The 115,343-nt window shown below is 71.6% G+C and carries 97 protein-coding genes, 2 tRNA genes, 1 other RNA gene, 2 pseudogenes and 1 riboswitch (2 of these 103 running past the window's edge); of the genes and pseudogenes, 39 read left to right on the top strand and 63 right to left on the bottom strand.

Going from position 1 to position 115,343, the window contains the following annotated elements:
- The 11 genes from SKED_RS02735 to SKED_RS02690 form a co-directional block, all read right to left on the bottom strand.
- Positions 1-2,086: the 5' end (the start) of a fibronectin type III domain-containing protein gene (locus SKED_RS02735; protein WP_012865591.1), read on the bottom strand. It extends 4,073 nt beyond the left edge of the window; the window shows 2,086 of its 6,159 coding nt (coding positions 1-2,086); its start codon is at positions 2,084-2,086; its stop codon lies beyond the left edge, outside the window.
- Positions 2,083-4,164 (bottom strand): serine/threonine-protein kinase, encoded by a 2,082-nt coding sequence (locus SKED_RS20470; protein WP_012865590.1) that lies wholly within the window; start codon positions 4,162-4,164, stop codon positions 2,083-2,085. The genes SKED_RS02735 and SKED_RS20470 overlap by 4 nt, the downstream gene beginning before the upstream one ends.
- Positions 4,161-5,669 carry an FHA domain-containing protein gene (locus tag SKED_RS18825; protein ID WP_012865589.1) on the bottom strand — a complete coding sequence of 503 codons (1,509 nt, stop codon included), beginning with the start codon at positions 5,667-5,669 and terminating at the stop codon, positions 4,161-4,163. Before SKED_RS18825 ends, SKED_RS20470 begins: the two co-directional genes overlap by 4 nt.
- Positions 5,666-6,511 (bottom strand): PP2C family protein-serine/threonine phosphatase, encoded by an 846-nt coding sequence (locus tag SKED_RS02720; protein WP_042437713.1) that lies wholly within the window; start codon positions 6,509-6,511, stop codon positions 5,666-5,668. The genes SKED_RS18825 and SKED_RS02720 overlap by 4 nt, the downstream gene beginning before the upstream one ends.
- A gap of 4 nt (positions 6,512-6,515) precedes the next feature.
- Entirely contained in the window at positions 6,516-6,902 is a 387-nt protein-coding gene (locus tag SKED_RS02715; protein ID WP_012865587.1) for an FHA domain-containing protein, read from the bottom strand.
- 342 nt (positions 6,903-7,244) lie between these two features.
- The gene (locus SKED_RS19895; protein WP_143755630.1) at positions 7,245-10,349 is read right to left on the bottom strand and encodes an NACHT domain-containing protein; all 3,105 of its coding nucleotides are present in this window, start codon (positions 10,347-10,349) and stop codon (positions 7,245-7,247) included.
- A gap of 226 nt (positions 10,350-10,575) precedes the next feature.
- Complete coding sequence (locus tag SKED_RS02710) at positions 10,576-11,568, bottom strand: acetylxylan esterase (protein ID WP_012865585.1); 993 nt, start codon at positions 11,566-11,568, stop codon at positions 10,576-10,578.
- Between the two features lie 195 nt (positions 11,569-11,763).
- Positions 11,764-12,600, bottom strand: a complete 837-nt coding sequence (locus SKED_RS02705) for a cupin domain-containing protein (protein ID WP_012865584.1) — start codon at positions 12,598-12,600, stop codon at positions 11,764-11,766.
- Entirely contained in the window at positions 12,597-13,610 is a 1,014-nt protein-coding gene (locus SKED_RS02700) for a DUF6807 domain-containing protein (protein ID WP_012865583.1), read from the bottom strand. Before SKED_RS02700 ends, SKED_RS02705 begins: the two co-directional genes overlap by 4 nt.
- Positions 13,607-14,809: a Gfo/Idh/MocA family protein gene (locus SKED_RS02695; RefSeq protein ID WP_012865582.1), complete on the bottom strand. Its 1,203-nt coding sequence runs from the start codon at positions 14,807-14,809 to the stop codon at positions 13,607-13,609. Before SKED_RS02695 ends, SKED_RS02700 begins: the two co-directional genes overlap by 4 nt.
- A complete protein-coding gene (locus SKED_RS02690; RefSeq protein ID WP_012865581.1) occupies positions 14,806-16,287 on the bottom strand; it encodes a Gfo/Idh/MocA family protein in 1,482 nt (493 codons plus the stop codon). The genes SKED_RS02695 and SKED_RS02690 overlap by 4 nt, the downstream gene beginning before the upstream one ends.
- Before the next feature lie 240 nt (positions 16,288-16,527).
- Between SKED_RS02690 and arfA the strand changes: the two genes are divergently transcribed.
- The 6 genes from arfA (at position 16,528) to SKED_RS02660 (ending at position 22,831) form a co-directional block, all read left to right on the top strand.
- Positions 16,528-18,111, top strand: a complete 1,584-nt coding sequence (gene arfA, locus SKED_RS02685) for an arabinosylfuranosidase ArfA (RefSeq protein ID WP_012865580.1) — start codon at positions 16,528-16,530, stop codon at positions 18,109-18,111.
- A gap of 261 nt (positions 18,112-18,372) precedes the next feature.
- On the top strand, positions 18,373-18,957 hold the full coding sequence (locus tag SKED_RS02680; protein WP_012865579.1) for a PAS domain-containing protein: 585 nt from the start codon (positions 18,373-18,375) through the stop codon (positions 18,955-18,957).
- On the top strand, positions 18,954-19,898 hold the full coding sequence (locus tag SKED_RS02675) for a methyl-accepting chemotaxis protein (protein WP_012865578.1): 945 nt from the start codon (positions 18,954-18,956) through the stop codon (positions 19,896-19,898). Before SKED_RS02680 ends, SKED_RS02675 begins: the two co-directional genes overlap by 4 nt.
- 203 nt (positions 19,899-20,101) lie before the next feature.
- On the top strand, positions 20,102-21,466 hold the full coding sequence (locus tag SKED_RS02670) for an APC family permease (protein WP_012865577.1): 1,365 nt from the start codon (positions 20,102-20,104) through the stop codon (positions 21,464-21,466).
- 180 nt (positions 21,467-21,646) lie between these two features.
- The gene (locus tag SKED_RS19705) at positions 21,647-22,111 is read left to right on the top strand and encodes a hypothetical protein (RefSeq protein WP_012865576.1); all 465 of its coding nucleotides are present in this window, start codon (positions 21,647-21,649) and stop codon (positions 22,109-22,111) included.
- Between the two features lie 264 nt (positions 22,112-22,375).
- Positions 22,376-22,831: a hypothetical protein gene (locus SKED_RS02660; RefSeq protein WP_012865575.1), complete on the top strand. Its 456-nt coding sequence runs from the start codon at positions 22,376-22,378 to the stop codon at positions 22,829-22,831.
- A 57-nt stretch (positions 22,832-22,888) separates the two neighbouring features.
- Here the strand turns inward: SKED_RS02660 and SKED_RS02655 are convergent, their stop codons facing one another.
- From SKED_RS02655 to SKED_RS02640, 4 genes are all read right to left on the bottom strand, one after another.
- The gene (locus SKED_RS02655) at positions 22,889-23,569 is read right to left on the bottom strand and encodes a hypothetical protein (protein ID WP_012865574.1); all 681 of its coding nucleotides are present in this window, start codon (positions 23,567-23,569) and stop codon (positions 22,889-22,891) included.
- 25 nt (positions 23,570-23,594) lie between these two features.
- A complete protein-coding gene (locus SKED_RS02650) occupies positions 23,595-24,518 on the bottom strand; it encodes a carbohydrate ABC transporter permease (protein WP_012865573.1) in 924 nt (307 codons plus the stop codon).
- The gene (locus SKED_RS02645) at positions 24,515-25,480 is read right to left on the bottom strand and encodes a carbohydrate ABC transporter permease (RefSeq protein ID WP_012865572.1); all 966 of its coding nucleotides are present in this window, start codon (positions 25,478-25,480) and stop codon (positions 24,515-24,517) included. The genes SKED_RS02650 and SKED_RS02645 overlap by 4 nt, the downstream gene beginning before the upstream one ends.
- A 98-nt stretch (positions 25,481-25,578) precedes the next feature.
- Positions 25,579-26,895 carry an ABC transporter substrate-binding protein gene (locus SKED_RS02640; RefSeq protein WP_012865571.1) on the bottom strand — a complete coding sequence of 439 codons (1,317 nt, stop codon included), beginning with the start codon at positions 26,893-26,895 and terminating at the stop codon, positions 25,579-25,581.
- Between the two features lie 252 nt (positions 26,896-27,147).
- Between SKED_RS02640 and SKED_RS02635 the strand changes: the two genes are divergently transcribed.
- Positions 27,148-28,437, top strand: coding sequence for an MFS transporter (locus tag SKED_RS02635; protein ID WP_012865570.1), 1,290 nt, complete (start codon positions 27,148-27,150; stop codon positions 28,435-28,437).
- Here SKED_RS02635 and SKED_RS02630 read toward each other — a convergent pair.
- From SKED_RS02630 to SKED_RS20825, 5 genes are all read right to left on the bottom strand, one after another.
- On the bottom strand, positions 28,408-30,978 hold the full coding sequence (locus tag SKED_RS02630) for a glycoside hydrolase family 95 protein (RefSeq protein WP_012865569.1): 2,571 nt from the start codon (positions 30,976-30,978) through the stop codon (positions 28,408-28,410). The two genes, SKED_RS02635 and SKED_RS02630, sit on opposite strands and share 30 nt — an antisense overlap.
- A 58-nt stretch (positions 30,979-31,036) precedes the next feature.
- Entirely contained in the window at positions 31,037-31,369 is a 333-nt protein-coding gene (locus SKED_RS02625; protein ID WP_012865568.1) for a ribbon-helix-helix domain-containing protein, read from the bottom strand.
- Positions 31,366-31,632, bottom strand: a complete 267-nt coding sequence (locus tag SKED_RS02620) for a hypothetical protein (protein ID WP_143755628.1) — start codon at positions 31,630-31,632, stop codon at positions 31,366-31,368. The genes SKED_RS02625 and SKED_RS02620 overlap by 4 nt, the downstream gene beginning before the upstream one ends.
- Before the next feature lie 87 nt (positions 31,633-31,719).
- Positions 31,720-32,706 carry an aldo/keto reductase gene (locus SKED_RS02615; RefSeq protein ID WP_012865566.1) on the bottom strand — a complete coding sequence of 329 codons (987 nt, stop codon included), beginning with the start codon at positions 32,704-32,706 and terminating at the stop codon, positions 31,720-31,722.
- Positions 32,707-32,833: 127 nt separating this feature from the next.
- Positions 32,834-38,476 carry a rhamnogalacturonan lyase family protein gene (locus SKED_RS20825; protein WP_012865565.1) on the bottom strand — a complete coding sequence of 1,881 codons (5,643 nt, stop codon included), beginning with the start codon at positions 38,474-38,476 and terminating at the stop codon, positions 32,834-32,836.
- Between the two features lie 355 nt (positions 38,477-38,831).
- Here SKED_RS20825 and SKED_RS20235 point away from each other — a divergent pair, with 355 nt between their 5' ends.
- Together SKED_RS20235 and SKED_RS02600 are read left to right on the top strand one after the other, a co-directional pair.
- The gene (locus SKED_RS20235) at positions 38,832-39,191 is read left to right on the top strand and encodes a cupin domain-containing protein (RefSeq protein ID WP_012865564.1); all 360 of its coding nucleotides are present in this window, start codon (positions 38,832-38,834) and stop codon (positions 39,189-39,191) included.
- The gene (locus SKED_RS02600; protein ID WP_012865563.1) at positions 39,188-40,276 is read left to right on the top strand and encodes an ankyrin repeat domain-containing protein; all 1,089 of its coding nucleotides are present in this window, start codon (positions 39,188-39,190) and stop codon (positions 40,274-40,276) included. Before SKED_RS20235 ends, SKED_RS02600 begins: the two co-directional genes overlap by 4 nt.
- Before the next feature lie 67 nt (positions 40,277-40,343).
- Here the strand turns inward: SKED_RS02600 and SKED_RS02595 are convergent, their stop codons facing one another.
- Both SKED_RS02595 and SKED_RS02590 read right to left on the bottom strand, forming a co-directional pair.
- Positions 40,344-41,990: a mannitol dehydrogenase family protein gene (locus SKED_RS02595; protein ID WP_012865562.1), complete on the bottom strand. Its 1,647-nt coding sequence runs from the start codon at positions 41,988-41,990 to the stop codon at positions 40,344-40,346.
- A 61-nt stretch (positions 41,991-42,051) separates the two neighbouring features.
- On the bottom strand, positions 42,052-43,167 hold the full coding sequence (locus SKED_RS02590) for a LacI family DNA-binding transcriptional regulator (protein WP_012865561.1): 1,116 nt from the start codon (positions 43,165-43,167) through the stop codon (positions 42,052-42,054).
- A gap of 286 nt (positions 43,168-43,453) precedes the next feature.
- Between SKED_RS02590 and uxaC the strand changes: the two genes are divergently transcribed.
- Positions 43,454-44,932 (top strand): glucuronate isomerase, encoded by a 1,479-nt coding sequence (gene uxaC / locus SKED_RS02585; RefSeq protein ID WP_012865560.1) that lies wholly within the window; start codon positions 43,454-43,456, stop codon positions 44,930-44,932.
- A 119-nt stretch (positions 44,933-45,051) separates the two neighbouring features.
- Here uxaC and SKED_RS02580 read toward each other — a convergent pair.
- The 5 genes and pseudogenes from SKED_RS02580 to SKED_RS02560 form a co-directional block, all read right to left on the bottom strand.
- Positions 45,052-46,071, bottom strand: a pseudogene (locus SKED_RS02580) (RNA polymerase sigma factor); the annotation flags it as partial.
- A 242-nt stretch (positions 46,072-46,313) separates the two neighbouring features.
- The gene (locus SKED_RS02575) at positions 46,314-46,571 is read right to left on the bottom strand and encodes a helix-turn-helix domain-containing protein (protein WP_012865558.1); all 258 of its coding nucleotides are present in this window, start codon (positions 46,569-46,571) and stop codon (positions 46,314-46,316) included.
- Positions 46,558-47,250 carry a hypothetical protein gene (locus SKED_RS02570; RefSeq protein ID WP_012865557.1) on the bottom strand — a complete coding sequence of 231 codons (693 nt, stop codon included), beginning with the start codon at positions 47,248-47,250 and terminating at the stop codon, positions 46,558-46,560. The genes SKED_RS02575 and SKED_RS02570 overlap by 14 nt, the downstream gene beginning before the upstream one ends.
- A gap of 119 nt (positions 47,251-47,369) precedes the next feature.
- A complete protein-coding gene (locus tag SKED_RS02565) occupies positions 47,370-48,947 on the bottom strand; it encodes a UxaA family hydrolase (RefSeq protein ID WP_012865556.1) in 1,578 nt (525 codons plus the stop codon).
- 3 nt (positions 48,948-48,950) lie between these two features.
- The gene (locus tag SKED_RS02560; RefSeq protein WP_012865555.1) at positions 48,951-50,375 is read right to left on the bottom strand and encodes a Gfo/Idh/MocA family oxidoreductase; all 1,425 of its coding nucleotides are present in this window, start codon (positions 50,373-50,375) and stop codon (positions 48,951-48,953) included.
- 314 nt (positions 50,376-50,689) lie between these two features.
- On the opposite strand from SKED_RS02560, the gene SKED_RS02555 reads away from it, so the two are divergent.
- The 9 genes and pseudogenes from SKED_RS02555 to SKED_RS02515 all read left to right on the top strand — a co-directional run bounded on the left by SKED_RS02555 (position 50,690) and on the right by SKED_RS02515 (position 59,456).
- Positions 50,690-51,619 (top strand): carbohydrate ABC transporter permease, encoded by a 930-nt coding sequence (locus SKED_RS02555; protein WP_012865554.1) that lies wholly within the window; start codon positions 50,690-50,692, stop codon positions 51,617-51,619.
- The gene (locus SKED_RS02550; protein WP_012865553.1) at positions 51,612-52,550 is read left to right on the top strand and encodes a carbohydrate ABC transporter permease; all 939 of its coding nucleotides are present in this window, start codon (positions 51,612-51,614) and stop codon (positions 52,548-52,550) included. The genes SKED_RS02555 and SKED_RS02550 overlap by 8 nt, the downstream gene beginning before the upstream one ends.
- 101 nt (positions 52,551-52,651) lie before the next feature.
- Positions 52,652-54,004: an ABC transporter substrate-binding protein gene (locus SKED_RS02545; protein ID WP_012865552.1), complete on the top strand. Its 1,353-nt coding sequence runs from the start codon at positions 52,652-52,654 to the stop codon at positions 54,002-54,004.
- A gap of 93 nt (positions 54,005-54,097) precedes the next feature.
- The gene (locus SKED_RS02540) at positions 54,098-55,039 is read left to right on the top strand and encodes a DUF6807 domain-containing protein (protein WP_012865551.1); all 942 of its coding nucleotides are present in this window, start codon (positions 54,098-54,100) and stop codon (positions 55,037-55,039) included.
- A gap of 59 nt (positions 55,040-55,098) precedes the next feature.
- Positions 55,099-56,310, top strand: coding sequence for a Gfo/Idh/MocA family protein (locus tag SKED_RS02535; RefSeq protein ID WP_012865550.1), 1,212 nt, complete (start codon positions 55,099-55,101; stop codon positions 56,308-56,310).
- A gap of 108 nt (positions 56,311-56,418) precedes the next feature.
- Positions 56,419-57,369 (top strand): annotated as a pseudogene (locus SKED_RS20620) (LacI family DNA-binding transcriptional regulator); the annotation flags it as partial.
- A gap of 85 nt (positions 57,370-57,454) precedes the next feature.
- The gene (locus SKED_RS20615) at positions 57,455-58,414 is read left to right on the top strand and encodes a DUF6807 domain-containing protein (RefSeq protein ID WP_012865549.1); all 960 of its coding nucleotides are present in this window, start codon (positions 57,455-57,457) and stop codon (positions 58,412-58,414) included.
- Positions 58,415-58,418: 4 nt separating this feature from the next.
- The gene (locus SKED_RS02520) at positions 58,419-58,919 is read left to right on the top strand and encodes a cupredoxin domain-containing protein (protein ID WP_012865548.1); all 501 of its coding nucleotides are present in this window, start codon (positions 58,419-58,421) and stop codon (positions 58,917-58,919) included.
- Between the two features lie 148 nt (positions 58,920-59,067).
- Positions 59,068-59,131: riboswitch (guanidine-III (ykkC-III) riboswitch) on the top strand.
- Positions 59,132-59,141: 10 nt separating this feature from the next.
- Positions 59,142-59,456: a DMT family transporter gene (locus SKED_RS02515; protein ID WP_012865547.1), complete on the top strand. Its 315-nt coding sequence runs from the start codon at positions 59,142-59,144 to the stop codon at positions 59,454-59,456.
- Here SKED_RS02515 and SKED_RS02510 read toward each other — a convergent pair.
- The gene (locus tag SKED_RS02510; protein WP_012865546.1) at positions 59,440-60,201 is read right to left on the bottom strand and encodes a FadR/GntR family transcriptional regulator; all 762 of its coding nucleotides are present in this window, start codon (positions 60,199-60,201) and stop codon (positions 59,440-59,442) included. The genes SKED_RS02515 and SKED_RS02510 overlap by 17 nt on opposite strands.
- Before the next feature lie 163 nt (positions 60,202-60,364).
- On the opposite strand from SKED_RS02510, the gene SKED_RS02505 reads away from it, so the two are divergent.
- On the top strand, positions 60,365-61,159 hold the full coding sequence (locus tag SKED_RS02505) for an ATP-binding cassette domain-containing protein (RefSeq protein WP_012865545.1): 795 nt from the start codon (positions 60,365-60,367) through the stop codon (positions 61,157-61,159).
- 74 nt (positions 61,160-61,233) lie between these two features.
- Here the strand turns inward: SKED_RS02505 and SKED_RS02500 are convergent, their stop codons facing one another.
- Positions 61,234-61,890 carry a hypothetical protein gene (locus tag SKED_RS02500; RefSeq protein WP_012865544.1) on the bottom strand — a complete coding sequence of 219 codons (657 nt, stop codon included), beginning with the start codon at positions 61,888-61,890 and terminating at the stop codon, positions 61,234-61,236.
- 288 nt (positions 61,891-62,178) lie between these two features.
- On the opposite strand from SKED_RS02500, the gene SKED_RS02495 reads away from it, so the two are divergent.
- The 5 genes from SKED_RS02495 to SKED_RS02475 all read left to right on the top strand — a co-directional run bounded on the left by SKED_RS02495 (position 62,179) and on the right by SKED_RS02475 (position 66,931).
- Entirely contained in the window at positions 62,179-62,982 is an 804-nt protein-coding gene (locus tag SKED_RS02495; protein WP_012865543.1) for a (Fe-S)-binding protein, read from the top strand.
- On the top strand, positions 62,979-64,616 hold the full coding sequence (locus SKED_RS02490; RefSeq protein WP_012865542.1) for a LutB/LldF family L-lactate oxidation iron-sulfur protein: 1,638 nt from the start codon (positions 62,979-62,981) through the stop codon (positions 64,614-64,616). Before SKED_RS02495 ends, SKED_RS02490 begins: the two co-directional genes overlap by 4 nt.
- Positions 64,613-65,275, top strand: coding sequence for a LutC/YkgG family protein (locus SKED_RS02485; RefSeq protein ID WP_012865541.1), 663 nt, complete (start codon positions 64,613-64,615; stop codon positions 65,273-65,275). Before SKED_RS02490 ends, SKED_RS02485 begins: the two co-directional genes overlap by 4 nt.
- Before the next feature lie 141 nt (positions 65,276-65,416).
- Positions 65,417-66,196: a tryptophan-rich sensory protein gene (locus SKED_RS02480; protein ID WP_012865540.1), complete on the top strand. Its 780-nt coding sequence runs from the start codon at positions 65,417-65,419 to the stop codon at positions 66,194-66,196.
- A gap of 96 nt (positions 66,197-66,292) precedes the next feature.
- Entirely contained in the window at positions 66,293-66,931 is a 639-nt protein-coding gene (locus tag SKED_RS02475; protein ID WP_012865539.1) for a uridine kinase family protein, read from the top strand.
- Positions 66,932-67,076: 145 nt separating this feature from the next.
- On the opposite strand, the gene SKED_RS02470 is transcribed toward SKED_RS02475, so the two are convergent.
- Positions 67,077-69,653 carry an ATP-dependent Clp protease ATP-binding subunit gene (locus SKED_RS02470; RefSeq protein WP_012865538.1) on the bottom strand — a complete coding sequence of 859 codons (2,577 nt, stop codon included), beginning with the start codon at positions 69,651-69,653 and terminating at the stop codon, positions 67,077-67,079.
- A 246-nt stretch (positions 69,654-69,899) separates the two neighbouring features.
- On the opposite strand from SKED_RS02470, the gene SKED_RS02465 reads away from it, so the two are divergent.
- Positions 69,900-70,130 (top strand): LapA family protein, encoded by a 231-nt coding sequence (locus tag SKED_RS02465; RefSeq protein WP_012865537.1) that lies wholly within the window; start codon positions 69,900-69,902, stop codon positions 70,128-70,130.
- Positions 70,131-70,211: 81 nt separating this feature from the next.
- On the opposite strand, the gene pgi is transcribed toward SKED_RS02465, so the two are convergent.
- From pgi to SKED_RS02450, 3 genes are all read right to left on the bottom strand, one after another.
- The gene (gene pgi / locus SKED_RS02460; RefSeq protein WP_012865536.1) at positions 70,212-71,870 is read right to left on the bottom strand and encodes a glucose-6-phosphate isomerase; all 1,659 of its coding nucleotides are present in this window, start codon (positions 71,868-71,870) and stop codon (positions 70,212-70,214) included.
- Positions 71,871-72,004: 134 nt separating this feature from the next.
- Positions 72,005-73,504: a sodium/proline symporter PutP gene (gene putP, locus SKED_RS02455; RefSeq protein WP_012865535.1), complete on the bottom strand. Its 1,500-nt coding sequence runs from the start codon at positions 73,502-73,504 to the stop codon at positions 72,005-72,007.
- A 232-nt stretch (positions 73,505-73,736) separates the two neighbouring features.
- Entirely contained in the window at positions 73,737-74,039 is a 303-nt protein-coding gene (locus SKED_RS02450; protein ID WP_012865534.1) for a PspC domain-containing protein, read from the bottom strand.
- Positions 74,040-74,221: 182 nt separating this feature from the next.
- Between SKED_RS02450 and SKED_RS02445 the strand changes: the two genes are divergently transcribed.
- Positions 74,222-74,668 carry a hypothetical protein gene (locus SKED_RS02445; RefSeq protein ID WP_012865533.1) on the top strand — a complete coding sequence of 149 codons (447 nt, stop codon included), beginning with the start codon at positions 74,222-74,224 and terminating at the stop codon, positions 74,666-74,668.
- A gap of 143 nt (positions 74,669-74,811) precedes the next feature.
- On the opposite strand, the gene SKED_RS02440 is transcribed toward SKED_RS02445, so the two are convergent.
- The 6 genes from SKED_RS02440 to SKED_RS02415 form a co-directional block, all read right to left on the bottom strand.
- Positions 74,812-75,975 (bottom strand): glycosyltransferase family 4 protein, encoded by a 1,164-nt coding sequence (locus tag SKED_RS02440; RefSeq protein ID WP_012865532.1) that lies wholly within the window; start codon positions 75,973-75,975, stop codon positions 74,812-74,814.
- Positions 75,972-76,409, bottom strand: a complete 438-nt coding sequence (dtd, locus tag SKED_RS02435; RefSeq protein ID WP_012865531.1) for a D-aminoacyl-tRNA deacylase — start codon at positions 76,407-76,409, stop codon at positions 75,972-75,974. The genes SKED_RS02440 and dtd overlap by 4 nt, the downstream gene beginning before the upstream one ends.
- Before the next feature lie 3 nt (positions 76,410-76,412).
- Positions 76,413-76,748 carry a DUF2516 family protein gene (locus SKED_RS02430; RefSeq protein WP_012865530.1) on the bottom strand — a complete coding sequence of 112 codons (336 nt, stop codon included), beginning with the start codon at positions 76,746-76,748 and terminating at the stop codon, positions 76,413-76,415.
- 27 nt (positions 76,749-76,775) lie between these two features.
- Entirely contained in the window at positions 76,776-77,873 is a 1,098-nt protein-coding gene (locus tag SKED_RS02425) for an FUSC family protein (protein WP_012865529.1), read from the bottom strand.
- A gap of 94 nt (positions 77,874-77,967) precedes the next feature.
- Positions 77,968-79,077: a CAF17-like 4Fe-4S cluster assembly/insertion protein YgfZ gene (gene ygfZ / locus SKED_RS02420; RefSeq protein ID WP_012865528.1), complete on the bottom strand. Its 1,110-nt coding sequence runs from the start codon at positions 79,075-79,077 to the stop codon at positions 77,968-77,970.
- Position 79,078: 1 nt separating this feature from the next.
- A complete protein-coding gene (locus SKED_RS02415) occupies positions 79,079-79,756 on the bottom strand; it encodes a heme-binding beta-barrel domain-containing protein (RefSeq protein WP_012865527.1) in 678 nt (225 codons plus the stop codon).
- 148 nt (positions 79,757-79,904) lie between these two features.
- Here SKED_RS02415 and SKED_RS02410 point away from each other — a divergent pair, with 148 nt between their 5' ends.
- Complete coding sequence (locus tag SKED_RS02410; RefSeq protein ID WP_012865525.1) at positions 79,905-80,288, top strand: DsrE family protein; 384 nt, start codon at positions 79,905-79,907, stop codon at positions 80,286-80,288.
- 18 nt (positions 80,289-80,306) lie between these two features.
- Here the strand turns inward: SKED_RS02410 and SKED_RS20230 are convergent, their stop codons facing one another.
- Positions 80,307-81,041: a hypothetical protein gene (locus SKED_RS20230; RefSeq protein ID WP_012865524.1), complete on the bottom strand. Its 735-nt coding sequence runs from the start codon at positions 81,039-81,041 to the stop codon at positions 80,307-80,309.
- A 162-nt stretch (positions 81,042-81,203) separates the two neighbouring features.
- Here SKED_RS20230 and SKED_RS02400 point away from each other — a divergent pair, with 162 nt between their 5' ends.
- Positions 81,204-81,953: a winged helix-turn-helix transcriptional regulator gene (locus SKED_RS02400; protein WP_012865523.1), complete on the top strand. Its 750-nt coding sequence runs from the start codon at positions 81,204-81,206 to the stop codon at positions 81,951-81,953.
- Positions 81,950-82,876 carry an alpha/beta fold hydrolase gene (locus SKED_RS02395; protein WP_012865522.1) on the top strand — a complete coding sequence of 309 codons (927 nt, stop codon included), beginning with the start codon at positions 81,950-81,952 and terminating at the stop codon, positions 82,874-82,876. Before SKED_RS02400 ends, SKED_RS02395 begins: the two co-directional genes overlap by 4 nt.
- A 48-nt stretch (positions 82,877-82,924) precedes the next feature.
- Here SKED_RS02395 and nth read toward each other — a convergent pair whose 3' ends face one another.
- On the bottom strand, positions 82,925-83,641 hold the full coding sequence (nth, locus tag SKED_RS02390; protein WP_012865521.1) for an endonuclease III: 717 nt from the start codon (positions 83,639-83,641) through the stop codon (positions 82,925-82,927).
- 116 nt (positions 83,642-83,757) lie between these two features.
- Here nth and SKED_RS02385 point away from each other — a divergent pair, with 116 nt between their 5' ends.
- Both SKED_RS02385 and SKED_RS02380 read left to right on the top strand, forming a co-directional pair.
- On the top strand, positions 83,758-84,156 hold the full coding sequence (locus tag SKED_RS02385) for a hypothetical protein (RefSeq protein ID WP_012865520.1): 399 nt from the start codon (positions 83,758-83,760) through the stop codon (positions 84,154-84,156).
- A gap of 111 nt (positions 84,157-84,267) precedes the next feature.
- A complete protein-coding gene (locus SKED_RS02380) occupies positions 84,268-84,903 on the top strand; it encodes a Crp/Fnr family transcriptional regulator (RefSeq protein WP_042438411.1) in 636 nt (211 codons plus the stop codon).
- 119 nt (positions 84,904-85,022) lie between these two features.
- On the opposite strand, the gene SKED_RS02375 is transcribed toward SKED_RS02380, so the two are convergent.
- Positions 85,023-85,502: a RidA family protein gene (locus SKED_RS02375; protein WP_012865518.1), complete on the bottom strand. Its 480-nt coding sequence runs from the start codon at positions 85,500-85,502 to the stop codon at positions 85,023-85,025.
- Positions 85,499-85,657, bottom strand: coding sequence for a Sp36 family protein (gene sp36 / locus SKED_RS19700; RefSeq protein WP_012865517.1), 159 nt, complete (start codon positions 85,655-85,657; stop codon positions 85,499-85,501). Before sp36 ends, SKED_RS02375 begins: the two co-directional genes overlap by 4 nt.
- Before the next feature lie 132 nt (positions 85,658-85,789).
- Here sp36 and SKED_RS02370 point away from each other — a divergent pair, with 132 nt between their 5' ends.
- The 3 genes from SKED_RS02370 (at position 85,790) to SKED_RS02360 (ending at position 89,206) form a co-directional block, all read left to right on the top strand.
- Positions 85,790-88,081, top strand: coding sequence for a transglycosylase domain-containing protein (locus SKED_RS02370; RefSeq protein WP_012865516.1), 2,292 nt, complete (start codon positions 85,790-85,792; stop codon positions 88,079-88,081).
- Positions 88,082-88,085: 4 nt separating this feature from the next.
- Positions 88,086-89,018 (top strand): metallophosphoesterase, encoded by a 933-nt coding sequence (locus tag SKED_RS02365; RefSeq protein WP_012865515.1) that lies wholly within the window; start codon positions 88,086-88,088, stop codon positions 89,016-89,018.
- A gap of 114 nt (positions 89,019-89,132) precedes the next feature.
- Positions 89,133-89,206 (top strand) — tRNA-Pro (locus SKED_RS02360).
- Positions 89,207-89,286: 80 nt separating this feature from the next.
- On the opposite strand, the gene SKED_RS02355 is transcribed toward SKED_RS02360, so the two are convergent.
- The 17 genes from SKED_RS02355 to ffs form a co-directional block, all read right to left on the bottom strand.
- Positions 89,287-90,585 carry an anaerobic C4-dicarboxylate transporter gene (locus SKED_RS02355; protein WP_012865514.1) on the bottom strand — a complete coding sequence of 433 codons (1,299 nt, stop codon included), beginning with the start codon at positions 90,583-90,585 and terminating at the stop codon, positions 89,287-89,289.
- A gap of 202 nt (positions 90,586-90,787) precedes the next feature.
- Positions 90,788-91,297 carry a hypothetical protein gene (locus tag SKED_RS18805; RefSeq protein WP_012865513.1) on the bottom strand — a complete coding sequence of 170 codons (510 nt, stop codon included), beginning with the start codon at positions 91,295-91,297 and terminating at the stop codon, positions 90,788-90,790.
- 34 nt (positions 91,298-91,331) lie between these two features.
- Positions 91,332-92,870: a leucyl aminopeptidase gene (locus SKED_RS02345; RefSeq protein WP_012865512.1), complete on the bottom strand. Its 1,539-nt coding sequence runs from the start codon at positions 92,868-92,870 to the stop codon at positions 91,332-91,334.
- A 181-nt stretch (positions 92,871-93,051) separates the two neighbouring features.
- Complete coding sequence (locus SKED_RS02340; protein ID WP_042438406.1) at positions 93,052-94,596, bottom strand: SLC13 family permease; 1,545 nt, start codon at positions 94,594-94,596, stop codon at positions 93,052-93,054.
- Between the two features lie 129 nt (positions 94,597-94,725).
- Positions 94,726-95,811, bottom strand: a complete 1,086-nt coding sequence (locus tag SKED_RS02335; protein ID WP_012865510.1) for a 3-deoxy-7-phosphoheptulonate synthase — start codon at positions 95,809-95,811, stop codon at positions 94,726-94,728.
- Between the two features lie 382 nt (positions 95,812-96,193).
- Complete coding sequence (locus tag SKED_RS02330) at positions 96,194-96,940, bottom strand: hypothetical protein (protein WP_012865509.1); 747 nt, start codon at positions 96,938-96,940, stop codon at positions 96,194-96,196.
- Entirely contained in the window at positions 96,937-97,905 is a 969-nt protein-coding gene (locus tag SKED_RS02325; protein WP_012865508.1) for an ATP-binding cassette domain-containing protein, read from the bottom strand. The genes SKED_RS02330 and SKED_RS02325 overlap by 4 nt, the downstream gene beginning before the upstream one ends.
- Positions 97,902-98,294 carry a GntR family transcriptional regulator gene (locus SKED_RS02320; RefSeq protein WP_012865507.1) on the bottom strand — a complete coding sequence of 131 codons (393 nt, stop codon included), beginning with the start codon at positions 98,292-98,294 and terminating at the stop codon, positions 97,902-97,904. Before SKED_RS02320 ends, SKED_RS02325 begins: the two co-directional genes overlap by 4 nt.
- Before the next feature lie 201 nt (positions 98,295-98,495).
- Positions 98,496-99,551 carry an aspartate-semialdehyde dehydrogenase gene (locus tag SKED_RS02315; RefSeq protein ID WP_012865506.1) on the bottom strand — a complete coding sequence of 352 codons (1,056 nt, stop codon included), beginning with the start codon at positions 99,549-99,551 and terminating at the stop codon, positions 98,496-98,498.
- Positions 99,552-99,626: 75 nt separating this feature from the next.
- The gene (locus SKED_RS02310; protein ID WP_012865505.1) at positions 99,627-100,934 is read right to left on the bottom strand and encodes an aspartate kinase; all 1,308 of its coding nucleotides are present in this window, start codon (positions 100,932-100,934) and stop codon (positions 99,627-99,629) included.
- 166 nt (positions 100,935-101,100) lie between these two features.
- On the bottom strand, positions 101,101-101,757 hold the full coding sequence (locus SKED_RS02305; protein ID WP_143755625.1) for a DUF5063 domain-containing protein: 657 nt from the start codon (positions 101,755-101,757) through the stop codon (positions 101,101-101,103).
- A complete protein-coding gene (gene recR, locus SKED_RS02300; RefSeq protein WP_012865503.1) occupies positions 101,750-102,349 on the bottom strand; it encodes a recombination mediator RecR in 600 nt (199 codons plus the stop codon). Before recR ends, SKED_RS02305 begins: the two co-directional genes overlap by 8 nt.
- A gap of 53 nt (positions 102,350-102,402) precedes the next feature.
- The gene (locus SKED_RS02295; RefSeq protein ID WP_012865502.1) at positions 102,403-105,021 is read right to left on the bottom strand and encodes a DNA polymerase III subunit gamma and tau; all 2,619 of its coding nucleotides are present in this window, start codon (positions 105,019-105,021) and stop codon (positions 102,403-102,405) included.
- Between the two features lie 68 nt (positions 105,022-105,089).
- The gene (locus SKED_RS02290; protein ID WP_012865501.1) at positions 105,090-105,749 is read right to left on the bottom strand and encodes a methionine ABC transporter permease; all 660 of its coding nucleotides are present in this window, start codon (positions 105,747-105,749) and stop codon (positions 105,090-105,092) included.
- Positions 105,746-107,008, bottom strand: a complete 1,263-nt coding sequence (locus tag SKED_RS02285; RefSeq protein ID WP_012865500.1) for a methionine ABC transporter ATP-binding protein — start codon at positions 107,006-107,008, stop codon at positions 105,746-105,748. Before SKED_RS02285 ends, SKED_RS02290 begins: the two co-directional genes overlap by 4 nt.
- Positions 107,009-107,171: 163 nt before the next feature.
- Positions 107,172-108,077 (bottom strand): MetQ/NlpA family ABC transporter substrate-binding protein, encoded by a 906-nt coding sequence (locus SKED_RS02280; protein ID WP_012865499.1) that lies wholly within the window; start codon positions 108,075-108,077, stop codon positions 107,172-107,174.
- A gap of 479 nt (positions 108,078-108,556) precedes the next feature.
- An RNA gene (ffs, locus tag SKED_RS19315) (signal recognition particle sRNA small type) lies at positions 108,557-108,653 on the bottom strand.
- A gap of 105 nt (positions 108,654-108,758) precedes the next feature.
- Between ffs and SKED_RS02275 the strand changes: the two genes are divergently transcribed.
- From SKED_RS02275 to SKED_RS02260, 4 genes are all read left to right on the top strand, one after another.
- Positions 108,759-108,843 (top strand) — tRNA-Ser (locus SKED_RS02275).
- A gap of 123 nt (positions 108,844-108,966) precedes the next feature.
- A complete protein-coding gene (locus tag SKED_RS02270; protein WP_012865498.1) occupies positions 108,967-111,054 on the top strand; it encodes an alpha/beta-hydrolase family protein in 2,088 nt (695 codons plus the stop codon).
- Positions 111,055-111,063: 9 nt separating this feature from the next.
- Positions 111,064-111,360: a type II toxin-antitoxin system VapB family antitoxin gene (locus SKED_RS02265; RefSeq protein ID WP_012865497.1), complete on the top strand. Its 297-nt coding sequence runs from the start codon at positions 111,064-111,066 to the stop codon at positions 111,358-111,360.
- Between the two features lie 24 nt (positions 111,361-111,384).
- Positions 111,385-112,068, top strand: a complete 684-nt coding sequence (locus SKED_RS02260) for a LytR C-terminal domain-containing protein (protein WP_012865496.1) — start codon at positions 111,385-111,387, stop codon at positions 112,066-112,068.
- Between the two features lie 53 nt (positions 112,069-112,121).
- Here SKED_RS02260 and SKED_RS02255 read toward each other — a convergent pair whose 3' ends face one another.
- The 3 genes from SKED_RS02255 to SKED_RS02245 all read right to left on the bottom strand — a co-directional run.
- The gene (locus SKED_RS02255) at positions 112,122-113,432 is read right to left on the bottom strand and encodes a uracil-xanthine permease family protein (protein WP_012865495.1); all 1,311 of its coding nucleotides are present in this window, start codon (positions 113,430-113,432) and stop codon (positions 112,122-112,124) included.
- A gap of 132 nt (positions 113,433-113,564) precedes the next feature.
- A complete protein-coding gene (locus SKED_RS02250) occupies positions 113,565-114,326 on the bottom strand; it encodes an iron ABC transporter ATP-binding protein (protein ID WP_012865494.1) in 762 nt (253 codons plus the stop codon).
- On the bottom strand, positions 114,323-115,343 hold the 3' portion of the coding sequence (locus SKED_RS02245; protein WP_012865493.1) for an iron chelate uptake ABC transporter family permease subunit. The gene runs 50 nt beyond the window's last position; the window shows 1,021 of its 1,071 coding nt (coding positions 51-1,071); its start codon lies off the right edge, out of view; the stop codon is at positions 114,323-114,325. Before SKED_RS02245 ends, SKED_RS02250 begins: the two co-directional genes overlap by 4 nt.

Below are 115,343 nucleotides of genomic sequence, written 5' to 3'. Positions count from 1 at the left end.
GGGGCAGCGGCGCGAGGTCGCGCACGGCGACCGGGCGCTGCGGCTCGGTGGTCGGCTCGACGACGTCGACACGGACGAGGCCCTGCGCCTGCTGGGGCGAGGCGACCACGGAGAACGGCACGTAGTACGTGGCGGCGTTGGTCGCGGTGAAGGTGAAGGTGCCGTCGTCGAGGGTGGCCTCGACGGTGGTGCCGGGCGGCTCGTCGACGCTCGCGAGGCGCACGGGCTCGCGGGAGAGGCTGTGGACCGACTCGAGGACGTCGACCTCGACGTCCTTGCCGGCCTCGGTGACCACGTGGATCGGGTCGATGCGGGGCGCCAGCGAGCCGGTCGCGCGGACGTCGACGGTCACCTGCCCGGTGGTCTGCTCGATGCCGTCGCTCACCACGACGGTGACGGTCTGGCGGCCGAGGGCCTCGCCCTCGGCGGTGACGGTGAGCATGCCGTTCTGGCGCGCGCGGACCGTCGCGGTCCCGTCGGTGACCGCGCCGAGGAGCACGAGCTCGTCACCGTCGGGGTCGACCCACCCGGCGAGGACGTCGTGGTCCACGGTCGCGCCCTGCTCGAGCTCGACCGACCCGGTGCGCAGCTCGAGCGGCGCCGAGTTGCTCCCGGGGTCGGCGGCGGTGAGCGTCACGGTGGCTGTCGAGGGCGGGCTGTTGCCGCGGCCGTCGGAGATCGTGTAGGTCAGCTGCGCGCTGCCCTGGGCCTGCGGGGACACGACGGCCTGGAGCGCGCGCCCGCCGAACACGGGCTCGACCACCGCGAAGCCCTCGTCGAGGCCGCTCGTGTCGAGCTCGCTGATCGCGATGATGCCGCACTCGCCGGCGGTGTCGTTGTTGAGGACCTCGAGGACGGTCGAGCGCCCGGGGCGGACGGCGAGGTCGTCGTCGACGGCACCCGGTGCGGCCGACTGCGCGGTGCACTCGGTGAGCTGCTGCTGGGTGGACTCGACCTCGTCGGACTCCTCCTCGGTGTCCGTGGTGTCGTCGTCCTGCTCGATCTGGTCCCAGTTGGGCACCTGGACGCGCGGCATCTCGTCGGGCAGCCACATGTTGCCCTGCAGGGTGTCGTTGAGGGCGACGACCGCGCGGTTGACGCGGAACACCGGCGTGCTCTGCGCGGTCATGCGCTCGAGGTCGAGGACCGTCGGGTCGCCGTCGCCGCAGCGCACGAGGTAGCTGCCGGTCGGGCTGGCCCAGGCACCGTAGACGCACTCGCCCACGCGCACGGGCGCTGCGGGCGTGCCGCGACCGGTCGAGGGGGTCGCCTCGACCTCCCCGGAGCCGAGGTCGACCTCGAGCAGGTGGCTGGTGGTCGCGACCGCGAGGGCCGGGCCCTGCGACGAGGACTGCTGGAGCACGGGCGCGGCACCGTCGACCACCTCGGTGGTCCAGCCGTCGCCGTGCAGTGTGGTCCCCGCGAGCATGACGAGCCGGCCGTCGACCGCGGTGACGGCGTCGGGCAGCACGCCCGCGGCGTCGTCGAGGGTCCCGGCGTCGGTGATCTCGAGGGTCCCGTCGACCATCTCGCCCCGGTGCACGGTGCCGTCGGTCGGGTCGAGGGCGAGCACGAGGCCGTCGGGGTCGACGGTCGCGAGCGCCCCGTCACCGAGGTCGAGGTCGCCGGGGGTGTCGCTCGTGACGGAGGCCAGGCTCGTCATGGTGCGGATCCACACGGAACCCTCGGGCGAGGTGATCGCGACGACACCCGCACCCATGGCCACCGTGGAGCCGGCGGGCACCTCGGCCTGCGCGGAGAGCGCCATGGTCGCGGGGTCGACGGTCGAGAGCATCCGGGGCTCGGAGAGCAGGACGTCCTGACCGGACTGCAGCACGTCGAAGGACGGGTCGGTCGCCACGAGCCCGCCGTTGAGCTCCTTGACGGTCGCGTCGTAGCGGCCGAGCTTGAGCTCGGAGCGGTTGGTGACCCACACGGCGCCGTCGTTGAGGTCGACCTCGGCGATCTTCACGCCCGGGTCGATGACGGCCATGATCGCCAGCACGGCCGGGACGGTCACGCCGGCGACGACGGCCGAGGTGGACCGTGCACGCTCGGCGCGCGTGGCGCCGCGCCCGAGCCTCATCGGCTGCACTCCTGGACGGGCATGGTCGAGGCGCGACCGTCGTCACGGACGATCGACACCTCGATGCAGACGACCCCGGTGCTGTCGTCGAGGGGGACGACGACCTCGCTCGAGGTGGTGCGGCGAGCCTCCCCCTGAGAGCCGACGGTGACCTCGCGCCAGACGTAGGTGTCGCCCTCCTGCTCGTCCGGGTTCTCCCAGGTGAACTCCGCGGTGCCGTCGCCCTGGTCGATGCCGGTGAGCTTGGCCGGCGCCGGGACGGTGGCCTCCTCGACCGCGGTCGGGGTGGGCAGCGGGGCGTCGGTGGCCTGCGGGTCCGGGTCGGCGTCGCGACCGAGGGTGAGCACGCCGACGGTGACCAGCGCGGCGACGACGACGGCGGCCGCGGCACCCACGACCCACCCGCGCCGCGGTCCGCGGTGGCCGGTCTCGTCGTCGGACGAGGGCTTGCGGTAGTGCTGGGAACGGATCTCGGCGGGCGTGGGCGAGAAGGCCGTCGCCGACGGCGCGAACGGCGCCTCCGGGCTGTGGCCTGCGCCGTGCTGCGCCGGGTGCCCGGGCGACGGGTACCCCGACGGCCCGGGCTGCGGCACGTAGCCCGTCTGCTCGACAGGGCCGGCCTGTGCCGGATGGCCCTGCTGCTGCCAGGCGAGCGTCTGCGGGTAGGGCTGCGGCGCAGGGTAGGCCTGCGGCACGGGGTAGGGCTGCGGCTCAGGGTAGGACTGCGCACCGGCATAGCCCTGTGCGGGGTTCGTCCCCTCCGGCGCGGGCGGCGGGGGCACCGCGGCAGCCCGTGCCGGTCCGCGACCGGTGGTTCCCGTCGGGACGCCACCGGTGGTGCCGGTCGGGACGTCGCCGCCCGTCGTCCCCCACGAGCGCTGGCGCTGGTCGGGGACGGACGTCTGGGCGGTGATGGTCGTGATGGGTCGCAGCCGGGTCGCGTCCTCGTCGACGTCGCGGGAGCTCGACGCTCCCTGCCCGGTCCCGGGGAGCGGGGGCGGCGGCGCCTGCGGGCGGCGGGCGGCCCGGGCCTGCGCACGGGTGGCCGGTGAAGCCGCGGGTGCGGCGAAGCCCTGCGAGAGGTCGGAGGGGCCGCCGTGCGGGTCGATGCTCACCACGGGGCGCAGGCGGGTCACCTGGTCGTCGCGCGAGCCGTCGCCCGACGAGCCGTCGGCGTCGCCGCGGGAGGAGGGGGCCTCGGGGAGGATGTCCTGCGACAGGTCGATGCTGGTGACGGGCAGGTGCATCGAGCGCTCGACCTGCTGGAGCGCGTGCGCGAGGGCGAGCGCGCTGAGGAACCGCCGGTCCGGGTCCTTGGCCATGGCGCGCGCCAGCACGGCCGACAGGCCCGGCGGCACGTCCTCGCGGTCGATGGTGGGCAGCGGTGCACGCTCGATGCGCGAGAGCAGGTCGGCCGGGCTGTTGCTGCGACCGGTCACCTCGAAGGGCGAGCGCCCGACGAGCAGGGAGTAGATGGTCGCGCCGAGGGAGTAGACGTCGCCGCGGGCGTCGCCCGTCGGCCGCTCGGCGAGCAGCTCGGGGGCGGCCCACGGGATCGACATGCCGGTGGCGGCGGCCGACGACCCGAGGGTCGAGGCGATGCCGAAGTCGGTGAGCGCGGGCCAGCCGAAGTCGGTCGCGAGGATGTTCGCGGGCTTGATGTCGCGGTGCAGGATCCCCAGGTGGTGCGCCGCCTCGACGGCCGATGCCACGCGGATGCCGGTGCGCAGCACCTCGGCGACCGTGAACCGCTCCATGCGGTAGCGCGTGCCGAGCCCGGGGCGGGAGCAGTACTCCATGACGAGGTACGGACGCCCGTCCGAGGCGATGTCGGCGTGGTAGACCGTGACGATCGACGGGTGGTGCGACAGCTGGGCCATGACGTTGGCCTCGGCGAAGAAGGCCTCGCGGGCCTCCTGGTCGAGCGACCCCGACAGCAGCACCTTGACGGCGACGGACCGACGCGGCAGTTCCTGGCGGTACTCGAACACGTCGGCGAAACCACCCATGCCGAGCAGCCGCACGAACTCGTAGCCCGGGATCTTGGGCGGGATCGAGGGCTGACGGCGGGCGCTCACCGGTCACGCTCCAGCGTGAAGGTCACGCCGTCGCCGAGGTCGACGAGGGCCCCCGGGGTGATCGGGGTGGGCTCGCCCGAGCGCAGGCGGCGGGGTGCCTGGCCCACCTCGGTGAGGAGCATGCCGTTGGTCGAGTTGAGGTCGGTCACGAGGACGTCCTCGCCGACGGTGTGTACCTGGGCGTGGGTCCGCGAGATGTCCTGGTTGGGGCTCACCACCGTGACCAGGCGCGGGAGGTCGCGGGCCGCGACGCGCGAGACGACCGGGGCCCTGCCGATGAGCACGGCACGGTCGAGCGGCACGAGCAGGCCGGAGGACATGCGGATCTTGTGCACCCGCGGGACGGCAGGCACGGGGAACGGACCGGGGAGAGCCCCGGCCTCGCGCCCGGACATCTGGCGGCGGATCTCGACGAGGCTCGTCGAGAGCACCGTGCTGCCGAACCTGTCGTCGTCGCCGAGGAGCGCCTCGACGTCGGGACCGGTGAGCTCGAGCGGCAGGGGCTCCGGCTCGGCTGCGGGCACGACGGTCATCTCGCCGACCGGGGTGTCGACCGGCGGCGGCGGCACGGCCGCGCTGGCCCGCGTGACGACGGGGTGCGCGCTCGCCGCGTGGGAGGTGCTGGGCTGCGCGGTCGCCGCGCGGCGGGCCACGGGTGCGACGTCGGGAACCCGCGCCGAGGGGCTCGGCACGGCGTCAGGCACGACGCCCGTCGAGGTGCTCGTCGAGCCGCTCGCGCTGGCGGCGTAGCCCGAGGCAGGGCTCCCCGCCGCCGTGGCGCGTGCTCGGGCCCGGCGGGCGACGTACTCGCGCGCACGCTCGGCGTCGCGCACCGGGTCGGGGCTCGGCTGCGGCGCGACGACGGGCTCGGCCGGGTGCTCCGCGGCGAGCGCCCGGCGGGCTGCGCGGCGTGACGGGGCCCCGGGACGGTTCTCGTCGTCGGTGCTGCGGTGCCCGTCGGCGAGGTCGGCCTCGAGGCCGTCGCGCGTGGTGGTCTCGGAGAGCGCCACGACAGGGGCCGGCTCCTCGACCACGGGGGCAGGTCGGGGCGCCGCGACGGCGTCGCGGAGGCGGACCTCGACGCTCGACGCGCGGACCACAGCGGCGAGGGCCGGCATCCGCACCCCGTCGACCACGGGGGCGACGCTCGCGGGCACCGCGACTGTCACTGCGCCGGCGTCGGCGACGTTGATCTCGGCCCAGGTGGCCACGTGCGCGGCGGAGTGCTCGCTCGTCCCGTGGGCGTCGGCCGTGAGGAGGCGGACGTCGCCGCGCAGGAACCCGCGGACGTGCCCGTCGACCACGGACACCAGGGCGAAGGGCGGCAGCCCGACGAGCCCGCCCCGGGCCAGGACGGTGAGGGAGTGGGTGAGGTCGGCGCTCTCGCGGAGCGCATCCCAGACCTGGGTGAGACGGGCCTCGTCGATGCTGGGCGGCAGCAGGGCGACGGCGCCGTCGGTGATGATCGCGACCCAGTCGCCGTGCGTGTAGACGGGGATGATCATCTCGGGCCCCCGCGGGCGGTGCGGGGCTGCGTGATGCCGTGCTTCTGCTCGTCCCACACGACGGCCACGTGCTCGTCGCGGCTGACGGTGGTGTCGTTGTCGTTGGTGAGGTCGGTCGAGCCGAGGTGGTTCCAGACCGTCGCCACGTCGACGACGACGACGCTGACGTTGTCCCGGCCGCCGGCGGACACGGCTGCGGCGACGAGCGCCTCGGCGGCGGCCTGGGGGTCGGTCTCGGTCGCGAGCAGGCGCTGGACGGCCGCGTCGTCGAGCTCGTCGGTGAGCCCGTCGGAGCAGACGAGCAGGCGGTCCTCCGGCGCGACGGGGATCATCCAGTAGTCGGGCTCGAAGGAGGAGTCGGTCGCCAGCGCCCGGGTGACGACGTGGCGGTCGGCGTGCCCGACGGCCTCGTGCTCCGACAGCTGCCCGGCATCGAGGAGCTCCTGGACGACGGAGTGGTCGACGCTCACCTGGCCGAAGCCGTCGGCCGAGTGCCGGTAGACGCGGGAGTCGCCGATGTTGAACACGAGCCAGTAGGGAGCGCCCTCGTGCATCGCCACGGCGGCGCCCGCGACGGTGGCCCCGCCGCTGCGCCCGCCGAGCAGGTCGTGCATGCGGGCGACGGCGCGCTCGAAGCAGTCCTGGACGTCCTCGATGGTCACGGAGGTGCGACCGACGAGCACGGAGCACTCCTCGACGACCACGCGGCTGGCGACGTCGCCGGCCTCGTGGCCGCCCATGCCGTCGGCCACGAGGAACACCGGAGGCAGAGCGAGGAGGGCGTCCTCGTTGAGCGTGCGGACGCGTCCGGTGTCGGTCGCGGTCCCCCAGGTCGTGTACACCTCGTCAGCCGTTCTCGACGGCGTCAGGCACGAAGCCGAGGTCGCCGAAGGAGACGGTCGCACCTGGCGGGACGCGCACGGTCTGGTCCTCGCCACAGAGGATCTGCTGCGAGTCCGGGAGGGTGACGACGGTGCCGTTGGTCGAGCGGCGGTCCTGGACGAACAGGCCCCGGGAGTCCATGCCGACGAGCAGGTGCGTCTTGGAGACGGAGCGGCCGTGGTCCACGACGGACACGAGGTCGGTGATGATCTCGCCGGGCTCGGCCTGCGGGTTGCGCCCGACGAGCGTCATGCCGCGCAGCCGGTGCTCGGTGCCGTCGGAGAAGCGCAGCACGATGTGCCCGTTCCCCGCCGGTGCTCCCGGCGCACGGCGTGCAGTCGGCTCGCTCACGGTCCGTCCCCTCCCGATGGTGGTCCCGCGCCATCGTCTCCGCCGGTCCGTGACCCGTGCCGGCCGGTTCGGGCGGTCACTGGTCGCCTGGGGCGGAGCGCAGGGCAGTCCAGGGCACTTTACCGTGCCTGGCAAGAGCGATCGAGGGTGCTCGTCACCCTGTGGACAGTCTTCACCCGGCCTCGCACCCAGGCTAGGACTCCGAGCCTGGCCAGGGCCATTCGCTAGACACCATCAGACCTGAGGCGGCGCTAACCCGCCCATACGCCACATCAATATCGCATGCAAGCGTATTCCAGCCAAACGGGACGCATGACCACCCGACAGAAAGTGGACAACTGTTCAACGCATCATCCTGCGCCAGAAATCTCGAACTCTCTCGTCCGAGCGATCCTCACCAAGTATATCTGAACCGTTCTTCAGTAAGCGGACCCGGATCTTCGCGGAACCCGATCTCGCAATAGATTCCTCCACCGCTAAGCCCGAATCGAGCATTGCCTTGATAAAGGCGAGCCAGACCTCTCTGCCATAAACGTCTTCCGTTCTCTTCCGCGCGAGAAGGTCGTCATCTGGAGTTCGATGGTTCCTTTTGAGGACCCAGAAATACTCGCCTCTATCAATAGCCCGACGCAGAAAAAATGTTGCAGCCTCCGGCAGAACTTTGTTGCGCTCTTCTGGAGTCGGGCCGGCGTCGACCAAACGAGCGCCGTACTTCTCTAGAACATCACGGATCTCTGAAGGCTTTTCAATTAAACGATTTGGCGTTAGGATCTCGACAATCGCGGACGCATCGACGCCTGACAAGCCACTGAAGTCTAGAATCTGAGCATGGATCCTGCGAATCCTTGTGCTCTGCAGCGATATTCGCCAACCAGTCCTTCTAGGCAGGACGAGAGACTCGACCTTCACATTACTCATTACCATCACGCCAGGCTCACTCCCACTCAGGTCCAATGGGTCAATAAGGTCCGCGCTGCGAATGGTCCAATCCATCGATTTGGATCTGGATATCAGAGTCTGCCACAAGCTGCCCACATTCAGTGCCGCCGTGCTTCTCCGCGCTGCAGTCTCGCCGTCCGCAAAATCACCACCAAGCACGGAGGAAAGACGATCTATCGAAACGCTGGAACCTACCCGGTTAACCGTTGCCGTGCGCCACACGGACGACCCGAGCATTGCCTTGAACCGTTCCGATACTTCACTCCCACCTAAATAACGGGACACTGCGTCTGCCAAAAACTGGTCAAAGAAAAGTTCGTGCTGGAACTTGAACCGCAATTGAGCACCACCACTGGTGGTGGTCGCAAACCCGCAAAGGTTCGGCAATCTTTCAGCCAGACCAGTACGCGACTCGAGCGAATCGTCGATCGTGAACATTGCAGCGGTTCGAAGAAGTTCGTCATCCGCCTCCCGCTCCGAATTCTCCTCCATAAGTTCTGCAACATAGCTGAACATAGTCTTCAGTTCTCTGTGAGAGATTACAGATCTTCCCGACTCATCAAGTATTTTCCCTTCTTCACGAGTCAGATACTGATCTAGCAAGTGCTCGGGCAAGGAAGTTCCTGTTGGGATGCCCGCTTCTTCAGACAGGCACATTTCGATGAACGCCCTTGTGAAGAAGGGGAGCCTGAGCAATTGCCGGTCCTCTTCGCTCAAGTTGACAAGCACGCTCGGGTCAACCCCATAGGAAGTTAATACTTCTCGAATGTCTCGCGCTTTCCAAAGTTGAATCTCTGCGATTTTGTGGTGCACGCTCATGGCACTGCCCTCGTGCGCCCGTCTTACGCTTGCCTTGTATTGACCGACGTAGTAAGACGAGCGCGCCGAAACCATCAGCACCCCACGCCCGCCCATGTCTTCTAGCCACGGGCGCAAGGACCCTAAGGCATCGTTATATCTGACGTTGCCCAAGAGTTCGTCGAATCCATCAACGAGAAGTGCCATGAGCCCGTTTCGACAGAGCGCCTTAACGGCAGCGGCTGTAATGCTTCGCGTACTTGAAACCGCAGCAGCTATAACGTTATCGAGTTGACTCAAAACCTGCCCAGACGAGCCGACGTATAGAAGAAGGGGCAGATCGGAATCACGGTGCTCTCCTGCCTCCTCCTCAATCGTTCTTGCGCGATGAAGCGCAGCGCCGATCATCGCTCGGGTTTTTCCTATGCCCGCTTCGCCGTTGACAAATACGACTTGCGTTTGCGGCCTATTCGCCTGGAGGTCCTCGTCAACAGAATTGAGCAGGTCAGAGAATGATGACTCGCTTCGATTGGACCCATCCAGGTCTGTCACCAGCAACGAAGACTCACGGTATTGCCCCTCCCCACCCAGGCGCCAACCCAGATTCTGAACTTCTTGAGACGCCAGTTTCCTTGAGTGCTCTTCTAAGGCTATTCGAATCCGGCGGGCCGTTAGGGGCCAGTTGGCAATCTCCCGAAGGTAACGAGAATAGGGCACCCATTTTTCAGGCGATCGCCATTGACGCATGTCATCCGGACCGAGCCGGAAGTAGTCTACTCTTTCCTCAAAGCCAATCCCTGTGCCCGTCGCCTTTTTCCACCACACCTCGAAACCGTGATCTCGATCACCAGGAGTCAGATCTTCCTCGAGCTCTTCGGTGAAGCCACGGAGATCGCTAGTTACATCCTCCTTGAAAGCCCCAAGAGCCCCCCGCGGAGCGGTGGAATCCAAGATCCGATTAAGTGCTCCGCCTAGGTTGTCGGGAATACTTGACGCTTCGACGCGATCCGTACCGAAGGAGAAGTAGGATGGCCGGCCGTTCGCCACATACCTTGAAAAAATGCACCACTCATCGGTGGTCGGACTGAAGATCAGCGGCCAGGTTGAGACCTCCCTGTCTTCGAATTTGAAACTTGCTCGAGTCGATCCGTTCGATTCGGATAGAACCAAGCCGGTTGCTCCGAGTAATTTTTCAATAGCTACATCCACTGAATCGAGCAACCCCCTGAGCGGCTCCGAAACTTCAGCATATGGGGGCAACGCTCCACCGTGCCCCAAGTGGTCGCGTAGCTTCTTTGGGGTACGAATCTTGCTGATCCCCATATCGATCCCGCCATCGTAGGCGGTGAGTGCACTATCGACCGCACCATGTGTCAGTTTGGACGCTTCCCCCCGCGACTGGCCGAGAGTATCCCGACAAACTCGCAAATATGACACCCAGGCGCCCAGTCCGGGTGACCGCCCGATCTTCGGCGCTTCAATTTCGTCACTTGATCTTAAGACGGAATTCGCTATGATTGACAGGAATCGAAGTTTAAAGTCGAGCGCTGAAAACATCTCGTGTGGGCTGGCGTGTTCGCCCGCCGGCCTCTCGAGGGGATATAAATTCACAAACCTCTGATAAAATTCAGACGAGTCCAATATTCCTCCTACGATTTGGGCAGATGCCTGCGCCTCCTCTCCTCCTAGTGAGATGGGATCGAGCGTCACCGTCTGAGGCGTTCGGAAGAGCGGACCTGGGACGATCCTCCACGTCGATGGGCACATCCGCAAGGGACAGAGGAGAAGTTTGTGGACTCGATAATCTCCAGACAACGTTCTTGGCGCCACGCTGCCTCGCTAGAGGCGCGCGCTCCACAAGCTCCAGCAAGTCATGCTCCGTGGACACGAGCACGGCAGAAGCAGTCGATTTGGCCCAGACCTACAGATTCCCAGCTCAGCCCACGTGCTCGCGGGCGAAGCGCAGGTGCTCGGCCTCCTGGAACGGGCCGCCGTTCTCGTGGCCGTTGTAGGGGTAGACGACCATCTCCTTGGGGCCCGCGTAGTGGTTGTAGGTCGCGTAGACCGTCGACGGCGGGCAGACCTCGTCCATGAGCCCGACGGAGAACAGCCCCGGCACCGTGATGCGCGCCGCGAGGTTGACGCCGTCGACGTAGCTCAGCGTGCGGAAGGCCTGCTCCACGCGGTCACGGTGCGTGTGCAGGTACTCGACGAGCTCGCCGTAGGGCCGGGCACCCGTGACCACCGACGCCCGTCGGACGTGCGCCAGGAAGGGCACGTCGACGATCGCCGCCCGCAGCGCAGGCTCCCCGAGGCCGTCGCGCAGCTCGGTGAGGGCCGCGGCAGCCAGGCACAGCGCGCCGCCCTGCGACCCGCCCGACACCATGACGGCCGAGGTGTCGACGGCGTCGTGCCCGCGGGCGACCCGCACGGCCCGCTCGGCGTCGGTGAAGATGCGGCGGTAGAAGTACGTCTCGGGCGAGTCGATCCCCGAGGTGAGGAACCCGGCGGCGTGGGCGCCGGTCTGCCCGGAGTCCCCCGTGTCGCCGATCTGGTGGCCGCTGCCCTGGCCGCGGTTGTCCATGACGAGGTGCGCGCGGCCCGCGGCGGCGTGCAGCACGTGCTCGTGGCGCAGCCCGCGCCCTCCCCCGTACCCGATGTAGGTGACGACGGTCGGCAGCGGACCGGTCGCGCGGGCGGGGCGGTGCAGCCACGCCTTGACGGGCTGACCGCCGAAGCCGATGAAGGTCACGTCCTCCGTGACGATCTCGGTCAGACCCGTGTCGACCTGCTCGAAGGTCGCCTCGAGGGGGTGCTCGGCGTCCTGCTCGTCGAGGGTGCGGCGCCAGAAGTCGTCGAAGTCCGCCGGCTCCTCGCGGTCCGGCAGGTAGGTGACGAGCTGGTCGAGCGGCAGGTCGAACTGGGGCATGAGCGGTCCTCGGACGGTCGGGGGTGGGTGCTGGGTGGAGACGTCGACTTCGGTACTTCGGAGCGACTTCGGTACTTCGGAGCGAGTTCGGTACTTCTATGGCACGAACTCGCTCCGAACTGCCGAACTCGGCGTCAGGGGACGGTCCGGTCTGGGAGGGTCGGGTCGGGTCAGGGAGGGGCGGGGCTGGGAAGGTCAGAGGGGCCAGGTGCGGAGGCGGCCGCACATGCCGTAGCGCAGGGGGGCTGGCCGCGCCTGGACCGAGGCGGTCTCGGCGGTGCGCAGGTGAGGGGCGGAGCCGGCCGCGAGCGCCTCGAGGGCGTCGGCGGTCCGGGTGGTGGTCTGCCGGACCGTGCTGTCCCAGCGCTCCTGCCAGCCGGGCACCTTGTCCTGGACCAGCCGGGCCGCCGCGTCGTAGAGCTCCCCCATCGGGACCTCCGGCCCTTCGACGAGCACGCGGTCCCGCAGGACCCCGAACCCTCCGACGGCGAGGTCACGCCGGGCCCGTGCGGCAGCAGCCACCGCCCCGTCGGCCTGACCGTCCGGTGTCACGGCGTCGCCGCTGCGGCCAGCACCTGCGATGCCCACACCACCGGGAACGGCACCGATCCCGGCACCGGGATCGGGAACGGCACCGGCATTGGCATTGGCACCGGGCAGCGTCGCCGCCGCCCGGTACCGCTCTGCGTCGGCCAGCACGTCGGCCGGGAAGGTCATGACCGCGTCGCCGGCCTCGGGGAGGCCGGCGTTCGACATCACCACGAGGATCTCGAGGTCGCCGTCGTTGACCAGCCGGTGCACGACGCCCGGCTGAAACCACAGCAGCGTCCCGGCCCCGAGCGGGTGCTCGGCGTAGCCGTCGGGCCCGAGGGTCTGGACGGACCCGGAGCCTGCGAGCACCACGTAGCCCTCGTCGGAGGCGGTGTGCAGGTGGGGCGTCCCGCCGCCGACGAGCCCGGCACCGTCGGTCGTCGGCCAGTCGTAGACGCTCAGGTGGGAGACGCTCGTGCCGCCGGGGAACGGGTGGGTCACCCGCGCGCCCCGGCAGGTGCGCGGCGGGCGGCCAGCGTCTGGCTGCCCGTCTCGGCGAGGCTGGCGCCGCGCTCGGCGTCCGCTCCCCCGTCGGCGATCACCACGGCGTACCGGAAGGTCAGGGACTCGTCGGGCGCGAAGGGGATCTCCTCGCTGAAGGCGGGCGCGGCGCACACGCAGGCGAACCACTCGTTGCGCGCGAACCACTCGGGGTCGAGGCCGGGCGAGGTGGGGCCGCGGGGGTTGTCGGGCGAGTCGACCATGACGAGGGTCGAGCGGTGGGCGGTCTCGTCGTGCGTGCCGGTGAAGCCGACCCACGGTGCGCGCTGACCGCGGATCTCCTCCCCGCCGGCGAATCCCGGGGCGAGGATGGTGCCGCCGGTGAAGGACCTCGGGCCGCGCCAGAAGAGACCGCCGTAGCCGGCGTTCTCGCGGCCGTTGGTGGTCGGGCTGCCGATGGGCAGCGCAGCGCCGGAGATGTTGGTCATGGTGGTCTGGAAGGTGAGCACCCACGCAGGACCGTCGGTGCCGTCGCTGCTGGCACCCGCCTCGGTGCCGCCGTCGGCGAGCGTCACGGTGAAGGTCCGCGACTCCTTGACCACGCGCTCGCCGGCCTGCGTCACCCAGGTGAGCGACTCGGTCACGGTGACGCCGTCGTCGCCCGCGTGCTCGGCGGTGAACCCGTCGTGGACCATCGAGCCGTCGTTGTCGAGCTGCACGTACTCCTGCCCGCGGACGTAGGTGGGGCCGCCCCAGAAGTTGTGCGGACCGACGTTGGGCAGCGACCAGGCGATGCCCTTGTGCCACACGTGGTCGTGGGGCCGGAACAGGCTGACGAGGTCACCGCCGACGGTGCGCAGGGGGTGGAAGTACGGCCGGGGCGACTCGAGCTGCACGTCCGTGGGCTGGTACACGTAGCGGACGAGGTCGACCGGGGCGCCGCCACCCTCGGGCGCGGCGAGGCGGACGGTGAGCGCGGCGCCGTCGTCGGACAGGGTGAGGCGGGTCATCGGTTCTCCTCGGTCGGGGTGGTCGGGGTGGTCGGGGTGGTTGCGGGCGAGGCAGCCGGAGCTCCTGCGGGCACGGCTGCCCACGGGGCTCCGGTGCCCTCCATGCTCGCGGCGAAGGGGTGGTCGGGCCCGATGTCGCCGCGGCGCACCGGCTGCCCGGTGAATGCCGAGGCGTAGAGCGCGGCGACGAGCTCGACCGTGAGGCGTGCGTCCGTCGCGGTGACGGGCGGGGCCTGCCCGACGTCGAGCGCGTCGACGATGGCGGCGAGCTGGGACGAGTGGCTCGACACCGGCGCGTCGGGGTCGGTGGACCACAGCGACGCGAGCTCGTCGTGGCCGGGCGCCGGCGTCAGGCTCCAGTGGTCGTCCGTGTACCCGTAGAGGTGCTCGAGGTCGACGGTCGCGTGCTCCATGTCGAAGCGCAGCTGGGAGGTCTGCCGGGGCGAGACCACCGAGTTGACGATGCTCGCGAGCGCACCGTTCTCGAAGCGGACCAGGGCCATCGACACGTCCTCGGTGTCGGTGTCGCGCGCCTGGCGACCGGCGAGCGCGGTGACCTCGGCCCACGGGCCGAGGGTGGCGAGGAGCAGGTCGAACTGGTGGATGCCGTGCCCCATGGTCGGTCCACCGCCCTCGGTGTCCCAGCGTCCGCGCCACGGGGCCGCGAAGTACTCGGCGTCGCGGTACCAGAGCGTGTGGCACACGGCCACGAGCGGACGGCCGAGCGGGGCGGCCGGGTCGTCGAGGAGCGCGCGCAGGCGCAGGGCGCCGGACCCGAAGCGGTGCTGGAACACGACGCTCACGTGCGCGCCGGTCTGGCCCTCGAGGGCGATGAGCTCGTCGAGCTCGGCGAGGGAGAGCGTCGGCGGCTTCTCGAGGAGGACGTCGACGCCGGCGCGCAGCACCTGGGCAGCGAGGGCGAAGTGCGACTGCGGCGGGGTGCACACGTGCACGAGGTCGAGGCCGGCGCCGTCGGCCGTCGTGCTGGCGAGGACCTCGGCGAGGTCGGTCGAGGCGACGGGCTGGGTCCCGGCGCCCGCGGTGGGGCCCCAGGTCTGGGCGAAGGCGTCGGCGCGCGTCTGGTCGACGTCGACGGCGTGGGTGAGGACGACGCGTCCGGCGGAGTCGGCAATCGCCTGGGCGTGCGCGTTCGCGATGCCGCCGGTCCCGACGATGGCTGCGCGGTAGGTGCGGGTCATGCGGTCGCTCCAGAGGTGGTGGGGGCTGAGGTCGGGGTGGTGTCGGGGGCTGCGGGGGACGGCACCGAGATGCTCACGCCCAGGCCGAGGTCGGCGACGTCGACCGGCTGGCCGCTGACCAGCGAGGCGTTGCCGCTGATGCCGACGGCGACGGCGCGGACGCCGTCGACGTAGCCGGCCGGGCGGCCGAGGGGGTCGTGGCGCGGGCCCTCGACCGGGGTGCGGAACACGTCCTGCAGCAGGATCGCGTCTCCCCCGCCGTGGCCGCCGACGCCCTCGGGGATGGGGACCTCGCGGGCCCGCTCCCAGTGCTTCTGCACGGTGAGCCGGTCGCCGAAAGGACGCACGTCGTCGCCCTCCCACGCCCCGGGGTTGGCGCTCGGGTCGAGGATCGACCGGCCGCGCTCGTCGAGCTCGACCGAGCCGCGCTCGACCACCTCGAGCTCGGCCCGACCCCTCGTGCCGTTGACGCTCACGCGGTACCCCTCCCAGGGGCCGTGGGCGTTGAGGGAGTAGGTGAGGGTCGCGCCGCGCTCGTAGTCGACGAGCAGCGCGAGGTTGTCCTCGATGGTGATGCCCGGGGAGAACACGTCCTGGTCGCGGACGTAGCCGTCGTGGTGCTCGGAGTCGAGGTAGAGGGCCTGGAGCCGCTCGTCGGCGCGCAGGTCGAGGGACCAGCGGTCTCCCTCGCGTCCCTCCCAGCCGAGGGTCCCGTCGGCGCTGCCGGTGCCACGCACGGGGCGGGGCGGCAGGCCGGCCGCGGCGTCGCGCTCGGCCATCTCCTGGGCGACGGGCGAGGTGTCGCCGTAGACCTTGAGACCGCCGCGGGCGTAGACACGGGTCGGGGCGTCCGCGATCCACCAGTTGACGAGGTCGAAGTGGTGGCTCGACTTGTGGATGAGCAGCCCGCCGGAGACGTCCTTGAGGCGGTGCCAGCGGCGGAAGTAGTCGGCGCCGTGCACGGAGTCGAGGACCCACTCGAAGTGCACCGAGGTGACCTCGCCGATCTCTCCGGAGGCGATGACGCGGCGGAGCTCGCTGTTGCGCGGCGCGTAGCGGTAGTTGAAGGTCATGACCACCGAGCGGCTGGTCTCGGCGACCGCGTCGGTGATGGTGCGGCAGCCCTCCGCGGTCGTGGTGAGCGGCTTCTCGACGACGACGTCCGCACCGGCGCGCAGGGCACGGGCGACGAGGTCGGCGTGGGTCGCGTCCGGGGTGGTGACGACGACGGTGTCGACGCGCTCGTCGGTGATCATCTGCTCGAGGTCGGCCGGGGCGAAGGTGGGCACGCCGGGGCGTCCGCGCTCGGCGGCGAGGTCGGTGTAGACCGCGGCGCGGCCCGGGTTGGGCTCGCAGAACGCGGCGAGCTCGGCGACGTCGGCGTGGTCGCCGAGGATCGCGTCGACGTACATGTGGCTGCGGTGCCCCAGCCCCACGATCGCGTAGCGGCGGCGGGTGGTGGGTCTCTCGGAGGTCACGAAGCTGCTCCAGGCGCATCTCGACGGTGAACTGCGGTGCGGCATCGTCCTCGACGCCGTTGAATCGATCCAACCCTACTCTGCCGACCACCGCGCGGGGAAGCGCTCTCCCGCGATCGCCCGGATCTCGGGTTCTCGCACCAGGAGCTCTCGGAACGTTCCGATCCGCGTCTCGATCGGGTACCGTCGTCTCGAACCCCTCTCCCCATCGGGGACATTGCCAACGGAGGTAGTACAACGATGGAAAACGACGCAGCGACCACCGCGTCCGGCGCCGCAGACAGCGCCCCCACCCAGCCCGTCGCCGCGACCGTGTCGCTGCACCCCGACTTCCAGGTCGGCGAGATCGACCGCCGCCTCTTCGGGTCGTTCGTCGAGCACCTCGGCCGCGCCGTCTACACCGGCATCTACGAGCCGACGCACAGCACGGCCGACGACCACGGCTTCCGTCGCGACGTCGCCGACCTCACCAAGGAGCTCGGGGTGAGCATGGTCCGCTACCCCGGCGGCAACTTCGTGTCCAACTACGTGTGGGAGGACGCCGTCGGCCCGGTCGAGGACCGCAAGCCGTTCATCGACCTCGCGTGGCGCACCATCGAGCCCAACACCGTCGGCACCGACGAGTTCCTCCAGTGGGCCGAGCGCGAGGGCATCGAGCCCATGATGGCCGTCAACCTCGGCACCCGCGGCGTCGCGGCCGCCGCAGCGCTCGTCGAGTACTGCAACGGCGAGGCCGGCAGCCGCTGGGCCGACCTGCGCATCGCCAACGGCCGCGCCGAGCCCTACGGCGTCAAGCTGTGGTGCCTCGGCAACGAGATGGACGGCCCGTGGCAGATCGGCCACAAGGACGCCCACGAGTACGGCAAGCTCGCCGCCGAGGCCGGCAAGGCCATGCAGCTCGTCGACACCAGCATCAAGCTCGTGGTCTGCGGCTCGTCGTCGATGGGCATGCCCACCTTCGGGGAGTGGGAGCGCACCGTGCTCTCCTACACCTACGACATCGTCGACCACATCTCGATGCACGCGTACTACGAGGAGCGCCACGGCGACCGCGCCAGCTTCCTCGGCTCGGCCACGAGCATGGACCGGTTCATCGACCGAGTGGTCGCCTCGGCCGACGCCGTCGGCGCCGAGCGCCGCTCCGACAAGAAGATCACCATCTCCTTCGACGAGTGGAACGTCTGGTACCTCGACACCAAGTTCCCGGGCGAGAAGAACCTGCCGATCCAGCGCGACGCCCCGCGCATCATCGAGGACATCTACTCGGCCCTCGACGCCGTGGTCGTCGGCGACCTGCTCATCACGCTGCTCAACCACGCGGACCGCGTGCCCGTCGCAGCGCTCGCGCAGCTCGTCAACGTCATCGCACCGATCATGACGGAGCCCGGTGGCGACGCCTGGCGCCAGACCACCTTCCACCCCTTCGCGAACACCGCACGTCTCGCCCAGGGGTCGGTCCTCGACCTGCGCGTCGCGTCGCCGACCATGACCACCAAGGAGCACGGCGAGGTCCCCCTCGTCACCGCGGCCGCGACGTGGGACGAGGCCGGCGAGCACGGCGCCAGCGGCGCGCTGTCGTTCTTCCTCGTCAACCGCTCCGCGGAGCCCGCGACGGTCACCGTCCGGACCGCGGGCCTCGACGTCAGCGTCGAGGGCGGCCTCGAGCTGCTCGCCGACCACGTCGGCGAGCGCCACGGCAAGGTCGAGGCCGAGAAGGTCGGCACCGTCGAGCGCGACGCACCGTCGGTCGAGGGCGGCACGGTGACCTTCACCCTCGCCCCCGAGAGCTGGTCCGCCTGGCACGGGTTCGCCAAGCGCGCCTGAGGCACAGCCCGACGCCACACGCACAAGACGGCCCCCGCACCACGACGACGACCGTGGTTCGGGGGCCGTCGGCGTCGGCGCCAGCACCGTCGCCACCGCGCACCTCGTCGCCACGCCTGCGACCTGCGGGTGAACTGGAGGTGTGCGGGAAACCGCAGACCTCGCCAGAGTCCTGACCGATCTGGTCATACTCGCCGGTCGTCCGCCGATGAGGCAGCACGTCCGGGTGTCCGGACGCTCGCCTGAGTCCGGGGGGACCAGATGTCCAGCACCGTCGCTGTCCGACCCACAGAGGTCCGTCCTGCAGGGGACCGCCTGACGGCCGTCCGGCCCACAGGGGTCGAGCGCGTCCTCGCGGACGACCAGCTGATCGTCAGCAAGACCGACCTCAAGGGCCGGCTCACCTACACGAACGACGTGTTCCTCACGATCTCCGCGATCGACGAGCCCGACGCCATCGGTCGCCCGCACAACCTCATCCGGCACCCGGACATGCCCCGCGGCATCTTCCGGCTGCTCTGGGACACGCTCCGCTCTGGCGAGGAGCTGTTCGCGTACGTGCAGAACCTGGCTCTGGACGGTGCCCACTACTGGGTCTTCGCGCACGTCACCCCGTCGCGCGACGCCCAGGGCCGCACCGTCGGCTACCACTCCACGCGCCGCGCCGTGAGCGCGTCGGCGCGCGCCCAGGTCGAGCGCCTGTACGCCGACATGCGCCGTGTCGAGGCCCAGCACAGCGGACGCGGCGCCGACGAGGCGTCCCTCACCTGGCTGCGCGAGCAGCTCGCCGCCCAGGGCCAGACCTACAGCGAGTGGCTGTGGAGCGTCGCGGGAGGTGCCCGATGAGGTGGGGTGGCGCACGACGCCGCACCGCCGAGCTCGAGGCCCAGGTCGCCGCCTACGCAGCAGCCCTCGAGGCCGTCTCCGACGCCGCCCGCGCCGGTGCCCGCGGCGACATGGAGCGCCGGGTCGTCGCGGTCCCCGAGGCCGACGCCCTCGGCTTCGCGTCGGTCCGTGACGACGTCAACAGGTTCTTCGACGTCACCGACGCGTTCATCCGCGAGGCGGGCGCAGCCCTGGCCGCGGCCGGCACCGGCCGCTTCGAGCGCGAGCTCATGCTCACCGGCCTCTCGGGTGCGTTCCGCTCGCAGGCCGTCACCATCAACGAGGCGCGCCTGACCATGGCGGAGGACGCCGCACGGCTGCGCGCCGCGGAGACCGCCCGCGGGACCCTCGTCGAGGACTTCGAGCGCGACGTGCTGCACGTGTCGCAGGCCGTCGGGCAGACCGCGCGGAGCATGGCCGGCACCGTCGGCGACCTCCAGGGCGTCACCGCGACCGTCGTCCAGCGGGCGGGCGAGGCCAGCGACGCCGTCGGGCGGCTCGGCGAGTCGTCGGAGACCATCCGCCAGGTCATCGGCCTCATCACCGACGTCACCCGCCAGACCCGTCTCCTCGCGCTCAACGCGTCGATCGAGGCCGCACGCGTCGGTGCCGCCGGCCGGGGCTTCGCCGTCGTCGCCGACGAGGTCGGGCGCCTCGCCGACGAGACCGCCAAGGCGAGCACCCGCGTCGAGGAGCAGCTCGGCGCCTCGCAGGAGGTCATCTCCGAGGTGGCCGGGGCCCTCGGCAAGATCGACGAGAGCGTCGACGCCATGCGCGGCGGCGTCACCGGCCTCGCCGAGCGGATCTCGACCGGCACCAGCACCGACCAGGCGCTGACGGACGCCGCCGTGCACCTCGAGTCCTCGGTCCAGGAGTTCCTCACGGTGCTGCGGGACGGGTGACCCGAGGACCCACCGCGGGCCACGGCTCTCCGCGGTGGGTCCTCCTGCCGGCACCCCGAGGGGCAGGTCGTCCCCCGCGGTCCTACAGTGAGGCGACGGCTGGCACGGGGTGATCCTGCGCCGGTCGGACCCGTCAGGACAACGGCGGGTTCCGGGTGGTCCCTGACCACCCGGCACCGCCCCAGAGCTGACGAGAGCCCACCATGACGCACGACGCACCGACGTCCGACGAGCACCAGACCGGCGGCGCTGACCAGCAGCCGCCCCTCTCCCGCACGGTGACCGGCAGGCTCCTCTACGTCTTCATCCTCGGGGACGTCCTCGGTGCCGGCGTGTACGCGCTGGTCGGCGTGATGGCCGGCGAGGTGGGCGGCGCCGTGTGGCTGCCGCTGCTCGTGGCCCTCGGGCTCGCGCTCCTCACCGCGGGGTCCTATGCCGAGCTCGTCACCAAGTACCCGAAGGCCGGCGGGGCCGCGGTCTTCGCCGAGCGTGCCTTCAAGACGCCGTGGGTGTCCTTCCTCGTCGGGTACAGCATGCTCGCCGCCGGCGTCACGAGCGCTGCGGGCCTGGCGATCGCCTTCGCCGGCGACTACCTCACCACCTTCGTGTCGATGCCGACCACGCTCGCCGCCGTCGGGTTCCTCCTCCTCGTGGCCCTGCTCAACATGCGGGGCATCAAGGAGTCGCTCCGGGCGAACGTCGCCATGACGGTGGTCGAGCTGTCCGGCCTGCTCCTGATCGTGGTGCTCGCGGCGGTCGTCCTCGGCCGCGGCGAGGGCGACCTCGGACGCACGATCGAGTTCACGGAGGGCACCGCACCAGCCCTCGCCGTCCTCGGCGCCGCCCTGCTGGCCTTCTACTCCTTCGTCGGCTTCGAGACCTCCGCGAACCTCGCCGAGGAGGTCGTCGACGTGCGCCGCACCTACCCGAGGGCGCTCTTCGCGTCGCTGCTCACCGCGGGCGCCGTCTACGTGGCCGTGGGGGTCGCGGCGGTGGCCGTCGTCAGCCCGGAGACCCTCGCCGGGTCCACCGGACCGCTGCTCGAGGTCGTCTCCGTCGCCGACGTCGTCCCCGAGCGGGTCTTCGCCGCGATCGCCCTCGTCGCCGTCGCCAACGGCGCGCTGCTCACCATGATCATGGCCAGCCGCCTCACCTACGGCATGGCCTCGCAGGGCCTGCTGCCCCCGGTCCTCGCCCGCGTGCTCCCGGGGCGCCGGACGCCGTGGGTCGCGATCGTGGTGACCACCGTCGTCGCGATGGCCCTCGTGTTCACCGGCGAGCTCCAGGTGCTCGCCGAGACCGTCGTGCTCCTGCTGCTCATCGTGTTCATCAGCACCAACGTCGCGGTCCTCGTGCTCCGCAAGGACGAGGTCGAAGAGGACCACTTCCGGGTGGTCACCGTGGTGCCGGTGCTCGGGGTGATCAGCTGCGTCGCGCTCCTCACCCAGCAGTCCGCCGGGACCTGGCTGCGCGCCGGGATCCTGCTCGCCGTCGGCGCCGTGCTCTACCTCGTGACGCGCCGGGCGAGCCGGCCGGCGCCGTCACGCGGAGGCGCGCAGACCGGTTGACGCTCGGCTGGTCGACAGGGGACGGCCAGTGCCAGGGCTCGCACAGGAACTCACACCGTCCCACCAGGGGTCTCCTTACGCTGCGACGACCAGGCTGAACGCCTGCACGGTCCAGGCGATCGACCCCACGGACCGCCCACGCCGGTCCGACGGAGGGCCGGCCGACGAGAAGAGATCCCCATGTCCACCACACCCCGAAAGACCGCCCGGCTCGTCGTCGCCGGGTTGACAGGCACCGTGCTCGCCCTCGTCCCGGTCGCAGCCGTCGCGAACGACACGACCGCGACCACAGCCAACCCGACTCAGGCGACGAACACGACGCCGTCCGCCTCGGCGACGGACCGGAGGTACGACAGGCCCGTCACGATCACCTCTCCCCAGAACGGGGCCGTCATCGCAGCAGGCACCCATATCAGGTTCTCCGGCACAGGTACCCCAGGGGCGTGGGTCATGCTGTGGATCTTCTCGAGGACCACGCCATCCGACAGCGGTCACTTCGCCGACGCCCGGGTGGGCGCCGACGGCCGGTGGACCGTCGTGACGACGTCCCCGCGCGACCTGCTCGCTCCAGGGCAGTACTCGATGACCGCTGGCTACGGCATGCTGGACCGGAACGAGGCACTGATCCGCTTCACCGTGCGCTGAGAGGGGCGATCTTCGTCCACCCGTAGCAGCAGTGCGGGCGGAAGCTGCAGGTAAAGCTACCGTCCGCACTGCTGACTACCGACAGGTACCGCTCGAGCCCCCAGGCTGGGTGACACATGGGTTGACGCAGACCCTCACACGGATCCACATGGCGCGTGCTTACGCTGCGACGACCAGGCTGAACGCCTGCGCGGTCCATGCGATCGACCGCACGGACCGCTCACGCCGGTCTGGCTACGGGCCGGCCGACGAGAAGAGACACCCATGTCCACCACGCACCGCACCACCACACGACTCGTCGTCGCCGGGCTGACCGGTACCGCGCTCGCCCTCGTCCCGGTGGCGGCCACGGCGAACGGCCCTACGACGACCGCCGCCGCGTCAGCGCAGTCGACCACGACGAACTCCGCGGCAGCTGACCAGAAGGCCGACAGGCCCGTCTCCATCACCTCACCTCAGACGGGGTCCACCGTCGACCGGGGCCGGGTGTCGGCCTCCGGCACCGGCACGCCAGGGCAGACGGTCGTCCTGGATCTCCAGTCTCTGGGCACCCCCTCAGACAGCGGGCACCTCGGGCTGGCTCAGGTCGGCGCGGACGGCCGGTGGAGCTTCGGCTGGGACACCGAGCAGTTCCCCGCGCTCCCGCCCGGGGAGTACAGGCTGCACGCCCGCAGCGCCGACATGGCCAGCTCCGCGAGCGTCACGTTCACGCTGCGCTGAGGCAGCGGTCGAGGTCGACCCACCGGTGAGCAGCAGCCCAGCAGCTCCACACCACGGTCACCGCGAGCGGGCAGCCCGGTCTCGAGCGGCCCGCTCGCGGTGCCCGACGCTCATCACCGCGAGGGCGACGAGGCCTCCGACGACGAGCGCGAGCGGCTTGAGCATCCAGACGAAGACCCCGGCCATGAGGACGCCCGACAGCAGCAGCGCCGAGCCCTGGACGTCGGCGGCGATGCCGCGGATCCCGGAGGCCACGAGCGTGGTCCACCGAGCACCTGGCTCCCACTCCCCCGCGGCGCGCAGCAGCCCGACGAGGAGGGCGACCCCGAAGGCCGCGCTGACGAGGCCGACGAGCGCACCACCAGGCAGCGGACCGGTCGACGAGGCCCACAGGTTGAGCACCACGAGGAACAGCGCCGCGAGCGAGCCGACCGCCACGAACCACACACCGGAGCAGGCGGCCTTGAAGTCGGCCCAGACCATCGACACCGCGTCGGCCTCACCGGCGACGAAGCGTCGCAGGTGGCGCACCCCGGCGGTGAGCGCGGGGAGCGCCGTGACCACCGGGATGCTGAGGACCGCGACGTACAGGCCGGTGAGCATCACCTCGGCGAAGAACGCGAACTTGCCGAAGGAGCCGGGGACGGCTCCCTGCTGGCCCCACCGGCGACGACGCGCCGGGCGAGCCCCTTCGGCGGGGACGGACGAGCCGGAGGTGCTGTCACGGCGCGTGGTCATGGGCACCACTGTGGTCGACACGGGCTCAGCCCTTCAAGCCCTGGGTCGAGACACCCTCGACGATGAACCGCTGGAAGATGACGAAGAACAGCAGCACCGGCACGAGGGCGAGCACGGCCATGGCCATCTGCGCGCCGTAGTCCGACACCGACGTCTGGTCGACGTAGATGCGCAGGGCGACCGGCAGCGAGAACAGGTCGGGCTTCTTGAGGTAGAGCAGCGGCCCGAAGAAGTCGTTCCAGCTCCAGATGAACGCGAAGATCGACGCGGTCATCACAGGCGGCTTCATGAGCGGCAGCATGATCGACCGGAAGATCCGCACGTGACCGGCCCCGTCGATGCGGGCGGCCTCGTCGAGCTCACGCGGCAGGTTGCGCATGAACTGCACCATGAGGAACACGAAGAACGCCTCGGCGGCCAGGAACTTGCCGATGAGCAGCGGCACGAAGGTGTTCACCAGGCCGAGCTCGTTGAACATGATGTACTGCGGGATGATCACCACGTGGAACGGCAGCAGGAGCGTCGCGATCATCATCGAGAACCACACCTTGCGGCCCGGGAACTCGATCCGCGCGAAGGCGTAGGCCGTGATGGTGGCGGAGAGGATCACGCCGACCACCGACATCACCGCGAGGAACAGCGAGTTGCCGAAGAACGTCCAGAAGGACACCCCGCCGATACCGCTGAGCGCCTTGACGAAGTTGTCGAAGGACGCGTTGTCGGGGATGAGGCTGATGTTGCCGACGATCTCGCTCGACGGCTTGAGCGAGGACATGAGCATCCACAGCGCCGGGTAGAGGATCACCGCGGCGACCGCGAGGACGAACACGTGGAACACGGCCGCCTTGATCAGCGACTTCCGCTTGGCCTCGCGGCGCAGCTCGGCGCTGCGCTCGAGGTTGTCCGGGTGCTCCGGGGTCTCGACGTTCTTCTGCAGGACGGAGGTCATTTTGTCTCCCCTGAGTAGTGGACCCACGACTTCGACGTCTTGAAGAAGATGAAGGTGATGATGCCGACGGCGAGCACGAGGACCCAGGCCATCGCCGCGGCGTAGCCCATCTGGAAGTCCACGAAACCGCGACGGTAGAGGTACAGGGTGTAGAAGAGCGTCGACCCGGCGGGACCACCGGTGCCGCCCGAGATGATGAAGGCGGAGCCGAAGATCTGGAACGAGTGGATGGTCTCGAGCAGCAGGTTGAAGAAGAGCACCGGGGAGAGCATCGGCAGCGTGATCCGCAGGAACTTGCGGACCGGGCCGGCTCCGTCCATCTCGGCAGCCTCGTAGAGCTCGTTGGGGACCTGCTTGAGGCCCGCGAGGAAGATGACCATCGGGGCACCGAACTGCCACACGGTCAGCAGGATCATCATCGGCATGGTCATGCTCGGGTTGCCGACCCAGCCACCAGCGTCACGCCCGAAGACCTGGCCGATCTGGTCGACGACACCGTCGTCGATGAACATGGCCTTCCACACGATGGCGATCGAGACGCTCGCGCCGATGAGCGAGGGCGCGTAGAAGATCGACCGGTAGGCACCCTGGCCGCGACGCTTGCTGTTGAGCAGCATCGCGACGGCGAGTGCGGCGATCAGCTTGATCGGGGTCCCGATGAGCACGTACAGACCGGTCACCTTGACCGACTGGATGTACTGCGGGTCGGAGAACATCCGCGTGAAGTTGTCGAACCCGATCCACTCAGGTGCGCTGAACAGGTTGTAGTTCGTGAAGGCCAGGTACAGGGACGCGATCATCGGTCCCGCGGTCAGCAGGAGGAATCCCAGCAGCCAGGGGGTGAGGAACGCGTAACCGGCGCGGGTCTCGGCTGCTTTCCGAGAGCGTCGCGCCTGCGAGCCCTTGGTCGGTGGAGCAGTCCGGTTCCCGGTCGCCTCGGCAGTGAGGGACACGGTAGTCATCCGTTCGTGAGGGGGTGCGGTGCATCGGGGGCGCGGGGGCCGGCCAGGGTGGGCGCGGCCCCCGCGATCACACGGTCACGCGAGGGGCGTCAGGTCGGTCACTGACCGACAGACATCTCCGCCTCGGTGAACCACTGGTCGACGTACTGCTCGACCGTGATGTTGCGGTAGGCGAACTCTTCGCCGAGGCGCTTGAACTCCGCCTCGATGGTGCCAAAGCCCTGGACGGGCAGCGGTGCGGCCTCCGTCGCGTACTCCGCGACGGACTCCTCGTAGGCCACGACGCGGGCGTCGACCGAGCCCTCCTCGAGCTCCATGGCGTCACGCTGCGCCTGGACCGCGGGGACACCCTTGGAGGTGCCGAAGATCCGGCCGACCTCGGGGTCGTTGATGAGGAAGTCGATGAGCGTCGCGGCAGCGGCCGGGTGCTCGGAGTTGGCCGAGGCCGAGAGCAGCATGGACGGCTTGAGGAACATCTTCTTGTCACCGTCGGCGTCGGACGGGATCGGCAGCATCTGGATGTTCTCGTTGCCGGAGTCCGCCGTGTAGCCGGCGAGGAAGTTGTCCCAGCTCATCTCGGTGACGTTCTCCTCGACGGTGAAGCCGCCGAGCGGGAGCAGCTGGATGCCGCGCGAGATCGGGTAGGTCGCGTCGACCGGGGTGCGGATGGGCTCGGCCACGTTGAGCCAGGCCGTCATGTCCTCACGCGTGAAGTTCAGCTGGCCGTCGTCGGTGAAGGGCTGGATGTCCTGCTGGACGAGCCACTGCAGGAAGAACCAGAAGGTCGTGGTGTAGTCGCCAGACCCGTAGACCCGCGGCTCCGCGCCTTCGCCGGCCGCAGACGCCTCGGTGATGAAGGTGTTGAGGTCGTCCCAGGTGTAGTCCTCGGGGAGCGCCTCCATGCCGACCTGCTCGAGCAGGTCCGGGTTGTAGAACATCGCGAGCGTGTTCGTCGAGGTGGCGATGCCGTACTGCGACCCCTCGAGCTTGCCCGCCTCGAGGAGGCTGTCCTCGAGGCCGGAGACGTCGAGGGAGGTGCCGATCTGCCCGTCGAGGTTGAGGAGCTGGTTGGTCGACCCGTACTGACGCAGGTAGGACAGGTCCATCTGCAGCACGTCGGGGAGCGAGGAGCCCGCGGCCTCGGTGTTGCGCGAGGACCAGTAGTCGTCCCAGGCCTGGAACCCGGTCTGGACCTTGATGTTGGGGTACTTCTCCTCGAAGAGGTCGACCGCCTCCTCGTACTTGTCGGCCCGGTCGTCGTTGCCCCACCAGTTGAAGACGATGGTGACGTCCTCTTCGGTGTTCAGGGTCTCGGTGGGGGCCGCTTCGCTCCCCCCGCCTCCGCACGCGGTGAGTGCGAACGACGCAACCGCTGCGAGGGCGATGCCCTTGAGGGCGGATCGCTTGATCGACATCTGAGCCTCCTTGCTCATGGTGATTGAAGAGCGCCCTGTCATCGTTGCCTGGGCCGCCCACTGCCTTCAACCGTAGAAGTGAATCGTTACAATACAGCGACCCGCGTCACAGTGGCAAGCCCTTTCCGAGGCTCCACGCTGCATCCGGGCCGATCCTCGCGTTCCGGACACCGGTCCGGGCACCCGCTGTGCAGGCGCTTTCCGTGCGAGTAGGCTGCTCAGGGTTGAATCCATTCAGACGAAGGCGTCTCTGTGACTGATCCGCTCGACCCCCGTCCGAGCACACCGAACGATCCCTCCGAGCACCCCACCCCGCCTGCTGCGACGCCGGCGCCGAGCCTGCTGCGCAACCACAACTACCGGCTGTTCCTCGTCGCGCAGTTCAGCGGCGGGACCGGCGTGTGGATGCTGCGCCTGTCCCAGGACTGGCTGGTCCTCCAGCTCACCCAGAGCCCGGCGGCCGTCGGGGTCGTCGTCGCCCTGCAGTTCCTCCCCCTGCTGGCCTTCGGGCCGATGGGCGGCGTCATCGCCGACCGGCACGACAAGCGACGCCTCGTCATGGGAGCCCAGGGCACTGCCGCGGTCCTCGCCGCCGTGCTGGCGAGCCTCACCATCGCCGGTCTGGTCACCGTGCCGCTCATCTACTGCTTCGCGTTCCTGCTCGGCTGTGTCGCGGTGATCGACCAGCCGGCCCGGCAGGTCCTCGTCAACGAGCTCGTGGGCGACAGCATGCTCCGCTCCGCGATCAGCACCAACAACGCGCTCAACCAGCTGAGCGGCATGGTGGGGCCCGCGATCGCCGGCGCTCTCATCCACCAGGTGGGCCAGGGATGGGCCTTCGCGGCCAACTCGGTGCTGTGCCTGGTGGTCGTCACGCTCTTCGGCCTCATGCGGGCCCGTGAGATGACGCGGGTGCCCGTGGTGGCACGCGCCAAGGGCCAGCTCAGGGAGGGCGCCCGGTACATCCTCGACCGGCCGCGCCTCCTGTGGGTGGTGGTCCTCGCAGGGCTCATGGGCGCCTTCGGGATGAACGGCCCCGTGGTCCTCGCCGCCTTCGCCGACTTCGAGTGGCAGACAGGCTCCGGCGGCTTCGGCCTCTACAACTCGGTGAGCGCCGTCGGCGGGCTCGTCGGCGCCGTCACCGCTGCGAGGCTGCGGAACCTCCGGGTGCGGACCGTCGTCATCGGGGCTGGCATCTTCGCCGTCGCCGAGGGCGTCGGTGCGCTGTCGCCGAACCACGCCGTGTTCCTCGTGATGCTCGCGGTGATCGGCGCCGCCACGATGTTCTTCCTCACCAGCGCCGCGACCTACGTCCAGCTGAGCGCCGCACCGAAGGTCCGCGGCCGTGTCATGGCGTTCTACATGCCGCTGCTGCTCGGCGGGCACGCGGCCGGCGGGCTGATCCAGGGGGCGTTCACCGAACACCTCGGGGTGCGCGGCGGCCTGGTGCTCACCGGGGTCTGCGGGCTGGCCGCGACGGCGGTCGTCGCGCTCGCGCTGCGGGCACACCGCTCACGCGACACCGAGGCCGGTCGGGACTGACCGGACCTGAGCACCTCCGACCAGGTCGTCGGCGTCGTCCCCGTCTCCGACCGCGGTCACCACGGTGTGGCGCCCGTCGGCCGTCGGCAGCGTGAGCTCCACCCGGCGACCGGCGGGGCCGGCGAGGACCACCTCGACCACCAGGCCTGACTGCCAGACGAGGTCGACCGTGACCCCGCCGCGCGCCCGGAGACCGGTCGCCCTCCCGTCCTGCCACCCCGACGGCAGGGCTGGGAGGAGCTCGACGACGGTGGTCTCCGCGGTCGTCCGGTGCGACTGCAGCAGCATCTCGGCGACACCGGCGGTGAACCCCAGGTTCCCGTCGACCTGGAACGGCGGGTGCGCGCAGAAGAGGTTCGGGTACACCCCGGCACCCGTGCCGGGCGGGGCGCCCGCGGGTGCTCCGTCGGCGGTCGGCCGCAGGAACGCGCCCAGTGCGGCCTCGGCCCCGTCGACGTCACGCAGCCGGGCGCGCAACGCGAGACGCCAGGCGAGCGACCAGCCCGTGGAGTCCGGGCCGCGGGCGTCGAGCGTGGCGAGCGCGGCCGCCGCGAGACCGGGCTCGGTCTGCGGGTCGACCCTGCTGCCGGGGTAGACGCCGACGAGGTGCGACTGGTGCCGGTGCTCGGGCTCGGCGTCGACGAGGTCGGTCGACCACTCGGCGAGACGACCGTCGGGGAGGACGCGCTCGAGGGGCAGCCGGTCGAGGGCGGCGCGGGCCGCAGCCTGCCAGGCCTCGTCGGCGGGCGCCGGCGCACCTGCGGGGAGCGGCGCGTCGGCCTCGACGAGGACCTGCGCCGCGTCGAGGCAGCGCCCGAGCAGCTCGCGGACCATCGCGAGGTCGGAGGTCGTCGAGACCGTCACCGCGGCCGGGAGACCGTCGGGGGCGACGTACCGGTTCTCCGGGGAGGTCGCGGGCGACGTGCCGAGGGTGCCGTCGGGCTGCTCGACGAGCCAGGCGAGCGCGAAGTCCGCCGCACCGCGCAGCAGCGGCCAGGCGTCGGCGAGGAAGCCCAGGTCGCGGGACCAGTCGTACCGGTCCCACAGGTGCGTGGCCAACCACACGCCGCCGAGCGGCCACGCCGTCCACGACGGGTCCGAGTCCCCGTCGCCCGCCGGCAGCGAGAAACCCCAGACGTCTGAGTTGTGGTGCGCGGCCCACCCGGGGAGGCCGTAGACCTCGCGGGCGGTGTCCCCGCCGGTCCGGGCGAGGTCTGCCAGCCAGGAGGTGAGCGGCTCGTGGCACTCGTCGAGGTTCGCCGGACCAGCAGGCCAGTAGTTCATCTCGGTGTTGATGTTGGTCGTGTAGTTGCTGCTCCACGGCGGGACGACGCTCTCGTTCCAGATGCCCTGGAGGTTCATCGGGCGGGTCCCCGGACGGGACCCCGCGATCATGAGATACCGGCCGTACTGCGCCTGGAGGGCCGCGAGCGCCGGGTCCGGTGCTCCCGCAGCGTGACGGGCGAGACGCTCGGGGACGGTGAGCCCACTGTCGGGCGCGGGCCCGAGGTCGATCTCGACGCGACCGAAGAGGGCGTCGTGGTCGGCGACGTGCTCGGCGCGCAGGGCCGGGAGACCGGAGGCGGTGATCGCGTCGACGACGCCCGAGGTCCGCAGCGCGACCGCCGCGCGCAGGGAGTCGACGTCGCCGTGGGGTGCGGTCTCGGCGTCGACGAAGTCCGTCTCGGTGCCGAGCACCAGGGTGACGTAGGTGGCGCCGACGACCTCGACCGCGTCTGCCGTCGCCGAGGGACCGCCGTCGCCGACGATGCCGTCGGTGTGCACGGCGACATGGACCGCCGCGGTCACGGCGGCACCCGGTGCGGGGTCGTAGCGGACGTGCACGTCAGCCGGCTCGTGGTCGGGCACGACGTCCGAGGGCATCCGTACCGTGACCGCGAGGCCGGTCGGTGTGCCCTGCACGTCCAGGGTCGGGTGCGGAGAGGTGAGCGACACCCGCAGCGCCGGGAGCGTGCCGTCGGTAGCACGCCGGTCGACGACCAGGACACCGCGCGGGGCGCTGGACCACGTCTCCTGGACGACGGTCCCGCCCGCCCCTGTCCAGGTGTGGCGGGCGACGGCCGTCCGCAGGTCGAGGGACCGGGCGTAGCCAGTCCTCGGCTCGGGGTCCACCGCGCCACCGGCGGGGTCCACCTCGACGAGCAGCAGGTCGACGAGCGGCTGGTACGCCTGCGAGTGCCCGTGCTGGAGGCGCTGGACGGCGCGCTCAGCGGCGCGGACATCACCCGCGGCGAGCGCAGCCCGCGCGTCGTCGACGATCCCCGGCCCCTCCCCCGTCTCGAAGTGCCGCCGACCGGCGGTCGTCGCCGGCGAACCCGACCAGCAGGTGTCGTCGTTGACCTGGACCCGGTCGTCCGTGGTCCCGCCGAAGCACATCGCCCCCAGACGCCCGTTGCCGACCGGCAAGGCCTCGGTCCAGCGCCCGGCCGGGGCGTCGTAGGCCAGGACGAGCGGCCGTGCGGCCGCCTCGTTGTCGAGGTCGGAGCGGAGGGAAGAAGGGGCGACGGCGCGCTCGGTCACTACGGATCTCCTGTGATCGCGGGACGGTGGCGACCGCGACGGTGCGGCCGTGACCAGCCTACGAGGCGCTGGCGATGTAGGAGTCGAGCGCCTTGCGCACGAAGTCGCTGCGGCTCACCCCGAGCTTGAGCCGCGCTGACTCGATCGCCTGGTTGGTCTGGTCGCTGACTGCGACGTTGACACGGGGGGAGCGCTGCCCGTGAGGCTTGGGAGGAGAACCGTCCAGGCGCGGGCGCCCGACCCTGCGCTCGACGGCTGCGACGTCGACACCCGCAGTCTCGAGCATCGCGCGCGCCTCTGCGCCGGCCTGCGGGCCGGTGACGGCTCGCCGGGGCTTGGTGAGTCCGGACTCGGCCCACTGGGCCAGCTGCCGGTCGGTCTCTGAGCTCATCGCTCCTCCTCATATCCGACGGTGTTGCGAGTGCTCTCGCGGAGCCTCATGACGTGGAAGACGCGGACGTCACCGGGTGGGGTGATGTTCACCATGACCTCCATGGTGCCGAAGCGGCTGGGGCCGATGTAGAGCCGCGGGCTCGTGTCGCGCCCGGGCCTCGGATCCTCGAAGTCGTCGTACATGGCGTGAGCGTTGAGCATGGCGTAGAGCGCTTCACCCTGTGGGATCTCGTGCTCGCTCGCACTGTCGGCCCACGTCATCGCCGTGGGGATAATGTCGCACGATACTCCCATTTGTGTCCACCACAATAGACGCGGGGTCGTCGCTCATGACGCCCGCCGCCACCCTCAGATGCTGATGTCCGGCAGGCTCGCGTGCGGGACGGGGGCCATCGGGTCGAGCAGCCAGGCCTCACGGAGCTCGGCCCACAGCTCCACGGGGACGGGCGTCCGGGCCGCGTCGAGGAAGGCCGAGACCTGGTCCGCCCCGCGAGCACCCACGACCGTCGACACCACGGCCGGGTGGGCCCGGACGAAGGCGAGGGCCGCGTCGGGCAGCGTCACGCCGTGGCGCTCGCAGGCGTCGGCGATCTTCCGGGCGCGCTCGAGCAGCGCGGCCGGGGCCTCGGAGTAGTTGTAGAGCGCGCCCTCGGGCGGCCGTGGTCGTGCGAGCAGCCCGGAGTTGAAGACCCCTCCGACGACGACGCCCACGTCGTGGGCGAGCGCGGCCGGCAGCAGGTCCGCGAGCGCGCCCTGCTCGAGGAGCGTGTAGCGCCCGGCGCACAGCACCAGGTCGATGTCGGTCTCCTGGACGAACCGGGTGAGCATCGCCGTCTGGTTCATGCCGGCCCCGACGGCGCGGACGAGGCCCTCCTCGCGCAGCTCGACCATCGCGGGGATCGCGGTCGAGAGCGCCTGCTCCTCGTGGTCGTCGGGGTCGTGGAGGTAGAGGACGTCGACGCGGTCGAGGCCGAGACGGTCGAGGCTGTCGTGCAGGGAGCGTCGGATGCCGTCACGGCTGAGGTCGTACTCGAGCCGGTGGTCGGCCGGGACGTCGAACATGCTGTCGCGCTCGTCGGCGGTCTCGGGCGAGGGGACGAGGCGGCGACCCACCTTGGTCGAGAGCACGTACTCGTCGCGCGGTCGGTCTGCGAGCAGGGCACCGAGACGGCGCTCGGAGAGGCCGCGGCCGTAGGCGGGGGCGGTGTCGAAGTAGCGCACGCCGCCGTCCCACGCGGTGTCGACCGCACCGGAGGCCTCGGCGTCCGTCGTCTGCCGGTAGAGGTTCCCGAGCTGGGACGTCCCGAGTCCCAGGGGGCTGAGGTTGACCGTCATCTGCACACCATGGCAGGTCGGGGGCGGGTGCGCACGCGCTCGCCCCCGGGCGCGAGGAGCACCCGGGGGCGAGACGTCGCCAGACGGTGGTCAGCCCGTGGGCGAGCCGTGCGGCTCGACCCAGGGCTCAGGCCCCGTCGCCGTGGCCTGCCTGGCCGTGGCGGCGTCGCACCACGAGCAGCACCGCGCCGGCGAGCAGCAGGAGCACGCCCGCCGCGACCACGGCGCCGACCTGGGCGCCGGTCGCGCTCAGCGCCGACGGCCCGGAGCCACCGGTGGCGGAGGAGCCGGCGTCAGGGCCGTCGGCGTCGACGACGGCACCCCCACCCCCAGCGCCGCCGCCGGCACCGGGACCAGCGCCCGGGGCGGTCCCGGGAGCAGGGTCCGTGCCCGGGTCGGGGTCTCCCCCGGGACCGGGGTCCACGCCGGGACCGGGGTCCACACCCGGGCCCGGGTCGACGCCCGGCTCCTCGTCGGCGACCACGACGAGCGCGGTCCAGCCGACCACCTCGTCAGCGCCGTCCTGCACCACGAGGCGGTGCGTGCCCGGCTCGGCGTCGAGCGGGATGACCGCGTCGAGGCCGCTCTCGGCCGAGACGCGCTGCCAGTCACCCAGCAGCACGGGCTCGGAGCGCAGCCACACCGACATCCAGTCGCCGACGCGGCTCTCGTCGACGAGCGTCACCGGGACGGTGTCGCCCGGGCGGTAGGTGCCCTCCGGGACGGTCACCAGGTCCTCGAGCCCGGGCAGCAGCGCGGACTCGTCGGCGGCGACCGGCGGACCGGTCGGCTCCGTCACGACGCCGTTCCCCTCGACCCCGGTGTACGTGATCGACGGTGCAGCTGGCGTCTCCATGCCCTCCCCGAGGAAGAACGAGGGGTGCGGCGGCTGGTTGTACGAGACGTTCTGCCACGCCACGCCGAGCCGGTAGACCGGGTCGTGCATGAGCGTGCGCAGGCGGTGCTCCGTGACGTCCGTCGTGGTGAAGACGCGCAGCGCCGTCGAGTCGTCCGTGCGGTACACGAGCTCCTCGCGCCAGTCGCCGAACAGGTCGGCCTGGAGGGCGGGGTTCCCCTTGGTGTCGTTGTTCGACCGGGTCCCGTCGAAGGTCTCGAGGCGGACGGTCTGACCGGCCTCCCAGTCCCACTTCGACACCGTCGGGACACCGGTGCGGGTCTCGACCGTGAAGTCGTGGTCGGTGATCTCCCGGAGGAGGTCGCCGTCCCACCACGTGAGGAAGTTCGCCGCAGGGATGCTGTCGGTGATGACCGTGCCGTCGGCGGCGCGCATCTCGCCGTCCCGGCTGTCCCACGCGCCGTCGGCCGTGACGGCCCACGACTCGGCACCGTCGTACCGCGGGTCGATGTCGCCCGAGGCACCACGTCCGACGTCGCGGGTGGCCGGCATCGACCACAGCACCTCGCCGGTGGCGGCGTCGCGCATGGTCGCACCGATGCCCTGCTGCGAGGGAGCAGACTCGTGCACGGCGAACACCTCGAGGCCGGGCCGCGAGGGGTCGAGGTCCGACACGTGCATGGCGTCGCCGTGGCCCAGACCGGTCGAGTAGAGGACGGTGCCGTCGTCGTCGATGGTCATGGACCCGAAGACGATCTCGTCCTTCTGGTCGCCGTCGACGTCGGCCACGGACAGGTTGTGGTTGCCCTGGCCCTCGTACTGGCGCCCTGCGACGTCCGAGTCGAACACCCACCGCTGCGAGATCGACGTGCCGTCGAAGTCGTAGGCGGCGATCACGGTGCGGGTGTAGTAGCCGCGGCTGAAGACCGCGCTCGGGTGCTCGCCGTCGAGGTAGGCGATGCCCGCGAGGAACCGGTCGACACGGTTGCCGTAGCCGTCGCCCCAAGCACCCACGTCACCGCGCGGCGGGTCGTAGTCGACGGTGTCCACGGCGGCGCCGGTCTCCCCGTCGAACACGGTGAGGAACTCGGGTCCGTCGAGGACGTACCCGCCCGAGTTCCGGTAGTCGGCCCCGGCGTCGCCGATGACCGTGCCCACGCCGTCGACCGTGCCGTCGGCCGTCTTGAGCATGAGCTCGGCGCGACCGTCGGAGTCGAGGTCGAACAGCATCATCTGCGTGTAGTGCGCCCCGGCGCGGATGTTCGGCCCCATCGAGATGCGCCACAGGCGCGTCCCGTCGAGGCGGTACGCGTCGATCAGCACCTCGCCGGTGTAGCCACCCTGCGAGTTGTCCTTGCTGTTGCTCGGCGACCACATGACGACGAGCTCGTACTCGCCGTCGCCGTCGAGGTCCCCGACGGTGGTGTCGCCGGCCGAGTACGTGAAGGGCTGGCCGTCCTTGGTGTAGCCGTCGGCGGGCTTGTCGAGCGGGATGTCGAGCGAGCCGTCGGCCCACACGCCGAACTCGGCCGTGGGCGTCGAGCGCAGGCCCGCGTAGACGGGGGTGACGGTGTACACCGAGTCGACGGTCCCGTCGGGGTCGACGTAGTTGGTGCTCGTGGTGATCGGCGCCGGGGTGATCGTCGTGCCGTCGCGCTGGACGGTGAAGCCGATCTCCTCGGGGTCGAGGCCCAGCATGCGCCACCCGAGGTAGACGCCGTCGTCGACGGCGACCGCGACGGGCGACCGGTCGAGGTGCTCGGCCTGGCGGACCAGGACGGTGTCGGCGGTCGAGGCGACGCGTGCGGAGCGACCGGACTCGCCGCCGGCGTTCACCGCGCTCACCTCGTAGTGGTACGGCACGGTCGTGAGGACCGTGGTGTCGGTGAAGGTGGGCGTGGTCGACGTGCCGAGGAGCACGGCGTCGCCGTCGGCGGTCGCCGAGCGGTAGACCGACCAGGCGATCGCGTCGTCCTGCGCTTCCCAGGTGAGGGTCACGTCGTTCTTGCCGACGGCACCGAGCGCCAGGCCTGTCGGCACGGCGGGTGCCGTGACGTCGGGGTCGACCGTGACGACCTCGAGCGCGTTGGACGCCACGGACTCGAGGCCTGCCGCGTCGACGGCGGTCACGGTGTACGTGTACACCTGGCCGACGGCGGCACCCGAGTCGGTCCCGGTGGTGCCTGCCGCGTCGGAGACGAGGACCGGGACCTGCTCGTTGGCGCCCTGGCGGTACAGCCGGTAGGTCGCCGCGGCAGCGACGCCCTCCCACGAGAAGCTGGTGGTCACCGTGGTGCCGTCGACCACGAGGTCGTCGAGGACCAGCTGCTGCGGCGCGAGCATCAGCGGGGTGACCTCGATGCCGTTGAGCCGCGACGACGTCCCGGTGAGCTGGATGTTCAGCTGGCCGTCGGTGACGAGCACCGGCGACGAGGTCTTCTCGGAGACCCCGCCGGCGCCCGCGTTCGACGCACCGTAGTCCTTGCCCTCGATGACGACGTTGGAGCGGCTGGTACCGATCCAGTCACCGTTGTAGGTCTTCACGGCGTAGGTGCCGTTCGGCACGTCGAGCGCGAAGACGTGCTGCGGACCGGGCAGCAGGAAGTCCCGCTGGAGGTCGTTCGGCGGCGGCGTGAAGCCGACCCCGCGGTCACGACCGCCGAGACCGGTCACGTCGAGGAAGCCGAAGCCCGTCTCGGGCGTGTAGAGCGACTTCTCGTTCACCTCGGTGTAGCCGGGCATGAGCGGGTTGCCGGCGAGCTGCACGTCGAACCTGTACAGCGCGTGCGAGGTGGTGACGCGCACGGGTGCCGACGGCTCCGAGTCGCCGCGACCGTTGACCGCGACCACCCGGAAGTCGTACGCGGTGCCCTCGGTCAGGCCCGTCACCGCAGACTGCGGGAGGGTCGACGAGCCGACGAGCGCGTAGGCGTCGTCGGTCGCGTCGGCAGCCTTGCGGTGCACGGTGTAGATGTCGGCCCCCTCGACGGGGGCCCAGCGCAGCAGCGCGCCGGCGTTCGAGACGTCGCCCGCGACCAGGCCGGTCGGGGCGGCCGGGACCGCGGCGGGCGGCTCGACCTCGAGGACGTGCGCCGCGAGCGGGACGTCGAGGTCCGCCACGGCGCCGGCGACGAGCCGGGCCAGCTGGATCGCGCCGTACTCCTGGAAGTGGGTGTCGTCGGTCGTCCCCGCCGGACGGCCGGGGTAGACGCCGGCCGGCACGTGCAGGAACACCGACTTCGCCGCCTCCGCGCCGATCGAGTCGAGGTACTCCCGGCTCAGCCGGGACAGGTCGACGAGGGCCACGCCCTCGTCGGCCGCGAGGTCCGTGGCCGCCTGGACGTACTCGGGGAACGACACGGTGAAGCGGCCGTCGCCGTCGACCGCGCGGCGCGAGACCGGGGTCACGACGACGGGCGTCGCGCCGCGCTGCTGGGCGCCCTCGACGAAGGTCCGCAGGTACTCCGCGTAGTCGGCCGGTCCCGCGTAGCGGTCGTCGACGCCGTAGGAGTTGTCGTTGTGGCCGAACTGGACCACGAGGTGGTCGCCCGGGGTGATCTGCCGGAGGACCTCGTCGAGGCGTCCCTGGCTGATGAAGTTCTTGGTGCTGCGGCCGCCGATCGCGTGGTTGTCGACCGTGACCTCGTCGTCGAGGAACCGGTCGAGCATCTGACCCCAGCCGGCCTGCGGGGCGTACCCCGAGGTGTAGCTCTGGACGGTCGAGTCGCCGGTGAGGAACACCGTCGGCGACCCGGGTGCTCGGTCCGGCAGGCGGGTGATCGTCAGCGCCGCGAGGTTGGCGGCGGTGCCGCCCAGCTCGAGGTTGAGCTGGCCGTCGACGAGCGCGATGTCGAAGGACATCTCGAGCGTCTCGCCCGCTGGGCGGGTGGTCGGCTGGACCTTGGCGATGGTCTCGGCGGTGATCGAGATGTCCGTGGGTCCGGCGCTGTCCCCGGCGACGAGGGAGACCGTGTAGTCCCCGGCCGGGAGGTCGACGACCAGCTCGGTGTCGCCCACGGTGACGAAGTCGGACCGCAGGGCGTCGTCGCCCCCGCGGTCCGTGGACGTCACCTGCGCGGGGTCGACGAAGCCGATGCGTGACTCGGTCGTGTACGCCGAGGTGGCGTCGAGGGCGGTCCAGCCGTCCTCGACGGCCCCCGGCCCGAGGTCGAGCCGCAGCTCGCCGCCCTCGGGGAGCTCCGCGGGGGTGGCGACGGGCGTGGCCGTCGCGGCGGAGAAGCCCGAGCGGCCGGCGGCCGTGGTCGCGGCGACCCGGTAGAAGCCCACCACCGACGTGTCGGCGGCCTCGTCGACGAGGGTGAAGGCGCGCTCGCCGGTCCGGCCGACCTCGACCTGCTCGCCGTCAGGGGTGTCGGCACGGGTCAGGACGTAGCCCGTGGCACCGGCGACCTGGTCCCAGCGGAGCGTCGCCGCCGTGTCGGTGACGCGCGCCGTGCGGACCCAGGCCGGGGCCGCGAGCGCGGGGTCGACGGGGTCGTCTGCGGCGGTCACCTCTGTGGTGTCGGGGTCCTCGGTGGTCTCGGGGGCGACAGCGTCGGTTCCGGGGGCCTCGGGCTCCGGTACCTCGGGCTGAGGCGCGGGTAGGTCGGCCTCGGGCTCGGTCGCTCCCTCCTCAGGTTCAGCCGGCGCTGTCTCGCCCTCGGGCTGGTCCTCGGCCTCGGGGGTCGCGGCAGCGTCTGTCTCGGGCGCGGCGGGCGTCGCGTCCTGCGTGGCGACGACCTCGTCGGACGCGTCAGCGGCGACGGACGGGGTCGCGACGACGACGGCGGTCAGCGCTGTCGAGAAGGCCGCGGCTGCCGCGACCGCCGCTCTCAGGGTCCTGCTCCGGTGCCGGCGGGGCGTCATCGGCCCGCCGGCCCTCGGGGGTGTGCCCCCGGGGTGGTTGCTCTGCATGAAAGGTCTCCTGCTCGTGGGATCTCGGACGGTCGGCTCCCTCGCCGTGCGTCCGTGCACGGGCGAGGAAGACCACGCCACCTCCCTGGGCCGGTCGTCCTCGACGCGGCACGCACGGCGTGCTGCCGTGCGACGGGAGTGGTGCGGGTGGTGCGAGGTCGTACGGGTGGGACGACGTCGAGGGCGACGCCTGCTCAAACCTGTGAATCGTTTCAACACGCCCTGCGGGCTCAACGGTGAACCTGCCGAGGTGGTGTCGTCCGGCGGGAATGCGCTTCCCGTCGGTGCCACCGACCTTGGCAGAGCGGGTGAGGACTGTCAACGGCACGAGCCCCGGTCCGCGCTAAGGTCACGCATGGACATCTCCACCACGAGCCCCGCCACCTTCGACGACGCACCCGGGATCGGCATGGCGCTGCTCGCCGACGGGACCTCCGCCCGGCACACCCGGGTCGACGTCGCGACGCTCGCGCCAGGCAGCTCGCTCCCCCGGCACGCGGCCGGGACCGACCAGGTGTTCCACGTGGTCAGCGGCACCGGCCGGGTCGCCGCAGGCGACGGCGTCGAGCACGCCGTCTCGGCCGGCACCACGGTGCGGTGGTCCCGCGGAGAGCAGCACACCTCGTGGGCCGACACCGAGATGACCGTCGTCATCGTGCAGGTGCGGCCGGCACAGCCTGCGGAGACCTCAGACGCCGCTGCGGACCTCGGATGAGCGCGGAGGAGGCTCCTCCCACGATCTCGGGCTACTGGGTGGAGAAGGCGTCCGCCGAGGAGATCTTCGCGGTCTACGACCCGACGACGTGGCCGACCTACCGGGACCGCTCCGGGAGGTCTCTCCTGACGAGCGCCGTCGGACGGCACGACCCGGAGACCCGCGCGCTCCTCACGCACCGCCTGCTCGACGACGGCGCCGACCCGAACCCGAGGGTCTCGGAGGGGTACACCCTGCTGCACGTCCTGCTGTCGCGGGCACGGGACCCCGAGATCGACCCGCCGCTGGTCCGCCACCTCATCGCCGCCGGTGCGGACATGAACAAGGCAGCCGGGCGTCACGGCCTCCGCCCCGTCGAGGACGTCGACCACCCGAAGCTCTCCCCGGCGGAGCTCGAGCCGTACTACCGGGCGTTCTTCGACCAGCCCGGGCTCGAGCTGCTCGAGAAGAACCGCCGCGGGCGCTCGGTGCTCGACCACGCACGGCTCTGGCGCCGCAAGCCCCAGCTGCTCGAGCACGTCATGGCCTATCTGCAGCAGATCGACCAGGCGCCCGTCGACGAGCCGCTCACCCAGACCGCAGCGTGGCAGACGCTCGACGAGATCCTCGCGAGGTACTCACCAGCGGACGCCGCGGCGGTCGACGCGGAGACGGGCGACAGCCTGCTGCACGCCGTCCTGCGCAACGCCGACCTCACCGTGCGGACAGCTCTCGTGCCTCGGCTGGTCGCCGACGGCGCCGACGTCACGCTGCGCACCGCGACCGGCGAGAGCGTGCTGCACCTCGCGCTCGCCCGGCACGGAGAGCGCGAGGCCGAGCAGGACGGCCGCGTGGTCGCTGCGTTGCTGGACGCAGGTGCTGACATCAACGCCGTGTCGGACGCGCGCAGCGTGCCGCTCACGACCCTCGCGCTCCAGGGGAGCTTCATGGAGTCCTCGGTCGGCCCGCTCTACGACGCGCTGCTCGCAGCTCCCGGGCTCGACCTGGACGTCGTCGTGGCCAAGGGGCGGACCGTGCTCGAGGCGGTGCAGAAGGCCGTGCCGCCGCGCCCCGAGCTGCTCGCGCGGCTCGAGGCGCGGGGCTGAGGACTCGCAGGCCCCGGAGTCGCCGGTCCCTCGCGCACCCAGTCCAGCACCCCACCTGGACGAGGCGTCAGCGACCCGGGTACCCCGCGAGCAGCCGCTCGGTGTGGGCGACGACGGCGTCCCGGAAGCCGGCGTGGTCGCGGACCTCGGCGGGGAACACCTGCTCGACCGCGAGCATCCGCCGCACCAGGGCCTCGGCGTGGACCGGTCCCACCTCGTCGGGCCCCGCGACCTCGGCCGCGGCGGCCCGCAGCTCGTCGGCGATCGGGTCGTCGAGGCGCAGCGGCTCGCCGGCGACCGTGCGGCCGACCGCGACGAACACGACCCAGCCCGCGACGCCGTGCGCCACCGCGTCGGGGACGGCGCCGTCAGCGAGCCTGTCGGCGGCCGTGGCGAGGAAACGGATGGGCAGCTTCTTGGAGCCGTCCATCGCCACCTGGATCGTCGTGTGGCCCAGCGCGGGGTTGGCGAAGCGCTCGAGGAGCGACTCCGCGTAGGTGGCGAGGTCGAGACCCTGCGGTGCGACGAGCGTCGGCGTGACGTCGTCGACGAGCAGCGACCGGGCCGCCGCGAGTAGCTCGGGGTCAGCGACGGCGTCGGCGATGAGCCGGTGCCCGGCGATCGAGCCCAGGTAGGCGAGCAGCGAGTGCGTGCCGTTGAGCATGCGCAGCTTGGCCCGCTCGAAGGGCGCGACGTCGTCGGTGAGCGTGGCTCCGGCGAGCTCCCACGCGGGCCGAGGACCGGCGAACCTGTCCTCGATGACCCACTGCATGAACGGCTCGGCGACCACGAGACCCTCGTCGCGCACTCCCGTCGCCTCCTCGGCCGCGGCGCGGTCGCCCTCGGTCGTGGCGGGCACGATGCGGTCGACCATGGTGCACGGGAAGGTCACCGAGGCGCGCAGCCACGCCCGCAGCCGCTCGACCTGCTCCAGGTCTGCGCCGGGCAGCCCGGCCGCGGCGTCGAGAGCCTGGCCGACGAGACCCTCGAGCACGTGACCGTTGTCGAGCAGGTTGTCGCAGGTGAGCACCGTCAGGGGCTCACCACCGGCGCGTGCTCGCGCCGCGAGCCCGCGGACCAGCAGGCCGATCGCGCTGCGTGCCGGCACGGCGTCCTCGACGACGTCGGGCGTCGTCGCCCCGCCCTGCACCGCGGTGCCGGTCTGGCGTGCGAGCGCGTCCGCCCCGCGGCTCTCGCCGACGAGCGCCTCGAGGTCGGCGAGGACGTCTCGGTCCCCGAGGTCGAGCCGGCCGTCGGCCCCCGCGCGGTAGCCCTTCTCCGTCACGGTCAGCGTCACGACGTGCGTGGTCGGCGCGGCGATCGCGTCGAGCACCCGCTGCGTCTCCTCGCCCGGGAACGCGACGCCGCGCACGGAGCCGACGAGGCGCAGGGAGGACGAGTCCTTGCCGACGGTCCGCACGCCGTACAGGCCGTCCTGCGGCACGAGCTGGTCGACCACCGCGGTCGAGCGCTGGGTGACCCCGAGGATCCCCCAGCCGGTCTCACCGGCGGCCGCCGCGGCATCCTCGGTGAACACCGCCTGGTGCGCGCGGTGGAACGCCCCGATGCCGAGGTGCACGATCCCGACGGTCACGGCCGACGGGTCGACCGCCGGCCCCGTGACACCGGACCGCTGCGAGACCTCCCCGTAGGTATGGAGGGTCAGGCGGTCCGTCGCGGGAGGCTGCGTGCTGGTCTGGTCGGTGCTCGTCATCGAGTCGGTCCTTCGGTCGGGCGGCACCGGGGCACCGCGGTCGTCGGGTCGGGAGGGCGCCTCAGGCGACGGCGGCCGGGACGCTGGTCGTCCCCCGGACCACCAGCTCGACGGACAGCCTGGAGCGCTGCGGCAGGTGGTCCTCGGCGAGGTCGGAGAGGTCGTCGTCGCGGTCGCCCCCACCGTCAGGAGCAGCGTCCTCGAGGTCGAGGAGCTCGCGGTCCTCGCGCGCCGCAGCCGCTCGACGGCGCCCGGGGGCGGGTGCGTCGTCTCCGCCGTCGAGCTGCTCGACGACCAGGTCGACCGCTCCCCGCCCGAGGGCAGCCAGCGGGATCTGCACCGTGGTGAGCGCGGGCGAGACGAGCGTCGCGACCGAGACGTCGTCGAAGCCGACGACCGACAGGTCGCGCGGCACCTCGAGCCCGCGCTGGCGGAGGCGGTCGACGAGGCCCAGCGCCTGGAGGTCGTTGTAGGTGAGCACCGCGGTCGCGCCGCTCGCCGCCACGAGGTCGGCGGCGGCGACGCCCCCGGCGAAGGTCGGGCGGAAGTGCCCGACGTCCACGACCTCGACGCCGAGCTCGGCTCCTGCGACCTCGAGGCCCCGTCGGCGCTCCGCGCCGGACCACGAGCCGGCCGGGCCGCTCACCGCCGCCACCGTCCGGTGACCGAGAGCCCTGAGGTGGCCGAGGGACTGGCGGACCCCACCGGCGTTGTCGACGGCGAGCGAGGCGAGGCCGTCGACCTCGCGGTTGAGCAGGACGGTCGGCAGGCCGTCGACCGCCGCCAGGAGGGAGACGTCCGAGGACCTGGGCGAGGCGAGGACGAGTCCGTCGACCTGCGCGGCGAGCATCGAGACCAGCTCGAGCTCCTGGCTCGCGTCCTCGTCGGAGTCGGCGATGAGCACGGCGTAGCCGCTCGTCCTGCCGCGGCTCTGCACGGCCTTGGTGATCGACGCGAAGAAGGGGTTCTCGAGGTCGGGGACCAGCAGGCCGAGGGTGGTGGTCCGTCCGACGCGCAGCCCGCGCGCCGTCGGGTTGGGACGGTAGTCGAGCTTCTTCGCCGCCTGCTCGACGCGCTCCCGGGTGGACTCCGAGACCATGCCGGGCGCCGAGAGCGCACGGGAGACCGTCGAGATCGAGACACCTGCGAGCGCTGCCACGTCGCGCACCGTCGCCATCAGCCGACCTCCTCGTCGATCCTCGTCCCGCGCGGGGCGCGCCGTGTGCGCCCTGTCGTCGGCCGGAGGCGCCACCGCCCGGAGGACCGAGGCGCACTTCCGCGGCTCTCAGTCTGCAAACGTTTTCGGTCCTGTGTCAAGATCGACCCTCCTCTGCGCCGCCCCACCCGCAGCCAGGGGCACAGTCGACTCTGAGATCGGCTCACTTCCGGCCTTGCACACGTCGTGCTCCGCGGGGCACGATGGACTGCAAACGATCACACAGTGTTTCAACGAGGAGACGACCGTGAGCACCGCGACGCCCAGCACCGCCACCTACCCGCTGCCCGACGGCGCGGCCGGCTGGACCCTCCACGACGACCGGGCGCTGCCCGCCGACCCCTCGACGCGCGCCGCCGCCCGGGAGATCTACCAGCAGACCCGGAGCCTGCCGATCGTGTCGATGCACGGGCACGTCGAGGCGCAGACCATCGACGAGAACCTCCCCTTCGGCAACCCGGCCGAGCTGCTCGTGGTCCCCGACCACTACCTGGTCCGGATGCTCGTGTCCCAGGGGGCGAGCGTCGACCGGCTGGGCATCGCCCCGGTCGACCCCACGAGCACGGTCGTGCCGGAGCAGGACCCGCGCGCCGTGTGGCGCCGGTTCTGCGAGAGCTGGCACCTGTTCCGCGGGACGCCCACCCGGTACTGGATGGAGCACGAGCTCGTCGAGGTGTTCGGCGTCGCCGAGCGCCCCTCGGCGGAGTCCGCCGACCGGATCTACGACCACCTCGACGCAGCGCTGCGCAGCGACGCCTTCCGCCCGCGCGCGCTCTTCGACCGCTTCGACATCGAGATCCTCGCGTCGACGGACCCCGCGTGGAGCCCGCTGAACCACCACGCGAACCTCGCGGCCGCCGGGTGGGGCGAGCGGGTGGTGCCCACCTTCCGACCGGACCCGCTGCTGCACCTCGACCGTCCCGGGTGGCGTGGCGACGTGGACCTGCTCGCCACGGCCTCGGGTGTCGACGTCACGTCGTACCCGGCGTACCTCGAGGCGCTCCGCGAGCGCCGTGCCGCCTTCGTGGCCGCCGGGGCCCGGGCCACCGACCACGGTCACCTCCTCGCCGACACCACCCCGCTCGCCGACGCCGAGGCGCACCGCATCTTCGACCTGGCGCTGAGCGGCGTCGCACCGAGCCCGGCAGAGGCGCAGGCCTTCAGCGGTCACATGCTGTTCCAGATGGCCGCGATGTCGGCCGAGGACGGCCTGGTCATGCAGCTGCACCCGGGTGTGCTCCGCGACCACGACAGGTCCGTGCTGGAAACCTTCGGGGCCGACAAGGGCTACGACATCCCCGTGCAGGTCGAGTACACGCGGTCGCTGCGCCCCCTCCTCGAGGCCTTCGGGCACCACCCCGGCTTCCGGCTGGTGCTCTTCACCATCGACGAGACCGTCTACTCGCGCGAGCTGGCCCCGCTGGCCGGTGTGTACCCGGCGGTGCGCCTCGGTGCGCCCTGGTGGTTCCTCGACTCCCCGGACGGCATGCGCCGGTTCCGGGAGACCTCGACCGAGACGGCCGGCTTCTACAACACGACCGGCTTCGTGGACGACACCCGCGCCTTCTGCTCCATCCCGGCCCGCCACGACCTGTCCCGCCGGGTCGACGCGGGATACCTCGCGCGGCTCGTCGTCGAGCACCGCCTCGACCTCGACGAGGCGACCGAGACGGCCGTGGACCTCGCGTACACCCTCCCGAAGGCCGCGTACGCACGGCGCGGGTAGGCGGCCGCCACACACCTGGACCGCGGCGTGGCAGCAGCTCGCAGGCGGCCCAGGCTCCCGGTACGACGACGCCCGCCCGGGATCTCCCGGGCGGGCGTCGTCGTGCAGGGTGTGCGGACTCAGTCGAGGTAGTCGCGCAGCACCTGGGAGCGGCTGGGGTGGCGCAGCTTGGACATCGTCTTGGACTCGATCTGGCGGATGCGCTCGCGCGTCACGCCGTACACGTGCCCGATCTGGTCGAGGGTCTTGGGCAGACCGTCCGTGAGGCCGTAGCGCATGGTGATGACGCCGGCCTCGCGCTCGGACAGGGTGTCGAGGATCCCGTGGATCTGCTGCTGCAGGAAGCTGAAGTTCACGGCGTCCGCGGGGACCACGGCCTCGGTGTCCTCGATGAGGTCGCCGAACTCGCTGCCGCCCTCCTCACCGAGGGGGGTGTGGAGCGAGATGGGCTCACGACCGTGCTTCTGCACCTCGAGGACCTTCTCGGGCGTCATGTCGAGCTCGAGCGCGAGCTCCTCGGGCGTCGGCTCGCGGCCGAGGTCCTGGAGCATCTGGCGCTGAGCGCGGGACACCTTGTTGATGACCTCGACCATGTGCACCGGGATACGGATGGTGCGGGCCTGGTCGGCCATGCCGCGGGTGATGGCCTGGCGGATCCACCACGTGGCGTAGGTCGAGAACTTGAAGCCCTTGGCGTAGTCGAACTTCTCGACCGCGCGGATGAGGCCGGTGTTGCCCTCCTGGATGAGGTCGAGGAACAGCAGGCCGCGGCCGGTGTACTTCTTGGCGATCGACACCACGAGGCGCAGGTTGGCCTCGACGAGGTGGCTCTTGGCGCGGACGCCGTCGGCGGTGATGACCTCGAGCTCACGCTTGGTGGCGCCCTTGGGGTACTCCCCGGACTCGAGGTAGTGCGCGGCGAGCATGCCCGCCTCGATGCGCATGGCGATCTCGATCTCCTGCTCGGCGTTGAGCAGGGGGACGCGCCCGATGATCTTGAGGTAGTCCTTGACCGGGTCGGCCGTCGCGCCGGCCGCGAGTACTGTGGGCGCCGGAGCGTCCTCCTCGTCGGTCGACAGGACGAAGCTGTCGTCCGTCTGCGAGGCGGTCGGTGAGGTCGGTGTCCGTGCGGAGAGTGCCGTGGTCATCAGTCTTCTTCCATCGTCGAGCCGCTGAGCAGAGCCGCGTGGCCGTCGTGCAGTACGTTCCCGCGCCGCCGTGGGGAGTGATGCCGCCCCGCCTGCTCGGCACGGCTCGGTGCCGTCGGGGTGCATGAGCTTCACGCGAGACCATCGGTGAAGGGAAGGGGCTACGACGGGTCGTCCGGAGCCGTGTACCTCCATTATAACGTCCGGGCCGTCAGAACATTCCCGAGAGCCCGTCAGCCCTCGTCCCGCGGCGTCACCGTGAAGAGCTCCGCAGGGGTTGCGCCGAGGGCGTCGCACACGAGGGTCAGCGTGGTGAAGCGGATGGCCTTGGCCCGGTTGTTCTTGAGGATCGACAGGTTCGCCATGGTGATCCCCGTGCGCTCGGAGAGCTCGGTGAGCGTCATGCCGCGGCGCGCGAGCGCGCTGTCGAGGTGGCAGACGATGCGGTGCGCGACGAGCGGCTCGTCGTCCGTGCGGTCAGACGACGCCATCGACGTCCCTCTCGAGCCGGGCGCCCGCACGGAAGGCGGTGGTGAGGGCGAGCGCGACGAGGCCGGCGACCAGGACCGGGACCGGCCAGTGCGGCACGTCGATGCCGATCCCCTGGTAGTCGCCACCGAGGAAGGCCTCGCTCTGCTCCGACGTCACCCGTCCGACCCCGAAGAGCAGCCCGATGCGAGAGCTGAGGTAGACGACCGCTGCAGTCTCGAGGAGCGCGTGCAGCAGGCCGCCGGCGAGGAGCACGACGGACAGTCGGCTCCAGCTGCCGAGCACACGAGGGCTGAAAGGCGTCCCGCCCGAGATGCCGCGCAGCACCCGCAGCAGCAACCAGGCCGCGAGCGCGACGGTGACCGCATGGACGAGGGACGGCGCAGCGCCGAGCAGGCGCATCCCGAGGTCGAGGTCCGCGAGGGTGCCGGTCGCCCCCTCGCGGAGGTCGGCCTGGATCATCTGCGGCAGGTCGGACAGGCGGAGGCGCGGGTCCGCACCGCCGAAGGTGACCAGCACGCGGCCGGTGCTCGTGACGACCGTCCTCACGAGGTCTCCCAGGACCGTGAGGACGGCGACGGCGACCACGCCGGTCGTCACCAGCCTGCCGACCCAGACCCCTCGCCGGGACCGGCCCCCTGCCGGCCGGACTGTCGTCTCGCTGGTCACCTCGGTCTTCATGACGCCCCCTTATCGATCATCGATGTTATCGACAATCAATACACACATCGGGTGCGGCCGCGTCTGCCCCCTGACAGACCGACCAGCTCGACGCACCGAACGGCACGCCCGGTCTCGCGTCAGGTGACCGTCCCGAGCTGCCACGGGATGAACTCGTCCTGGCCGAGGTCGAGGTCCTCCGAGACCGTTTCCTTGCCCGACGCGACGGCGAGGATCTCGCCGAAGATCTCCCGACCGACCTCCTCGAGCGTCGCGGTGCCGTCGACGATGCGACCGCAGTTGATGTCGATGTCCTCGGCCTGCCGCGCGTAGAGCTCGCTGTTGGTCGCGAGCTTGAGCGACGGCGTGGGCTTGGCGCCGAGCACCGAGCCGCGCCCCGTCGTGAAGCAGACCACCGTCGAGCCGCCCGCGATGAGCCCCGTCACCGACACCGGGTCGTAGCCCGGGGTGTCCATGAAGCAGAAGCCCTTGGCGGTGATGCGGTCGGCGTACCGGTACACCTCGACGAGGTCGGCCTGGCCGCCCTTGGCGACCGCACCGAGAGACTTCTCGAGGATGGTGGTGAGCCCGCCGGCCTTGTTGCCGGGCGACGGGTTGTTGTCGAGAGACCCTCCGCCAGCCGCGGCGTAGTCCTGCCACCAGTCGATGCGGTCCAGCAGCCGGCGGCCCACCTCCTCGCTGACGGCACGACGCGTGAGCAGGTGCTCTGCGCCGAACACCTCGGGGGTCTCGGCCAGCACGGTGGTCGCGCCGTAGGAGACGAGCAGGTCGGAGGCGACGCCGAGCGCCGGGTTCGCGGTGATGCCCGAGTACCCGTCGGAACCACCGCAGTTGAGCCCGACCACCAGCTCGGAGACGTCGCAGGTCTCGCGGCGACGGGAGTCGACGTCCGGGAGCATCGCGCGGACCGCTGCCACGCCCTGGCGCACGGTGGCGCGGATGCCGCCGGACTCCTGGATGGTGAGGTGCTGGACCACGGTGTCGGGCGAGAGGTCGAGGCCGTCGAGGAGCGAGCCGACCGCGATCATCTCGCAGCCGAGCCCGACCACGAGGATCCCGGCGAAGTTCGGGTGCTCCGCATAACCCTTGAGGGTGCGCACGAGCATCTGCGCGCCCTCGCTCACCGGCACCAGGCCGCAGCCCGAGTCGTGCGTGAGGGCCATGACGCCGTCGACGTGCTCGTGCTCGTCGAGCACCGGGCCGCGGAACTGGTCGGCGATCATCTTCGCGGTGCTCGCCGAGCAGTTCACGGAGGTGAGGATGCCGATGTAGTTCCGGGTACCGACCCGCCCGCCGGCACGCCGGTAGCCCTCGAAGGTGGGACGCGGCCCGGACGGCTCGGGGAGCTCGTGGTGCACGGTCGCGAACTCGTGCTCGCGCTCCGCCAGGTCCATGCCGAGGTTGTGGGCGTGCACGTGCTGGCCCGCCGAGACCGGCCGGGTCGCGACGCCGATCGACTGGCCGTACTTGCGGACCTGCGCACCCTCCGGGATGTCGACGAGGGCGATCTTGTGGCCGCGCGGGACGCTGTCGAGCACCTCGAGGCCCACCGCACCCGCACCGCTGCTCCGCAGCACGGTGCCCGGTCGCAGGTCACGGGTGGTCACCGCGACGTCGTCGCCCTCGCGCAGCACGAGGAGGACGTCGGCGAGGTCGAGCTGCTCGGCCGCGAGGCCGGCGTGGGGGGTGGTCGTCACGGGTCACACCCCCGCAGAGACGGCGCGCGGTTCTGAGGTCTGCGAACTCTGGGCGCCGTCGTCGTCGAGCGCGACGCCGAGGTCACCCAGCCGTACCGTCTGGCCGGTGCGCAGCGACTCGTTCGCGGCGATGCCGACGATCACGCTGCGCACCCCGTCGACGTAGCGTGCCTGCCGGCGCAGCGGGTCCTCGCCCGGCCCGCGGAAGACGTCGTCGAGGAGCATCGCGTCGCCGCCACCGTGCGCGCCGGCGCCCTCGGGGATCTCGAGCTCCTCGGCCTGCTCCCAGTGGCGCTGGAGCACCAGCCGCGAGCCGAAGGTCCGGGCGCCGCCCTCGCCGTCCACGTGGGTGACGCTCGGGTCGACGACCGGGGCCTTCTTGCCGTCGGGCCCGAGCATCTTGCCCGCCGAGCCCGGGTGCACGTGGGTGCGCTCGACGACGTCGAGCTCGAGCCGACCCTGCGTCCCGTTGATCGCGACGCGGTAGCCCTCCCAGGGGCTGTGCGCGTTGAGGGAGTAGGTGAGCACCGGTCCGCCGCGGTAGCCCACGAGGACCGCGAGGTTGTCCTCGATGGTCACGCCCGGCGCGAAGACGTCCTGGTCGCGGACGTACCCGTCGGAGCCCTCCGCCTCGAGGTAGAGGCGGCGCAGGGTGTCGTCGGCCGCCATGTCGAGGGCGAAGGGGTCGTCGTCCGCGCCGTCGCGACCGCGCGCGGGGCGCGGCCCGAGCCCGCGTTCGGACGCGCGCTCGTCGCCGTAGAACGCGAGGGACCCCAGGGCGGAGACGGTCTCGGGGACGTCCCCCACCCACCAGTTGACGAGGTCCACGTGGTGCGTCGACTTGTGGACGCCGAGCCCTCCGGAGAGCGACTTGTCGCGGTGCCAGCGCCGGAAGTAGTCCGCCCCGTGCACGGTGTCGAGCAGCCACTCGAAGGTCACCGAGGTGACGTCACCGACTGCTCCCTCGGAGATCAGCCGTCGGACCTCGCTGTTGCGCGGCGAGTACCGGTAGTTGAAGGTGACGACCAGCTGGGCCGTCGAGCGCCCTGCCGCCTCCGTGATGGCCTGCAGACCCTCGACGTCGATGGTCATGGGCTTCTCGCAGACCACGTCGACCCCGCGGTCGAGCGCCTCGACCACGTAGCGGGTGTGCGTGCTGTCGGGAGAGGTCACGACGACGACGTCCGGGCGCTGCTCGTCGAGCAGCGCGGTGAAGGCGTCGGGCGCGTAGCGCGGCAGCGGTGCGACGCCGTGCTCGGCGAGCAGCGCGTCGTACACGTCCATGCGGACCTCGTTGGTGTCGCACCACGCGACGGGTGCTGCGACGTCGGCGTGCGCACCGAGCATCGAGCGGACGTACATGCCGGCGCGCGACCCCGTGCCGACGACGGCGTAGCGGCGGACGGGGACGGACGGTGCGGAGCTCATCGGTGAACCTCTCGTCGGGCGGCAGGCACCTCGGGCGCCCGTCGAGGGCTGCTCCGGTGCAGGGCTCGAGGGCGTTCTTCGGGTAACCGGTTTCCACGAACATCGTAGGACACGGCAGGCTCGACCACCAGCCCCCTGGACCTCGACCCCCCTCGTGTGGTTCCATCGGAGAAATCGGTTTCTCGCAGAGCAGCGAGGAGCCCGACCACAGCCCTCGGGCTGACCGTGTCCACCTCCTCAACGACGAGATCAGGAGCACCCATGCCGACCCCCGCCGCGGCACCAGCCGCCCACCGAGAACCACCGGTGCGACGGTGAGCGCGCTCAACGAGCTCAGCACGCTCCGCAAGCGCGGAGCGGCGACCCCCACCCGCAAGGGCGACGGCCGCGCCGCCGCTTTCTTCCTCGCCCCGTGGTTCCTCGGCCTGGCGCTCATCACCGCCGGACCGCTCCTCGCCTCGGGCTACCTGTCCTTCACCGACTACAACCTGCTGCGGGCCCCCGAGTTCGTCGGCCTCGACAACTTCTCCCGGATGCTCGAGGACACCCGCCTGCACCAGGCGCTCTGGGTCACCCTCGTGTACGTCGCGATCTCCGTGCCGCTGCAGCTCGCCGCCGCCCTCGGCCTCGCGCTCCTGCTCGACCGCGGGATGCGCGGCCTGTCCTTCTACCGCTCCGCGTTCTACCTGCCCTCGCTCATGGGCGGCTCGGTCGCCATCGCGATCCTCTGGCGGCAGGTGTTCGGGTCCAACGGGCTCGTCAACATGGTGCTCGGCTGGTTCGGCATCGAGGGGCAGGGCTGGGTCTCGCACCCCGACTACGCGCTCGGCACCCTGGTCATCCTGCAGGTCTGGATGTTCGGCGCCCCGATGGTCATCTTCCTCGCCGGGCTGCGCCAGATCCCCGACATGTACTACGAGGCGGCATCCCTCGACGGCGCGAGCAAGCTGCAGCAGTTCCGGTCCGTGACGATCCCGCTGCTCACGCCGATCATCTTCTTCAACCTGGTCCTGCAGGTCATCAACTCGTTCCAGAGCTTCACGCAGGCCTACGTGGTCTCGGGCGGCACGGGCGGCCCCGCCGACTCGACCCTCTTCTACACGCTGTACCTGTACCAGGAGGGTTTCCGGAACCTCAACATGGGCTACGCGTCGGCCATGGCCTGGCTGCTGCTCGCCATCATCGCGGGCCTCACCGCCGTGAACTTCTTCGCCTCGAGGTATTGGGTCTTCTACAATGACTGACACCGCAGCGCGCCACGCCGCGCCCACCGAGCAGACCACTCCCCCGGCACCGTCGCCGGGCAGTCCCCCGGCCGGGAAGACGCGCACCGCGCGGCCCCCCTGGCGGCGCAGCACCCGTTCGGTCGTGCGCCACGTCGGGCTCGTGCTCTTCGCGATCCTCATGCTGTACCCGCTGCTGTGGATGGTCTCGAGCTCCCTCAAGCCTGACGCCCTGATCTTCCGCGAGACCGGGCTCATCCCCAACGCCATCGACTGGGACAACTACACCGGCGGCTGGGACGCCCTCGCGAGCCCCTTCGGCCGGTACATGATCAACTCCGCGATCGTCGTCGCCGGCTCGCTCGTCGGCAACCTGCTCACCTGCTCGATGGCCGCCTACGCCTTCGCGCGGCTCGAGTTCCGCGGCCGCAAGTGGTGGTTCGCCATCATGCTGCTGACGATCATGCTGCCGATCCACGTGATCATCGTCCCGCAGTACGTGATGTTCTCCCAGCTCGACCTCATCAACACCTTCTGGCCGTTGATCCTGCCGAAGCTGCTGGCCACGGACGCGTTCTTCATCTTCCTCATGGTCCAGTTCTTCCGCGGGATCCCCCGCGAGCTCGACGACGCCGCGCGCATCGACGGCTGCGGCCACGGACGCATCTACGCGCAGATCATGATGCCGCTCGCCGTCCCGGCCCTGGCCACCACCGCGATCTTCACGTTCATCTGGACGTGGAACGACTTCTTCTCCCAGCTCATCTTCCTCACCCGGCCCGAGATGTACACGGTGCCGATCGCCCTCAGCGCGTTCCTCGACTCCACGGGCGAGAGCTCGTGGGGCTCGATGTTCGCCATGTCCGTCGTGTCCCTCGTCCCGATCTTCCTGGTCTTCCTCTTCGGCCAGAAGTACCTCGTCAAGGGCATCGCGACCACCGGCATCAAGTAGCCCACCACGCAGCACCCGTCACCCAGCAGCACCCGACCGAACCGCACACCTGACCGGCGGGACAGAGCCGTCCCGCACACCCAGAGAACGGAACTCACGCCATGTTCTTGCGCCCTCGGAAGACCTCCGCAGCACTGCCCGCCGCACCCGGTGCCGCGGCACGCTCCCGGCTGACCCGCACGACCGCGGTCGCCCTCGCCGCGACCCTCGTCCTCACCGCCTGCGGCAGCTCGGGCGGCGACGACGACGCCGCGGCAGACGGCGACGTCACCATCCGGTTCGCCTGGTGGGGGTCCGACACCCGCCACCGCGTGACGCAGGAGGCCCTCGACCTCTTCGAGGAGAAGAACCCCGGCATCACCGTCCAGGCCGACTTCACCGCCTGGAACGGCTACTTCGACCGCCTCAACACCTCGGTCGCCGGCGGGGACGCGCCCGACGTCATCACCCTCGAGGAGCGGTACATCGCCGAGTACGCCGAGAACGGCGTGATCACCGACCTCGAAGAGCTCGACATCTCGCTCGACGGCATCGACACCGACTACGTCGACCTCGGCAGGATCGACGGCACGCTCTACGCGCTCCCCTCGGGCGTCAACGTCCACGCCCTCGTGGTCGACCCGCAGGTGGTCGCCGACTCCGGCGTCGCCATGCCGGACGACACCACCTGGACCTGGGACGAGTTCTCCACCTTCGCGACCGACGTCGCCGCAGCCAGCGACTCGGGCGTCTACGGCGTGCAGAACTACGGGTTCCTCGACCCGGCCCTGCAGATCTGGCTGCGCCAGAACGGCGAGTCGCTGTTCACCGCCGACGGTCAGCTCGGCTTCAGCACCGAGAACGTCGCCGCCTGGTACCAGCAGATCCTCGACCTGCAGCAGGCCGGCGCGATCGCGCCCGCCGCGACCTCCGAGGAGATCCAGGCCGCCGGCGTCGAGCAGTCCCTCGTCGCGACCAACACCGGCGCCATGTCCGCCTTCTGGTCGAACCAGCTCTCCGCGCTGTCGAACGCCTCCGGGCGCGAGCTGCAGCTGCTCCGCTTCCCGGGCGAGACCGAGCTCGACCAGCCCGGCATGTACCTCAAGGCCGCGATGAACTACGGCGTCTCGTCCTCGTCCAACCCCGCGAAGCAGGCCGCCGCCGCGAAGCTCGTCGACTTCCTCGTCAACGACCCCGAGGCCGGCGAGCTCATCCTCTCGGACCGCGGGCTCCCCGTGAACAACGACGTGCTGGAGGCCATCCAGGACGACCTCGAGGCCTCCGACCAGGCGGCCGCCACCTTCCTCACCGAGGTCCGCGGCGACCTCGTCGCCTCGCCGTCCGTCCCGCCGGCCGGCGCCGGCTCGATGCCCGACATCATGCTGCGCCTCGCCTCCGAGGTCTTCTTCGAGCGCATCACCCCGCAGGAGGCCGCCGAGCGCTTCGAGGCCGAGCTGCAGACCGCCGTCTCCTGACACCCGCCGCGACGCGCCAGGCGCGGGCCGCCCGCCCCGGGCGCCTGGCGCGTCGCACCACCACACCCCCGCGAACCGACGAGGTGACACCGCATGACCCCGCCCGACAGCCCCACCCCCTCCCCGAGCAGCGCCACCTGGCAGCCGGACGGCCAGCACGGCGCGCGCCTCGTCCGGGACCACACCGTCCTCGCCGAGTACCGCGACGGCAGCGACATGGAGCCGTCGGCGTCGCCGCGCCCGTACCTGCACCCCGTGCGCTCGACCGCCGGGACACCGCTCACCGACGTCCGGCCGGCCGACCACGTCCACCACATGGGGGTGTCGATGGCACTGCCCGTCGTCGACGGGACCAGCTTCTGGGGCGGGCGCACCTACGTGCGGGACCAGGGCTCGACCCTGCTCGACAACCACGGGCGGCAGCAGCCCCTCTCGACCGACCTCGAGGGGCCGCACCTGGTCCAGCACCTCGTGTACCTCGACGAGCACGGCGTCCCGCTGCTCCGCGAGCGCCGCCAGGTGACCGCCGTCGACCTGACGGGCGGTGCCTGGGCGCTCGGCTGGTCCAGCGACCTGCTCGCCTCCGAGAAGGACCTCGCCTTCGACAGCCCGGCCACGAACGGCCGGGTCGGCGCCGGGTACGGCGGGGTCCTCTGGAGGCTCGGCGCCGCCGACTCCCGGCAGGTGCTCAGCGTCGAGGGCGAGGGCGAGGACCGAGCGCACGGCTCGACGAGCCCGTGGGTGGCCTTCGTCCAGCACCGCGGCACCGAGGCCGTCACCCTCGTCCTCGCCCAGACCGGGACCGTCCTGCCGTGGTTCCTGCGGGCTACCGAGTACGACGGTGCAGGTCCGGCCGTCGCGTGGGACCGCACCCGGACCGTCGCGCAGGGAGAGACCCTGCACCTCGGGCTCGTGGGGGCGGTCGTCGACCGCGCGCTCGACCTCGAGGAGGCCGGCGCGCTCGCCGAGCAGGCCGTCGCCGCCCTGCCTGCCGCCGCACTGCCTGCCGCCGCGGTGCCGTCGACGCACGGCTGACGAGCCCCGCCCAGCACCGACCCGCGCAGCCCGATCTCCCCCGCCCCGAGAGGACCACCGTGCTCCCAGCCTCCTCCCCCGCCCGAGCCCACCGGCCCGACCCGTCGGGCGTGCCGACCATCACGCTCGCCGGACCCCTGGGGTTCGGCCACGACTACCGGACGAGGCTCGCCGCGCTCGCTGCGCAGGGCCGCGCCCGGCTCGGGGCCGTGGTCGACCATCGCGACCCGGGTGCGCTCGAGGACGTCCCGGACGGGACCCCGTGGTTCGAGACCCTCGAGGAGAACCTCGCCTCCCCGGACCCCTCGGTGCGCCCTGACGTGGTGATCGTGTCGACACCGATGCACACGCACCGCGCGCTGGCCGAGACCGCGCTGCGCGCCGGGTGCGACGTCATGCTCGAGAAGCCGCCGACGCCGTCGGCAGCCGACCACGCGGCGCTGCTCGAGGTGGTCCGCGAGACGGGTCGGCTGTGCCAGGTGGGGTTCCAGACCTTCGGGTCGACAGCCCTCGACACGGCACGCCAGATGGTGGCCGACGGGGTCGTCGGCGAGGTCCGGCACGTGGGGACGGTCGGGTCGTGGACCCGCACCCGCGCGTACTGGGAGCGCTCGGCATGGGCCGGGAGGCGTCGCGTGGACGGCGTGGACGTGGTCGACGGGGTCGTCACCAACCCGCTCGCGCACGCCGTGGTCACGGCGCTCGAGCTCGGCGGCGTGGGGCGGTCCGAGCAGGTCGCGTCGGTCGAGGTCGACCTCTACCGCGCCAACCCCATCGAGGCCGACGACACCTCGAGCCTGCTCGTGCGGTCGGTCGACGGCCCGACGTTCTCCTTCGCCCTCACGCTCTGCGCGCCGGTCCGCACGCCGGCGAGGATCACCGTCCACGGGTCGCAGGCGCGGCTGGTCCTCTACTACGAGACCGACCGCATCGAGGTGCACCGCCCCGAGGGGGTCGAGCTCCTCGCCGGGAGCCGGGTCCCGCTGCTCGACGACCTCCTCGACGCCCGCCTGCGCGGCGACGGCGTGCTGCGCTGCCCGCTCGAGGCCACCGGGGCGTTCACGCAGGTGCTCGAGACGGTCCGCACGGCGCCCGACCCGCGCCCGGTGCCACCGGCACTGGTGACCTGGACCGGCGAGGGCGACGACGCACGACCGGTGGTGTCGGAGGTCGAGGCGTGGTGCGACAGGGTCGCCGACGGCCCCGCGCTGTTCCGCGACCTCGGCGCCCCGTGGACCTTCTCGGCCGCCGGTGACCACCCCACGTCGTGACGACGTGACACCCCCTGACCTCACCCCTGGGTGCCGCGCAGCAACCGATTTCACCGTGGTGTACTTTCACCACGCCAGACCCGCACCGTGACGGAAGAAGGACCACCGATGGCCACGACCGGCACAGGACCTCGGCGTCGGTCGGGCGTCGCCACGATCGGCGACGTCGCCGACGCCGCGGGGGTCTCGCGGGCGACCGTCTCCCGGGTCATGAACGGCCGGTCGACCGTCGCGGCGGACATCGCGGTGCGCGTCGAGGCGGCCGCCGCCCGGCTCCGCTACCACCCGAGCAACGTCGCCCGGTCCCTCTCCCTCGGTCGCACCCACACCATCGGCCTCGTGGTGCCGGACCTGGGCAACCCGATGTTCCAGCAGATCCTGCGCGGCGTCACGGGCGCTGCGTCGCCCGAGGGCTACCGGGTCCTCGTCGCGGACACCGGCGAGTCCCCCGACGACGAGGCGGAGATCGCCCTCGAGGCGCGCCAGCGCTGCGACGCCCTCGTCCTCGCCTCGCCCCGCATGCCCGACGACGTCCTCGCCGGGCTCCTCCCGCAGGTGAGCCCCGCGGTGCTCGTCAACCGGACCGCCCCGAACGACGAGGCGCCGAGCGTCTCGGTCGACTACGTGCGCGGCATGCGCGCGGTGGTCGACCACCTGGCTGCGCTGGGTCACCGCCGCGTCGTGTACCTCGCCGGCCCGGCGCGCAGCGCGTCGAACCGCTGGCGGCTCGCCGGGATCGAGGAGGCACGGCTGGTGCACCCCGACCTCGACGTCACGGTGCTGCCCTGCGGACCGACCGTCGGCGAGGGGTACGCCGTGGTCGAGCAGGTGCTCGCGACCCGGGCGACCGCCGTGATCGCCTTCAACGACCTCGTCGCCTTCGGGCTGCTCTCCCGCCTCAACGAGACCGGCGTCGCCGTGCCCGACGACATCTCGATCGTCGGCTGCGACGACATCGAGCTCGCCCGCTACGCGACCCCGTCGCTCACCACGCTCGCCATCCCGCAGGCCGAGCTCGGACGACAGGCCTGGCACCAGCTGCAGGACGTCATCACGGGCACCGCGACCTCCGCGCAGACCACACGCTTCGAACCACGCCTCGAGGTGCGCGCCAGCACGGGTCCGGTGCGGGCTGCGGTCGACGGTGCCGCCGCACCTCCCGCCCGGTGCCGCCGGTGCGGTCCGCGCGGCGGCTGCCGAGCCCGCGTCCGGGCTGGACCAAGCAGCGCCCGGTGCACCCGTGTGGCGGGTCGACGGCGACACCGTCGTGCTCGACCGCGACGGTCTCCCCCTCGCCCGGTACACCGCGGGCCACGGCGTGCCTGCCGTCCACGCACCGCGACCGCACCTGCACCCGGTCCACACGCTCGCCGGTGCCCTGATGACCGAGGCGAGCCCCGTCGACCACCGCCACCACTACGGCTTCTCGGTCGCGATCCCGGAGGTCAACGGGACGAGCTTCTGGGGCGGGCGCACCTTCGTGCGCGACGTCGGACCGACGCTGCTGCCCAACCACGGCCAGCAGGTCTCCGCACCCGTGACGCTGTCCTCCGCGGTGACCGGGACGCTCGACGACGCGGTGACGTGGCTCGACCAGCACGGCGACCCGCTGCTGTCCGAGCGCCGCAGCATCCGCGGGGCCGTCCTGCCCGGGTCCGACGGCTGGTCACTGCGCTGGACGAGCGACCTCGTCGCCGACCACGGCGACCTGACGATCACCAGCCCGGGCGCCACCGGACGGCCCGGCGCCGGGTACGGCGGCCTCTTCTGGCGGTCGTCCCCGTCCGACGAGACCGTCGTGCTCAGCCACGGGGGCGAGGGCGAGAGCACCGCGCACGGGTCGCGGTCGCCGTGGGTCGCGCTCGCGCAGCGGCGCGGCGACTCGTGGACCACGCTGCTGCTCGTCCAGCCGGGAGGGCCGTCCCCGTGGTTCGTCCGCGCCGCCACCTTCCCCGGGGCGGGCCCGGCCCTCGCGTGGGACGCGCCCCTGACCGTCGAGGCCGGTCAGACCCTGCGGCTCGACCTCACGGCCGTCCTGCTCGACCGCCGCCTCGACCTCCGCGCAGCCGGCGCCCTCGCCGAGGAGCACTCCTGCGTACAGTAGAGGCGTGTTCCACCGCGATATCCGCCACTCGACCCGCCTCAACCCTGCGAACCGCCTCTGCCGGCATACCCGGCCACGCCGCGTGAGAGCTCCGCGCGCATCGCACCCACGCCACGCCACGGCCGTCGGCCGCGTCGCCGTGTGCGCGACCGTCTTCACCGTCGCCGCACTGGCCGGGTGCTCCTCCGAGCCAGAGGTGGCCGGCGCCACGAGCCTGGCCGACGACGGCACCATGACCGTCACCGTCCTCATGAAGGACATGCGGTTCGAGCCCGACGTCATCGAGGTCGAGCCGGGGACCCACGTGATCATCGAGACCACCAACACCGACTCGATGCCGCACGACCTCGTGTTCGAGAACGACCTGTCGACCGACCTGCTGGCCCGTGACACGACCGCGACCCTCGACCTCGGCGTCATCGACGAGGACCTCGACGGCTGGTGCAGCGTGAGCGGCCACCGCGCCGCCGGGATGACGCTGACCATCGAGGTCGTCGGCTCCTGACGGGGCGGTCCGGCACCCTCGGTGTGCCGTCGACCACCATCGCCCCCGACCCGTGCCACGCGATCCCGAAACTGGTACGGTGGTGCCAGATCAGACGCGCCGACCGTGCACATCCCCCGTGACGACCGCACACCCGGCTTCCTGGTCCACCCCGCCACCCAGGCACCCCGGACGAGGTGCGCCGTACCCGGTCAGCGACAAGACGGCGCGTGGAGGTCTCTCATGGCGTGGATCGTTCTTGTCATCTCTGGTGTCTTCGAGGCCGTGTGGGCGACAGCCCTCGGCCGCAGCGACGGGCTCAGCCGCCTGGCACCCACCGTCGTGTTCGGCGCGGCGCTGGTGGTCAGCATGGCCGGGCTCGCCTACGCGATGCGCGAGCTCCCGACCGGCACCGCCTACGCGGTCTGGGTCGGGATCGGCGCGGTCGGCACCGTCACCTACGCGATGGCGACGGGCGCCGAGCCTGCGTCGCTGGTGCGCATCCTGCTGCTGCTCGGCATCGTCGCCTGCGTCATCGGGCTCAAGGTCGTGCACTGACCTCGTCGGCCGGACCGGGACCGTCTGGTCCGGCCGTGCCACCGGCGTCCCCGGGTCGCTCGAGACCCGCCTCGCGGTAGAAGCCGTCGATGTGCGCCGCGACGGCAGCACCTGCCTCGGCCGCCGCGCCCTCGCGCACCGCTCGGAGCACCTCACGGTGCTCCGAGCGCAGCCGCGCCGCGGTGGCCGGCCAGTCGGTCAGCCGTGCGGTGCCCTCGGCCACGTAGGCGCCGATGGCCCCGCGCAGCCCGAGCATGACCGCCTCGACGAGCACGTTCCCCGACGCCGCGGCCAGGGCCACGTGGAAGGCGGTGTCGAGCTCGAGGAACTCCTCGACGCTCGTCCCCGGGGCGTCCATCTGGTCGAGCAGCGCCTCGGCGTCGTCGAAGGACGGCGCCGGGGTCCGCCGCGCGGCGCTCGAGACCGCCCAGGTCTCGAGCAGCACCCGCAGCTCGACGACGTCGTGGACCGGCAGCGCGCCCGAGGCGAGGTGCAGCCGCACGGCAGAGCCGAGCCCTGCCGCAGGGTGGTTGACGACCGTCGCACCCGAGTCCGGACCTGAGCCGACCGCGGTCCGCACGATCCCCATCGCCTCGAGCACGCGCAGCGCCTCGCGCACCGACGGGCGGGACACGCCGAGCTCCTCGGCCATCGCCCGCTCGCCGGGAAGCCGCTCGCCCACGGCCCACCGACCTGCGGAGAGGTCCGCCTCGATGCGGGCCAGCACACGCTCGTGAGTTCTCACCGGGCCAGCCTAGGGCGCATACAGTGGGAACGTTGCGCGGGCCTCGTCCGTCGAACAGGTGATGGCGTGCGCGCTGCTCGCAGACGTCGGCGCCTCGATCCTCGTCGGCGTGCAGACCGCGCACGCGACGTCTTGACACCGGGCACGCCCCGAACGGAGAACGATGAGCACTCAGAAGAGCGTCCTGACCGCGACGAACCTCTCGGCCGGGTACGGCGGCACGCCCGTCATCCGCGACGTCAGCCTCACGCTGACCGGGGGCGGCGCGCCGATCGGTGTCATCGGCCAGTCCGGGGTCGGCAAGACGACGCTCATCCACGCCCTCGTCGGCGTCCTCAAGCCGAGCGGCGGACGCGTGACCTTCAACGGCCGCACCGTCAACAAGCTCGCCCTCGGCGCCAAGAAGAACTTCGGGGTGTCGGTCCGCCGCGTCCAGCAGAACGGCTTCACCGGCCTGGACTCGCGCCTCACCGTCCGCAAGGCCCTCGAGGCCGAGCTCGCCAAGGCCCGCAAGGCCGGCCGCGCGACCGGCGGGACGGTCGAGGACGCCCTCGCGACCGTCCTGCTCGAGAACCGCTACGAGTCGCGCACCATCGGGACCCTGTCGGGCGGCGAGAAGCAGCGCCTCGCGCTCGCCTCGGCCCTCGCCACGCGCCCGGACGTCCTCATCCTCGACGAGCCGACCACCGCCCTCGACCACACGCTGCGGCTCGAGCTCGGCCGACGCATCTCCGAGATCGTCGCCGAGCAGAAGATCGGCCTGCTGCTCGTGTCCCACGACCTCGAGATGATCGCGCGCATCTGCTCGACCGTGCACGTCCTCTCCGACGGGACCTTCGTCGAGACCGGGACGCCCGAGCAGCTGTTCAACAACCCGCACCACCCCGTGACCCGCGAGATCGCGATCGCGATGCCCAAGGCGTCGGGCATGCCCGAAGAGCTCCGCAGCGGTCGCTGAGGTCACCTCGCGGGCCCTCTCCACGGGCCCTCGCCACCGGCCCCCGCCCGACCCCCGGGCCCGGCACTGGCACCTCAGCGCAGGCCGGCCGCGACCACCTCGGTGCCGCCGTCGGCCTGCGCGGCGTCCGGCGCGACGTCGTCGTCGTCCGGCTCCTGCTTGAAGATGATCTTGAAGATCGGGAAGAACACCCAGAACGAGACGCAGGCGTTGATGAGCATCGTCGCGACGTCGGCCAGGGCCTCACCACCGGCGCCGAGGCCCCAGGTGTCCATGAAGAGCGTGTAGACGGGGTCCTTGTAGAAGGCCTGGAGCACGGCCGCCCCGAAGGTGATCACCACGTAGGCCACCGTGTACCAGAACGCGGCCCACCAGACGTTGGAGTTCGACTTGAAGGTGATGTTGCGCTGCAGGAAGAAGTTGATGACCTGCGCGACGAGCAGGGTGATCTGGACCGCCAGGAAGTAGGCGAGCCCACCGCCGCCGAGCGGCAGGGCCCCGGCGGCGTAGTCGAAGACGTAGAACGGCTGGTCGCCCGACGCCGCGGCGACCTCGAGCAACTGGAAGCTCGTGTCGATCAGCGACGTCGTCCCGAAGGCCCACTTGATGGCTGGCATGAGGACCAGCTGCAGGACGGTCATCCCCGAGCTGAGCAGCGAGAACATGATCAGCTGCGCGAGCCCCGGGCGGCGCTCCTCGAACGCGCCCCACGCGGTACGGATCTTCGACATGTCAGTTCCTCCAGCGACGGTGGTGCTGCGGTCGGCGGTGCCCGCAGCGGCGCGCGCCCGTGCCGGCGGCGCGGCTCGGGTGTGTGGTGCGCCTCGCTGATCTGACAGCACGCGAGGGGTGCCCGCGGCCCCGCGGGCACAACCTGTCGATGCGTCGGCACAGTCTGTCCTCCCCGACGGTGGTGACGCGGTGCAGCTGCTCCACGGAAAACGCTTGCCCTATGGTCTGACCACATGGGTTATGGTGGACAGCAAGTCAGATCCCCGGCCCCCACCTCAAGGATCACCGTGCGCATCGCCCTCGCCGCCACCTGCATCGCCGACGCGATGTTCCCCCAGGCCCCGCAGGCCACCGTCACCCTCCTCGAGCGCCTCGGCCACGAGGTCGTGTTCCCGCCGAAGCAGACCTGCTGCGGCCAGATGCACGTCAACACCGGGTACTACGCCGACGCCCTCCCCGTCATCAAGAACCACGTCGAGACCTTCGCCCCCGTGCTCGACGCCGAGTGGGACGCGGTCGTCGTCCCGTCGGGATCCTGCACCGGGTCGATCCGGCACCAGCAGGCGATGGTCTGCCGTCGCGCCGGCCAGGACGCCCTCGCCGCCACGGCCGACGCGGTCGCCGCGAAGACCTACGAGCTCTCCGAGCTGCTCGTCGACGTCCTCGGCGTGACCGACGTCGGCGCGCACTTCCCGCACCGCGTCACCTACCACCCGACCTGCCACTCGCTGCGCATGCTGCACGTCGGCGACAAGCCGCTGCAGCTGCTGCGCGCCGTCGACGGCATCGACCTCGTCGAGCTGCCCGAGGCCGAGTCCTGCTGCGGGTTCGGCGGGACCTTCTCGATCAAGAACTCCGAGACCTCGACGGCGATGCTCAGCGACAAGATGACCCACGTGAAGTCGACCGGTGCGGAGGTCCTCACCGCCGGCGACTACTCCTGCCTCATGCACATCGGCGGCGGCCTCACCCGCACCCGTGCCGGCATGCGGACGATGCATCTCGCCGAGATCCTCGCGAGCACCCGCGCCGAGCCGACCCGGCCGCCAGCCGCGGCGGGCGCGGCGCCCGTGGAGGTGAGCACCCGATGAGCACCTTCCTCGGCCTGCCGACCCTGCGCTCTCGTGGCACCCAGACGACCGACGGGCCCGACGCCCCCGGGGCGCTCGCCCCCGCCATCGCCGGCGACGAGGTCCCGCACCCCGACGAGCCGCTGCGCTGGGGCGACACCTTCCCCGAGGCTGCCCGCAAGGCGCTCGGCAACACCCAGCTGCGCCGCAACCTCGCCCACGCCACGTCGACCATCCGGGCCAAGCGCGCCGCCGTCGTCGGCGAGGTCCCCGACTGGGAGGCGCTGCGCACCGCCGGGTCGGACATCAAGGTCGACGTCATGGCCCGCCTGCCCGAGCTCCTCGAGGAGCTCGAGCGCAACGTCACCGCGCGCGGCGGCACCGTCCACTGGGCGCGCGACGCCGCCGAGGCCAACCGCATCGTCGCCGACCTGGTCAAGGCCACCGGCGAGACCGAGGTGGTCAAGGTCAAGTCCATGGCGACGCAGGAGATCGGCCTCAACGAGGCCCTCGCCGAGGAGGGCATCGCCGCCTTCGAGACGGACCTCGCCGAGCTCATCGTCCAGCTGGCCGACGACATGCCGTCGCACATCCTCGTCCCGGCGATCCACCGCAACCGGTCGGAGATCCGGGAGATCTTCCTCAACCGCATGGAGTCCACGCCCGAGGGCATGACCGACGCCCCCCGCGAGCTCGCGATGGCGGCGCGCGCGCACCTGCGCCGCAAGTTCCTGTCCGCCAAGGTCGCGATCAGCGGCGCGAACTTCGCGGTCGCCGACACCGGGACGCTCGCCGTCGTCGAGTCCGAGGGCAACGGCCGCATGTGCCTGACGCTCCCCGAGACCCTCATCACCGTCATGGGGATCGAGAAGCTCGTGCCGACGTACACCGACCTCGAGGTGTTCATGCAGCTGCTCCCCCGGTCGTCGACCGGCGAGCGCATGAACCCGTACACGAGCCTGTGGACCGGGGTCACGCCCGGCGACGGCCCGCAGGACTTCCACCTCGTGCTCCTCGACAACGGGCGCACCAAGGCACTCTCCGACGACGTCGGGCGGGCCGCCCTCAAGTGCATCCGCTGCTCCGCGTGCCTCAACGTGTGCCCCGTGTACGAGCGCGTCGGCGGGCACGCCTACGGCTCCGTGTACCCCGGGCCCATCGGCGCGATCCTCACCCCGCAGCTCACCGGCTCGACCGGGCACTCCGACCCGAACAGCACACTGCCCTTCGCGTCGACGCTCTGCGGCGCCTGCTACGAGGTGTGCCCGGTGAAGATCGACATCCCGTCGCTGCTGGTCCACCTGCGCGCGCGCACCGTCGAGGAGGACAAGGCCAAGCACCGCCCGACCGCGTGGGGCGCGGCCATGAAGGCCGCCTCGTACGTCATGTCCGACGCCGACCGCTTCGCGAAGGCCGAGAAGGGCACCGCGGTGCTGCGCCTCATGGGTGGGAAGAAGGGCCGCATCTCGTCGCTGCCCTACCCGGGGTCGCTGTGGACGGGGGCACGCGACCTGCCGGTCCCGCCCAAGGAGACCTTCCGCCAGTGGTGGGCGCGGACGCACCCCGACGAGGACGGGACGGCGCCGGACAGCGGGGCCGCGCCTGCGGGGCCCGCCAGCGGGACGAGCAGCACGACCGGAGGCGACGACGCATGAGCGCACGCGAGGAGATCATGGGGCGCGTGCGGGCGGCCCTCTCGGACGTCACCGCCGGCGGCGGACCCGTGACGACCGTCGAGCGCGAGTACCGTACGAGCGGCCCGCTGGCCGTCGGGTCCGAAGGGGCTGTCGAGATGCTCGTCGACCGCCTCGTCGACTACCGGGCGACCGTGCACCACGCCTCCGACGATGCGGCCGTGGCGCAGGTGGTCGCGGAGATCGTCGCCGGGCTGCCGGGCGCCCGGAGCGTCGTGGTGCCGGCAGGTCTGGAGCGGTCCTGGCTCTCCGCGCTCCCGGAGACCGTCGCGGTCCTCGAGGACTCCCGGGAGGAGCCGATGACGGCCCTCGAGCTCGACGAGGTGGACGCCGTCGTCACCGCGTCGCGCGTGTCCGTCGCGGACACCGGCACCATCGTTCTCGACGGCGAGCCCGACCAGGGCCGCCGGGCCGTGACCCTCGTGCCCGACGTCCACGTGTGCGTGGTGCGCCGCGACCAGGTCGTCGAGACCGTCCCCGAGGGCGTCGCCGTCCTCGCCGAGCACCCCGACCGTCCGCAGACCTGGATCTCCGGCCCGAGCGCCACGAGCGACATCGAGCTCTCCCGCGTCGAGGGCGTCCACGGCCCACGCACCCTGCACGTCGTCATCGCGGGCTGAGCACCCCTCCTCCCCCTCTCTCATGCCCGGGGCGCGACCGCCGGGTGCGCCCCACAGGGTCCCGCCCTCGCGCCCCGAGCATGAGTGCGGGAGGGGGTGGTTCCGGATGCTGGTAAGCGGGGTCCGTGCGAGGGTCGTGGGATGACGACGAACCGTGACCTGACCCGGCAGATATCCGTCCTCGTGCTCGCGGTGGTCGCGATCTTCGGTGCCGCGTGGGGCGCCGGAGCCTTCGGCGGGACGCCGACCTCTGAGGCGGCCGACGGGGCGCTGTCCGCCAGCGCCACCCCGGTTGCCCCGGGCACCACGGCCTTCTCCATCTGGTCCGTCATCTACGTCGGGCTCATCGCCTACGCCGTCTGGCAGGCGCTCCCGTCGCAGCGCGAGTCCGCCCGTCAACGCTCGATGGGATGGCTCGCCGCGCTCTCCATGCTGCTCAACGCCGGGTGGCTGCTCGTGGTCCAGGCCGGGTCGGTGTGGGCGAGCGTCGTGGTCATGGCCGCGCTGCTCACCACTCTCGTCATGATCCTCGAGCGGATGCGCGCCACCCCGTCGTCCTCGCTCGTCGAGACCGTGCTGGTCGACGGGACCTTCGGGCTCTACCTCGGCTGGGTGACGGTCGCGGCCATCGCGAACGTCGCCGCCGCGATCACCACCGCCGAGCCGGGCGACCTCGGCCTCGGGTCAACCGGCTGGGGCGTCGTCCTCGTGGTGGTCGCCGCGCTCGTCGCCGTCGCCTACGCCGTGCACACGCGCGGCCGCATCGCCATCAACCTCGCCATGGCGTGGGGGCTCGCATGGATCGCCGTCGCGCGCTGGGAGGGTCCGCTCGAGGACTCGACCGTCGCGCCCGTCGCAGCAGGTGCAGCCGCGGTCGCGCTGCTCTCCGCCGTCGTCGTCCGGCTCCGCCGCCGGGCCTGAGGACGCGCGGCACCGGCAGGCTGCGGTGCCGCACACCACACCCCGTCGGGCCCTCCGACCACCGATCGGCCCCACGACGTCTGGAAGGATGGTCGGGTGACTGCACAGGACGCCGACGGCCTCTTCGACCTCCCCCCGGGGACGCGCCGACCGTCCTCCCGCGTGGTGCTCATGACGGGCGCCTCGGGCTCCGGCAAGTCGAGCCTGGTGCGCCGGCTCGGGCTGCCGTCGATCCAGCTCGACGACTTCTACCACGACCACGACCACCCGGACATGCCCCGCAGGTTCGGCATCGCGGACTGGGACTCCCCCGCCAGCTGGGACGCCGACGACGCGCTGCGCACCCTCGTCGAGCTCTGCACCACGGGCCACGCCGACCTGCCGATCTACGACATCCCGACGTCGACCCGCACCGGGACCACGCACGCGGACGTCACCGGTGCGCGCCTGATCGTCGCCGAGGGGATCTTCGCCTCCGAGCTCGTCGACGCGTGCCGCGCCGAGGGGATCCTCGCGGACGCGGTCTGCATCACGCGCCCGCGCCTGGTCACCTTCTGGTTCCGCCTGCTGCGCGACCTCGGCGAGTCCCGCAAGCCGCCGCTCACCCTGGTCCGCCGCGGCTGGGGCCTCATGCGCGACGAGCCCGGCTTCGTCCGCCGCTGGACGTCCCAGGGCTGCCGGGCCGTCCGCGTCGCCCAGGCCGAGAAGGAGATCCGAGCGCTCGCGAGCGCGTGAGGTCAGACCGGCTCGAGCCGAGCACGACGCGACGGCGCCGTCCTGCTCCCTGACGGCACGCACCAGACGACGGAAGAGCCCCGGACCAGGTGGTCCGGGGCTCTTCTGGTCGTGCGCCGATCTACGGTCGGTCAGTGCGTGCCGGTCAGGCGGGGTCGGCCGCGGCTGAGGTCCCACCGGTCGGCGGGAGGTCGCTCAGGCCCACCGGGCCGTCGGACCCGCCGGTCGCTGCGGCGGCAGCCACGACGACGGCGTCACGCTTGTGCAGGTTCTTGGGGACCCCGCGGAACGAGAACTCGCCCAGCAGACCCTCGCCCTCGGCGTCGACGAGGATCATCTCGCCGGCCTTGATGTCGCCGAAGAGGATCTTCTCCGACAGGACGTCCTCGATCTCGCGCTGGATGGCGCGGCGCAGCGGCCGTGCACCCAGGACCGGGTCGTACCCCTTCTCGGAGAGGAGGATCTTGGCGGCGGGCGTGAGCTCGATGCCCATGTCCTTGTCGCGCAGACGGCCGTCGAGCTTCGCGATCATGAGGTCGACGATCTTGACGATCTCGTCCTGCGTGAGCTGCGGGAACACGATGGTGTCGTCGACACGGTTGAGGAACTCGGGGCGGAAGTGCTGCTTGAGCTCCTCGTTGACCTTGGCCTTCATGCGCTCGTAACTCGTCACGGTGTCGCCGCCGGCGTTGAAGCCGGTCTGGACGCCCTTGGCGATGTCACGGGTACCGAGGTTGGTGGTCATGATGATCACGGTGTTCTTGAAGTCGACCATGCGGCCCTGCGAGTCGGTCAGGCGACCGTCCTCGAGGATCTGCAGGAGCGAGTTGAAGATGTCCGCGTGCGCCTTCTCGACCTCGTCGAAGAGGACCACGGAGAACGGCTTGCGACGCACCTTCTCGGTGAGCTGGCCACCCTCGTCGTAGCCGACGTAGCCGGGAGGCGAGCCGAAGAGGCGCGAGACGGTGTGCTTCTCCGAGAACTCCGACATGTCGAGCTGGATGAGCGCGTCCTCGTCGCCGAAGAGGAACTCGGCGAGCGCCTTGGCGAGCTCGGTCTTACCGACACCGGTCGGACCGGCGAAGATGAACGAGCCACCGGGACGCTTCGGGTCCTTGAGGCCAGCACGCGTACGGCGGATCGCCTGCGACAGGCCCTTGATGGCGATGTCCTGACCGACGACGCGCTTGTGCAGCTCGTCCTCCATCTTCAGCAGACGCGAGGACTCCTCCTCGGTGAGCTTGAAGACCGGGATGCCGGTCGACATGGCCAGCACCTCGGCGATGAGCTCTTCGTCCACCTCGGCGACCGTGTCGAGGTCACCGGACTTCCAGGCCTTCTCCTTGTCGGCGCGCTGCTGCGTGAGCTGCTTCTCGGTGTCACGCAGGCCGGCGGCCTTCTCGAAGTCCTGCTCGTCGATGGCCGACTCCTTGTTGCGGCGCGCCTCGGCGATCTGCTCGTCGAGCTCGCGCAGCTCCGGCGGAGCGGTCATGCGACGGATGCGCAGACGCGCGCCCGCCTCGTCGACGAGGTCGATGGCCTTGTCGGGGAGGAAGCGGTCGTTGACGTAACGGTCGGCGAGGGTCGCCGCCGCCACGAGCGCGGAGTCCGTGATGGAGACGCGGTGGTGCGCCTCGTAGCGGTCGCGCAGACCCTTGAGGATCTCGATCGCGTGCGGGAGGGACGGCTCGGCGACCTGGACCGGCTGGAACCGGCGCTCGAGGGCGGCGTCCTTCTCGATGTGCTTGCGGTACTCGTCGAGGGTGGTGGCTCCGATGGTCTGGAGCTCCCCGCGGGCGAGCATCGGCTTGAGGATCGACGCGGCGTCGATGGCGCCCTCGGCGGCACCCGCACCCACGAGGGTGTGGATCTCGTCGATGAACAGGATGATGTCGCCGCGGGTGCGGATCTCCTTGAGGACCTTCTTCAGGCGCTCCTCGAAGTCACCGCGGTAGCGGGACCCGGCCACCAGCGAGCCGAGGTCGAGCGTGTAGAGCTGCTTGTCCTTGAGCGTCTCGGGGACGTCGCCGGAGACGATGTCCTGGGCGAGGCCCTCGACGACGGCCGTCTTGCCGACGCCAGGCTCACCGATGAGCACCGGGTTGTTCTTGGTGCGTCGGCTGAGAACCTGCATGACGCGCTCGATCTCCTTGGCGCGACCGATCACGGGGTCGAGCTTGCCCTCGCGGGCAGCCTGCGTGAGGTTGCGGCCGAACTGGTCGAGCACGGCGGAGCCGGCCGGGGTGCCCTCGGCAGGTGCGCCCGAGGCGACGGGCTCCTTGCCCTGGTAGCCCGAGAGCAGCTGGATGACCTGCTGGCGCACGCGGTTGAGGTCGGCGCCCAGCTTCGTGAGGACCTGGGCGGCGACGCCCTCGCCCTCACGGATGAGGCCGAGCAGGATGTGCTCGGTGCCGATGTAGTTGTGGCCGAGCTGCAGGGCCTCGCGCAGGGACAGCTCGAGCACCTTCTTGGCGCGCGGCGTGAAGGGGATGTGGCCCGAGGGGGCCTGCTGGCCCTCGCCGATGATCTCGGTGACCTGTGACCGCACGGCGTCGAGGGAGATGCCGAGGGACTCCAGGGCCTTCGCCGCGACACCCTCGCCCTCGTGGATGAGGCCGAGCAGGATGTGCTCGGTACCGATGTAGTTGTGGTTGAGCATCCGTGCCTCTTCTTGGGCAAGGACGACCACCCGACGGGCTCGGTCGGTGAATCTCTCGAACATGTGCGCTCCTCACAGGTGCGGGCCGGAGCTGGAAGGGTCCCAGGCCTGACCGCATCGACTCTAGTAGGCAGCAACCGGTGAGTCTCGCTCGATATGCCGTTGTTCGCCGCAGGCGTGAAAACCTGGCCCGCCCGGTCCCCGGGCCACGCCGGGTGGTCACGAGTGGCAGCAGCACCCCGCTCCACGGGAGGATGGTCTCACCAGCAGGAGAACACCCAGAGACGTCCCGCCGCACCGAGGAGCACCATGACCGAGCCAGCCCAGACCGAGAACGCGGTCGTCACCTTCCTCAAGCAGCGGTGGCTCAGCATCGTGCTCGTGGTGCTCGCCGTCGTGTTCATCCTGCAGAACCGCGGGGAGACCACCATCCACGTGCTGTGGATGACCGTGAACTCCCCGCTGTGGCTGTTCCTCGCCCTGATGTTCCTCGGCGGGATCGTCGCCGGCGCGTTCTACCGCCGGCGCAAGAAGCGGTAGACGCCGGGCACCCGCGACCAGGACGCAGCAGGCCACCACCCGCGGACGGGTGGTGGCCTGCTGCGCTGTGGGAGACGGCAGTCAGCGCCCGCGGAACGCCCGGTAGCGCTCGATGAGCGCGTCGGTCGACCCGTCGGAGTCCTTGGCCGGGGCCTCGGTCGAGGTGAGCTTGGGGGCGAGCTGGTTGGCCATGACCTTGCCGAGCTCGACGCCCCACTGGTCGAAGGCGTTGATGCCCCAGACCACGGACTGCGTGAACGTGATGTGCTCGTAGAGGGCCACGAGCTGGCCGAGGACCGACGGCGTGAGCTTCTCCGCGAGGATCGTGCTCGTGGGGCGGTTGCCCGGCATGACCTTGTGGTTCACGATCTCGGCCGGCGTGCCGTCGGCCGCGACCTCCTCGGCCGTCTTGCCGAAGGCGAGCGCCGCGGTCTGCGCGAAGAAGTTCGACATGAAGAGGTCGTGCATCTCGCCGAGGTCGTGGTTGGGCAGCGCGAAGCCGATGAAGTCGGCCGGCGTCATCTTGGTGCCCTGGTGCAGCAGCTGGTAGAAGGCGTGCTGCCCGTTGGTGCCGGGCTCGCCCCAGAAGATCTCACCGGTCTGGCCTGCGGCGCCGCCCGCGACGGCGTCGGAGACCGACGTCCCGTCGAGGCGCACGGACTTGCCGTTGGACTCCATGGTGAGCTGCTGCAGGTACGCCGGGAACCGGTTGAGGTACTGGCTGTACGGCAAGACGGCGTGGCTGCCGGTGCCGAAGAAGTTGTTGTACCAGACGTTGAGCAGGCCCATGAGGACGGGCACGTTCTGCGCGAACGGCGTGGTGCGGAAGTGCTCGTCCATCTGGTGGAAGCCGTCGAGCATCTGGCGGAAGCCGTCTGCACCGATCGACAGCATGAGTGCGAGGCCCACCGCGGAGTCGAAGGAGTAGCGTCCGCCGACCCAGTCCCAGAACCCGAACATGTTGGCCGTGTCGATGCCGAAGTCGGCGACGCGCTCGGCGTTCGTCGAGACCGCCACGAAGTGCTTGGCCACCGCGGCCTCGTCGCCCTGGTACGCCTCGACCAGCCACTGGCGGGCGGTCCGGGCGTTCGTCAGGGTCTCCTGCGTGCCGAAGGTCTTGGACGCGACGATGAACAGGGTGCTCTCGAAGTCGACGTCGTGGACCTTCTCGAACACGTCGGTCGGGTCGATGTTCGACACGAAGCGGCACTCGATGCCGCGGTCGGCGTAGTCGCGGAGCGCCTCGTAGGCCATGACGGGGCCGAGGTCGGAGCCGCCGATGCCGATGTTGACGACCGTCGTGATCTTCTTGCCCGAGTGCCCGGTCCAGGCGCCGGAGCGCACCTTCTCGGAGAACTCGGCCATGCGGTCGAGGACGGCGTGCACGTCGGCGACGACGTCCTGCCCGTCGACGACCAGCGACGCGTCGCGCGGCAGGCGCAGCGCGGTGTGCAGCACGGCGCGGTCCTCGGTGAGGTTGATGTGCTCGCCGGCGAACATCGCGGCGATCTTCTCGGACAGCCCGGCCTCGTCCGCGAGCGCGACGAGCGCCTCGACGGTCGAGTCGGTCACGAGGTTCTTGGAGTAGTCGAGGTGCAGCTCGACGGCGTCCGCGGTGAGGCGCGTCCCGCGCTCCGGGTCGGTGGCGAAGAGCTCGCGGAGCGTCGTCGCGGCGAGGGTCTGGTGCTCGTCGCGCAGCGCGCTCCAGGCAGCCGTTCCGGAGAGGTCGTATGAAGCCACGTGGCGTCACCCTTCAGGTCGAGTCGGTCGCGACGGTCGTCCCGTCGGCAGGTCCACCTGTAGACACTAGTCGCTCGTGGTCGGGCCCCGCAGGGCCTTGGTCATGCCCTGCGGGGCGGGAAGAGGGGTCCTGCTCAGGCGCGTGCTGCCTGCGCGGCCGCCTCGTCGAACTCGACCTCGATCTCGGGCTGCTCGACAGCGGTGGCGCGGCTGACGAGGACGGCGACGAGGAGGTTGGCGAGGAAGCCGGGGACGATCTCGTAGAGGGTGTCGCCCAGGGCGGTGGTCCCCCAGACGATCACGACGACGGCGCCGGTGATCATCCCGGCGAGGGCACCCTGGCGGGTGAGGCGGCGCCAGTAGAGGGACAGCAGGATGACGGGGCCGAAGGCCGCGCCGAACCCGGCCCAGGCGAAGCCGACGAGCTCGAGGATGGTGCCGCTCGGGTTGATGGCGAGCAGCCCCGCGACGACGGCGACGACGAGCACCCCGGTCCGCCCGAGGACGACCTGCTTCTGGGGGCTGGCCTCCTTGCCGGCGATCTTGTAGAGGTCCTCGACGAGGGCGGAGGAGCAGACGATGAGCTGCGACGAGACGGTCGACATGATCGCGGCGAGCACGGCGGCGAGGACGAGGCCTCCGACGAGCGGGTGGAACACGATGGCGGCCATGTCGAGGAACACGGTCTCGGGGTTGGCGAGGATCTCGCCGTCGCGCCAGAAGAACGCCACGCCGATGATCCCGGAGAGCACGGCACCGCTCGCGATGAGCACCATCCAGCCGATGCCGACGCGGCGGCCGACCTTGGCGTCCTGGGCGGAGCGCAGCGCCATGAAGCGCACGATGATGTGGGGCTGGCCGAAGTACCCCAGGCCCCACGCGACGGCGGACAGGACGCCGATGACGGATCCGCCGGCGACGAGGGACAGGCGGTTGAGGTCGGCGCCTGCGGCGTTGGCGGCCGCGTCGGCGGCACGGACCCCTTCGATGGTCTCGCCGACGCCCCCGAGGTTCGAGACGGCGACGACGGGGACGACCACGAGGGCGGCGAGCATGAGCAGGCCCTGCACGACGTCGGTCCAGGTTGCGCCGATGAACCCTCCGAAGAGCGTGTACGCGAGGGTCACGCCGGCGACCAGCAGCATGCCCGTGAGGTAGCTGCCCCCGAAGGCGCTCTCGAAGAACGTCCCACCGGCCACCATGCCGGAGGACACGTAGAAGGTGAAGAAGACGAGGATGATGACGCCCGAGGTGATGCGCAGCAGGTGCGAGCTGTCACGGAGGCGGTTCTCGAAGAAGGTGGGCACGGTGATCGAGTTCTTCGACACCTGCGTGTAGCTGCGCAGCCTGGGGGCCACGTAGGTCCAGTTGAGCCAGGCGCCGACGGTCAACCCGATCGCGATCCAGGCCTCGACCAGCCCGAAGGCGTAGATCGCACCGGGCAGGCCCATGAGCAGCCATCCCGACATGTCCGAGGCACCGGCGCTGAGCGCTGCCGTGGTCGGGCGGAGCCTGCGACCGGCGAGCATGTAGTCGTCGAGGTCGTCCGTCTTGCGGAAGGCGAGATACCCGATGACGAGCATCGCCGCCATGTACACGGCGATCGCGATGATGCGGTAGGTCTGGTCGGACACGTGTTCGGCCTCTTCCTGGAGATCCGACGCACCTCGCTGGGCGTCGTCAGGCGGTGGGCACCTCGTCGGGTCACGACCGGTGCAGAGCGAACGGTCCACTATAGGACATAGGGCCCACGTCGCACATCGAACCGTCTGCTAGGCGGACTTCACCACGTCCTGACCACCCGAACCGCCGACTCGACCCGGCCCGACTCCTGCTCGCCCTCGCCCGTCCGGCCGGACCGCTCGCTCAGCTGATCCAGCGCTCGAGCGGGATGGTGCCGGTGCGCTCGTCGGGGAGCAGCGCCCACGCGATCGCGTAGAACCAGAGGCTCAGCCCGACGAACAGCACCAGGCCGACGAGGATCAGGCGCATCCACCCCGCGCCGATGCCCACCTTCTGCGCGAGGGCCGCGGCGACGCCGCCGAGGACGCGCCCGCCGGCGGGCCGGACGATGCCGAGCCGGCGGGTCCAGGCGAAGAACCGCTGGGTGGGGGTCGGGGTGGGTGCTGGGGTCTGGGTCTGTCCGCTCTCGGACCAGTCTGCGCTCATGCCTCGAGCCTTCCACCGTGGGGTCGCGCCGCCCATCCGGCATCCCCCTGGTCCACCCCGGATCTTGACCAGGCCCGTCTCAGGGTCGCCCCGGACGGCCTCGCCCGCGGTCGTGCTGCTGCGGGCCCGCGGTGGGATGATGGGGGCGCCCCCGCCCCCGGATCACGGAGACCCGCCGCACCATGACCGTCTCGCACCAGCTCCACGTCGTCGTCGACCGCATCACCGGGGACGTCGTCGTCCCGCTCGGCGTCTGGGAGGACCCGGAGGCCGCCGCCGAGGAGATCGCCGAGCACGACCCCGCGCAGCCCGGACGCTACGAGGTCCGCATCGTCCTCGACGGCACCGGGCTCACCGACGAGACCTTCGCGCAGGCCGAGCACGGCCCGTCCGAGATCCCGGTGTCCCCCATCGCGACCGTCGTCGACGGCACGCTGCTCACCGAGGAGTTCTTCGCCAAGGTCGCCGGGGCACGCTGCACCTTCACCAGCGCCGAGGGCACCGTCTGCGACGCACCGATCCTCACGGACAAGACCACCTCGGTCACCCCGACCGACGACGTCCTCGTCCCGGCCGACGTGTGGGCCGGCTGGGCAGCAGACCGCTGCGTCGAGCACCTGGCGGCCTGAGGCTGCACGACCGCAGCCTGCCGCCTCCTCACCGGGTCGTGAGCCGGAGCGAGATCGTGCGTACGGAGCGAGTTCGTGCCTCAGAGGTATCGAACTCGCTCCGAAGTCACGAGCTCGGCGCTGCGAGACGCTGACGGCTCCGCCTACGCCCGGTAGACCTCGACGACCTGCGCGCCGATGACGTCGACGTCGAAGCGGCCGGCGTGCTCGACCTGCCGGGCGCTCGCCGCGGTCCGCGCCGCCGCGTCGCCGACGTGGCGGGCGAGGAGCGCGGCGAAGGTCTCGGTGTCGGTCGCGTCGACGAGCTGGTCCTCGAGCCCCTCCATCACCGTCCGGTAGCCGGGGTTGTCCCCGGCGAGGACCACGCCGCGGCTGGCCGCGAGGGCCTCGACGACGCTGATGCCGAAGCTCTCACCGCCCGTCGACGGGAGGGCGACCACGTCGGCGCCGGCCAGCAGCGCCGCCTTGTCGTCCTCGTCGACGAAGCCGATGAAGCTCACGCCCTCGAGCCCGGCGGTCGCGACGTAGGACTCGAGCTCCTCACGGAGCGGTCCGGTGCCGCCGACCACCACCTCGACGGGGACCTGGGTGAGCGACCGTGCGCGGGCCACCGCGCGCAGCAGCTCGCCGGCTCCCTTGCGCTCGACGAGCCGCCCGAGGAACACGATGCGCACCGGGTCGGCGTCGGACGGCTCCCAGCGGGCGAGCTCGGCGTCGCGCGCCCGGGTGAACCGGGTGACGTCGACGGGGTTGCCGATGACCACCGGCTCGACGCGCAGCGCCTCGGCCGCGAAGGCCGCGGCCGGCGTGGACACCGCGATCACCCGGGAGAACCGTCGCAGCTGGCGCCGCTGCACCAGTCCGAGACCGCGTGCGCCCCACCGGGTGAGCCAGGTCCACGGCAGGATGTGGAAGGTCCCCACGACCGTCGTCCCGGCCCGCGCCCGGCTCACCACACGCCCGGCGAGCAGCGGGCTGTAGGGCATGTTGACGTGCAGCACGTCGAAGTCGACCTCGTCGAGCAGCGTCGTGATCCCGGCGGCCGGAGCGGGCAGCGGAACGCCGAGCCGGTTGCCGTTGAAGCGCAGCCGCAGGTTCTTGGCGAGCGAGTGCATGCGCGGCCGGTCCGTGCGGACCGTGGTGCTCGTGAGGTAGTGGACCGTGTGCCCCTGCGCGCTCAGCCACTCCCCCAGGGTGAGCACGTGCTGCTGCACGCCGTCGGGCCGGTCGAGGGAGTCGTCGATGACCAGCCCGACGGTCAGCGGACGGCCCTCTGCGCCCCCCTGTGCGACGCTGCCCGCGCTCATGCGTCGACCACGATCGTCATGGGCCCGTCGTTGACGAGCTCGACCTGCATGTCCGCGCCGAAGCGCCCCGTCCCGACGGTGAGCCCACGCTCGCGCAGCGCGTCGACCACGGCCGCGACCAGCGGCTCGGCGACCGGCCCGGGGGCCGCGGCGTTCCACGACGGGCGCCGCCCCTTGCGGGTGTCGGCGTAGAGCGTGAACTGGCTGACGACGATCACGGGCGCGTCGAGGTCGCTCACGCTGACCTCCGCGCCGTCCGCACCGTCGAGGACGCGCAGCTCGGCGACCTTGCGGGCCACCGTGGCGACCTGCTCGGGGCCGTCGTCGTGGGTCGCCCCGACCAGCACCACGAGACCCTGCCGGTCGAAGGAGGCCAGCTCCTCACCGTCGACCGTCACGCGGGCGCGAGAGGCCCGCTGCAGCACGGCGCGCACAGTTCACCAGCCTCCGCGGCCGGGGCCAGACCGCGGTCCGCCGCTGCGGCGGTGCGGGCCGAGGGCGGGGCGCACGTCGGTGAGGTAGATCGCGGCAGGGACCACCATGAACAGCGCGGCCATGCCGAGCAGGCCGATGCCGAGCGGCGGGTAGAGGCCGACGAAGCCGAGCAGCGCCCCTCCGGCGAGGATGCTCGCCCAGAACACCTTGGTGCGCTTGCCCGCGCTCGTGAACGCCCCGGCCGGCCGGCGTGCAGCGTCGACGAGGGCGAAGACCTCGAGGAGGAACAGCGCGAGCGTGAGCAAGAGCATGACGGTGAGCTGGAGCGAGGCGAACATGGGCCAAGCCTAAGCGGTGATCAGCACCTACATCGGGGCGAGCGCGTCGCGGGCCTCACCGGGCGTCGCGCCCGCCGTCTCGCACAGGTCGACGATGGCCGAGCGCAGGATCAGGGTGATCGACTGCACCTGCCAGTCGCCCGTGCCGAGCAGCCCCGGGTGCGCCTCGTGTGCGACGTCGAGGAGCATCTCGCGGGCGACCGCCGGCTCCGTCCCCGAGGCCACGTTCTCGGCGAGCAGGTGGGTGGCCTTGGCGAGGTCGTCGAGGAGCTGCGCGAGCCGGTCGACCTCGGGCCCGGTCGGCAGGCTGAGCGCGCGACGCGCGATCACCCGCACGGTCCGCATGGTCCGGTCTCCGAGCATGGCGGTGCGCCCCATGACGGTGAGCTCGGCCCGGTACCGCCGTCCCGTCGCCGTGACCTTGGCCGTGCCGAGGGCGTCCTTGGTGACCGACTGCCACTCGTCGAGCGCCGGCTCGGAGGCTCGGCCGCGGACCAGCGCCGCCTCGCGGTCGGCGGCCTCGCCCGTGCGCATCCCGTGGGCGATCTCCTCGAAGGTGCGAGCCAGCTCCGAGAGCCCCTCGCCGCCGAGCCTGCGCGGCAGGCGCCGCGGGTCGCCCGGGGTCAGCGCCGCCACCACGAAGGCGACGGCTGCCCCGACGAGTGCGTCGGTCCAGCGCCCCAGGCCGCCGCCTCCACCGGTCGACATCACGGGGAGCCCGACGATGACGATCGACTGGACGCCCGCCTGGGTGGTGAGCAGCGCCCCGCGGTCGATGAACCGCGCGACGAGCGCGGACACCACGAGCACGACACCGATCTGGATCGCCCCGGCCCCGATGAACGACGCGATCGCCTCGCCGAGGCCCACGCCGATCGCGACGCCGATGCCGACCTCGGCCACCCGCCGCATGTTGCGGTCCGCCGTGAAGCCGAGGCAGATCCAGGCGCAGACCGGCGCGAAGAACGGGAAGGGGTGCCCGAGCAGCAGGTGTGCGATCCAGTACGAGAGGCTGACCGCGATGCCGGCGGTGAGGATCGGCCCCGCGCCCGAGCGCACCCGGATGCTGCCCTGACGGACGCGGCTGCGGAGCTGGAGCGACGTCCGGTGGATCGCGGAGGTCACGAAGGACTCCTCCCCGGGGCTGCGGCTCACAGGCCTGCGACGCCCGGGGCGAGACGAGGGTGCGGACGTGCCACGGTCGGCGAGGAGGAGCGGGTCATCGAGGGTTCAGCCCGCGCGCGACCGGGCCGCGGGCGGCCGGGCGGTCGACCGAGACGCCCTCGCCCGGGACCACGACCTCCTGGCCGGCGGCGACGTCACCGCCGTCGCAGGCGACGAGCAGGTCGACGTCGGTGGGAGTGCTGCGCTTGACCACGGCGAGGGCCACGGGCCCGAGCTCGTGGTGCCGCGCGACCGACGTCACCGTGCCGACCGACCGGTCCCCGGCCTCGACCGCTGCTCCGACCTCGGGCAGCAGGTGCCCGGAGCCGTCGAGGTGCGCCATGACCAGGCGGCGCGGCGGACGACCCATGTTGTGCACCCGCGCGACGGTCTCCTGCCCGCGGTAGCAGCCCTTGTGCAGGTGGACGGAGGTCCGCAGCCAGTCGAGCTCGTGCGGGATGGTCTTGTGGTCCACCTCGGTCGCCAGGCGCGGTCGCCAGGCGGCGATGCGCAGCGCCTCCGACGCCCACGTTCCGGCGAGGCGCCAGCCGGCGGCCTCGCGGGCCGCGGCAGCCTCGGCGAGGGTCTCGCGCGGGACCAGGACCAGGCGCCAGGGGCGCTCGGTGCCGGGGTGCTCGTCGTCGGGCAGGCCGTACCGCGTCCCGCCCTCGCGGGTGCGGGGCCACGGGTCGCGCCAGGTGACGGTCTCGTCGGGCGTGCCCTCGGCGTCGACCGGCTCGCCGATCACAGCCCAGGCGTCGGTCGCGTCGGTGATCTCGACCCGCATCATGAACTTCATGCGCTGGAGCCACGCGGTGAGCTCGGCGGCCTTCGACCCCTCGGTGACCAGCCACGTCGTCTCGCCGTCGTCGACGACGGACATGGCGTGCTCGACGTGCCCGTGGGGCGACAGCACGAGCGTCTCCGTGGAGTCGCGCGGGCCGAGGTCGAGCAGCAGCTGCGAGGTGATGGAGTTGAGCCATCCCAGCCGGTCCGGCCCGGAGACCGTGACGACGCCGTGGTGCGAGAGGTCGACGAAGGCGCCGCCGCGCTCGAGCGCGCGCTGCTCGGCGGTCGGGTCGCCGTAGTGCCAGGCGACACCGGCGTCGACGCCGGCCCCGGCGACGGCACCGTGCCGGGAGAGCAGCGGGCTCGAGTACGTCATGTCATCCCTCCACGCGGCTGAGGTTCGCCGACACGTAGGACTGGAGCGGCTGGCCGAAGGCCGCGAGCTCCCACACCCACATGAGGTTGCCCTCGACGAGTCCGTAGAGACGGCTCGAGGCCGTCACCTCGGCCGAGGTCGGCGTGCGGGCGATGAGGTCGCTCGCGAGGTCGACCCGCCCGTTGCCGATGGACCCGAGGTACAGCGTCAACCGGCCGGCAGGGTCGGACATCATGACCTCGAGCGGCGTCTTGCCCTCGCCGAGCCCGTCCGGGCGCTCGGGCGGGACCCGCCAATAGCCGGTCTCGGTGGACCACACGGTCGTCTCGCCCGTGCCGAGCGGCGGGACAGCGGGCGTGAGCCCGTCGACCGAGCCCTGCTCCACGACGTCGGCCGGCGCGTCAGCCGCACCAGGGCCGTCCGTCGTGCCCGGAGCGGCGTCGGCGCTGCTCTGCGCCCACTCCTCCGGGACCGTCGACGGCACCACGGGCTCGATGACACGGATCGTGGACTCGTACCGCAGGTACGGGCCGCCGTCGTGGTCGAAGGTCACGTCCTGCAGGAACGCGACGGCGTCGATCCCGGGGTACGAGATCACGCCCTCGCCTCGCCAGGAACCCACCAACCACGCCAGCGGGTAGACCTCGGGCGCCAGCCCGTCGGGGATCGAGAACGACACGGTCAGCGCTGACCCTTGTAGAGCCTGTAGACCACGAAGCCGGCGAACCAGGTGATGGTCACCGTGGCTGCGACCAGCAGCCCGAGGAAGATCATCTCAAGCATGTGAACACTCATGCGGCCATCCTACGTGCCGTTACCCTGACCGCATGAGCGAACAGACCGGTGCCCCCTCCCGACGGCTCGTCGTGAAGTCGACCGCGGGCGCGTCGTCGCCCGAGCTGACCAACCAGGCCTTCACCGTCGCGGCGAGCGCGCTCGCCGCCGGCGTCGAGGTGAGCGTGTGGCTCACCGGCGACTCGGCGTGGTTCGGGGTTCCCGGCCGGGCGGGCGACCTCGTGCTCGAGCACGCGGCCCCGCTCGAGGACCTGCTGGCGTCGCTCGTCGACGGCGGCACGGTCACGGTGTGCACCCAGTGCGCTGCCCGACGTGGCATCACCCCGGACGACCTGCTGCCCGGCGTGCGCATCGCCGGTGCCCCGGTGTTCGTCGAGGAGATCATGGCGCCGCAGACGCAGGCGCTCGTCTACTAGGCGACAGACTCTCGTCTGCTAGGCGACGAGCACGCGCCCGACGACGTAGGCGAGCACGCCGCTCATCGCGACCGGCAGCACGATGACCGCGAGCGCGGCACGGGGCTCTCGGAGCGCGGGCAGGCGGTGGAACAGCATCTGCAGCGACGACACGAGGATCGCGGCGACGACGCCGGCCCACACGCCGTCGAGCGGCACGAGCTCGGGGAGCACCGAGGCGACGCCCACCGAGACGGCGACCGCGCCCACCAGCGTCACGACGCTGTTGAGCACGCCCCGCAGGCGCGTGGCGGAGACTGCGGAGGCGGCGGCGAGCGCGGCGGCGCAGAGGATGACGAGGGCCATGCCGTCAGTGACCTTCGAGGCGGCGATCCACCCGGCGGCCGAGACGGCGACGACGACGCCGCTCACCCCGCCCACCAGGGACTCGACCAGCCGCTCGCGGCCGTCGCCGCGCAAGAGCTCGTTGGTGAACGAGAGCAGCAGACCCATGGCCAGGACGAGGGGCAGGTAGCGCAGCCACGGCTCGGTCGTGGTCACGTGCACCGCGGCGAGGGCCCCGAGCCCGGGCAGCGCCACGACGAAGAACGTGCCGCCCGGTGCGGGGAGCCCGAGGAGCGGCGCCCACCCGGCGGCGAAGGCCACGACGAGCGCGACGAGGACGGCGAGCAGGCCCCACTCGCCGAGGAAGACGCCTCCGGCGATGGCAGCTGATGCACAGGCGGTGGCCACGGCGCGCGTCGACAGATTCACCGGGTCAGTGTCCCAGATGCAGGGGCCCAGACCCGAACTCGGGGCAGATCAGGCCTCCGACGTGGAAGAATCAGGGGACGAGCGCACCGACATCCGGTCAGCCTGCTCGTGGGACGAGGGCCTCGCGGTACCGTGAGCGCCTGCTGAGAGAAGGTGAGAACGGTGTCCGAGCTCCTGCTCCTCACCCCCACTGCGGGTGGTTCTGCCCAGGTGCTCCCTGCCCTCGGTCTGCTGACGCACCGCATCCGGGTGCTCCCGATGGAGCCCTCCGCGCTGGTCGACGCGCCCGACTCCGACGTCGTCCTGCTCGACGCCCGCCGCGACCTCGTCGGTGCCCGCACCACGTGCCGGCTGCTGCGCGCGACCGGGCTCACCGTGCCCCTCGTCCTCATCGTCACCGAGGGCGGCCTCATGGTCGTCACCGCCGAGTGGGGCGCCGACGACCTGCTCCTCGACACCGCGACGCCCGCCGAGGTCGAGGCCCGGCTGCGCCTGGCGCGCGAGCGCTCGGCCAGCCACGGCTCGGGCGACCAGCCCGAGGAGATCTCCTCGGGCGAGCTGATGATCGACGCGAGCGGCTACACCGCCCGCCTGCGCGGCACGCCGCTCGACCTCACCTACAAGGAGTTCGAGCTCCTCAAGTACCTCGTGCAGCACCCGGGGCGCGTCTTCACGCGAGCCCAGCTGCTGCAGGAGGTGTGGGGCTACGACTACTACGGGGGCACCCGGACGGTCGACGTCCACGTGCGGCGCCTGCGCGCCAAGCTGGGGCCCGAGTACGAGCAGCTCATCGGGACCGTGCGCAACGTCGGCTACAGGTTCGACCCGCCCAAGGACCGTCGGGCGGCGCAGGCGGCGGACAACGCGGCCCTGGAGCAGGCCGGCTCTGCTCCGGTAGGTTCGGACCGGTGACCACCGACTTCTCCGACGTCCTCATCCCCGGCGACTGGCAGCACGAGTTCGTCGCCGCGAACGGTGCCCGGTTCCACGTGGCGCTGGCCGGCCCGACGGACAGCAAGGCCCCGCTCGTCATGCTGCTGCACTCGTTCCCGCAGTTCTGGTGGGTGTGGCGCGACCAGATCAGCGCGCTCGCCGCCGCGGGGTACCGGGTCGCCGCGATGGACCTGCGCGGCACGGGAGCCTCGGACAAGCCCCCGATCGGCTACGACCTGCACACCCGCACCCGCGACGTCGCGGGTGTCGTGCGGTCGCTCGGCTTCGAGCGCGCCGTGGTGGTCGGGCACGGGCTGGGCGGCGTCGTCGCCTGGTCGATGCCCGCGCTCCAGCCGGTCGTGACCGCCGCCGTGGCCGCGCTCGCCGCGCCGCACCCGGCCCGCATGCACGTCTCGCTGCGCGCGTCGCTCAGCCGTCGCGCCCAGGGGCGTCTGGCGTACCTGCAGCTGCCCAACCGGCCCGAGCGTCGCATGACGCGCGGCGACCTCGTGGCCCAGGTGCTGCGGGCCCGCCCGGACTTCGTGTGGCCTGAGGGCGTCGTGGAGACCTACACCGAGGCGGCGCGGGTGCCCTTCGCGGCGCACAGCGCTCTCGAGGCGGTCCGCTGGTACGCCCGGCTGGTCCCCACAGGCAGCGGACGACGGTACCTGTCCGCCGTGCGCGCGCCGATCGCCGTCCCCGCGCTGCAGGTCCAGGGCGGCTTGGACCCCGTCGTCCGACCCGAGACCGCGGACGCGGACAGCTCGGCCCTGTGCCGCGAGCTCCGCTACGTGGTGCTGCCAGATGCCGGGCACTTCCTCCCCGAGGAGGCCTCCGACGACGTCTCCGCGATCCTGCTCGACTGGCTGGCCGGGCTGTCGGCGCCTGACGCGCAGGACTGAGCCCGTCTGAGTCAGGACGCCGGTGCTGACCGGTGTCGACCGACGCTGTCAGGCGGTCTTGACGAGCGCGGCTGCCGCCTCCGGGTCGGTCTCGCCGATCCCCGCCGAGGGGCACAGGCCGGCGACCGGGCAGGCCCCGCACGCCGGGCGTCGGGCGAAGCAGACGCGCCGCCCGTGGAAGATCACCCGGTGCGAGAGCAGCGTCCACTCCGACCGCTCGACGAGCGCACCGATCTCGCGCTCGACCACGACGGGGTCCTCGCTGGTGGTCCACCCCCACCGGCGCACGAGCCTGCCGACGTGCGTGTCGACCGTGATGCCCGGGACCCCGAAGGCGTCGCCGAGGACGACGTTCGCCGTCTTGCGACCGACCCCCGGGAGCGCGACGAGCTCGTCGAGGGAGCCCGGGACCTCCCCGCCGTGCCGCTCGACGAGCGCGGCGCCGATGCCCGCGAGGGACCGCGCCTTGGGGCGGAAGAACCCGGTGCTGCGGATCATGTCCTCGAGCACCTCGGGGTCGGCCTCGGCGTAGGCCTGCGCGTCGGGGAAGCGCTCGAACAGGGCGGGCGTCACCTGGTTCACGCGCTTGTCGGTGCACTGGGCGGACAGGACCGTGGCCACGAGCAGCTCGAGCGGCGTCGTGAAGTCGAGCTCGCAGCGGGCGTCGGGGTACACGTCGGCGAGGAGGCGGTTGGTGCGTCGCGCCCGGCGGACCAGCGCGACCGGCGGCCGCTCGGCGGGTCGGGCTCCTGCTCGCGTGCTCACCGTTCGTTCCTCCTCGCACGTGCAGACGCAGTGGTCCACATCACTCAAGATCGACCGCCGGCGTGCCGACAGTAGGGATGTACGCAACTTCACCTGATCATCGCCGGGAGCACGTCGTGCTGACTGCCTCAGAGACCGCCCTCCAGCTCCTGGACATCGCCGAGCTGCGGCGCACCCGTGCGGTGCTGCGGCACGAGGTCTCGCAGGCGACGCACTGGCGCCGGATCATCCGGGCGAGGCTCGACCTCACAGTAGCCCGCGCGGTGCTCCCGTCCCGGCTCGGGCTCGAGATCACGGACCAGGTGAGCCCCGAGACCCTCTCGATGCTGCCTGCCTTCGGCGACCTGCTCGCGGCCGCGCGGCGCCCCGGCGACGCCTTCGCCGTCGACGACCTGCTCCGCCTGCGCGCCGCCGAGAAGTCCCTCGGCGAGTACGAGGCGCAGGTGCGCCGAGCGCTGATGCAGGCGACCGACGTGCTCGTGGAGCGCCTGGAGGCCGTCCGCGCTGTACCGTGAGGGAGCGCACATGAGGCAGACTGTGGTGCGCACAAACACCAGCTACTCCCGTGAAGGACGTTCCGCGTGGACAACGACGACGTAGTGCTCTCTGCTCCCCTCTTCGCGACCATGGAAGAGGCCGAGACCCGTGGGCTCCTGGCCTCCATGTCGAAGGTCGAGCTCGCCCGCGGCGACGTGCTGTTCACCGAGGGTCAGCCCGGTGACCGGCTCTACGTCATCAGCGAGGGCAAGATCAAGCTCGGCCGCAGCTCGAGCGACGGCCGGGAGAACCTCATCGCCGTCCTCGGACCGGGCGAGATGTTCGGCGAGCTGTCCCTGTTCGACCCAGGCCCCCGCTCGCTCGGCGCGAGCGCCGTCTCCGACTCGGTGGTCTACGAGCTCGGCCACGACGCGCTGCTCCGCGTGCTCGAGGAGAACCCGGGCGTGGCCAAGCACCTGCTGACCGCCCTGGCGCGCCGCCTGCGCCGCACCAACGAGGCGCTCGCCGACCTCGTGTTCTCCGACGTGCCCGGCCGTGTCGCCAAGGCGCTCCTCGACCTCTCCACCCGCTTCGGCGAGCAGGTCGACGAGGGCATCCGCGTCGCTCACGACCTCACGCAGGAGGAGCTCGCCCAGCTGGTCGGCGCCTCCCGCGAGACCGTCAACAAGGCGCTCGCCGACTTCGCCGGCCGTGGCTGGGTCCGCCGTGAGGGTCGCGCCGTGGTGCTGCTCGACCTCGACCGGCTCGAGCGCCGCGCGCGCTGACCAGCACGACCGCAGGACAGACGAGAGCGGGCCCGCAGCAGATGCTGCGGGCCCGCTCTTCTCGTGCGTCGTGGAGCGCGTCGTGCGTGGTGGAGTGTGCGGTCGACCCCGGGTGGGTGTCAGCTCTCCTCGAGCTCGACGACCAGCTCGATCTCGACGGGCGAGTCGAGGGGCAGGACGGCGACGCCGACCGCGCTGCGGGCGTGCACGCCGGCCTCGCCGAAGATCTCGCCGAGCAGGACGCTCGCACCGTTGACCACGGCCGGCTGGCCGGTGAAGGACGGGTCGGAGGCGACGAAGCCGACGACCTTGACGATGCGCGAGACCTGGTCGAGCGACCCGATCTGCGACGCGACCGCGGCGAGCGCGTTGAGCACGGCGGTGCGGGCGAGCGAGGCAGCGACGAGCGGGCCCACGAGGCCTTCTCCGTCACCGACCTTGCCGGTCGCGGCGAGCGCGCCGTCGACGAAGGGCAGCTGGCCCGACGTGTAGACGTAGCGTCCGGTGCGCACGGCCGGGACGTACGTCGCGACCGGGGCGGCGACCTCGGGGAGCTCGAGCCCGAGCTCGGCGAGGCGCCCGAGGACGGAGGACGTCACGAGGTGGGGCGCTTGAGGTAGGCCACGAGGCCGTTGCCGTCAGGGCCGGTGACGACCGTGACGAGCTCCCAGCCGTCGGACCCCCAGTTGTCGAGGATCTGCTTGGTCGCGTGGATCAAGAGCGGAACGGTCGCGTACTCCCAGGTCTGTGCCATGCGCCCGAGCCTAGTGCGTGCACGGGCGGCAGGACAGCCCGCGGCAGGAGCCCTCCCATGCTCACAGAACCCCCACGTCCTCACCGCCCTGCCCCTCTCCCCCGGCCTAGGGCCTCCGCGTAGGCTAGGGACATGGCATCTTCTGCGCTCGATGGCGGCTCGCTCACGCCCGAGGACGACGGCGACGGTGGTTCGACGACCGCTCGGCGGCCCCGTCACACGGTCAACCCCTTCCAGGCGCTCGCGCTGCTGCTGACCTTCGTGCTGCTCGCCGGGGTCGGCGGGCTGCTCATGGCGGGCCTGGTCATCCCCGTGGCGGCCGCCACGAGCACCGTGACCAACGGTGGTGTCGAGGCCTTCAACGACCTGCCGACCGAGCTCGAGCCGCAGCCCCTCGCGCAGGCGTCCAACATCTACGCCGCGGACGGCACCACGCTGCTCGCCCGGCTGTACTCGGACAACCGCGAGGTGGTCCCGCTCGACCAGATCTCGGAGAACCTCCAGCACGCCGCGATCGCCGTCGAGGACCGCCGCTTCTACACCCACGGCGGCATCGACCCGCAGGGCATGGCCCGCGCGCTGGTCTCGAACCTCCGCGGTGGTGACGACCAGCGCCAGGGTGCGTCGACGCTGACGCAGCAGTACGTCAAGAACGTGCTCATCGACCTCGCCAAGCGCGAGGACGACCTCGCCGCCGTCCAGGCCGCCTCCGAGAGCACGGTCTCGCGCAAGCTCCGCGAGGCGAAGCTGGCCATCGCGCTCGAGAAGCGCATGACCAAGGACGAGATCCTCGAGGGCTACCTCAACATCGCGCAGTTCGGCTCGTCCGTCTACGGCGTCCAGGCCGCCTCGCAGCGGTACTTCGGCGTCGACGCGTCCGACCTGTCGATCGTCCAGGCCGCGACCATCGCCGGCATCACGCAGAGCCCCAACGCGAACGACCCGATCCGCAACCCGGACAACTCGGAGCGCCGCCGCAACGCCGTCCTCAAGTCGATGTACGAGGTGCAGTACATCACCAAGGACGAGTACGACGAGGCACGGACGACGCCGCTCGACCAGACGCTCAACCCGCAGCCCATCAACCAGGGCTGCGAGGGCGCTGGTGGCGCGATCAACGCCGGGTACTTCTGCGACTACGTCACCAAGGTCATCATGTCGGACCCGGTCTTCGGCGAGGACCGTGCCGACCGCTACGCGCTGCTCTACCAGGGCGGGCTCAACATCACCACGACGCTCAACGTGGGCATCCAGGAGATCATCAACCGTGAGCTCCAGGGCAGCGTGCCCGTCGACAACGAGTACGGCTTCGCGATCGCCGGCGCGATGGTCGCCCCGGGCAGCGGCCAGATCCTCGGGATGTCGCAGAACAGCACGTACTCCACGGACGAGTCCGCCCAGTACTCCACCCAGGTCAACTACAGCACCGGCAGCGCCTACGGCGGGTCCAACGGCTTCCAGCCCGGGTCGACCTTCAAGGCCTTCGTCCTCGCCCAGTGGTTCGAGTCCGGGCACACGCTGCGCGAGACCGTGAGCGCCAACGAGCGCCGTTGGACGGTGGCGGACTTCCTCGAGAACACGCCTGCTGCGTCCTGCGACGCCTCGCTGCCGGGCACAAAGCCGTGGCAGCCGAAGAACGCCGACGGCAAGGCCGGCGGGAACATCTCCGTCGCGCGGGCCACGAACGACTCGGTCAACACCGCGTACGTCGCGATGCAGGCACAGATGAACCTCTGCGACATCGCCGCGACCGCCGACCGCATCGGCTTCGCTCCCGCGGACGGCGGAGCGGTCCAGCCCCGGATGACGATGACGCTCGGTACGCAGGAGACGTCTCCGCTCGGCATGGCAAACGCCTACGCGACCTTCGCCAGCGGCGGCGTCCGCTGCGACCCGGTCGCGATCCTGTCGGTGACCCGCGGCGACGAAGAGCTCCCGATCCCCTCCGCCAACTGCACCGAGGCGCTCAGCACGGCGACGGCGAACGCCATGAACTACGCCCTCGAGGGCGTGCTCAAGGAGGGCGGGGCCAAGAAGTCGGCGCTCGCCGGCCGCACCGCAGCGGGCAAGACGGGTACCACCAACAGCAACAACGACGCGTGGTTCGTCGGCTACACCAAGGAAGCCTCGATGGCCATCTGGATGGGCCACCCGCTCAAGGAGCGCTCGCTCGCCGACTCGCGGATCAACGGCGTGTACAACCAGTTCGTCTACGGCTCGACGATCGCCGCTCCCACCTGGAAGCGCATCATGGACCAGGCCGTCGGCGGCAACGAGGACGTACCCCTGAGTGACGCCATCGCCCCCGAGCAGCTCGGCCAGGCTCCCGCACCTCGGGCACCAGCGGCCCCCGAGGCCCCGGCAGCCCCTGCCGCACCCGAGGGCGAAGCGCCTCCCGAGGCACCCGCTCCGGCCGAGGGCTGACCGCGTGACACCCGCCACCCGGGCGGCCGTGGCACTCGCCGGTGCCGCGGCCGCCGGGGTCGGCGCTCTCGCCTGGGGCGTCGCCGAGGCCCACATGTTCACGCTCCGCGAGGTCACGGTCCCCGTGCTGCCGGCGGGGCAGCCGGACCTGCGGGTGCTGCACGTCTCCGACCTGCACCTCACGCCGTCGCAGCACGACAAGATCGCGTGGGTGCGGTCCCTCGCCGACCTCGCCCCCGACCTCGTGGTCGACACGGGCGACAACATGGCGCACGTCGGCGCCCTCCCCCCGCTGCTGCACGCCCTCGAGCCGCTCCTGCGGTTCCCCGGGGCCTTCGTCATGGGGTCGAACGACTACTTCGCACCGTCCTTCAAGAACCCGGCGCGGTACCTGCGGGCGGACGCCCGGACCTCCCGGTCGAGCGACCCCGTCCGGCTGCCCGCCGACGAGCTCGCCGCGGCCATGAGCTCCGCCGGGTGGAAGGACCTCACCAACCGTCGCGACACGGTCGTGGCTGACGGTCGCCGGATCGCCCTGGTGGGCGTCGACGACCCGCACCTGGACCGCGACGTGTTCCCGGCCGCTGAGCCTGGTGGGCTCCCGGACGTCGACCTCCGCATGGGCGTCACGCACGCCCCGTACGTGCGGACCCTCGACCAGATGCACCACGACGGGTCGGACGTCATCCTCGCCGGGCACACCCACGGCGGGCAGCTCTGCGTGCCCTTCTACGGGGCCCTGGTGACCAACTGTGACGTCGACCGCAGGCGGGCCAAGGGCCTGCACGGCTGGCCCGGGCCGCGCCCCGATCAGCCCGGCGGTGAGGACTCGACCTGGATGCACGTCTGCGCAGGTCTGGGCACCTCTCCGTACGCCCCGGTGCGCTTCGCGTGCCGTCCCGAGGCGGTCCTCGTGACCCTCACGTCGGGCCGCTGAGCCGCAGCAGGTCGCCGGTTTCGTGATGAGGCCACTTGTCGGCTATTCTGAGCAGGCTTCGAAGGACACACGGTGCTCGTCAGCAGGCTGGCACCATGTGGGTACGGAGCAGCTCGGGGTGTGGCGCAGCTTGGTAGCGCGCGTCGTTCGGGACGACGAGGTCGCAGGTTCAAATCCTGTCACCCCGACGAGCACGATGTCTCAGGGCATCGACAGAAGGGCCGGGTCTCGCAGAGACCCGGCCCTTCGTGCGTCTGCCACGACCGCCCTAGAGCACGACGCTCCCGACGGCGAAGCCCAGCAGCACCGCGAGGACGATGGTGAGGGTCCCCGGGACGATGAACGGGTGGTTGAACACGAGCTTCCCGATCTTCGTCGAGCCGGTGTCGTCGAGCTCGACCGCCGCGAGCAGCGTCGGGTAGGTCGGCAGGACGAACAGCGCCGACACGGCCGCGAAGGAGGCGACCGCCGTCAGCGGGCTGACGCCGAGGGCGAGAGCCGCGGGCATGAGGGCCGACGCCGTCGCCGCCTGCGAGTAGAGCAGCGCCGACGCGAAGAACAGCACCACGGCGAGCAGCCAGGGCTGTGCGTCGAGGGCGCCGCCCGAGACCGACTGGATAGTCTCGAGGTTGTGCTGGACGAAGGTGTCGCCGAGCCACGCGACACCGAGGACGCAGACGCACGCGCTCATCCCCGACCGGAAGGTCGACATCTCGAGGATCTTCGGGGTGCTCACGCCGCAGGTGACGGTGATGACGGTCGCGACCGTGAGCATGATGACGAGGATCGCCTCGTTGCGGGCGAGGGCCGGGTCGGCGATGAGGCCGACGTTCTCGCTGACGGCGGTCGCGTACGACATCACCGCCACGATCCCGACGAGGAAGATCACGACGGACCGCCGGGCACCGGGGCGTGCCACGTACTCCGTCTGCGGCCGGAAGGTGATCTCACCGCGTGCGAGGCGCGCCTGGTACTCGTCGTCGTCCGCGAGGTCCTTGCCCAGCCGGTTGGTGACGAGCGAGGCCAGGACCACGGCGAGCAGGGTGGACGGGATCGAGACCGCGAGGACCTGCAGGTAGTCGACGCCGAAGGGCTCGAGGACCGCCGCCACGAAGATCACCGCCGCCGAGACCGGCGACGCCGTGATGGCGACCTGCGAGGCCACCACCGCGATCGACAGCGGGCGCGACGGCCGGACGCCGTTCTCCTTGGCCACCTCGGAGATCACCGGGAGCGTCGAGAAGGCCGTGTGCCCCGTCCCGGCCATGAGGGTCATGCCGTAGGTGACGAGCGGGGCGTAGTACGTGATCTGCTGCGGCCGGCGCCGCAGCAGCCGGTCGGCGAGGTGCACCAGGTGGTCCATGCCCCCGGCCACCTGCATGGCGGCGATCGCGGCGATGACCGCCATGATGATCGAGATGACGTCGAAGGGCGCGGTCCCCGGGCTCACGCCCAGCAGGCCGAGGACGAGCACCCCGGCACCGCCCGCGTACCCGATGCCGATCCCGCCGAGGCGCGCGCCCAGGACGATCGCAGCGAGGACAACGGCGAGCTCGACGACGACCACGGGCCTCCTCCGTGCACGCGCCACGCTGCTGGCACGAGCGGCTGCTCTGCGGGCGACTTGTCCGCAAGATCACCATCGTGCCAGTGGCGTCGGGTAACGCCCGGGACCTAGGTCCCACGAGAGCGAGGGCCGGGTGCAGAGAGGCCCGGCACCGTCCACGACGGTGCCGGGCCTCGCCGGTGCTGACTGCCGACCGGTGTCGCTACGAGCCGTCGGGGACGACCCAGGCAGGTGCGCCAGGTCCGGTGACCATGACCGACCCGAGGTCGCCGAGGACCACCTCGACGGGCGCCCCGCTGTCGACCTCCTCCGGGAGGTCGAGGACCGTGGTCGTCGGGACGTAGTCCATCGTCCCCGGCCCGTCGGGCACGACCGGGGCCAGCGCGAGGGTCACCGTCCCGGCGTCGGCCGACTCGAGGGTCGCGACCGTCGGGTTGGTGCTGCTCCCGAAGGTCACCACCCACAGGCCCGTGCCGTCTTCCGTCCAACCGGCCCCGGCGGCCGCGTCCTGGGGCGCCTCGACACCTTCGGGGAGCCCGGCGGCGACACCGTCGGGGAGCCCGGACGAGTCGGCGTCGCCCGTGGGGACCGCCTCGGAGGGCGTCGTCGTGGCGGTGGCCTCCTCCGAGGCGTCGTCCGAGCCGCAGGCGGTCAGGGCCGCCGCCGCGAGCAGCGCGGCGGTCGCGAGGGCGAGAGTCCTGCTGTTCCTCATGTCCGTGTCCTTGTCGTCGGTGGGGCGGGGTGCGCTACTCCGCAGGGGCGGAGAAGCCGAGGGCGAGGTCGATGAGCAGCCGGGCGCCGAAGCCCGTCGCGCCGCGCGGGCGCCACGACTCGTCGGCCTCCGACTGCATGGTCCCCGCGATGTCGATGTGCGCCCACGGGATGCCGTCGACGAACTCGGACAGGAACAGCGCTGCGAGCGTCGCGCCGGCGTACTTGCCGCCCATGTTCGACATGTCGGCGACGTCGGAGTCCAGCTGCTTGCGGTACCGCTGCTCGAGCGGCAGCTGCCACACCTGCTCGTCGGTCGCACGGCCTGCGGCGAGGACGGCGTCGACGAGCGGCTGGTCGTTGCCGAGCACAGCCGCGGTCGACTGGCCCAGGGCCACGAGCGCGGCACCGGTGAGCGTCGCGATGTCGACGATCGCGTCGGGCTGCTCCTCCGCGGCGAGGGCGAGCGCGTCCGACATGACCAGGCGCCCCTCGGCGTCGGTGTTCTTGACCTCGACCGTGGTGCCGTTGCGGATGGTGAGCACGTCACCGAGCTTGAGCGCCGAGCCGGACGGCATGTTGTCCGTGCACATGAGGTACGCCGTGACAGCCGTCTGGCAGCCCAGGGCCTCGAGTGCCGTGAGCGCCGCGAGGACGGCCGCAGCACCGGACATGTCCATCTTCATGGCCAGGTGCATGGGGTCGGAGGGCTTGAGGCTGATGCCGCCCGAGTCGTACATGATGCCCTTGCCCACCAGCGCGAGCGTGCCGCGCGGCTCGACGGGCTGGCCGTCGGCGTCGGTCGGGACGTACCGCAGGCGCACCATGCGGGGCTCGTCGACGCTGCCGGCGTTGACGCCGAGCAGACCGCCGCAGCCCAGCTCGATCAGGCGCTGCCTGTCGTACGTCTCGACCTCGAGGCCGTGCTCCGGGGCGATGCGCTCGGCCAGGTCGGCGAGGTCGGTCGCGGTCAGGTGCCCGGGCGGGGTGTTGGCGAGGTCGCGGGCGAGCTCGGTCGCCGCGGCGACCACCATGCCGCGCTCGGCACCGGCGGCCACGTCGGCGCGGTCCGCCTCGGGTGCGACGATCTCGAGGCTGGTGAGGCCCACGTCCTTCGGGGCGGACTTGAGGACCGAGTAGCGGTACCGGGCGAGGAGCACGCCCTCGACCACGGCCTGCCCGGCGCTCTCCGCGTCGACGTCGGTGTCGGCCGGCAGGTGCAGCGCGATCGAACCGTACCGTCCGGCTGCACGGGCGAAGGCCGCCGCGGCGTCGCGGAGCTCAGCGGCGCACAGCTCGTCGGCGTGACCGATGCCGACCGCGACCACGGTCACGCCGTCACGGCGGGGCATGACGACCGTCTGGCCGACCTTGCCCTCGAAGTCGACGTGCTCGAGGGCGTCGCGCCCCACGCCGAGCTCGACCGGGACCTGCCCCTCGAGGCCCACGGGGTATCCCACGGCCTCGGCGTCACCGAGGATGTCGACGACCGAGACGGTCAACGACTCGAGCGCCTCCCTCGACGGCGTCGGTGTGAAGGTGTCAGGGATCAGCCTGTGCTCTGCGGTCGTCATGGGGTCCGTCCTCGTCGTCGTGGTGCGTGTCGAGCGTGTGGTCCCGCCTGCCCGGCGGTCCTGCCGGGCGCCGGACCCGCGGGTCCGTCCCCTCAGTCTGCCCTGCGGCAGGCGTCACGGCACGCCTGCGGCCACGGTGCGCGCCCGGGTGCGAGCGGCCCCGCACCGCGTCGCCCACCTGCTAGAACGGCCAGAAGACCGGCACGAGGAAGGTCGCCACCAGCACGAACAAGAGGGTGAGCGGCAGGCCGAGGCGCCAGTAGTCCCCGAACCTGTACCCGCCCGGCCCCAGGACCATCGTGTTGGCCGGCGTCGCGACCGGGGTGAGGAACGCGGCCGCAGCGGCGACGGTGACGCCCATGAGCATCGGCAGGGGCGACAGGCCGGTGTCGACCGCGACCGCCACGGCGATCGGCCCGATGACCAGGGCCGTCGCCATGTTGCTGATGAGCTGCCCGAGGATCACGGTGACCACCACGATCCCCAGCAGCAGCAGGTGCGGCTGGTCCGTGCCGACCACGTCGACGAGGCCACGGGCCATCGCGTCGGCCAGACCGGTGCTCTGGATCGCGACGGAGAGCGGGATCATGCCGCCCACGAGGATGAGCGTGGTCCACGAGATCGCGCGGTGCGCCTCGGAGACCGTCATGACGCGCAGCAGCACCATGGCGCACGCGGCGAGCAGGGCCGCGACCGAGGCCGGGACGGCGCCCGTCGCGAGCAGCAGCACCATGCCGAGCACGATGCCGATCGCCACCTTGGCGCGGCCGCCCATCGGGGCAGCCTGGCGGCGCAGCAGCTGGGGCGGGTCGACGACGGTGACGTCGGGGTCCGTCGTCGTCCGGTCGAGCGCCTCCCACGTCCCCTGGAGGAGGAGCGCGTCGCCGGCCTGGAGCGTCGTCGGCCCGACCTGCTCCCCGCCGCGCTGGATGGCTGCGATCACCAGGTCGCCGCTCTCGGTGACCATGCCGGGGAACGCCTCGGCCCCGATGAGCGCGGACCGCGGGGACACGACCACCTCGGTGACACCGGTGTCGCTGCCGAGGAGCGCGCGGTCGTCGAGGGCGTACTGCTCGGCGAGGAGCCGTGCGTGCCCGCTGAGGTCGCGAGGCAGGGCCGTCGGCGCGCGGTTCGGCAGCAGCCGTGGGCCGAGGAGGACCACCACGAGCATCGTGCCGAGCACGAGCGGCAGGCCGACGAGGGTGAAGGAGAAGAACCCGAAGGGCTCCTCCCCCGCGCCGACGGCGAGCTCGGAGACGAGGACGTTGACCGGGGTGCCGGTGAGGACGAGCAACGAGCCCGCGTGCGCCCCGAAGGCCAGCGGGATCAAGAACTGCGACGGCGACAGCCGCAGGCGGACCGCGGTCACCACCACCATGGGCAGCAGCGCGGCGACCGCGCCGTTGACGCTGATGAGCGCGGTGACGACCGCGACGAGGGCCATGAGCAGCACGACGAGGCGGGTACGGCTGCCGTGCGCGCGGTCGACGAGCTGCTGCCCGGCCCACGAGGTGACCCCAGAGGCCTCGAGGCCGTCGCTCACCACGAACAGCGCGGCGATGAAGATGATGACCGGGTCGCCGAAGCCGCCGAAGGCCTGCTCGAGCGAGACCACTCCGGTGCCGTACAGCGCGAGGGTGACGCCGATCGCGACGAGCCCGACCGGCACCTTGTTCCAGACGAACACGACGACGGCGAGCACGAGCACGACGACGGTCACTGTCATGTCGTCCACACGCGAGACAGTACCGCCCACCAAGTCCCCCCGCTGTCATGCTCGGGGCGCGACCGCGGGGCCCTCTAGAGAGGGCCCCGCGGTCGCGCCCCGAGCATGAGTACGGCGGGGTCGGGGGCGTCAGGCCCGGCGGGCGCGGGAGGCTGCGGCGAGCTCGGTGAGGAGCTCGGCGGTGGTGTCCCAGTCGATGCAGGCGTCCGTGACGGACTGGCCGTAGACGAGGCCGCTCGGTGCGGGCTTCTGCGCGCCGGCCACGAGGAAGCTCTCCATCATGATCCCGGAGATGCCGTGGTTGCCGGCAGCGACGGAGCCTGCGATCTCGCGGACCACCTCGGCCTGGCGGACGTGGGACTTGCCGGAGTTGCCGTGGCTCGCGTCGATGACCAGGCGGCGGCCGAGGTCCGCGGCACCGACCACGTCGAGCGCGTCGGCGACGGAGGCGTCGTCGAAGTTGGGGCCCGAGCGGCCGCCGCGCAGGATCACGTGGCAGTCCGGGTTGCCGGTCGTCGCGACGGCTGCCGCGCGGCCGTCGGCGTCGATGCCGAAGAACGTGTGCTCGGCGGCTGCGGTGACGCAGCCGTCGACAGCGGCCTGGACGTCGCCGTCCGTGGCGTTCTTGAAGCCGATGGGCATCGAGAGGCCGGAGGCGAGCTGGCGGTGCACCTGGCTCTCGGGGTTGCGGGCGCCGATCGCGCCCCACGAGACGGCGTCGGCGATGTACTGCGGGCTCGTCGGCTCGAGGAACTCGCAGGCCGCCGGGACGCCCTCGTCGAGCACGCCGAGCAGGACCTCGCGCGCCAGGCGCAGGCCGCGGTTGACGTCGAAGGACTCGTCCATGCCGGGGTCGTTGATGAGGCCCTTCCACCCGACGGTGGTGCGCGGCTTCTCGAAGTACACACGCATGACGACGACGAGGTCGTCGGCGAGCTCCTGCGCGAGGGGCGCGAGGCGACGGGCGTAGTCGAGTGCGGCGGCGGGGTCGTGGACCGAGCACGGCCCGACGATCACGAGGAGGCGGTCGTCCGTGCCGTGGACGACGTCGCGGACCTCGCCGCGGCTGCGCTCGACGAGCTCCGCGCTGCGGTCGGACAACGGCAGCTCGGCGAGCATGGTCGCCGGGGCGGGCAGCGGGTCGAGGGCGCGGATGCGCAGGTCGTTGGTGCTGTGAGCGTCGATGAGAGTGTCCAGTGACGAGTGGGCCGACATGGGGGCGGGTCTCCGTTCGGGGGTCTGACGAGGGCTGCGGCTGAGAGGGGGTGGTCTCAGACGGAGCCGTGCAGGCCACGAAGATCCGGGGTGCGGAGTCGGCCCGTCTGAAAAGACGAAGGACCCCGACGCGCGTCTGCGTCAAGGTCCTGTGCTGGCTCCGGTGGTCGGTTGGTCAGGCGTGCGCCCGCTCGGCCCCACCAGGAGCCAGCGTAAAGCGCAGATACCAACGATTTCCGGTCACGAGAGCGAGGCTAGCACAGCCGCCCGGCTGCCCCCGCTCCCGTCTCACCCCTCCCTTCGGCGACGCGCCACGCTCCCGGGGTACCTCGTGAGGTACCCCGGGAACGTGTCCCGTGGTGGTTCGAGGGAGCGGGGGCGGTCAGACGGTGACGCGGCGCATCGACGCCTGGTAGACGACGGCGTACACCGCGGCGATCGCCGCGGTCAGCAGCATGCGGGCGGCTTCGCCGTCGAGGGCCGACGGGAGCCAGCCGCTCGAGCCCCGGTCGACGAGCAGCATCATCACGAGGAACAGCGGCGGGATCGCGGGGATCAGCGCGACGGTGCCCCACAGGCCGCCGAGGCGGTGGTAGGCCATCCCGACGACGAGCCCGGCGACCGCGGCCGTCGCGAAGACCAGCAGGTAGACCAGGAACATCCTGGGGGCGTCGGCGACGCCGTCGAAGGTCACGCCGGCGACGGTGCGCGCCCGCCACCCGGCCGCGTCGATCACGAGCGACTCGACGACGAGCAGCACCACCATGACGAGGGAGTAGACCGCGGCCATCCCGACGACGGTGACGAGGTTCGCCCGGACGAACGACCGGCGCGTCAGCCCTGCGGCGAGGTGCGCCGCGAGCTGGCGCAGGCTCAGCGCGATCGCCATGGCAAAGCTGAACCACATGGCGGCCTGCGTGCCCATGCTCACGACGCTCGCGGCCGTGCCGTCGTCGCGGGTCCCGAGGCCGTTCGCGCGGAACACGAAGGTCGCGACGACGGTGAGGACCAGGATGATCCCCCAGAACCAGGCGGCCATGTAGAGGTGGGAGGACAGCAGCCACCACGCCGCGCGGCGGGTCTGGCTGCGCCGCACGGGGATGCGGCGGGGTGTGTCGACGGCGGTCATCGGTCGACCTCCTCGGTCGTGGTGGTGGTGGCCGCGGCCGTCGCGGCTGCGGTCGTCTTCCCGGTCGTGGTCGGCACGCTGCCGGGCTCACCCCGGCCGTCCGTGAGGTGCACGAACAGGTCCTGCAGCGCCACGGGCCCGACCTCGAGCCCTGCACGACGCACGCGCTCGAGCACCTGGGCGTCGAGGTGGCCGACGACCGTCACCTGGGACGTGCCGCCGAGCTCGGTCCGGGCGAGCACGTCGATCGCGAGGTCGGCCACCACGTCGTCGACGACGGCCCGTGGGCCGGTGAAGGTGGAGCCGCGCTCCCGGAGCGAGTCGGCCGTGTCGGTCAGCAGGACACCGCCGCGGTGCAGGATGGTCACCTGCTCGAGCACCCGGTCGAGCTCGCCGATGAGGTGGCTCGACAGCACGACGGTGCGGGGGTGCTCGACGTAGTCGCGGAGCAGCGCCTCGTAGAACCTGTAGCGCGAGGGGGCGTCCATGCCGAGGTAGACCTCGTCGAGGATGGTCAGCGGGGCCCGGGCCGCGAGGCCCGTCGAGGCGCCGACCGCGGACTTCTGCCCGCGGGACAGGGAGCCGATCTTGGTGCTGAGCGGCACCTCGAACTGGTCGAGCAGGTCCTCGGCGTAGGCGCGGTCGAAGGCCGGCCGCATCCCCTCGACGAAGTCGAGGTTGACCGAGACCTTCTCGTCGTCCATGACGTCGCCGCTCTCGCGGACGAAGCAGGTGCCCTCGAGGACACGCTCGTTCTCGAAGGGGTCCTCGCCGTCCACGAGGACGGTGCCGCGCGTCGGGCGTCGGAACGCCGCGAGGAGCGAGAGCAGGGTGGTCTTGCCGGAGCCGTTGCGGCCCAGCAGGCCGTGGACGACGCCCGGGGCGAGCGTGAGGTCGACGCCCTGGAGCGCGGGGCGGTCGAAGGTCACCCCGACGCCGCGGAGCTCGACGCTGAAGCCTGTCATGACTGTGCCTCCTGGCTGGTGGTCGGGGCGTCGCCGGCGAGGGCCTCTGCGACGTAGCGCTGGATCTCGTCGGCGCTGATGCCGAGCAGCGCCGCACGGTCGAGGACCGGTCGGAGCTCGTCGGCGAAGAAGTCGGCGCGGCTGCCCGCACGGAGCCTGTCGGCTGCGCCGTCGGCGACGAACATGCCGACGCCGCGCTGCTTGAAGAGCACGCCGTCCTCGACGAGGAGCGAGAAGGCCTTGGCCGCCGTGGCCGGGTTGATGCGGAAGGTCGTCGCGTACTGGGTCGTCGACATGACCTGGGTCCCCTCCGGGAGCGAGCCGGCGAGGACGTCCCGCCGGATCTGGTCGGCGATCTGCAGGTAGATCGGGTCTCGTCCGTCGAACACGCCGCACCTCCCCTCGTCTCAGGGCGACCGTCCGACCGCCTCACTGGTTCACTACTCCACTAATGAACCACAGAACCAGCGAACGCACAAGAGCCCACACACACATGCCCGGAGCGCGAGCGCACAGCCCTCTGCGGAGGGTGGTGCGAACGCGCCCCGGGCATGAGGAGGCGGGAGGTAGTGGGGTGGGGGGGTGGGGCCTCAGGTGGTGGGGATGCGGGCTGCGACGAGCTCGGCGACCTGGACCGCGTTGAGGGCGGCGCCCTTGCGGAGGTTGTCGTTGCTCACGAACAGGACGAGACCACGACCACCGGGGACCGACTGGTCCTGGCGGATGCGGCCGACGAAGCTCGGATCGGCGCCGGCAGCGTCGAGGGGGTTGGGCACGTCGGCGAGCTCGACACCGGGTGCGGCGGCGAGCAGGGTCCGTGCCTCGTCGGGGGTGATGGCCCGGCCGAACTCGGCGTTGATCGACAGCGAGTGACCGGTGAACACCGGCACGCGCACGCAGGTCCCGGCGACCGCGAGGTCGGGGAGCCCGAGGATCTTGCGGGACTCGTTGCGGAGCTTCTGCTCCTCGTCGGTCTCCTCCGAGCCGTCGTCGACGAGCGACCCGGCGAGCGGCACCACGTTGAACGCGATGTTCTTCACGTACTTCACGGGGTCCGGGAAGGTCACCGACGACCCGTCACGGACCAGGCCGACGGTGTCCTGCTCGACGGCCGCACGCACCTGGGAGTCGAGCTCCGTCGCCCCTGCGAGCCCCGAGCCGGACACGGCCTGGTACGTCGACACGATGAGGCGCTCGAGCCCTGCGGCGTCGTCGAGGGGCTTGAGGACGGGCATGGCCGCCATGGTGGTGCAGTTCGGGTTGGCGATGATCCCCTTGGGGGCGTCGGCGACCGCCTCGGGGTTGACCTCGGCGACCACGAGGGGCACCTCGGGGTCGAGGCGCCAGGCCGAGGAGTTGTCGATGACGACAGCGCCCGCCGCGGCGAAGCGCGGCGCCTGCGCGGTCGACGTCGAGCCGCCCGCGGAGAACAGCGCGATGTCGATGCCGGAGAGGTCGGCGGTCGCCGAGTCCTCGACGACGACGTCCTGCCCCTTCCAGGGCAGCGTCGAGCCGGCAGAGCGGGCGGAGGCGAAGTAGCGGATCTGGGCGACCGGGAAGGCGCGCTCCTCGAGCAGCTGGCGCATCACGGCGCCCACCTGCCCGGTGGCTCCGACGACGGCGACGGTGAGTCCGGGGTGGCTCATGGTGAAGACCTTTCGGGGTGCCGCGGGCGTCGCGCCCGGGCAGGGTTCAGCAAGCAGGTGTCGGGACGGCGGGCCTCAGCGGCCGGTGCCGCCGTAGACGACGGCCTCGGCCTCGGTGTCGAGGTCGAAGGCGGTGTGCACGGCACGGACCGCGGCGTCGAGGCTGTCCTCGCGGGTGACGACCGAGATGCGGATCTCCGAGGTGGTGATCATCTCGATGTTGATGCCCGCGTCGCGCAGCGCGCCGAAGAGCTTCGCAGACACCCCGGGGTGCGACTTCATGCCCGCACCGACCAGCGACAGCTTGCCGATCTGGTCGTCGAGCTGGATCGACTCGAAGCCGATGGCCTCGCGCACGGCGTTGAGGGCCGTGGTGGCCACCGGCCCGTCGGACTCCGGGAGGGTGAACGAGATGTCCGTGCGCCCCGTCGAGGCACCCGAGATGTTCTGCACGATCATGTCGATGTTCGCGCCGGCCCCTGCCACGACCTCGAAGATGTGGGCTGCCGTGCCCGGGACGTCCGGCACGCCGACGACCGTGATCTTGGCCTCGCTGCGGTCGTGCGCCACCCCGGAGATGATCGGTGCTTCCATGACGGCTTCTCCCTCGCTCGTCCCGGCGTCGACGCCCGGGACCGTGGTGACGTTGCTGGCGTTGGTGACGAGGGTCCCTGGGACCCCGGAGAACGACGACCGGACGTGGACCGGGACGTCGTAGCGGCGGGCGTACTCGACGCACCGCAGGGCGAGGATCTTGGCGCCGCTCGCGGCCATCTCGAGCATCTCCTCGTAGGTGATGCGGTCGATCTTGCGCGCGCTCGAGACGATGCGCGGGTCGGCGGTGAAGATGCCGTCCACGTCGGTGTAGATCTCGCAGACGTCGGCGCCCAGCCCTGCGGCGAGGGCGACGGCGGTCGTGTCCGAGCCGCCGCGGCCGAGGGTCGTCACGTCGTTGGTGCTCTCCGTGACGCCCTGGAAGCCGGCGACGATCGCGACCGAGCCCTTGTCGACCGTCTCGCGGATGCGCCCGGGGACCACGTCGACGATGCGCGCCTTGCCGTGCACGGCGTCGGTGATGACACCCGCCTGCTGGCCCGTGAAGGACTTCGCCTTGACCCCGAGGTTGTTGATGGCCATCGCGAGGAGCGACATGGAGATGCGCTCGCCGGCGGTGAGGAGGATGTCCATCTCGCGCGAGGGCGGGATCGGGGTGATCTGGCGGGCGAGGTCGATGAGCTCGTCCGTCGTGTCGCCCATGGCCGACACCACGACGACGACGTCGTGACCGGCCTTGCGTGCCTCGCTGATCCGCTTGGCGACGCGCTTGATGCTCTCTGCGTCGGCGACTGACGAGCCGCCGTACTTCTGCACGATGAGTGCCACTGTGCTGCTCCGTTACGTAGCTGGTCCCGTCGATCTAAACGTCCACCAGGTGCTGTCCGAACGGTTCGAGTGTACGACCCGGGGCGCGCGGGTCCAGCCCTCGTCCACGAGAGGGCGAGGGGCAGGACGGGCGGACCGGCGGACCAGAGCCACCAGGATCCTGGGCTCAGCCCTCGAGCGCGTCCCGCTCGGCGTCGGCGGCCGGGTCGTCGGCCACGTCCGTGCGCAGGTGCCCGAGGATCAGCACGAGACCGCGGACCGCGCTCGCGCCGCGGTCGCCCCACGAGGTGAGGTAGGAGAACTGCCACCACCACAGGGCCTCGACGACGTGCCCGGCCTCGTAGTGCTGCAGCCCCTGCCCGAGGGCGGCGGCGACGGTCGCGAGGTCCGCCGAGAGCGCGGCGTCCCCGGTGGCGTCGCTGAGGACCGGGTCGACGACCTCGGTGTACTCGTCGATGCCGTCGAGGACGAGGGCCAGCCCGATGCGCAGCGGGTCGATGTCGGTCTCCTCGCCGTCGTCCGGCTCGGTCCGGCTGGAGGGTACGACGTCGACCATCGCGCCGAGGCGCGCGCCGGCCCCGAGGACGTCGGAGGTGGCGAGCAGCAGCAGCGGGATCGCGGCCTCGGGCACAGCCCCGGAAGCGACGTCGGCGCAGGTCTGCAGGAACCGTGCCGCCTGCGGCGCGAAGGCCGCGGCGACACCGACGACGTCGGTGCGCCCCGCACCGACCGCAGACGCAGCGGCAGTGGTGGTGGCGGTGGCGGTGGCTGAGGTGCCCGTGGGGTCCGGGGTGCCGGCTGCGTCCGCAGCGTCGTCAGGCACCGACGACCCGCCGTCCCTCGAAGGCACGGCCGAGCGTGACCTCGTCGGCGTACTCGAGGTCTCCGCCGACGGGCAGGCCCGAGGCGAGACGGGTGACGCGCAGGCCCATCGGGCCGAGCATCCGGGCGAGGTAGGTGGCCGTGGCCTCCCCCTCGACGTTGGGGTCCATGGCGAGGATGACCTCCTGGACGGCCCCGTCGGCCAGACGGGTGAGGAGCTCCTTGATGCGGAGGTCGTCCGGGCCGACGTTGTCGATCGGGTTGATGGCCCCGCCGAGCACGTGGTACTTGCCGCGGAACTCGCGGGTGCGCTCGATGGCGACGACGTCCTTGGCCTCTTCGACCACGCAGATCACCGCGACGGAGCGGCGCGGGTCCTGGCAGATGCGGCACTGCTCGGACTCGGCGACGTTGCCGCAGATCTCGCAGAAGCGGACCTTGAGCTTGACCTCGGTGAGCGCCTCGGCGAGGCGTCGGGCGTCCTCGGCGTCGGCGGCGAGGAGGTGGAACGCGATCCGCTGCGCGCTCTTGGGCCCGATGCCGGGAAGCCGGCCGAGCTCGTCGATCAGGTCTTGGACTGCGCCTTCGTACACCCCCCTAGCCTACGTGCGCGCGGGCCGTCCGCAGACCCGAGGGGCCCGACGACTCAGACCTGGCCGTCGACGATCTCGTCGATGATGGTGCCGCCGAGGATCTGGGTGACGAGCGGGACGCCGACGAGCCCGGTCGAGGCGAGGTCCTCGTCGTCCGGCTGGGGGTCGTCGACCACGTGGGCGCGCGCCTCCTCGGCAGCGCGCTCCTCGGCGAAGCGACGCTCGGCAGCCTGACGCGGGGTCTCCCCCGGCACGGCGGAGGCGTCGGTACGCGCACCGGCCGGCGCGGCAGCCCCGCTGACGGCGGGCGCGGCGTCCCGTGCGGGAGCCGAGCCGTTCGCAGGAGCCTGGTCACGTGCGGGCCCCCGGTCGACGACCGGCTCCGGCCCGTGGTCAAAATCCTCGGGCGGCTCTTCTCCGTACCCGGGCGGCGGCTCCTCGGCCGTGCCCCGACGCTCGGGCGGCGGGCCTGCCGGGCTCCCGGCGCGACCCGGCGCCGCACCCGCCCCGGTCGCGGCCGGGAGGGAAGCGGTCTGAGGGCTGGGCGCGGCTGCGGCCGGCGCAGGCTGCGCGGCGACCGGCGGGGCCGCCGGCGCGGAGACCGTCGACACCGGCACGTCCCACGAGGCTGCGGCCGCAGCGGGGTCGACCCCGGCAGGTCCAGCCGGTCGGGCTGGCGCGGACGCGCTCGGGGCGGGGGCCGCCGGGCGCGACTGCTCCTCGATGCCGCCCTCGACCCGGGCGTCGAAGCCGAGGGTCTCGCGGACGGCGCGCTGGACGAGCTCGGCGTGCGGACCGTTGCGGAACGTCGTCGCCAGACCGCTCGAGGCGAAGGTGAGGCGCAGCGTGGTGTCGCTGAGGTCGGCGACCTGCGCGTTCTGGGCGATGAGCGCCCAGGTGGACTTCTTCATGCGGCTCAGGGTGTCGAGCACCTCGGGCCAGCGTCGGCGCAGCATCTCGGCCGACGCGGCGGCGTGGCCGCCCTGCTCCGGCTGAGCAGCAGCCTGGGGTGCCGGCGGCGATGCCACCGGGGCAGCAGACACCGGGGCAGCGGCAGGCGGAGCAGCAGCCTGCGGGGCGGGCTGCGTGACCGGCGGGGCGGGGGCGACCGGCTCGGTGACCACGGCCGGTTCCGGAGCGGTCTCCGCAGGCGCGGGAGACTCTGCTTCCACCGGCTCAGGCGACGGGGCCGCCGCGCCCGCATCCGCGGCAGCGGCGGGCGACGTCTCGGCGGACGGTGCGTCCTCCCACGGCGGGATGCCCGAGGGGCGTGCCGGGGCCGTGGGCTCGACCGGCTCGGCGACCGGGGCGTCCGTGGCCTCGGCCGGGGCGCGGACGACGCCGACCGGCGCGGGCTCGGCAGCGCTCGCCGCCGGGGCCACAGGCTCCGTGACCACAGGTGCCGGCACAGCGGGAGCCGCGACCTGCGGTGCCACCGGGGCGGCAGGGGCCGGCGGCGCATACGCCGCAGCCTCCACGGCGCGCACCGGGGGCGCACCGGCGACGGCGCCGCGCTCGAGGCGGTCGAGCCGTGCGGCGATGCCGGTGGTCGTGTCGTCGACCGCGGGCAGCAGCAGGCGTGCGCAGAGCAGCTCGAGGTGCAGGCGGGGCGAGGTCGCACCGCTCATCTCGGTGAGCGCGGCGTTGACGACGTCGGCGGAGCGCGAGAGCTCGGCGGCGCCGAGGTTGGTGGCCTGCGCCTGCATGCGGGCGAGCTGGTCGGCCGGGACGCTGCGCAGCACAGCCTGGGCGGCCTCGCCCGAGACGGACAGCACGATGAGGTCGCGCAGGCGCTCGAGCAGGTCCTCGACGAACCGTCGGGGCTCGTGGCCGGTCGCGACCACGTGGTCGACCACGCGGAACATGCTGGCGCCGTCGCGGGCGGCGAGCGCCTCGACGACGTCGTCGAGCAGGGTGACGTGCGTGAAGCCGAGCAGCGAGACGGCGCGCTCGTAGTCGAGGACGCCGCTCTCGGCGCCGGCCATCAGCTGGTCGAGGACGGACAGCGAGTCACGGACCGAGCCGCCGCCGGCGCGCACGACGAGCGGCAGCACTCCCCCGCCCACCGTGATGTTCTCGCTGGTGCAGAGCTCGCCGAGGTACGTCTGGAGCGTCTCGGGCGCCACGAGGCGGAAGGGGTAGTGGTGGGTGCGCGAGCGGATGGTGCCGATGACCTTGTCGGGCTCGGTCGTCGCGAAGATGAACTTGAGGTACTCCGGCGGCTCCTCGACGATCTTGAGCAGCGCGTTGAAGCCCTGCGCCGTGACCATGTGGGCCTCGTCGAGGATGAAGATCTTGAAGCGGTCGCGCGACGGCGAGAACGTGGCGCGCTCGCGCAGCTCACGGGCGTCGTCGACGCCACCGTGGCTCGCCGCGTCGATCTCGACGACGTCGAGGCTGCCGGGGCCGCCGCGGGCGAGCTCCGTGCAGGACTCGCACTCGCCGCAGGGCGTGTCGGTCGGCGTCTCGGGGGTGTTCTTCGCACAGTTGAGGATGCGCGCGAGGATGCGGGCGGACGTCGTCTTGCCGCAGCCTCGGGGGCCGGAGAACAGGTAGGCGTGGTTCACGCGGTCGGAGCGCAGAGCCTGCCGGAGCGGGTCCGTCACGTGCTCCTGACCGATCACCTCGGCGAAGTTCTCGGGACGGTAGCGGCGGTACAGGGCTGTGCTCACCCCGCCACCTTAGACGGTGCACCCGACAGGGCCGAGCATCGCCCAGCCCTGTCGGGTGATCGTCGACCTCAGCGGTGCAGGGCCTTCTTGGCCAGCCAGTTGCCCAGGTACTGGGCGACCTGGACGATCGCCACGATGACGAGCACCGCCACCCAGGTGACCTCGTCGTTGAACTTCTGGTACCCGAAGCGCAGCGCGAAGTCTCCGAGACCTCCACCACCGATCGCACCGGCCATCGCCGACATGTCGATGACGCCGACGAACAGGAAGGTGTAGCCGAGGATCAGTGGGGCGAGCGCCTCGGGGATGAGCACCGACCAGATGATCCGGAACCGTGAGGCACCCATCGCGCGGGCCGCCTCGACGACGCCCGGGTCGAGGGCGACGAGGTTCTGCTCGACGATGCGCGCGAAGGCGACCGCCGCCATGAGGGTCATCGGCAGGATGACTGCCTGGACGCCGATGGTCGCGCCGGTCACCTCGTAGGTGACCGGGCGGATGGCCGTGACGAAGATGATGAACGGGATCGGCCGCACGAAGTTGACGATCACGTTGAGGACGTTGAACACGACGGGGTTGGACAGCAGGTTGCCCTTGCGCGTCGTGTAGAGGCCGAGGCCGATGAGGAGGCCGACGAACCCGCCGAGCAGCATCGTGGCCGAGACCATCTGCATGGTCTCGCCGAGCGCCGTCCACAGGCGGGGGCCGAGCTGGGACCAGTCGGTCATCGCGCACCTCCCTCGGTGGAGCCGTCGGTCCGGGGCTTGTCGAACCTCGGCACTCCGGGAGCGAGCGTCCCGCCCTCCGCGCTGCCTGCGAGGGTCGAGCCGGGCACCGGGTAGGGGGCGCTGGCAGCGAGGCCAGGCTCAGCCGTGCCCGTGGAGCCGTCGACCCCCGGGTCCGGCGCCGCCGCGGCGTCCTCGGCCCGTGGGTCGACGAGCGGGTTCGCCGCCGTCCCGAGGTCGGTGACGTCCGTGTAGCTGCGCAGCGTCGCGACGCAGCGCTCGATCGCGGCGTCGTCGCCGGCCAGCTCCCAGGTGAGCGACCCGAAGGGCCGCTCGGTGACCTCGGAGATGCCGCCGAACACGACGGTGCCCTGCACGTCGTTGTCGCGCAGCACGTCGGTGATGCGCCCTCCCGAGGAGCCGTCCTCGTGCACGGCGACCGTGACGAGTCGGTGCGGGTGGCGGTGCCGCAGACGCTCGAGCACCTTCGCGCTCGGGCGGTCCTTGACGGTCGCCCCGACGAACCGGCGGGTCGCGCGGTGCTGCGGGTCGGCGAAGACGGGGTACACGTCGCCCGACTCGACGACCTTGCCGTGCTCCATGACGGCCACGCGGTCGCAGATCGACTTCACGACGTCCATCTCGTGGGTGATCACCACGACGGTGACGCCGAGGTCGCGGTTGACGCGCTTGAGCAGCGCGAGGACGTCCTGGGTGGTCTCGGGGTCGAGGGCGCTCGTCGCCTCGTCGGCCAGCAGGATGCTCGGGTTGGTGGCGAGCGCACGGGCGATGCCCACGCGCTGCTTCTGCCCGCCCGAGAGCTTGTTCGGGTACTGCTTGGCCTTGTCGGCGATCCCGACGAACTCGAGCAGCTCGGCCACGCGTGCCGCGCGCCGCGCCCGGTCCCAGCCCGCCACCTTGAGCGGGTAGGCGATGTTCCCCGCGACGGTCCGTGACGAGAGCAGGTTGAACTGCTGGAAGATCATGCCGATGCCGGCGCGGACCTTGCGCAGCTCGGTCTCCGACCGGCCGGTGAGGTCGGTGCCGTCGACCTCGACCGAGCCGCCGGAGACGGTCTCGAGGGCGTTGATGAGGCGCACGAGCGTGGACTTGCCGGCACCGGAGTAGCCGATCACGCCGAAGATCTCGCCCTTGCGGATGTCGAGGGTCACGCCGTCGACGGCGTTGAACGGTCCCGAGCTCCCCTTGAAGGTCTTGGTGACGTCGGTGAACCTCACCATGGCGGTGTGGCTGGCGCTCATGCGCTGCTCCGTTCGGCGGGGGTGGATGGTCGATGGTGGCACGGCCCCGGCACCTGCGCACAGGGGCTCGTCGAGGCGCGAGACGCGCGCCGTCCGGGCCCGCGGGCCCGGACGCGCAGAGGGTGGACCGGCACCGGCCGGCCCACCCTCTGGCACCAGTGCGTCAGCCCTGGAGGTTCGCCTGGATCTCGTCGAGGTAGCCCTGGAGCGTCGGGCCGTCCTGGTCGGCGATCACGGCGCTGTCGCCGGACGCCTCGAGGAGCGCTGCCTCGACCTCGGGGGAGTGCGAGATCTCGACGAGCTTGAGGAAGGTCTCGTCGTCCTTGTCAGCCGCGCGGGAGACCCACACGTTGATGTAGGGGCGGGCGCCCTCGGCCTCGGCCGAGTCCTGGTAGAGCGCGTCCTCGGCGGCGAGGCCGGCGTCCTTGATGAAGTCGTTGTTGACGACCGCACCGTCGATGCTGTCGAGGTTCACCGCGGTCTGCGTGGCGTCGACCGGGGTCACGGTGACGGTCGACGACGGCAGCACGTCGAGCTCGGTGGACACGGAGGAGCCGCCGTCCTTGAGCTCGAGCAGCCCGGCGTCCTGCAGAACGAGGAGCGCGCGGGCCAGGTTGGTCGGGTCGTTCGGGATGGCGATCTCGGCGCCGGCCGGGATCTCGTCGACCGAGGTGTACTTCGAGGAGTAGAGGCTCAGCGGGTAGACGGCCGTCGCGCCGATGGGCGTGAGGTCCTCACCGGTGTTGGTGTTGTACTCCGCGAGGTACTGCAGGTGCTGGAACTGGTTGAGGTCCAGCTCCTCGGAGGTGAGCGCGGCGTTGGGGAGGTCGTAGCTGCCGAGGTCCTTGATCTCGACGTAGATGCCCTCGGCCTCGGCCTGCTCCTCGAAGACGGACCACTGGTCGTCGGCTGCGGCGTTGACGACACCGATGACCACGGGGTTGGACTCGTCGCCCTTGGCGGCGTCGGACGAGGCGTCGTCCGAGGAGCACGCGGCGAGGCCCAGGGTAAGAGCTGCGACGAGGCTGGCGGCGCCGAGGGTGCGGGCCGTACGGGTGGAGCGAGACATGGGTGTCCTTCCGGTGGTGCGCGCCGTCGGCGCGCATCGAGGTGCAGCCGTGGCTGCGAGCGTGTGCTGGGTGGTGTGGGGGCGCGTGGTCCGGGCGTCGAGCCCTGGGACCGGTGCGTGGTCGTCGTCGGCTGGCTCCGCGGGGCGGGGCCGTCATCACCTGCGAGGAGGCTGACGAGGAGAGCAGAGGGTGCCGTGGTTCACGGCGTGTTGCCGGGGTCGTCCCCGGTCCGGGTGGGTCGCCAGGTCAGCGACAGCACCCACCGGGCATCGAGCGGGCACGACAGCACATCACCGGGCGGCGCGGTGCGCTGGCCCGGGTGACGGCGGCGTGGGTCGACGTGAACATGGCTCCATGATGGGGGCGCGATCGCGGCGAGCACCAATCCCCGACCCGGAAATCTCATGATGCGAGCAGCCAGAGGGTCGCCTGCTGAGATGAAAGGGCGAGTACGGGACATTTCGCCCTGGCCGGGCATGCAGAAGACCCCTCGCACACCCATCAGAGCTCACCTGCCCTTGCTGCCTTCCGGCCCTGGGGGAGTTCAGTGAGATGACGCCGCACGAGGGGTCAGCCCCCAGGTTAACCCAGGCGCCCGCCCGGAGGTAAATCCGGGCCGATTCGGCCGCACGGTGGATCGTCCGGTACTCTCGTCACGCTGGCCTCGGCCGGTGCGTGCTGGAGGATTCGCCTAGTGGCCTATGGCGCCGTCTTGGAAAGGCGGTTGGGTTAACGCCCTCGGGGGTTCGAATCCCCCATCCTCCGCAGCAGACGAAGCCCCCACCCGGCTCGACCGGGTGGGGGCTTCGTCGTCCCCGGCGTGACGCGCCCCGCACGCAGGACCGCCGCGCTCAGCGGCCACCGGCCCGCGCGGTGGTTCAATGAGACGTGGCCGCACCGGACCCCGACCTGCCCAGCGTCTGGGGCGTCCCGCGCCCGAGCGCAGCCCAGACCAGCCTGCTCATCGCCTCCGCGCTGACGTCGGAGACCTTCGCCCCGTCGCTCGCCCCGCGCAGCCCCGTGGACCAGGGCATCGTCACCGGGCTCTCCGTCGCCTCGCACTACCTCGTGGCCGTCGCAGCGCAGGACGTCCTGTCGGGCGTCGCCCAGCAGCTCGTCGACTCGACGTTCCTCGCCGACGCGACGTGGCTCCCCCGCGAGCACCGCGCCCGCACCCTCCAGGTGGCCGTCGACCTGCTCGCTGTCCCCGCCGGCAGCGGGCTCGCGCTGCTGCTGCCCGCCGACCCGCGCGAGAGCACCGCCCAGGCGCTCGCCCGCTTCGCCGGGTGCAGGATCGCCCTCTCGGGAGGAGCAGGCGCTGCGCTGAACCTCGGCCACGCGGGGGCGACCGCGCTCGACCGCACCCTCGGTCTCGACAGGACCCTCGCCCGGGTCCCCCTGTCGGTCCCCCTCGGGGCGGCGGTCGCCTACGTCGTCGAGCGCAACAGGTCGCACCAGCACCTCCCCACGCCCGACCTCGAGTCCGTGAGCTCCAACTCCCGGCTCGTGTCCGTGGCGGTCGCCGGTGGTGTGGTCGTGGGCCTCAGCGGCTTCGCGGCCGCCGAGAGCCTGCTCGCCCGGCGCCTCGGCAGGCTGCTGCACAGCGTCCTGCCCGGCACCCCGTGGTTCTGGCAGGTGTGCGCACGCGCCGTGAGCCTCGGGGCGGTCACCGGCTCGGTCGTGGTCGTGTGGGACCGGGCGATGCAGCGCATCGAGGCGGCGACGCTCTCCGACGACGCCCGGTCCGTCGGTCTCGACCCGGCGGTCATCACCCGACCCACGGTCAGCGGCTCCGGCCAGAGCCTCGTGCCCTGGGACTCGCTCGGGCGCGAGGGCCGACGGCACGTGCTGTCCCGGGTCCCCACGGCACCGGCCGACCCGGCCGCAGGCTCGCGCCCCGGCCTGGGCACGCTCTCCGCGACCGAGCCGGTCCCCGACCTCTCGATCGAGACCGTGATGCGCAGGCCCGCGGCCGCCGAGCCGGTCCAGGTGTACGTCGGGCTCGACAGCGCCCCGACGGCCCGCGAGCGGGTCGACCTCGCGCTCGCCGAGATGGAGCAGCTCGGCGCCTTCGACCGGTCGCTGCTCGTGCTCGTCTCGCCGACCGGCACCGGGTACGTCAACTACGTGGCGCTCGCCGCGCTCCAGTACCTGACCCTCGGCGACGTCGCGACCGTGACGATGCAGTACTCCAAGCGCCCCTCCCCGCTCTCCCTCACCAAGGTGAAGGTCGCGCGCGAGCAGAACCGGCGGCTCTGGATGCGGATCCTCGTGCGGCTCCGCGAGATCCCGGAGGAGCGGCGCCCGCGGGTGGTCGTCTTCGGCGAGAGCCTCGGTGCGCACACCAGCCAGGACGTGTTCCTCGACTGGGGCACCATCGGGCCGTCGGCCCTCGGGATCGACCGTGCCCTGTGGGTCGGCACGCCGCACACGAGCGGGTGGATGCACGAGGTGTCCGACCCGGACCGCCTCGAGGTGGACGCGGACACCGTCGCCGTGGTCAACGACTACCTCGAGCTGGTGGACCTCGGGCCGGAGCGCCGGGCGGCGCTGCGGTACGTGCTGGTCAACCACGACGACGACGGCGTCACCAAGATGGGCCCGGACATCGCGCTCACCCGGCCCGCGTGGCTCACCGCCCCCGCCCGGGCCCCGCGGCCGGTCCCTGCCGGGACCGACGTGCCCGTCAGCCCGCGCGGCACGCCGCCGTGGGTCCGCTGGCGGCCGGTCACGACGTTCTTCCAGACCCTCGTCGACATGAAGAACGCGCAGGCCCCGGGCCCCTACCGGGCGCAGGCGCACGACTACCGCCCCGACCTCGTGCGGTTCGTCAGCGAGGTCTACGGCCTGCCGGCCTCGGACGAGGAGCTGCGCCGCCTGGACGTGGTGCTCGAGCGGCGCGAGGAGCTCCGGGAGACCCTCATCGCCGACGCGGAGGAGCGTCGACGCGCAGGCCACGACGGGGCGGGCGTCTAGAGTTGGCCCATGATCTTCAAAGGTGTGGGAGACGGCCGCCCCTACCCGGACCACGGGCTGGTGAGCACCAAGGACTGGGCGGCGGTGGCGCCTCGCCAGGTGCGGCTCGAGGACCTCGTGACGACCAAGCGCGAGCTGAACCTCGACAACCTCCTCGCAGAAGACTCCACGTTCTACGGCGACCTGTTCGCCCACGTCGTCCAGTACAAGGGCATCATGTACCTCGAGGACGGCCTGCACCGTGCGGTGCGCGCCGCCCTCCAGCAACGTGCGCTGCTGCACGCCCGTGTCCTGGTCCTGGACTGACCCGCACTCAGAGAGGCTCGACAGATGACTACGCCGGATGACGTCCAGCGCGCCAGAACGCAGCGCCGACGGCGCAAGCACGAGCGTCAGGCGCTCGTCTTCGGCCTGCTCATCGCCTTCTTGGCCGTCTCCGGGCTCGCGGCAGCCGCGGTCTACACGGGCGCGGTCGACGCGCCCTTCGACCGGGCGTTCAGCGAGGAGGAGACGGTCACCGACCAGGTCGCCACGCAGCCGTGCCTGCCGGACGGGACGCTCCCCGTCCCCTACCAGGACATCTCGGTGCGGGTGCTCAACGCGACGGACCGCTCCGGGCTCGCGGCCCAGGTGTCCGACGCCCTCGCGCGCCGCAGCTTCACCATCACGGCGACCGAGACGCAGGAGGCCAAGCTCGCCGACGTGCGGATCTCCTTCGGCTCGCAGGGCCTCGCGGCCGCGTACACGCTCGCCGCGCAGTTCCCCCGGGCGAACCTGCTCTACGACGCACGCACCGACGCGAGCATCGACCTCGCGATCGGCGCGAGCTTCGGGGACCTCGTCCCCGCCGAGGAGATCGCGCTGGCCCCGGACGCACCGATGACGTCGATCGACGGCTGCCGCTCGCTCGACAGCCTCACCCCGGAGCCGCTGGCCACGACCGATCCCGCGGACGACGCGACAGACGAGGTCCCGGCCGAGGACCCGCCCGCCGAGGAGCCGGCCGAGGGCTGAGCCAGCCCCCGGCCAGTATCCGCCTAGGCCCCCGGGCTCCGGTCAGGTCCCGCTCAGTCCTTCTCGAGCTCGACGCCCGCCGGTGCGGATGCCGGTGATGCCGCCTCCTGGCTGGTCCCGCGCCAGCGGGCCAGGCCACGCATCAGGTGGTAGACCACGAGGGTGGTCACCGTGCCGATGGCGATGCCCTCGAAGTGCAGGTCGCCCGGCGTCCACGTGAAGTTCGCGATGCCGACCACGAGCGCCACGGCAGCGGTGGTGAGGTTCACGGGGTCGGAGAAGTTGACCTTGTTCTGCACCCAGATGCGGGCGCCGAGCATGCCGATCATGCCGTAGAGCAGGGTGGCCGCACCGCCGAGGACGCCGGCCGGGACCGAGGCGATGGCCTCCCCGAACTTGGGCGACATGCTGAGCAGCAGCGCGCCCGCCGCGGCGACCCAGTAGGCGGCCGTCGAGTACACGCGCGTCGCGGCCATCACGCCGATGTTCTCGGCGTAGGTGGTGGTGCCCGACCCTCCGCCGACGCCGGCGAGGCTGGTGGCGATGCCGTCGGCGAAGAGCGCGCGCCCGGCGAGGTGGTCGAGGTCCTGCCCGGTCATGGCGGCGACGGACTTCACGTGGCCGATGTTCTCGGCGACGAGCACGAGGACCACGGGGAGGAACAGCCCGAGGACGGAGAGCTCGAAGGTCGGCGTGGTGAACTCGGGGAGCCCGACCCACGAGGCCGTCTCGACCTTGCTGAAGTCGACCTCGCCGCGGACGACGGCCGTGACGTACCCGACCGCGACGCCGAGCAGGATCGCGAGGCGCCCGAGGATGCCGCGGAACAGGACGGTCGCGAGGATGATCGCGCCGAGCGTCACGAGGGCCGTGACCGGCGCCTGCTCGAAGTTCCCCTTGGCGGCGGGCGCCAGGTTGAAGCCGATGAGCGCGACGATGGTGCCGTTGACCACGGGCGGCATGAGGGCGTTGATCCAGCGCGCCCCCGCGAAGTGCACGACGACGCCGACGACGGCGAGCGCGAGACCTGTGACGAGGATGCCGCCGACCGCGACGGACTGGCCGCCGGAGGCCGTGGCCGCGCCGATGGGCGCGATGAAGGCGAAGCTCGAGCCGAGGTAGCTCGGCAGGCGGTTGCCGGTGATCAGCAGGAAGAGGACGGTGCCGATAGCCGAGAAGAACAGCGTCGTGGCCGGCGAGAAGCCGGTGAGGATCGGGACGAGGAACGTGGCCCCGAACATCGCGACGATGTGCTGCAGCCCGATGCTGATGGTGAGCGGCCACGCGAGCCGCTCGCCGGGGGCGACGACGTCCTGGGGGCCCATGTGCTTGCCGTCGCCGTGGATGGTCCAACCAAAGCTCACGTTCGTCTCCCGCGTCTGCTGTCCGGGGCGGCTGGTGCCGACCCAGGGAGCAGACTACTGCGGGCGTCCTGGGACCTGCGGCCGGGTCCGCGGGCCCTGTCGACGCCGGTCACCGGGTGGCGCGCACCGCGCTCACGGTCGGTAGTACACCGCGAGCGGGTGGCCGGGTCCGTCGACGACGGCCACGGGGGTCGAGAACACCTCCGAGAGGATCTCGGTGGTCATGATCTCCGCCGGTGTCCCGACGTACCGGACGGTGCCCTCGGTCATCGCGACGATCCTGTCGGCGTAGGCGGCGGCGAAGTTGATGTCGTGGACCACGAGGACCACCGTCTTGCCGAGCTCGTCCGCGGCGCGCCGCAGCCTCGCCATCATGGACACGGCGTGCTGCATGTCGAGGTTGTTGAGCGGCTCGTCGAGCAGCACGTACTCGGTCTCCTGCGCGAGGACCATCGCGACGTAGGCGCGCTGGCGCTGCCCGCCGGACAGCTCGTCGAGGTACCTGCCCTGCAGGTCGAGCAGGTCGAGGAACCCGAGCGCGGTGTCGACGGCCTCCTCGTCCTGCGGGGTGCTGCGGCCCTGGGAGTGCGGGAACCTGCCCAGGCGGACCAGCTGACGGACGGTGAGCCTCGCGACGAAGTGGTTCTCCTGCCGCAGGATCGCGAGCCTCCGCGCGAGGTCGCGCGGGCGCGAGGTGACGACGTCGAGCCCGCCGACCGTGACCGTCCCGGTGTCGGCGCCGAGCAGCCGCCCGACGATGGTGAGCATCGTGGACTTCCCGGCGCCGTTGGGGCCCACGAGCGCGGTGACCCCGCCGGCGGGGATCTCGAGGTCGACGGGCCCGAGGGCGTGGACGTCGCCATAGGTCTTGACGACGTGCTGGAGCGTGATCACCGCAGGCCCTTCCGGAGCAGGTAGAGGAGGAACACGAGGCCGCCGCAGAGCTCGATGATCACCGAGATCAGGCCGGCCGCGTAGAACACGTGCCGCAGCACGAAGTAGGCGCCGAGCAGCGTCGCGGCGGCCACCGCGACGACCATGGGCAGGGTCCGTGCGTGCTCGCTGGACCCGACGAGCTGGTAGGTGAGCATCGCGACGACGAACCCGAAGAAGGTCATCGGTCCGACCATGGAGGTCGAGACCGAGATGAGCACCGCGACGAGCACGAGCGTGAGCATCACCTCGCGCTGGTGGCGGACACCGAGGCTGGTGGCGGTCTCCCGTCCGAGGGCGACGACGTCGAGGACGTGCCGTCGGCGCCACACCACCGTGCCGACCACCACGCACACGAGCGCGCCCCACGGCAGGTAGGTCACGTGCGAGGTGCTGATGTTGCCGAACAGGCGTGCCGAGAGGATGTCGAACTCGCTCGGTGTGAGCAGCCGCTGCATGAAGGTCGACAGCGACCCGAAGCCCATGCCGAGCACGACGCCGACGAGGAGCAGCAGGTGCAGGTCGGCCTTGGTGCCGGTGAACAGCCACCCGTAGAGCACGGAGGCGAAGACGATCATCAGCAGGCTCTGGACCGCGACCTTGCCGAGCCCGTCGATCGCGGCGAGGCTGCCTGCCCCGAGGAAGAACACGAGGGAGGTCTGGATGACGCGGTAGAGCGCGTCGAAGCCGAGGATCGAGGGGGTGAGGATCCTGTTGCCGGTGACCGTGTGGAAGATGACGGTGGCGACGCCCTGGCAGGTGGCGACCACGAGGATGGTGCCGACGGAGACGGCGCGGCTCTCGACGATGACCCAGAACCCGCGGCCCCCCGGCGGGGCGGGGTTGGCGTAGGTGAGGATGCCGACGGCCGCGGCGAGCGCCAGCAGGGCCACGAGGGTGAGGCGGGCGCCGTAGGACCGCGTGACCCGGCGCCAGCGGGGAGCACGGTGCGCGAGCGGCTGTGCGGGACCGGGCGGG

Origin of the sequence: Sanguibacter keddieii DSM 10542 (genome assembly GCF_000024925.1) — a bacterium.
Classification (GTDB): domain Bacteria; phylum Actinomycetota; class Actinomycetes; order Actinomycetales; family Cellulomonadaceae; genus Sanguibacter; species Sanguibacter keddieii.
This window is presented reverse-complemented; position numbering and strand designations above follow the sequence as displayed.

Excerpts from the sequence above, each read along its gene's own strand:
- SKED_RS02570 (WP_012865557.1), bottom strand. The coding sequence starts at position 47,250 with ATGAAGACCGAGGTGACCAGCGAGACGACAGTCCGGCCGGCAGGGGGC.
- SKED_RS02620 (WP_143755628.1), bottom strand. The coding sequence starts at position 31,632 with ATGACGTGGGCCGACAGTGCGAGCGAGCACGAGATCCCACAGGGTGAA.
- arfA (WP_012865580.1), top strand. The coding sequence starts at position 16,528 with ATGGAAAACGACGCAGCGACCACCGCGTCCGGCGCCGCAGACAGCGCC.
- SKED_RS02600 (WP_012865563.1), top strand. The coding sequence starts at position 39,188 with ATGAGCGCGGAGGAGGCTCCTCCCACGATCTCGGGCTACTGGGTGGAG.
- SKED_RS02330 (WP_012865509.1), bottom strand. The coding sequence starts at position 96,940 with ATGACCGCCGTCGACACACCCCGCCGCATCCCCGTGCGGCGCAGCCAG.
- SKED_RS02550 (WP_012865553.1), top strand. The coding sequence starts at position 51,612 with ATGACTGACACCGCAGCGCGCCACGCCGCGCCCACCGAGCAGACCACT.
- SKED_RS02480 (WP_012865540.1), top strand. The coding sequence starts at position 65,417 with ATGACGACGAACCGTGACCTGACCCGGCAGATATCCGTCCTCGTGCTC.
- SKED_RS02615 (WP_012865566.1), bottom strand. The coding sequence starts at position 32,706 with ATGACGGTCAACCTCAGCCCCCTGGGACTCGGGACGTCCCAGCTCGGG.
- SKED_RS02625 (WP_012865568.1), bottom strand. The coding sequence starts at position 31,369 with ATGAGCTCAGAGACCGACCGGCAGCTGGCCCAGTGGGCCGAGTCCGGA.
- SKED_RS02680 (WP_012865579.1), top strand. The coding sequence starts at position 18,373 with ATGTCCAGCACCGTCGCTGTCCGACCCACAGAGGTCCGTCCTGCAGGG.
- SKED_RS02700 (WP_012865583.1), bottom strand. The coding sequence starts at position 13,610 with ATGACCCGCCTCACCCTGTCCGACGACGGCGCCGCGCTCACCGTCCGC.
- SKED_RS19705 (WP_012865576.1), top strand. The coding sequence starts at position 21,647 with ATGTCCACCACACCCCGAAAGACCGCCCGGCTCGTCGTCGCCGGGTTG.
- SKED_RS02325 (WP_012865508.1), bottom strand. The coding sequence starts at position 97,905 with ATGACAGGCTTCAGCGTCGAGCTCCGCGGCGTCGGGGTGACCTTCGAC.
- ygfZ (WP_012865528.1), bottom strand. The coding sequence starts at position 79,077 with ATGACGTACTCGAGCCCGCTGCTCTCCCGGCACGGTGCCGTCGCCGGG.
- SKED_RS02445 (WP_012865533.1), top strand. The coding sequence starts at position 74,222 with ATGACCGTCTCGCACCAGCTCCACGTCGTCGTCGACCGCATCACCGGG.
- SKED_RS18805 (WP_012865513.1), bottom strand. The coding sequence starts at position 91,297 with ATGAGGAACAGCAGGACTCTCGCCCTCGCGACCGCCGCGCTGCTCGCG.
- SKED_RS20235 (WP_012865564.1), top strand. The coding sequence starts at position 38,832 with ATGGACATCTCCACCACGAGCCCCGCCACCTTCGACGACGCACCCGGG.
- SKED_RS02315 (WP_012865506.1), bottom strand. The coding sequence starts at position 99,551 with ATGAGCCACCCCGGACTCACCGTCGCCGTCGTCGGAGCCACCGGGCAG.
- SKED_RS02590 (WP_012865561.1), bottom strand. The coding sequence starts at position 43,167 with ATGGCGACGGTGCGCGACGTGGCAGCGCTCGCAGGTGTCTCGATCTCG.
- SKED_RS02675 (WP_012865578.1), top strand. The coding sequence starts at position 18,954 with ATGAGGTGGGGTGGCGCACGACGCCGCACCGCCGAGCTCGAGGCCCAG.
- SKED_RS02335 (WP_012865510.1), bottom strand. The coding sequence starts at position 95,811 with ATGTCGGCCCACTCGTCACTGGACACTCTCATCGACGCTCACAGCACC.
- SKED_RS02380 (WP_042438411.1), top strand. The coding sequence starts at position 84,268 with ATGGAAGAGGCCGAGACCCGTGGGCTCCTGGCCTCCATGTCGAAGGTC.
- SKED_RS02500 (WP_012865544.1), bottom strand. The coding sequence starts at position 61,890 with ATGTCGAAGATCCGTACCGCGTGGGGCGCGTTCGAGGAGCGCCGCCCG.
- SKED_RS02595 (WP_012865562.1), bottom strand. The coding sequence starts at position 41,990 with ATGACGAGCACCGACCAGACCAGCACGCAGCCTCCCGCGACGGACCGC.
- SKED_RS02430 (WP_012865530.1), bottom strand. The coding sequence starts at position 76,748 with ATGTTCGCCTCGCTCCAGCTCACCGTCATGCTCTTGCTCACGCTCGCG.
- SKED_RS02545 (WP_012865552.1), top strand. The coding sequence starts at position 52,652 with ATGTTCTTGCGCCCTCGGAAGACCTCCGCAGCACTGCCCGCCGCACCC.
- SKED_RS02470 (WP_012865538.1), bottom strand. The coding sequence starts at position 69,653 with ATGTTCGAGAGATTCACCGACCGAGCCCGTCGGGTGGTCGTCCTTGCC.
- SKED_RS02440 (WP_012865532.1), bottom strand. The coding sequence starts at position 75,975 with ATGAGCGCGGGCAGCGTCGCACAGGGGGGCGCAGAGGGCCGTCCGCTG.
- SKED_RS02515 (WP_012865547.1), top strand. The coding sequence starts at position 59,142 with ATGGCGTGGATCGTTCTTGTCATCTCTGGTGTCTTCGAGGCCGTGTGG.
- SKED_RS02655 (WP_012865574.1), bottom strand. The coding sequence starts at position 23,569 with ATGACCACGCGCCGTGACAGCACCTCCGGCTCGTCCGTCCCCGCCGAA.
- SKED_RS02490 (WP_012865542.1), top strand. The coding sequence starts at position 62,979 with ATGAGCACCTTCCTCGGCCTGCCGACCCTGCGCTCTCGTGGCACCCAG.
- SKED_RS02450 (WP_012865534.1), bottom strand. The coding sequence starts at position 74,039 with ATGAGCGCAGACTGGTCCGAGAGCGGACAGACCCAGACCCCAGCACCC.
- SKED_RS02290 (WP_012865501.1), bottom strand. The coding sequence starts at position 105,749 with ATGACCGACTGGTCCCAGCTCGGCCCCCGCCTGTGGACGGCGCTCGGC.
- SKED_RS02410 (WP_012865525.1), top strand. The coding sequence starts at position 79,905 with ATGAGCGAACAGACCGGTGCCCCCTCCCGACGGCTCGTCGTGAAGTCG.
- SKED_RS02280 (WP_012865499.1), bottom strand. The coding sequence starts at position 108,077 with ATGTCTCGCTCCACCCGTACGGCCCGCACCCTCGGCGCCGCCAGCCTC.
- SKED_RS02485 (WP_012865541.1), top strand. The coding sequence starts at position 64,613 with ATGAGCGCACGCGAGGAGATCATGGGGCGCGTGCGGGCGGCCCTCTCG.
- SKED_RS18825 (WP_012865589.1), bottom strand. The coding sequence starts at position 5,669 with ATGATCATCCCCGTCTACACGCACGGCGACTGGGTCGCGATCATCACC.
- SKED_RS02670 (WP_012865577.1), top strand. The coding sequence starts at position 20,102 with ATGACGCACGACGCACCGACGTCCGACGAGCACCAGACCGGCGGCGCT.
- SKED_RS02660 (WP_012865575.1), top strand. The coding sequence starts at position 22,376 with ATGTCCACCACGCACCGCACCACCACACGACTCGTCGTCGCCGGGCTG.
- SKED_RS20825 (WP_012865565.1), bottom strand. The coding sequence starts at position 38,476 with ATGCAGAGCAACCACCCCGGGGGCACACCCCCGAGGGCCGGCGGGCCG.
- SKED_RS02260 (WP_012865496.1), top strand. The coding sequence starts at position 111,385 with ATGACTACGCCGGATGACGTCCAGCGCGCCAGAACGCAGCGCCGACGG.
- SKED_RS02505 (WP_012865545.1), top strand. The coding sequence starts at position 60,365 with ATGAGCACTCAGAAGAGCGTCCTGACCGCGACGAACCTCTCGGCCGGG.
- SKED_RS02695 (WP_012865582.1), bottom strand. The coding sequence starts at position 14,809 with ATGACCCGCACCTACCGCGCAGCCATCGTCGGGACCGGCGGCATCGCG.
- SKED_RS02645 (WP_012865572.1), bottom strand. The coding sequence starts at position 25,480 with ATGACTACCGTGTCCCTCACTGCCGAGGCGACCGGGAACCGGACTGCT.
- SKED_RS02465 (WP_012865537.1), top strand. The coding sequence starts at position 69,900 with ATGACCGAGCCAGCCCAGACCGAGAACGCGGTCGTCACCTTCCTCAAG.
- SKED_RS02340 (WP_042438406.1), bottom strand. The coding sequence starts at position 94,596 with ATGACAGTGACCGTCGTCGTGCTCGTGCTCGCCGTCGTCGTGTTCGTC.
- SKED_RS02345 (WP_012865512.1), bottom strand. The coding sequence starts at position 92,870 with ATGACGACCGCAGAGCACAGGCTGATCCCTGACACCTTCACACCGACG.
- SKED_RS02575 (WP_012865558.1), bottom strand. The coding sequence starts at position 46,571 with ATGGCGTCGTCTGACCGCACGGACGACGAGCCGCTCGTCGCGCACCGC.
- SKED_RS02285 (WP_012865500.1), bottom strand. The coding sequence starts at position 107,008 with ATGAGCGCCAGCCACACCGCCATGGTGAGGTTCACCGACGTCACCAAG.
- SKED_RS02640 (WP_012865571.1), bottom strand. The coding sequence starts at position 26,895 with ATGTCGATCAAGCGATCCGCCCTCAAGGGCATCGCCCTCGCAGCGGTT.
- SKED_RS02370 (WP_012865516.1), top strand. The coding sequence starts at position 85,790 with ATGGCATCTTCTGCGCTCGATGGCGGCTCGCTCACGCCCGAGGACGAC.
- SKED_RS02265 (WP_012865497.1), top strand. The coding sequence starts at position 111,064 with ATGATCTTCAAAGGTGTGGGAGACGGCCGCCCCTACCCGGACCACGGG.
- SKED_RS02710 (WP_012865585.1), bottom strand. The coding sequence starts at position 11,568 with ATGCCCCAGTTCGACCTGCCGCTCGACCAGCTCGTCACCTACCTGCCG.
- sp36 (WP_012865517.1), bottom strand. The coding sequence starts at position 85,657 with ATGGCACAGACCTGGGAGTACGCGACCGTTCCGCTCTTGATCCACGCG.
- SKED_RS02560 (WP_012865555.1), bottom strand. The coding sequence starts at position 50,375 with ATGAGCTCCGCACCGTCCGTCCCCGTCCGCCGCTACGCCGTCGTCGGC.
- SKED_RS02650 (WP_012865573.1), bottom strand. The coding sequence starts at position 24,518 with ATGACCTCCGTCCTGCAGAAGAACGTCGAGACCCCGGAGCACCCGGAC.
- SKED_RS02540 (WP_012865551.1), top strand. The coding sequence starts at position 54,098 with ATGACCCCGCCCGACAGCCCCACCCCCTCCCCGAGCAGCGCCACCTGG.